This is a genomic window from Sphingobium ummariense RL-3, from assembly GCF_000447205.1.
In the GTDB taxonomy this organism is placed as follows: domain Bacteria; phylum Pseudomonadota; class Alphaproteobacteria; order Sphingomonadales; family Sphingomonadaceae; genus Sphingobium; species Sphingobium ummariense.
The window spans coordinates 1-111,772 of the sequence record NZ_AUWY01000019.1 but is presented as its reverse complement, the minus strand read 5'-3'; the positions used below and the strand labels follow the sequence as shown (position 1 = coordinate 111,772).

At 66.5% G+C, this 111,772-nt stretch carries 109 protein-coding genes, 3 tRNA genes and 1 pseudogene (1 of these 113 cut by a window edge); 75 read left to right on the top strand and 38 right to left on the bottom strand.

The window, feature by feature from the left end; genetic code table 11:
* A protein-coding gene (locus M529_RS26070) for an RsmB/NOP family class I SAM-dependent RNA methyltransferase (protein ID WP_021316217.1) crosses the window boundary here: on the top strand, window positions 1–781 show its 3' portion. It extends 395 nt beyond the left edge of the window; 781 of the gene's 1,176 nt are visible here — the last part of the coding sequence; its start codon lies off the left edge, out of view; it ends in the stop codon at window positions 779–781.
* Window positions 782–858: 77 nt separating this feature from the next.
* The gene (locus M529_RS26065) at window positions 859–1,383 is read left to right on the top strand and encodes a tetratricopeptide repeat protein (protein ID WP_021316216.1); all 525 of its coding nucleotides are present in this window, start codon (window positions 859–861) and stop codon (window positions 1,381–1,383) included.
* Between the two features lie 6 nt (window positions 1,384–1,389).
* On the opposite strand, the gene M529_RS26060 is transcribed toward M529_RS26065, so the two are convergent.
* Together M529_RS26060 and M529_RS26055 are read right to left on the bottom strand one after the other, a co-directional pair.
* Window positions 1,390–2,463 carry a LacI family DNA-binding transcriptional regulator gene (locus M529_RS26060; RefSeq protein WP_031294033.1) on the bottom strand — a complete coding sequence of 358 codons (1,074 nt, stop codon included), beginning with the start codon at window positions 2,461–2,463 and terminating at the stop codon, window positions 1,390–1,392.
* Between the two features lie 91 nt (window positions 2,464–2,554).
* Window positions 2,555–4,708: an alpha-glucuronidase family glycosyl hydrolase gene (locus M529_RS26055; protein ID WP_021316214.1), complete on the bottom strand. Its 2,154-nt coding sequence runs from the start codon at window positions 4,706–4,708 to the stop codon at window positions 2,555–2,557.
* A gap of 200 nt (window positions 4,709–4,908) precedes the next feature.
* Here M529_RS26055 and M529_RS26050 point away from each other — a divergent pair, with 200 nt between their 5' ends.
* The 7 genes from M529_RS26050 to M529_RS26020 all read left to right on the top strand — a co-directional run bounded on the left by M529_RS26050 (window position 4,909) and on the right by M529_RS26020 (window position 17,329).
* Entirely contained in the window at window positions 4,909–7,287 is a 2,379-nt protein-coding gene (locus M529_RS26050) for a glycoside hydrolase family 3 N-terminal domain-containing protein (RefSeq protein ID WP_021316213.1), read from the top strand.
* Between the two features lie 17 nt (window positions 7,288–7,304).
* Window positions 7,305–8,516: a D-mannonate dehydratase ManD gene (gene manD, locus M529_RS26045; protein WP_021316212.1), complete on the top strand. Its 1,212-nt coding sequence runs from the start codon at window positions 7,305–7,307 to the stop codon at window positions 8,514–8,516.
* Between the two features lie 151 nt (window positions 8,517–8,667).
* Window positions 8,668–9,945: an MFS transporter gene (locus M529_RS26040; RefSeq protein WP_021316211.1), complete on the top strand. Its 1,278-nt coding sequence runs from the start codon at window positions 8,668–8,670 to the stop codon at window positions 9,943–9,945.
* Window positions 9,942–11,354: a glucuronate isomerase gene (gene uxaC, locus M529_RS26035; protein WP_021316210.1), complete on the top strand. Its 1,413-nt coding sequence runs from the start codon at window positions 9,942–9,944 to the stop codon at window positions 11,352–11,354. Before M529_RS26040 ends, uxaC begins: the two co-directional genes overlap by 4 nt.
* On the top strand, window positions 11,351–12,823 hold the full coding sequence (locus M529_RS26030; protein WP_021316209.1) for a mannitol dehydrogenase family protein: 1,473 nt from the start codon (window positions 11,351–11,353) through the stop codon (window positions 12,821–12,823). The genes uxaC and M529_RS26030 overlap by 4 nt, the downstream gene beginning before the upstream one ends.
* A gap of 270 nt (window positions 12,824–13,093) precedes the next feature.
* Complete coding sequence (locus tag M529_RS26025) at window positions 13,094–16,021, top strand: TonB-dependent receptor (RefSeq protein ID WP_021316208.1); 2,928 nt, start codon at window positions 13,094–13,096, stop codon at window positions 16,019–16,021.
* 78 nt (window positions 16,022–16,099) lie between these two features.
* Entirely contained in the window at window positions 16,100–17,329 is a 1,230-nt protein-coding gene (locus tag M529_RS26020; protein ID WP_031294031.1) for an SGNH/GDSL hydrolase family protein, read from the top strand.
* A gap of 15 nt (window positions 17,330–17,344) precedes the next feature.
* On the opposite strand, the gene M529_RS26015 is transcribed toward M529_RS26020, so the two are convergent.
* Together M529_RS26015 and M529_RS26010 are read right to left on the bottom strand one after the other, a co-directional pair.
* Window positions 17,345–17,836 carry an Lrp/AsnC family transcriptional regulator gene (locus M529_RS26015; protein ID WP_021316206.1) on the bottom strand — a complete coding sequence of 164 codons (492 nt, stop codon included), beginning with the start codon at window positions 17,834–17,836 and terminating at the stop codon, window positions 17,345–17,347.
* 24 nt (window positions 17,837–17,860) lie between these two features.
* A tRNA-Pro gene (locus M529_RS26010) sits at window positions 17,861–17,937 on the bottom strand.
* Window positions 17,938–18,075: 138 nt separating this feature from the next.
* On the opposite strand from M529_RS26010, the gene thyA reads away from it, so the two are divergent.
* The 4 genes from thyA (at window position 18,076) to M529_RS25990 (ending at window position 22,910) form a co-directional block, all read left to right on the top strand.
* Window positions 18,076–19,005: a thymidylate synthase gene (gene thyA, locus M529_RS26005; RefSeq protein WP_021316205.1), complete on the top strand. Its 930-nt coding sequence runs from the start codon at window positions 18,076–18,078 to the stop codon at window positions 19,003–19,005.
* Window positions 19,006–19,109: 104 nt separating this feature from the next.
* Window positions 19,110–20,405, top strand: a complete 1,296-nt coding sequence (locus M529_RS26000; RefSeq protein WP_021316204.1) for a 3-methyl-2-oxobutanoate dehydrogenase (2-methylpropanoyl-transferring) subunit alpha — start codon at window positions 19,110–19,112, stop codon at window positions 20,403–20,405.
* A gap of 159 nt (window positions 20,406–20,564) precedes the next feature.
* Complete coding sequence (locus M529_RS25995; RefSeq protein ID WP_031294029.1) at window positions 20,565–21,569, top strand: alpha-ketoacid dehydrogenase subunit beta; 1,005 nt, start codon at window positions 20,565–20,567, stop codon at window positions 21,567–21,569.
* Window positions 21,570–21,575: 6 nt separating this feature from the next.
* A complete protein-coding gene (locus M529_RS25990) occupies window positions 21,576–22,910 on the top strand; it encodes a dihydrolipoamide acetyltransferase family protein (protein ID WP_021316202.1) in 1,335 nt (444 codons plus the stop codon).
* A 12-nt stretch (window positions 22,911–22,922) separates the two neighbouring features.
* Here M529_RS25990 and M529_RS25985 read toward each other — a convergent pair whose 3' ends face one another.
* Window positions 22,923–23,666, bottom strand: coding sequence for a class I SAM-dependent methyltransferase (locus M529_RS25985; protein ID WP_021316201.1), 744 nt, complete (start codon window positions 23,664–23,666; stop codon window positions 22,923–22,925).
* 79 nt (window positions 23,667–23,745) lie between these two features.
* Window positions 23,746–24,222, bottom strand: a complete 477-nt coding sequence (locus M529_RS25980; protein ID WP_021316200.1) for a hypothetical protein — start codon at window positions 24,220–24,222, stop codon at window positions 23,746–23,748.
* Between the two features lie 160 nt (window positions 24,223–24,382).
* Between M529_RS25980 and M529_RS25975 the strand changes: the two genes are divergently transcribed.
* Window positions 24,383–25,537 (top strand): AI-2E family transporter, encoded by a 1,155-nt coding sequence (locus M529_RS25975; RefSeq protein WP_021316199.1) that lies wholly within the window; start codon window positions 24,383–24,385, stop codon window positions 25,535–25,537.
* Between the two features lie 42 nt (window positions 25,538–25,579).
* A tRNA-Asp gene (locus M529_RS25970) sits at window positions 25,580–25,656 on the top strand.
* Window positions 25,657–25,733: 77 nt separating this feature from the next.
* Here the strand turns inward: M529_RS25970 and M529_RS25965 are convergent.
* From M529_RS25965 to M529_RS49885, 4 genes are all read right to left on the bottom strand, one after another.
* The gene (locus M529_RS25965; protein ID WP_021316198.1) at window positions 25,734–25,961 is read right to left on the bottom strand and encodes a DUF2842 domain-containing protein; all 228 of its coding nucleotides are present in this window, start codon (window positions 25,959–25,961) and stop codon (window positions 25,734–25,736) included.
* Window positions 25,948–26,550 carry a 5-formyltetrahydrofolate cyclo-ligase gene (locus M529_RS25960; protein ID WP_021316197.1) on the bottom strand — a complete coding sequence of 201 codons (603 nt, stop codon included), beginning with the start codon at window positions 26,548–26,550 and terminating at the stop codon, window positions 25,948–25,950. The genes M529_RS25965 and M529_RS25960 overlap by 14 nt, the downstream gene beginning before the upstream one ends.
* Before the next feature lie 431 nt (window positions 26,551–26,981).
* Window positions 26,982–27,317 carry a cell division protein ZapA gene (locus tag M529_RS25955; protein ID WP_021316196.1) on the bottom strand — a complete coding sequence of 112 codons (336 nt, stop codon included), beginning with the start codon at window positions 27,315–27,317 and terminating at the stop codon, window positions 26,982–26,984.
* On the bottom strand, window positions 27,310–27,501 hold the full coding sequence (locus tag M529_RS49885; protein ID WP_021316195.1) for a hypothetical protein: 192 nt from the start codon (window positions 27,499–27,501) through the stop codon (window positions 27,310–27,312). The genes M529_RS25955 and M529_RS49885 overlap by 8 nt, the downstream gene beginning before the upstream one ends.
* A gap of 175 nt (window positions 27,502–27,676) precedes the next feature.
* On the opposite strand from M529_RS49885, the gene tkt reads away from it, so the two are divergent.
* The 5 genes from tkt (at window position 27,677) to M529_RS25925 (ending at window position 33,906) form a co-directional block, all read left to right on the top strand.
* Complete coding sequence (gene tkt / locus M529_RS25945) at window positions 27,677–29,641, top strand: transketolase (RefSeq protein WP_021316194.1); 1,965 nt, start codon at window positions 27,677–27,679, stop codon at window positions 29,639–29,641.
* A gap of 25 nt (window positions 29,642–29,666) precedes the next feature.
* Complete coding sequence (gap, locus tag M529_RS25940) at window positions 29,667–30,677, top strand: type I glyceraldehyde-3-phosphate dehydrogenase (protein WP_021316193.1); 1,011 nt, start codon at window positions 29,667–29,669, stop codon at window positions 30,675–30,677.
* Window positions 30,678–30,829: 152 nt separating this feature from the next.
* Complete coding sequence (locus M529_RS25935; RefSeq protein ID WP_031294026.1) at window positions 30,830–32,032, top strand: phosphoglycerate kinase; 1,203 nt, start codon at window positions 30,830–30,832, stop codon at window positions 32,030–32,032.
* Window positions 32,033–32,214: 182 nt separating this feature from the next.
* A tRNA-Tyr gene (locus M529_RS25930) sits at window positions 32,215–32,286 on the top strand.
* 474 nt (window positions 32,287–32,760) lie between these two features.
* Window positions 32,761–33,906 carry a slipin family protein gene (locus tag M529_RS25925; protein ID WP_021316191.1) on the top strand — a complete coding sequence of 382 codons (1,146 nt, stop codon included), beginning with the start codon at window positions 32,761–32,763 and terminating at the stop codon, window positions 33,904–33,906.
* 36 nt (window positions 33,907–33,942) lie between these two features.
* Here the strand turns inward: M529_RS25925 and M529_RS25920 are convergent, their stop codons facing one another.
* Entirely contained in the window at window positions 33,943–34,446 is a 504-nt protein-coding gene (locus M529_RS25920) for a TlpA family protein disulfide reductase (protein ID WP_021316190.1), read from the bottom strand.
* Window positions 34,447–34,734: 288 nt separating this feature from the next.
* Here M529_RS25920 and M529_RS25915 point away from each other — a divergent pair, with 288 nt between their 5' ends.
* A complete protein-coding gene (locus M529_RS25915) occupies window positions 34,735–35,640 on the top strand; it encodes a fructose bisphosphate aldolase (RefSeq protein ID WP_031294023.1) in 906 nt (301 codons plus the stop codon).
* Between the two features lie 19 nt (window positions 35,641–35,659).
* Here the strand turns inward: M529_RS25915 and M529_RS25910 are convergent, their stop codons facing one another.
* Complete coding sequence (locus M529_RS25910; protein WP_021316188.1) at window positions 35,660–36,382, bottom strand: DUF72 domain-containing protein; 723 nt, start codon at window positions 36,380–36,382, stop codon at window positions 35,660–35,662.
* An 83-nt stretch (window positions 36,383–36,465) separates the two neighbouring features.
* On the opposite strand from M529_RS25910, the gene thiE reads away from it, so the two are divergent.
* Window positions 36,466–37,152: a thiamine phosphate synthase gene (gene thiE, locus M529_RS25905; protein WP_021316187.1), complete on the top strand. Its 687-nt coding sequence runs from the start codon at window positions 36,466–36,468 to the stop codon at window positions 37,150–37,152.
* Window positions 37,153–37,156: 4 nt separating this feature from the next.
* On the opposite strand, the gene M529_RS25900 is transcribed toward thiE, so the two are convergent.
* Window positions 37,157–38,143: a serine hydrolase domain-containing protein gene (locus tag M529_RS25900; protein WP_031294021.1), complete on the bottom strand. Its 987-nt coding sequence runs from the start codon at window positions 38,141–38,143 to the stop codon at window positions 37,157–37,159.
* A 152-nt stretch (window positions 38,144–38,295) separates the two neighbouring features.
* On the opposite strand from M529_RS25900, the gene M529_RS25895 reads away from it, so the two are divergent.
* The 28 genes from M529_RS25895 (at window position 38,296) to aac(6') (ending at window position 62,227) form a co-directional block, all read left to right on the top strand.
* Complete coding sequence (locus tag M529_RS25895) at window positions 38,296–39,387, top strand: L,D-transpeptidase family protein (protein WP_031294019.1); 1,092 nt, start codon at window positions 38,296–38,298, stop codon at window positions 39,385–39,387.
* 2 nt (window positions 39,388–39,389) lie between these two features.
* Window positions 39,390–39,962 carry a M23 family metallopeptidase gene (locus tag M529_RS25890; protein ID WP_031294017.1) on the top strand — a complete coding sequence of 191 codons (573 nt, stop codon included), beginning with the start codon at window positions 39,390–39,392 and terminating at the stop codon, window positions 39,960–39,962.
* 105 nt (window positions 39,963–40,067) lie between these two features.
* Window positions 40,068–40,631: an elongation factor P gene (gene efp / locus M529_RS25885; protein ID WP_021316183.1), complete on the top strand. Its 564-nt coding sequence runs from the start codon at window positions 40,068–40,070 to the stop codon at window positions 40,629–40,631.
* Window positions 40,631–40,999: a hypothetical protein gene (locus M529_RS25880; protein WP_021316182.1), complete on the top strand. Its 369-nt coding sequence runs from the start codon at window positions 40,631–40,633 to the stop codon at window positions 40,997–40,999. Before efp ends, M529_RS25880 begins: the two co-directional genes overlap by 1 nt.
* A gap of 37 nt (window positions 41,000–41,036) precedes the next feature.
* Window positions 41,037–41,852, top strand: a complete 816-nt coding sequence (locus M529_RS25875; RefSeq protein WP_021316181.1) for an inositol monophosphatase family protein — start codon at window positions 41,037–41,039, stop codon at window positions 41,850–41,852.
* A gap of 129 nt (window positions 41,853–41,981) precedes the next feature.
* Entirely contained in the window at window positions 41,982–42,356 is a 375-nt protein-coding gene (locus M529_RS25870) for an NADH-quinone oxidoreductase subunit A (RefSeq protein ID WP_021316180.1), read from the top strand.
* Entirely contained in the window at window positions 42,347–42,901 is a 555-nt protein-coding gene (locus M529_RS25865; protein ID WP_040599985.1) for a NuoB/complex I 20 kDa subunit family protein, read from the top strand. Before M529_RS25870 ends, M529_RS25865 begins: the two co-directional genes overlap by 10 nt.
* Window position 42,902: 1 nt before the next feature.
* Entirely contained in the window at window positions 42,903–43,739 is an 837-nt protein-coding gene (locus M529_RS25860) for an NADH-quinone oxidoreductase subunit C (RefSeq protein ID WP_021316178.1), read from the top strand.
* 126 nt (window positions 43,740–43,865) lie between these two features.
* Window positions 43,866–45,101 (top strand): NADH-quinone oxidoreductase subunit D, encoded by a 1,236-nt coding sequence (locus tag M529_RS25855; RefSeq protein ID WP_021316177.1) that lies wholly within the window; start codon window positions 43,866–43,868, stop codon window positions 45,099–45,101.
* The gene (locus tag M529_RS25850) at window positions 45,098–45,415 is read left to right on the top strand and encodes a hypothetical protein (RefSeq protein WP_021316176.1); all 318 of its coding nucleotides are present in this window, start codon (window positions 45,098–45,100) and stop codon (window positions 45,413–45,415) included. Before M529_RS25855 ends, M529_RS25850 begins: the two co-directional genes overlap by 4 nt.
* The gene (nuoE, locus tag M529_RS25845) at window positions 45,408–46,076 is read left to right on the top strand and encodes an NADH-quinone oxidoreductase subunit NuoE (RefSeq protein ID WP_021316175.1); all 669 of its coding nucleotides are present in this window, start codon (window positions 45,408–45,410) and stop codon (window positions 46,074–46,076) included. Before M529_RS25850 ends, nuoE begins: the two co-directional genes overlap by 8 nt.
* 115 nt (window positions 46,077–46,191) lie before the next feature.
* Window positions 46,192–46,341: a hypothetical protein gene (locus tag M529_RS49955; RefSeq protein WP_021316174.1), complete on the top strand. Its 150-nt coding sequence runs from the start codon at window positions 46,192–46,194 to the stop codon at window positions 46,339–46,341.
* A complete protein-coding gene (gene nuoF / locus M529_RS25840; RefSeq protein WP_021316173.1) occupies window positions 46,341–47,678 on the top strand; it encodes an NADH-quinone oxidoreductase subunit NuoF in 1,338 nt (445 codons plus the stop codon). The genes M529_RS49955 and nuoF overlap by 1 nt, the downstream gene beginning before the upstream one ends.
* Complete coding sequence (locus tag M529_RS48905) at window positions 47,678–48,418, top strand: hypothetical protein (RefSeq protein ID WP_152522498.1); 741 nt, start codon at window positions 47,678–47,680, stop codon at window positions 48,416–48,418. Before nuoF ends, M529_RS48905 begins: the two co-directional genes overlap by 1 nt.
* Window positions 48,418–50,424, top strand: coding sequence for an NADH-quinone oxidoreductase subunit NuoG (nuoG, locus tag M529_RS25835; RefSeq protein ID WP_031294014.1), 2,007 nt, complete (start codon window positions 48,418–48,420; stop codon window positions 50,422–50,424). The genes M529_RS48905 and nuoG overlap by 1 nt, the downstream gene beginning before the upstream one ends.
* On the top strand, window positions 50,421–50,555 hold the full coding sequence (locus tag M529_RS50500; RefSeq protein ID WP_021316171.1) for a hypothetical protein: 135 nt from the start codon (window positions 50,421–50,423) through the stop codon (window positions 50,553–50,555). The genes nuoG and M529_RS50500 overlap by 4 nt, the downstream gene beginning before the upstream one ends.
* A complete protein-coding gene (nuoH, locus tag M529_RS25830; RefSeq protein WP_021316170.1) occupies window positions 50,555–51,604 on the top strand; it encodes an NADH-quinone oxidoreductase subunit NuoH in 1,050 nt (349 codons plus the stop codon). The genes M529_RS50500 and nuoH overlap by 1 nt, the downstream gene beginning before the upstream one ends.
* On the top strand, window positions 51,601–52,086 hold the full coding sequence (nuoI, locus tag M529_RS25825) for an NADH-quinone oxidoreductase subunit NuoI (protein WP_021316169.1): 486 nt from the start codon (window positions 51,601–51,603) through the stop codon (window positions 52,084–52,086). Before nuoH ends, nuoI begins: the two co-directional genes overlap by 4 nt.
* A 157-nt stretch (window positions 52,087–52,243) precedes the next feature.
* On the top strand, window positions 52,244–52,855 hold the full coding sequence (locus M529_RS25820) for an NADH-quinone oxidoreductase subunit J (RefSeq protein ID WP_021316168.1): 612 nt from the start codon (window positions 52,244–52,246) through the stop codon (window positions 52,853–52,855).
* The gene (gene nuoK / locus M529_RS25815; protein ID WP_004211745.1) at window positions 52,852–53,157 is read left to right on the top strand and encodes an NADH-quinone oxidoreductase subunit NuoK; all 306 of its coding nucleotides are present in this window, start codon (window positions 52,852–52,854) and stop codon (window positions 53,155–53,157) included. Before M529_RS25820 ends, nuoK begins: the two co-directional genes overlap by 4 nt.
* 115 nt (window positions 53,158–53,272) lie before the next feature.
* Window positions 53,273–55,372 carry an NADH-quinone oxidoreductase subunit L gene (nuoL, locus tag M529_RS25810; protein WP_021316167.1) on the top strand — a complete coding sequence of 700 codons (2,100 nt, stop codon included), beginning with the start codon at window positions 53,273–53,275 and terminating at the stop codon, window positions 55,370–55,372.
* Window positions 55,372–56,925: an NADH-quinone oxidoreductase subunit M gene (locus tag M529_RS25805; protein ID WP_021316166.1), complete on the top strand. Its 1,554-nt coding sequence runs from the start codon at window positions 55,372–55,374 to the stop codon at window positions 56,923–56,925. The genes nuoL and M529_RS25805 overlap by 1 nt, the downstream gene beginning before the upstream one ends.
* Complete coding sequence (nuoN, locus tag M529_RS25800) at window positions 56,925–58,361, top strand: NADH-quinone oxidoreductase subunit NuoN (protein ID WP_021316165.1); 1,437 nt, start codon at window positions 56,925–56,927, stop codon at window positions 58,359–58,361. The genes M529_RS25805 and nuoN overlap by 1 nt, the downstream gene beginning before the upstream one ends.
* Window positions 58,358–59,059 carry a biotin--[acetyl-CoA-carboxylase] ligase gene (locus tag M529_RS25795; RefSeq protein ID WP_084490744.1) on the top strand — a complete coding sequence of 234 codons (702 nt, stop codon included), beginning with the start codon at window positions 58,358–58,360 and terminating at the stop codon, window positions 59,057–59,059. Before nuoN ends, M529_RS25795 begins: the two co-directional genes overlap by 4 nt.
* Window positions 59,060–59,075: 16 nt before the next feature.
* Entirely contained in the window at window positions 59,076–59,855 is a 780-nt protein-coding gene (locus tag M529_RS25790) for a type III pantothenate kinase (RefSeq protein WP_021316163.1), read from the top strand.
* Window positions 59,855–61,492: a ribonuclease J gene (locus M529_RS25785; RefSeq protein WP_021316162.1), complete on the top strand. Its 1,638-nt coding sequence runs from the start codon at window positions 59,855–59,857 to the stop codon at window positions 61,490–61,492. Before M529_RS25790 ends, M529_RS25785 begins: the two co-directional genes overlap by 1 nt.
* A gap of 9 nt (window positions 61,493–61,501) precedes the next feature.
* Window positions 61,502–61,771, top strand: coding sequence for a DUF1467 family protein (locus M529_RS25780; RefSeq protein WP_021316161.1), 270 nt, complete (start codon window positions 61,502–61,504; stop codon window positions 61,769–61,771).
* Window positions 61,772–61,780: 9 nt separating this feature from the next.
* Window positions 61,781–62,227: an aminoglycoside 6'-N-acetyltransferase gene (gene aac(6'), locus M529_RS25775; RefSeq protein WP_031294010.1), complete on the top strand. Its 447-nt coding sequence runs from the start codon at window positions 61,781–61,783 to the stop codon at window positions 62,225–62,227.
* A gap of 33 nt (window positions 62,228–62,260) precedes the next feature.
* Here the strand turns inward: aac(6') and M529_RS25770 are convergent, their stop codons facing one another.
* Complete coding sequence (locus M529_RS25770; protein ID WP_021316159.1) at window positions 62,261–64,927, bottom strand: coiled-coil domain-containing protein; 2,667 nt, start codon at window positions 64,925–64,927, stop codon at window positions 62,261–62,263.
* Between the two features lie 79 nt (window positions 64,928–65,006).
* Here M529_RS25770 and M529_RS25765 point away from each other — a divergent pair, with 79 nt between their 5' ends.
* The 4 genes from M529_RS25765 (at window position 65,007) to M529_RS25750 (ending at window position 69,070) form a co-directional block, all read left to right on the top strand.
* Complete coding sequence (locus M529_RS25765) at window positions 65,007–65,309, top strand: hypothetical protein (protein ID WP_021316158.1); 303 nt, start codon at window positions 65,007–65,009, stop codon at window positions 65,307–65,309.
* 83 nt (window positions 65,310–65,392) lie between these two features.
* On the top strand, window positions 65,393–66,559 hold the full coding sequence (locus tag M529_RS25760; RefSeq protein WP_021316157.1) for a hypothetical protein: 1,167 nt from the start codon (window positions 65,393–65,395) through the stop codon (window positions 66,557–66,559).
* Between the two features lie 43 nt (window positions 66,560–66,602).
* Window positions 66,603–67,697, top strand: a complete 1,095-nt coding sequence (locus M529_RS25755; protein ID WP_021316156.1) for a hypothetical protein — start codon at window positions 66,603–66,605, stop codon at window positions 67,695–67,697.
* A complete protein-coding gene (locus M529_RS25750; protein WP_031294008.1) occupies window positions 67,694–69,070 on the top strand; it encodes a sensor histidine kinase in 1,377 nt (458 codons plus the stop codon). The genes M529_RS25755 and M529_RS25750 overlap by 4 nt, the downstream gene beginning before the upstream one ends.
* A gap of 91 nt (window positions 69,071–69,161) precedes the next feature.
* On the opposite strand, the gene M529_RS25745 is transcribed toward M529_RS25750, so the two are convergent.
* Together M529_RS25745 and gltX are read right to left on the bottom strand one after the other, a co-directional pair.
* A complete protein-coding gene (locus M529_RS25745; protein ID WP_021316154.1) occupies window positions 69,162–70,448 on the bottom strand; it encodes a citrate synthase in 1,287 nt (428 codons plus the stop codon).
* Between the two features lie 10 nt (window positions 70,449–70,458).
* Window positions 70,459–71,919: a glutamate--tRNA ligase gene (gene gltX / locus M529_RS25740; protein ID WP_031294007.1), complete on the bottom strand. Its 1,461-nt coding sequence runs from the start codon at window positions 71,917–71,919 to the stop codon at window positions 70,459–70,461.
* Between the two features lie 36 nt (window positions 71,920–71,955).
* On the opposite strand from gltX, the gene M529_RS25735 reads away from it, so the two are divergent.
* Entirely contained in the window at window positions 71,956–74,106 is a 2,151-nt protein-coding gene (locus M529_RS25735; protein ID WP_084490743.1) for a ComEC/Rec2 family competence protein, read from the top strand.
* Here M529_RS25735 and lexA read toward each other — a convergent pair.
* The gene (gene lexA, locus M529_RS25730) at window positions 74,097–74,768 is read right to left on the bottom strand and encodes a transcriptional repressor LexA (protein ID WP_021316151.1); all 672 of its coding nucleotides are present in this window, start codon (window positions 74,766–74,768) and stop codon (window positions 74,097–74,099) included. The genes M529_RS25735 and lexA overlap by 10 nt on opposite strands.
* Window positions 74,769–74,919: 151 nt before the next feature.
* On the opposite strand from lexA, the gene M529_RS49950 reads away from it, so the two are divergent.
* Window positions 74,920–75,075: a hypothetical protein gene (locus M529_RS49950; RefSeq protein ID WP_021316150.1), complete on the top strand. Its 156-nt coding sequence runs from the start codon at window positions 74,920–74,922 to the stop codon at window positions 75,073–75,075.
* A 49-nt stretch (window positions 75,076–75,124) separates the two neighbouring features.
* Here the strand turns inward: M529_RS49950 and M529_RS25725 are convergent, their stop codons facing one another.
* The 6 genes from M529_RS25725 to M529_RS25700 form a co-directional block, all read right to left on the bottom strand.
* Complete coding sequence (locus M529_RS25725; RefSeq protein WP_021316149.1) at window positions 75,125–76,306, bottom strand: molybdopterin molybdotransferase MoeA; 1,182 nt, start codon at window positions 76,304–76,306, stop codon at window positions 75,125–75,127.
* Complete coding sequence (moaC, locus tag M529_RS25720; protein ID WP_021316148.1) at window positions 76,303–76,773, bottom strand: cyclic pyranopterin monophosphate synthase MoaC; 471 nt, start codon at window positions 76,771–76,773, stop codon at window positions 76,303–76,305. Before moaC ends, M529_RS25725 begins: the two co-directional genes overlap by 4 nt.
* Window positions 76,770–77,561, bottom strand: a complete 792-nt coding sequence (gene trpC, locus M529_RS25715) for an indole-3-glycerol phosphate synthase TrpC (protein WP_021316147.1) — start codon at window positions 77,559–77,561, stop codon at window positions 76,770–76,772. Before trpC ends, moaC begins: the two co-directional genes overlap by 4 nt.
* Entirely contained in the window at window positions 77,558–78,550 is a 993-nt protein-coding gene (trpD, locus tag M529_RS25710) for an anthranilate phosphoribosyltransferase (protein WP_021316146.1), read from the bottom strand. Before trpD ends, trpC begins: the two co-directional genes overlap by 4 nt.
* 81 nt (window positions 78,551–78,631) lie before the next feature.
* Complete coding sequence (locus M529_RS25705; RefSeq protein ID WP_021316145.1) at window positions 78,632–79,222, bottom strand: hypothetical protein; 591 nt, start codon at window positions 79,220–79,222, stop codon at window positions 78,632–78,634.
* A gap of 3 nt (window positions 79,223–79,225) precedes the next feature.
* Window positions 79,226–79,816, bottom strand: a complete 591-nt coding sequence (locus M529_RS25700; RefSeq protein WP_021316144.1) for an anthranilate synthase component II — start codon at window positions 79,814–79,816, stop codon at window positions 79,226–79,228.
* A gap of 227 nt (window positions 79,817–80,043) precedes the next feature.
* Between M529_RS25700 and M529_RS25695 the strand changes: the two genes are divergently transcribed.
* Window positions 80,044–82,536 carry a TonB-dependent receptor gene (locus M529_RS25695; RefSeq protein ID WP_021316143.1) on the top strand — a complete coding sequence of 831 codons (2,493 nt, stop codon included), beginning with the start codon at window positions 80,044–80,046 and terminating at the stop codon, window positions 82,534–82,536.
* Entirely contained in the window at window positions 82,536–83,984 is a 1,449-nt protein-coding gene (locus tag M529_RS25690; RefSeq protein ID WP_021316142.1) for a CehA/McbA family metallohydrolase, read from the top strand. The genes M529_RS25695 and M529_RS25690 overlap by 1 nt, the downstream gene beginning before the upstream one ends.
* 27 nt (window positions 83,985–84,011) lie before the next feature.
* On the opposite strand, the gene M529_RS25685 is transcribed toward M529_RS25690, so the two are convergent.
* Window positions 84,012–84,449, bottom strand: a complete 438-nt coding sequence (locus M529_RS25685; protein ID WP_021316141.1) for a DoxX family protein — start codon at window positions 84,447–84,449, stop codon at window positions 84,012–84,014.
* 74 nt (window positions 84,450–84,523) lie between these two features.
* Window positions 84,524–84,790, bottom strand: a complete 267-nt coding sequence (locus M529_RS25680) for a BufA1 family periplasmic bufferin-type metallophore (protein WP_021316140.1) — start codon at window positions 84,788–84,790, stop codon at window positions 84,524–84,526.
* Window positions 84,791–84,953: 163 nt separating this feature from the next.
* On the opposite strand from M529_RS25680, the gene M529_RS25675 reads away from it, so the two are divergent.
* The 7 genes from M529_RS25675 to M529_RS49600 all read left to right on the top strand — a co-directional run bounded on the left by M529_RS25675 (window position 84,954) and on the right by M529_RS49600 (window position 88,998).
* A complete protein-coding gene (locus M529_RS25675) occupies window positions 84,954–85,493 on the top strand; it encodes a sigma-70 family RNA polymerase sigma factor (RefSeq protein WP_021316139.1) in 540 nt (179 codons plus the stop codon).
* Window positions 85,490–86,131: a DUF1109 domain-containing protein gene (locus tag M529_RS25670; protein WP_021316138.1), complete on the top strand. Its 642-nt coding sequence runs from the start codon at window positions 85,490–85,492 to the stop codon at window positions 86,129–86,131. The genes M529_RS25675 and M529_RS25670 overlap by 4 nt, the downstream gene beginning before the upstream one ends.
* 79 nt (window positions 86,132–86,210) lie before the next feature.
* Window positions 86,211–86,480 carry a BufA2 family periplasmic bufferin-type metallophore gene (gene bufA2 / locus M529_RS25665; protein WP_021316137.1) on the top strand — a complete coding sequence of 90 codons (270 nt, stop codon included), beginning with the start codon at window positions 86,211–86,213 and terminating at the stop codon, window positions 86,478–86,480.
* Window positions 86,481–86,543: 63 nt separating this feature from the next.
* Window positions 86,544–87,371, top strand: coding sequence for an MNIO family bufferin maturase (gene bufB, locus M529_RS25660; RefSeq protein ID WP_021316136.1), 828 nt, complete (start codon window positions 86,544–86,546; stop codon window positions 87,369–87,371).
* On the top strand, window positions 87,368–88,114 hold the full coding sequence (locus M529_RS25655; RefSeq protein ID WP_021316135.1) for an HvfC/BufC N-terminal domain-containing protein: 747 nt from the start codon (window positions 87,368–87,370) through the stop codon (window positions 88,112–88,114). Before bufB ends, M529_RS25655 begins: the two co-directional genes overlap by 4 nt.
* Window positions 88,115–88,194: 80 nt before the next feature.
* Complete coding sequence (locus tag M529_RS25650; RefSeq protein WP_021316134.1) at window positions 88,195–88,629, top strand: ExbD/TolR family protein; 435 nt, start codon at window positions 88,195–88,197, stop codon at window positions 88,627–88,629.
* Between the two features lie 192 nt (window positions 88,630–88,821).
* Window positions 88,822–88,998 (top strand): hypothetical protein, encoded by a 177-nt coding sequence (locus tag M529_RS49600; RefSeq protein ID WP_021316133.1) that lies wholly within the window; start codon window positions 88,822–88,824, stop codon window positions 88,996–88,998.
* A 2-nt stretch (window positions 88,999–89,000) separates the two neighbouring features.
* On the opposite strand, the gene M529_RS25645 is transcribed toward M529_RS49600, so the two are convergent.
* The 5 genes from M529_RS25645 to coaBC are packed head-to-tail and all read right to left on the bottom strand — an operon-like array spanning window position 89,001 to window position 92,204.
* Window positions 89,001–89,366 carry a DsrE/DsrF/DrsH-like family protein gene (locus M529_RS25645; protein ID WP_021316132.1) on the bottom strand — a complete coding sequence of 122 codons (366 nt, stop codon included), beginning with the start codon at window positions 89,364–89,366 and terminating at the stop codon, window positions 89,001–89,003.
* Complete coding sequence (locus M529_RS25640) at window positions 89,354–90,157, bottom strand: HesA/MoeB/ThiF family protein (RefSeq protein WP_021316131.1); 804 nt, start codon at window positions 90,155–90,157, stop codon at window positions 89,354–89,356. Before M529_RS25640 ends, M529_RS25645 begins: the two co-directional genes overlap by 13 nt.
* Window positions 90,112–90,516 (bottom strand): hypothetical protein, encoded by a 405-nt coding sequence (locus tag M529_RS25635; protein ID WP_021316130.1) that lies wholly within the window; start codon window positions 90,514–90,516, stop codon window positions 90,112–90,114. The genes M529_RS25640 and M529_RS25635 overlap by 46 nt, the downstream gene beginning before the upstream one ends.
* Window positions 90,517–90,520: 4 nt before the next feature.
* Window positions 90,521–90,976: a dUTP diphosphatase gene (gene dut, locus M529_RS25630; RefSeq protein WP_021316129.1), complete on the bottom strand. Its 456-nt coding sequence runs from the start codon at window positions 90,974–90,976 to the stop codon at window positions 90,521–90,523.
* Window positions 90,951–92,204, bottom strand: coding sequence for a bifunctional phosphopantothenoylcysteine decarboxylase/phosphopantothenate--cysteine ligase CoaBC (coaBC, locus tag M529_RS25625; protein ID WP_021316128.1), 1,254 nt, complete (start codon window positions 92,202–92,204; stop codon window positions 90,951–90,953). The genes dut and coaBC overlap by 26 nt, the downstream gene beginning before the upstream one ends.
* A gap of 98 nt (window positions 92,205–92,302) precedes the next feature.
* Here coaBC and M529_RS50165 point away from each other — a divergent pair, with 98 nt between their 5' ends.
* Window positions 92,303–93,205 (top strand): hypothetical protein, encoded by a 903-nt coding sequence (locus M529_RS50165; RefSeq protein ID WP_236617626.1) that lies wholly within the window; start codon window positions 92,303–92,305, stop codon window positions 93,203–93,205.
* 8 nt (window positions 93,206–93,213) lie between these two features.
* Here the strand turns inward: M529_RS50165 and ubiB are convergent, their stop codons facing one another.
* Together ubiB and M529_RS25615 are read right to left on the bottom strand one after the other, a co-directional pair.
* The gene (gene ubiB / locus M529_RS25620) at window positions 93,214–94,746 is read right to left on the bottom strand and encodes a 2-polyprenylphenol 6-hydroxylase (protein ID WP_021316126.1); all 1,533 of its coding nucleotides are present in this window, start codon (window positions 94,744–94,746) and stop codon (window positions 93,214–93,216) included.
* 21 nt (window positions 94,747–94,767) lie between these two features.
* A complete protein-coding gene (locus tag M529_RS25615; RefSeq protein ID WP_021316125.1) occupies window positions 94,768–95,499 on the bottom strand; it encodes a class I SAM-dependent methyltransferase in 732 nt (243 codons plus the stop codon).
* Window positions 95,500–95,584: 85 nt separating this feature from the next.
* Here M529_RS25615 and treF point away from each other — a divergent pair, with 85 nt between their 5' ends.
* From treF to M529_RS25590, 5 genes are all read left to right on the top strand, one after another.
* Window positions 95,585–97,141 carry an alpha,alpha-trehalase TreF gene (gene treF / locus M529_RS25610; protein ID WP_031293997.1) on the top strand — a complete coding sequence of 519 codons (1,557 nt, stop codon included), beginning with the start codon at window positions 95,585–95,587 and terminating at the stop codon, window positions 97,139–97,141.
* Between the two features lie 16 nt (window positions 97,142–97,157).
* A complete protein-coding gene (mutM, locus tag M529_RS25605; RefSeq protein ID WP_031293994.1) occupies window positions 97,158–97,970 on the top strand; it encodes a bifunctional DNA-formamidopyrimidine glycosylase/DNA-(apurinic or apyrimidinic site) lyase in 813 nt (270 codons plus the stop codon).
* Between the two features lie 116 nt (window positions 97,971–98,086).
* A complete protein-coding gene (rpsT, locus tag M529_RS25600; protein WP_021316122.1) occupies window positions 98,087–98,350 on the top strand; it encodes a 30S ribosomal protein S20 in 264 nt (87 codons plus the stop codon).
* A gap of 415 nt (window positions 98,351–98,765) precedes the next feature.
* Window positions 98,766–100,154, top strand: coding sequence for a chromosomal replication initiator protein DnaA (dnaA, locus tag M529_RS25595; protein WP_021316121.1), 1,389 nt, complete (start codon window positions 98,766–98,768; stop codon window positions 100,152–100,154).
* A 51-nt stretch (window positions 100,155–100,205) separates the two neighbouring features.
* A complete protein-coding gene (locus M529_RS25590; RefSeq protein WP_021316120.1) occupies window positions 100,206–100,796 on the top strand; it encodes a peptidylprolyl isomerase in 591 nt (196 codons plus the stop codon).
* Here M529_RS25590 and M529_RS25585 read toward each other — a convergent pair.
* The 5 genes from M529_RS25585 to secB all read right to left on the bottom strand — a co-directional run bounded on the left by M529_RS25585 (window position 100,793) and on the right by secB (window position 106,530).
* Window positions 100,793–102,031, bottom strand: a complete 1,239-nt coding sequence (locus M529_RS25585) for a dicarboxylate/amino acid:cation symporter (RefSeq protein WP_021316119.1) — start codon at window positions 102,029–102,031, stop codon at window positions 100,793–100,795. The two genes, M529_RS25590 and M529_RS25585, sit on opposite strands and share 4 nt — an antisense overlap.
* A 329-nt stretch (window positions 102,032–102,360) precedes the next feature.
* A complete protein-coding gene (locus M529_RS25580; protein ID WP_021316118.1) occupies window positions 102,361–103,029 on the bottom strand; it encodes a DUF4136 domain-containing protein in 669 nt (222 codons plus the stop codon).
* Between the two features lie 174 nt (window positions 103,030–103,203).
* Window positions 103,204–104,208, bottom strand: a complete 1,005-nt coding sequence (gene trpS / locus M529_RS25575) for a tryptophan--tRNA ligase (protein WP_021316117.1) — start codon at window positions 104,206–104,208, stop codon at window positions 103,204–103,206.
* A 16-nt stretch (window positions 104,209–104,224) separates the two neighbouring features.
* Entirely contained in the window at window positions 104,225–105,805 is a 1,581-nt protein-coding gene (murJ, locus tag M529_RS25570; protein WP_021316116.1) for a murein biosynthesis integral membrane protein MurJ, read from the bottom strand.
* A 212-nt stretch (window positions 105,806–106,017) separates the two neighbouring features.
* Window positions 106,018–106,530 (bottom strand): protein-export chaperone SecB, encoded by a 513-nt coding sequence (gene secB, locus M529_RS25565; protein WP_021316115.1) that lies wholly within the window; start codon window positions 106,528–106,530, stop codon window positions 106,018–106,020.
* A gap of 229 nt (window positions 106,531–106,759) precedes the next feature.
* Here secB and M529_RS25560 point away from each other — a divergent pair, with 229 nt between their 5' ends.
* From M529_RS25560 to M529_RS25545, 4 genes are all read left to right on the top strand, one after another.
* Window positions 106,760–107,416: a Tim44/TimA family putative adaptor protein gene (locus M529_RS25560; RefSeq protein ID WP_021316114.1), complete on the top strand. Its 657-nt coding sequence runs from the start codon at window positions 106,760–106,762 to the stop codon at window positions 107,414–107,416.
* On the top strand, window positions 107,413–108,678 hold the full coding sequence (gene mltA / locus M529_RS25555; RefSeq protein ID WP_021316113.1) for a murein transglycosylase A: 1,266 nt from the start codon (window positions 107,413–107,415) through the stop codon (window positions 108,676–108,678). The genes M529_RS25560 and mltA overlap by 4 nt, the downstream gene beginning before the upstream one ends.
* Window positions 108,679–108,689: 11 nt before the next feature.
* On the top strand, window positions 108,690–109,214 hold the full coding sequence (locus tag M529_RS25550) for a Smr/MutS family protein (RefSeq protein ID WP_031293989.1): 525 nt from the start codon (window positions 108,690–108,692) through the stop codon (window positions 109,212–109,214).
* 124 nt (window positions 109,215–109,338) lie between these two features.
* Complete coding sequence (locus M529_RS25545) at window positions 109,339–111,021, top strand: putative bifunctional diguanylate cyclase/phosphodiesterase (RefSeq protein WP_021316111.1); 1,683 nt, start codon at window positions 109,339–109,341, stop codon at window positions 111,019–111,021.
* Window positions 111,022–111,237: 216 nt separating this feature from the next.
* Here the strand turns inward: M529_RS25545 and M529_RS49595 are convergent.
* A pseudogene (locus M529_RS49595) lies at window positions 111,238–111,772 on the bottom strand (hypothetical protein); the annotation flags it as partial.

The window sequence follows — 111,772 nt, the reverse complement described above, 5'->3', positions numbered from 1 at the left end:
CCTGCGCGTCAACCGCCTGCTGACGGACCGGGCGCAGGTCGCGCCGCTGCTGCCCGAGGCGGTGGCGCTGCCGGGCCTGCCCGATGCGCTGCGCCTGCCCGAGGGCGCCCCGGTCGAGCAGAGCGAGGCCTGGAAGGGCGGCCTGGTCGAGGTGCAGGATGCGGGCAGCCAGCTGATCGCGGCCGCCTGCGCAGCGGAGCCCGGGATGACGGTGATCGACCTTTGCGCCGGGGCGGGCGGCAAGACGCTGGCCCTTGCGGCGGCGATGGAAGGCAGGGGCAATCTGATCGCCGCCGACACCATCCGATCGCGGATTGCCCGCCTGTCGCCGCGGGCGGAGCGGGCGAGGGCCGGTTTCATCCAAACGCTGCTGCTCGACCAGGGGCATGAGGCGCGGGCGCTTGCGGACCTGGCCGGGCAGGCGGACGTGGTGCTGGTGGACGCGCCCTGTTCCGGCACGGGGACGTGGCGCCGGAACCCGGAAGCGCGCTGGCGGCTGACCCCCGCACGGCTCGACCGGCTGGTGGCGGAGCAGGCGCGCATCCTGGATTTCGCCGCACCCTTGCTCGCGGCGGGCGGCGCGCTAGTCTATGCCACCTGTGCGCTGACCGACAGGGAGGGACGGGATCAGGTGGACGCCTTTCTGACACGGCATGCGGGCTGGGAGGCGGAGCGGCTGACGCTGCCGCTGGGACGGCCGCATGGCGCCGGCATCCTGCTGACGCCCGGCCATGACGGCACCGACGGCTTCTTCTTTGCCCGGCTGCGCCGGACAGCGTGAAACAGGGCATGGACAAGCGGGTGCAAACAGGCGAGACTTGGCCGGAATCAGCGCCTGAAACATGGCTGGAGACCTTAATGCGTTTTACTCCCGCGTCGATTGCCCTTGCCGTCCTGCTGACGACGGTGTCCAGCGTCGGGCTGACGCAGCGTCCCGACAACCAGATCAATCCCCAGTCGGTCGAATGGCAGAAGGCCGGCGAGGCGGCGCGTCGCGCAGGCAATCTGACGGGCGCCACCGATGCGCTGGAAAGCGCGCTGGCGGCCGATCCGCGCAACCGGGCGGCCTATGTCGAACTGGCAGAAGTGGCGCGGGCGCAGGGACTGCAGGGCAAGGCGATCCGCCTCTATCGCGAGGCCCTGCTGCTCGATCCCGCCGATGTAAGCGCGCTGGTGGGCCAGGGCGAGGCGATGGTGGAAAAGGGCGCGATCGCCAAGGCCAAGGAAAATCTGGCCCAGGCGCAAAGCCTGTGCAAGGCCGACTGCGGCCAGATTGCCCAGCTGTCCGCCGCGATTCAGAAGGGACCGCCCGTTGCCGTGCTGAGCGCGAAGGACAAGGATCCCGCGACGCCGAACCAGGCCAAGACGACCGAAAATCCCTGATCGCCGCTACTTCTTGACCTTCTGCCGGGGACGAAGCCGGGGGGCGGCGTCCGACTGCCGCCGGATCAGCTCATAGTCCAGCATCAGATGACCGGGCGACACTTTGGTCTTGCCCTTGCGCGCCTTGATCTGCTCGATCAGAACGTCGACCGCCGCCCGTGACATGGCGCTGATCGGCTGGCGGATGGTCGTCAGCTCGGGCCATATCGTCGTAGCCAGGGACGTGTCGTCGAAGCCGCAGACGGTGAGGTCGCCGGGCACGTCGAGGCCGTTGCGGTGCGCGATCGCCACCGTCGCGGCCGCCATGTCGTCATTGCTGGCGAAGATCGCGGTCGGGGCGTTGGGCAATTCCAGGATCTGCTCGGCCGCGTCCAGGCCGGAGCGGTAGGTGAAATAGCCCTGCGCCACCAGCGCATCGTCCTGGGCGATGCCCGATTGCGCCAGCGCATCCAGATAGCCCCGGAATCGCTGGTCGCTGGCGGTCTGGTTGGGATTGCCCTTGATGAAGCCGATGCGGTGGTGGCCCAGCGCGATCAGGTGCCGGGTCATCGCATAGGCCGCCCCTCGGTCGTCGATGTTGACCACGGAGACGTCGTCGGGATCGCGACCGGTCGCGACTGCCACCGCCGCGATCCCGGCATCGTCGAGCGCGGCGATCATTTCCGTCATGTCGCAGAGGGGGGGCGGCAGGATCACCCCGTCCAGGCGTCCCCGCCGCAAATGATCGACGGCGGCGGCGACCGATGTCTTCTCGTCCCACTTCTCGACCACCAGATGCACCCCGAAGCGCGCCGCCTGGTCGAGGCTTCCGACCAGAAACTCGCTGAGGTAGGAAGCCGACGGGTTGCTGTAGAGCAGGCCTATGCGGGTTTCGTCGCCGCCCGCCAGGCTGCGCGCCGCCGCGCTGGGCGCATAGTTGAGGGCGGTGATCGCCGCCTCCACCTTTTCCCGCGTTTCCGGACGGACGACCTGTTCGCGGTTGATCACCCGCGAAACGGTCATCGGCGACACGCCAGCCCATCGGGCGACGTCGTTTATAGTAGGCGCATTACGTTGTCTGCGGGAACTTCTTGGTTCCATTGGCGACGCTCCTTCCCCCAAAAGTGACCGCTCAGATCATCGTGCACCAACCGTAGCGATATTGTCGGACAAAGCGAAAGCTAAATGTGAATCAAGGCTGACCGGGATTGTAGGGCCACTTAAGCGCCTTGTACCATTCCAGCGGATGTTCGGGCGCGGCGGCGCCGGCCGGAAGAGGACGCTTCGAAATCGACTGGAAATAGGCGATGCAGGCGTTGCGCCACAGCCGGGCATCCTGTTCCTGCATCATCAGGAAGGTTTCCGTCTGCTTGAAGCGGTCGGCATCGACATAGGGGCGGAGCGCGGCCCACTGCTGCCGCATGCCCTGCACATAGGCGACGCCCTGGTCATAATGATGTACCAGGCTGTCCCAGAGCGTTTCGCCCGACGAGAGCTTCTGATCCCAGCCGACGTGATGCCACCACAGCAGTTCGTTTTCCGGCGTGGTCGAGACCTTGGCGAGGCGGCGGGCGATTTCCGGCGCATATTGCGCGATGGCGTTGCTGCCGGTGGCCGTGCGATCGAAGCCGATGCCCTGCGCGTCCGCCCGGTGATAATAGACGGGGTTCCATTCGGGGCGGTCGAGCGTGTCCACCCAGGGGCCCGGGCCGTAATGGCCGTAGACGCTCATGATATGCGCAAGCCCCAGCGGCGTCATATAGTTCACCGCCGCCTCGCGCGATCCCATCATCATGCGGACGACCGGATCGACGATCCTGCGGTCGGGAGAGAAGGTGAGCGCGGCCCATTCGCGGGCAATGCCTTCGGCGCCAAGCTCGGGATCCCAGGCAAGCCGCCCGAAGGCGTACCAGTCGGCCTGGTTGAAGATCGAGCCGCTCCAGTCGCGGTCGACGCCGATGTTCGCGACGCCGGCGATGCCGGTCAGCTTGTGGCCGTCCAGGCTGCCGTCGATCACCTTGGCGACCGTCGAGCCCTTGCCCTTGGCATAGGTGTCGCTTTCCAGCGTCTCCTGGAACAAGGTGCCGAGATAGGTGAGGTTGGTCGACTGGCCCAGATATTCCTTGGTGATCTGGAATTCCATCATCAGCGGCGTCTTCGGCATCGCGCCGAACAGCGGGTGGAACGGCTCGCGCGGCTGGAAATCGATCGCGCCGTTCTTCACCTGCACCAGCACATTGTCGGCGAACTGGCCGTCCAGCGGCTTGAAGTCGGCATAGGCCTGCTTGGCGCGGTCGTCGGGATTGTCATGTGCATAGACGAAGGCGCGCCACATCACGATGCCGCCATGCGGCTTGAGTGCGGCGGCCAGCATGTTGGCCCCTTCGGCATGGTTGCGCTTATAGTCCTGGGGGCCGGGCTGGCCCTCGCTGTTCGCCTTGACCAGGAAGCCGCCGAAATCGGGGATCGCCTTGTAGATTTCGTCCGCCTTCGCCTTCCACCAGGCGGCGACCTGCGGGTCGAGGGGATCGGCGGTCTTGAGTTCGCCCAGTTCGACCGGCGTCGACCAGCGGGCGGAGAGATAGACCTTGATGCCATAGGGGCGGAACACGTCCGCCAGCGCGGCGGCCTTGGCGATATAGGGGGCGGTCAGGCTTTCGGGCTTCGCGTTGACATTGTTCAGAACCGTGCCGTTGATGCCGAGCGACGCGTTGGCGCGGGCATAGTCGGTATAGCGCGGTCCCTTCCATTCGGGCAGGCGCCACCAGTCCCAGATCGACTGGCCGGCATAGCCGCGTTCCACCGTGCGATCGAGATTGTCCCAATGGTTGAGCAGCCGCAGCTTGATCTTTGGCGTGGAGCGGATGTCGATCCGGTCGAGCGAGCCGCCGCCCTGCGCCAGCCGCAGATAGTGGAAAGCGCCGTAGAGCAGACCGATCTCCCGGTTGGCGGCGATAAGCGTCACCGGATTCCCGTTAACGGTAACGGTCCGGATCAGATAGCCTTCATCACCGAGTCCGTCGAGCTTCACCGGCTGCGAGGCGAGCGCCGGATCGGTGGCGGGCGTGGCGAGCCAGATGGAGCCGGCCTGCGGCGTTCCCGCGACCGTCGGGTTGACGCCGGTCATCTTGCCGAGGCCACGGATCAGCTCGTCCCGAGCTACCTTGGCGGTATCACCCTGGGCGGCGATCGCGATGCTGGTGGCGTGGCTGGAAAGGGTGGAAAGGGCGGTTCCTTCAGCCTTGGGATAGCGAAGCCACAGGTCGTAGCCGTCCTCCGCCATGACGGCCGGCGCGGCCGCAATGGATGCAAGCGCGATGGACCAGCTAAACAGGCGCGTGAGCATGAACGTCCCCTCTCCAATGTTCGGGCCAGATACGACCGGACGGGCATTGACAACGCCCTCTTGTCTGATCATTGGTAGCGTTATCAATCGTCCGGGGGCAAGCGGAAAGTTTGCCGCGCAAGGGGGAGAGGGGTGTTGATCCGGTCACGCAGCATGTTCCGCGTCATTGATGGCATCGGTTTCGGGCGGGTGGCACCGGCATGAGCGCGCCGCGTCTCGGCCGCCGGCAGGCCCTCGGCCTGCTCGCCTCCACGTCGATCGTGGCGGCCGCGCCTGCGGTCGCGAAGGGCAAGGGAGGCCCGATTTACAAGGACGCCTCCGCGCCCGTCGACTTGCGGGTCCGCGACCTGCTTTCCCGCATGACGCTGGAAGAGAAGGTCGCGCAGATCATCGCGCTGTGGGCGACCAAGGCCGATATCATGGATGGCCTGACATTCTCTTCCGCCAAGGCGAAGGCCGCCTATCCCAACGGTTTCGGCCAGATCACCCGTCCTTCCGACCGGCGCGGCGCCCCCAACGGATCGGTCCAGGCGGGCGGGACCGGCGCGCGCTGGCGCACCCCCGCCGAGACCGTGGCCTTCATCGAGTCGATCCAGAAATGGGCGATGGAGGAAACGCGGCTCGGCATCCCGGTGCTGTTCCACGAGGAATCGCTGCACGGCTATATGGCCAGCGAGGCGACCATGTTCCCGATGGCGATCGGCATGGCGGGCAGTTTCGACCGGGAGCTGATGCAGGACGTCCAGTCGGTCATCGCGCGCGAGGTGCGGGCGCGCGGCGTTCATCTGGCGCTGTCGCCGGTGGTGGACATCGCTCGCGATCCACGGTGGGGGCGGATCGAGGAGACCTTCGGCGAAGACCCCTATCTCTGCGGCGAGATGGGCGTGGCGGCCGTCCTCGGCCTGCAGGGCGAGGGGAAGGAGCTAGGCCCCGACAAGGTCATGGCGACGCTGAAGCACATGACCGGCCATGGCCAGCCGGAAAGCGGCGTCAATGTCGGCCCGGCACCCTTTTCGGAGCGCGAGCTGCGCGAGAATTTCTTCCCGCCCTTCCGCGAGGTGGTGAAGCGCACCGGGATCGGCGCGGTGATGCCGTCCTATAACGAAATCGACGGCGTGCCCTCCCACGCCAATCGCTGGCTGCTGACCGAGGTGCTGCGGGGCGAATGGCATTTCGACGGCGCCATCGTCAGCGATTATGGCGCGGTGCACGAGCTGAACAGCATCCACCATGTCCAGCCCGACCTGGAATCGGCGGGCCGGGCGGCGCTGCGGGCGGGGGTGGATTGCGAACTGCCCGACGGCACGGCCTATCGCACGCTGGTGGACCAGGTGCGCGCGGGCAAGGTGCCGGTCGAAGCGGTGGATACGGCCTGCCGCCATATGTTGACGCTGAAATTCCGCGCGGGCTTGTTCGAAAATCCCTGGCCGCGCAAGGATTATGCGACGCTGACCGGCAATGCGGAGGCGCGCGCGCTGGCGCTGAAGGCGGCGCACAAGTCGATCGCCCTGCTGAAGAATGACGGCACCCTGCCGCTGACGGCGGGCGCCCACAAACGGGTTGCTGTGATCGGTCCCAATGCCGCCGTCGCGCGGCTGGGCGGCTATTCCAGCGAGCCGCGCCAGACCGTGTCGTTGCTGGAAGGCGTGCGAGCGAAGCTGAAGGGCAAGGCGGAGGTGGTCCATGCGCAGGGCGTGTTCATCACCCAGAGCGAGGACCGCTCCGCCGACGAGGTGCTGCTGGCCGATCCCGAGAAGAACCGGCAGCTGATCGCCGAAGCGGTCGAGGTCGCGAAGGGAACCGACATCGTCCTGCTCGCGATCGGCGACACCGAGCAGACCAGCCGCGAAGCCTTTGCGAAGAACCATCTGGGGGACCGCACCGACATCGACCTGGTGGGCGAGCAGAACGAGCTTTTCGCCGCGCTCAAGGCCACCGGCAAGCCGGTCGTGGTCTGCGCAATCAATGGCCGGCCGCCCAGCTATCCGGCCGTTGCCGCGGATGCGAATGCGCTGCTGGAATGCTGGTATCCGGGGCAAGAGGGCGGCACCGCCATGGCGGACGTGCTGTTCGGCGACGTCAATCCCGGCGCGAAGCTGCCCGTCAGCGTCGCGCGCGAGGTCGGTCAGGTTCCGGTCTTCTACAATGCCAAGCCTTCGGCCCGGCGCGGCTATCTGTTCGGGGACGTGACCCCGCTTTTCCCCTTCGGTTTCGGCCTCAGCTATACCCGTTTCGACATCGGTGCCCCCAAGCTCTCGGCGCCGCGCATCGGTACCGGCGGAGAGGTCACGGTGGAGGTCGAGGTGCGCAATGTCGGCGACAGGGCAGGGGACGAGGTCGTCCAGCTCTACGTCCACGACCAGACCGCATCGGTGACCCGTCCGGTCAAGGAGCTGAAGGGCTTCGAGCGCGTGACGCTCAATCCCGGCGAAAGCCGCACGGTCCGCTTCACGCTCGGCCCCGATGCCTTCTCGCTCTGGAACATCGACATGAAGGAGGTCGTCGAACCCGGCCTCTTCGACATCATGGTCGGCTCCGACAGCCAGACCCTCAAGACCGCCACGCTAGAAATCGTCTGAAAGGACAGGAAACAGCAATGCCTATCATTACAGGTGCCAAGGTCATCGTCACCTGCCCCGGCCGCAACTTCGTCACGCTGAAGATCGAGACCGACGAAGGCGTCTACGGCCTGGGCGACGCCACGCTCAACGGCCGCGAGCTTTCGGTGGCCAGCTATCTGACCGACCATGTCATTCCCTGCCTGATCGGACGCGACGCGCACCGGATCGAGGACATCTGGCAATATCTCTACAAGGGCGCCTATTGGCGGCGCGGACCCGTCACCATGACCGCCATCGCCGCGGTCGACATGGCGCTGTGGGACATCAAGGGCAAGGTCGCGGGCCTGCCCGTCTATCAGCTGCTGGGCGGCGCGAGCCGCGAGGGCGTGATGGTCTATGGCCACGCCAACGGCACCACGGTCGAGGATACGGTCAAGGTCGCGCTGGAATATCAGGCGCAGGGCTACAAGGCGATCCGCCTGCAGTGCGGCGTGCCTGGCATGGCATCGACCTATGGCGTGTCGAAGGACAAATATTTCTACGAGCCCGCCGACGCGGACCTGCCGACCGAGAATGTCTGGAACACCAGCAAATACATGCGGGTCGTGCCGGAACTGTTCAAGGCGGCGCGCGAGGCGCTGGGCTGGGACGTGCACCTGCTGCACGACATCCACCACCGCCTGACCCCGATCGAGGCGGGCCGGCTGGGCAAGGACCTGGAGCCTTACCGCCCCTTCTGGCTGGAGGATGCAACGCCGGCCGAGAACCAGGAGGCATTCCGCCTGATCCGCCAGCACACCACCGCGCCGCTGGCGGTGGGCGAGATCTTCAATTCGATCTGGGACGCCAAGGACCTGATCCAGAACCAGCTGATCGACTATATCCGCGCGACCGTCGTCCATGCGGGCGGCATCACCCATTTGCGCCGCATCGCGGCGCTGGCGGACCTGTACCAGATCCGTACCGGCTGCCACGGCGCCACCGACCTTTCGCCGGTCTGCATGGCCGCGGCGCTGCATTTCGACCTGAGCGTGCCGAATTTCGGCATCCAGGAATATATGCGCCATACGGAGGAGACCGACGCGGTCTTCCCGCACGCCTACAGCTTCGCCGACGGCATGATGCATCCGGGCGACAAGCCGGGCCTGGGCGTCGATCTGGATGAGGAGCTGGCGGCCAAGTACGAATATAAGCGCGCCTTCCTGCCGGTGAACCGGCTGGAAGACGGCACGATGTACAATTGGTGATGACAGCCATGCGATCCCGCCTCTCCCTCTTCCCGTGGAAGGGGGACGGAGCCGCGCGGCGGCGGGGGCGTGGGGGCGATCTGCACGTCGCCTTCACTGCCCCCGCGACGCCGGGCGGAGCATGGCGGGCCTGCGCTGAAGGGGAACCGCGATGACCGATGCGGCCATGCCGAAGCCGTCGGGCAGGATCCGCTGGATCGTCTGCGCCCTGCTCTTCGCGGCGGTGGTGCTGAGCTATGTCGACCGGCTGGTCCTGCCCACGCTGAAGCCTGACCTTCAGGCGCGCTACGGCTGGAGCGAGAGCGGCTATGCTGACCTCGCGATCTGGTTCCAGGCGGGATACGGCATCGCCTATGTCCTCTTCGGCCGGGTGATCGACAGGATCGGGGCGCGGGCCGGCTATGCGCTGGCGGTGACGCTGTGGACCTTCGGCCATGTCGCGCACATCTTCTTTACCTCGACGGCCGGGATGCTGATCGCGCGTATCCCGCTCGCCATCGGTGAAGCGGGGACCTTCCCGGCCGCGATCGCGGCGACCAACGAATGGTTTCCCAAGCGCGAGCGCGCGCTCGCCATCGGCATCTTCAACGCGGGATCCAATGTCGGCGCGATCGTCACGCCGCTGATCGTGCCGATCATCGCCGTGTCGCTGGGCTGGCGCTGGGCCTTCATCCTGACCGGCCTGCTGACCGTGATCTGGCTCGCCGCCTGGCTCGGCTTCTACCGCAGCCCGCGCGAGAAGAAGGGGCTGAGCGCCGAGGAACTGGCCTGGATCGAGGCGGAGCCGGTGGAGCCGCAGCGCCCGGTCAAATGGGCGACGCTGTTCCGGCATCGCCAGACCTGGGCCTATATCAGCGGCCGTTTCCTGATCGATCCGGTGTGGTGGACCTTCCTCTTCTGGCTGCCCGACTTCTTCAACAAGCAATATGGCGTGAAGATGCTGGACTTCGGTCCGCCGCTGATCGCCGTGTACCTGCTCGCCGACGTCGGATCGGTGGCCGGCGGATGGCTGTCGTCGCGGCTGATCGGCCGGGGCGCCAGCGTCAACCGGGCGCGCAAGACCGCCATGTTCTGCTGTGCCCTGTGCGCGGTGCCGATCGCCTTCGCGGCGCAGGCGCCGTCCATGTGGATCGCGGTCGCGCTGATCGGCCTCGCCTGTGCCGGGCATCAGGGCTTTTCCGCCAATATCTATGCGCTGCCGGGCGACCTGTTCCCGCGCTGGATGGCGGGATCGGTCATCGGCCTGGGCGGCCTGTCCGGCGCGCTGGGCGGCATGCTGATGGCGAAATATGCCGGCATGATCCTGGAAACCGTCGGCAGCTTCCAGCCGATCTTCTTCGTCGCGGCCTGCGCCTATCTGGTCGCGCTGCTCGTCATTCACATCTTCGTCCCGCGCTATGCGCCGGTCAGACTTTCGGACAAGGCATGAAACCGCTGAAACTTCACCCCGACCGGCTTTTTCCGGCCGAAGGACGCACCCGCGACATCGCGCGCGCCCTCCATGCCAGCGTCCGCGACCTGCCGATCGTCAGCCCGCACGGTCACACCGATCCGGCGTGGTTCGCCTATGACGAACCCTTCGCCAACCCGTCAGACCTGCTGATCGTGCCGGACCATTATGTGTTCCGCATGCTGATGAGCCAAGGGGTGAAGCTGGAGCAACTGGGCATCCCGACCGTCGATGGCAGCCCGACAGAGACCGATCCGCGCGCGATCTGGCACCGGTTCGCCGCGCATTACCATCTGTTCCGCGGCACGCCTTCCCGCCTGTGGCTGGACTGGGTCTTCGCCGAGGCGTTCGGTATCGACGTGCAGCTGGAGACGGCGACCGCCGACCATTATTACGACCTGATCGACGCGGCGCTGAAGACCGATGCCTTCCGCCCGCGTGCGCTGTTCGAGCGCTACAATATCGAGGTGATCGCCACGACCGAGGGGCCGCTCGATCCGCTCGATCATCACCGTGCGATCCGGGAATCGGGCTGGAAGGGCAAAGTGGTCACCGCCTATCGCCCCGACCCGGTGATGGACCCGGACACAAGCGGCTTCATCGACAAGGTGCGCGCCTTCTGCGCCATGGCGGGCGAGGACAGCGGCAGCTTCGCCGGCTATCTGCGCGCGCATGAGAAGCGGCGGGCCGATTTCCGCGCGGCGGGCGCGACCTCCACCGACCATGGCCATCCGTCGGCCTTCACCGCCGACCTGCCGGCTGCCGAGATCGAGGCGCTCTACGCCAAGGTCATGGCCGGTCCGGTGGCGCCGCAGGAGGCGGAGCTGTTTCGCGGCCATATGCTCACCGAAATGGCGCGCATGTCGATCGAGGACGGCATGGTGATGCAGATCCATCCCGCGGTCTATCGCAGCCACAATGCCGCCGTGCTCCAGCGCTTCGGCCGCGACAAGGGCGGGGACATACCGCTTCCCGGAGAGTTCGTGCGGGCGCTGAAGCCCTTGCTCGACCGCTTCGGCAACGATCCGCGCCTGACGCTGGTGCTCTTCACCCTGGACGAGGATGTCTATTCGCGCGAGCTGGCGCCGCTGGCCGGCCATTATCCCGCACTGCGGCTGGGGCCGCCCTGGTGGTTCCACGACAGCCCGGAGGGCATGCGCCGCTTCCGCGAACGGGCGACCGAGACGGGCGGTTTCTACAATACCGTCGGATTCAATGACGACACCCGCGCTTTCCTGTCGATCCCGGCGCGGCACGATGTCGCCCGTCGTATGGATTGCGCCTTCCTCGCCCGCCTCGTCGCGGAGCACCGCATGGATGAGGACGAAGCCTTCGAGGTTGCCCGCGCCCTGTCCTATGATCTCGTCAAGCAGGCCTACAAGCTATGACCCGTCTGTCCGCGGCGACGCTTGCCGACCTCCCCGCCGATGTGCTCCGCCCCGGCTATGACCGCGTCGCGGTGAAGACGGGCGTCGTTCATCTCGGCATCGGCGCCTTTCATCGCGCGCACCAGGCGGTGGTGTTCGACGATGCGCTGGCCGCCGGCGACCGGCGCTGGGGCATCGTTGCCGCGTCGCTGCGGTCCCCTGCGGTGCGCGACCATATGGTGCCGCAGGACTGCCTTTATACCCTGCTGGTCCGCGATGGCGCGGGGGAGGCTGCGCGCGTCATCGGCGCGGTGCAGGACGTGATCGTGGCGCCGGAGGATCCCGAGGCGCTGCTCGCTGTCATGGCCGCGCCCGATACCCATATCGTGACACTGACGGTGACGGAGAAGGGCTACAAGCTCGACCCCGCCACCGGCGCACTGATCGAGGGGGATGCGCAACTCGCCGCCGACATCGTTTCGCTCGATCGGCCGCAGACGGCGCCCGGCTATATCGTCGCGGCGCTCGCCCGGCGGCGCTCGGCGGGCCTGCCGCCCTTCACCGCGATTTCCTGCGACAACCTGCCGCATAATGGCACGCGCCTGCGGGCGGCGGTGCTGGAGCTGGCCCGCCGCCACGATCCGGCGCTGGCGGAATGGATCGCGGCGAGGGGCGCGTTCCCCGAGACCATGGTCGATCGCATCGTCCCGGCCACCACGGCGGAGGACATCGCCGCGCTCGCCGCGCGCATGGGGATCGAGGACCAGGCGATGGTCAAAGCCGAACCCTTCGTCCAGTGGGTGATCGAGGATCGTTTCTGCGGCCCGCGCCCCGTGTTCGGCGCGGGCGTTCAGCTGACGGCGGCCGTCGCCCCCTGGGAGGAGGCGAAGCTGCGCCTGCTCAACGGGGCACACAGCGCCATCGCCTATCTGGGCGGGCTTGCCGGCATCGAGCATGTGCATGAGGTGCTGGCCCTGCCCGAGGCCCGCGTCCTGGTCGAAGCGCTGTGGGACGAATCGCAGACGACGCTGTCGCCGCCGGCCGAGCTGGATATCGCCACCTATCGGCGCGCGCTCATGGCGCGGTTCGACAATCCCACCCTGCGCCATCGCACGCGCCAGATCGCGATGGACGGATCGCAGAAGCTGCCCCAGCGACTGCTCGCCCCGATCGCTGCGCGGCTGGAGGCAGGGCAGAGCATCGAGGCGCTGGCGCTCGCCGTCGCGGCGTGGATGCGCTGGCAAGGCGGGTGGGATGACCAGGGGCAGGCCTTCACGGTCGACGATCCGCTGGCCGACACAACGGCGGCTTGCCTCGCGCAGGCGGGCGACACGGCTGCGCGAGTCGATTCGCTGCTGGGCATCGAGTCGATTTTCCCCCCCGCACTGGCAGGGAGCGGCGCCTTTCGCATGGCGTTGGTCCATTGGCTCGGCCGGATCGAGACGGACGGCGCGCGCGGCGCCCTGCGGGATTTCAAGCGGGCGGAATAGCCGCGCCGACTCGGCCAGTTCATGCCACTTGCCTGAGAACGGTATACGATATTCCGCATCTGTAACAGGTCGGAGGCAGGCCGGACATAAGTAGCGGGTTTCGGCTGCTTTTTGTCCATGATGGAAGCGACTGCTCCATCCACCGCAATCCCACGATCCGAGTGCTCGGTGGCTGCTTGACAAAAACTCGGACAAGACTATGCAGCCATCTGATAGCGCTACCAGCTGGTTTAACAGCTGTTGAGCTGTGTTTCAGGAGAGGGGTTACCCATGTCTGTTTCTCGTACCCACGCATTCCGTCTTGCCCTGCTCGCCTCCGCGATCGGGTCGATGGGCGCTGCCTCCGCCGCGCTGGCGCAGGATGCCGCCGCGACCGCTCCGCAGGCCGCCGATGCTGCCCCGCAGACCCCCGACGTCGCCCCGCCGCAGGATGAAGCCGCCGACATCGTCGTGACCGGTATCCGCGGCAGCCTCCAGAGCGCGACCAACGCCAAGAAGAATGCCGTGGCTTTTGGTGACTCGATCTTCGCCGAGGATATCGGCAAGCTGCCTGCCACCAACCTTGCCGAAACGCTGAACCGCATGCCGGGCGTTCGCCTGAACCGCGACATCACCGGCGAAGGCACGCAGGTCGCGATCCGCGGCCTTGGCCCCAGCTTCTCGAAGGTCCTGCTGAACGGCTCGCAGATTGCGGTCGCGTCGGACGGCGGCACCACCGGTGGTGGCGGCGACAACCGCCAGGTCGACCTCGACTTCTTCCCGTCGGAACTGTTCACACGGCTCGACCTCGCCAAATCGGCGACGGCATCGACCATCGAGGGTGGCATCGCCGGCACCGTCAACCTGCGCAATGCGCGCCCCTTCGACAAGCCGGGCACCCATGTCACCGTCGTCGCGCAGGGCCAATATACCGACAGCAATGATCGCCTGAGCCCGCGCGGCGCGATCGTCGCCAGCCACACCACCGATACGTTCGGCATCCTGCTGGGCGTTGCGGGGGTCAAGACCAAGACCCGCGTCGACGGTTTCGACACGGTGGGCTGGACCGACGGCAATCTGGGCGCCGGCGATCCGGGCGGCAACAACTTCAACTGGGCGTCGGTCGTGCCCCGCAACACCGGCCATGGCCTGGTGGCCGGCCAGCCGGTCGACGTGGTCGCGACCTCCGGCCTGACCCGCGACCAGCTGAGCACCGCGCTGATCCCGCGCCTCGCCCGCAACGCGCTGACCGAAGGCGACCGCTCGCGCATCTCGGCGCTGGCCTCGGTCGAATGGCGCCCCAGCGACGAACTGCATTTCGCGATCGACGGCATCTGGGCCAAGTCGACCCGCGACTTCACCCGCGTCAACATGAACTGGCAGGTCCGCAACTCCGGCCCCGGCACGAGCCCGCAGTCGACCGGCGGCATGATCCCGATCGACCTGACGGTCGACGAGAACAATGTCGTGACCAGCGGCACCTTCGCCAACTCGTCCTTCTTCCTGGAGGCGAGCCGGTTCAAGCAGACCACGCATTTCTGGAACATCAACCCCAGCGTGACGTGGGAGCCGACCGACAAGCTGAAGGTCGTCGCGAACTTCAACATGTCGAAGAGCCGCTTCTTCCGCGAGCAGCCGACCTGGGCGTTCCAGACGACGCCGCAGTCGGGCGTGGACGTCTATTATGACAATACCGACGGCTATTATCCGCAGATCACGACCAATATCGACCTGAACAGCCCGGACGCCGGCTGGCAGTGGTATCGCCAGAACGTCCAGAACGTCCGCCGTCGTACCGAGACGCAGGGCGCGCATCTGGACCTGACCTATGGCGACGAGTTCCTGAACTTCAAGGTCGGCGGTGCCTATGACCGCGCCAAGCGCATCGTGCGCGCCTATGACAACAGCAGCGCCTATCAGGCGACGGTGTGCGGAGCGACCTGCGACGGCCTGACGGGTTCGATCACCAACGCGCAGATCCCGCAATATCTGATGCCGTTCCCGGTCAACAATTTCGGCCATCTGGCGAACCGCAACGTCGGCTACACCGCCTATGTGGTGCCGAATTTCCAGCAGATCATCGACGCCACCAACTATGAGCAGTTCCGCGACAATGCGCCGGAATCGCGCGGCGCGGTGACGGGCACGCCGACCGGTGACGTGGACGAGAAGGTCTGGGGCGCCTATTTCGAGGTCAACGGGAAGACGACCTTCCTGGGTCGCGACCTGGATGTGAATGCCGGCATGCGTTATGCCCGCACGAAGCAGAATGTGCTCGGCCCGAGCCAGGTCGGCGACACGATCGTCGATATCGAGGCCAACTCGACTTATGAAAACTTCCTGCCGGCGCTGAACGTCACGTGGAGCGCCATGGACAATCTCAAGCTGCGCTTCTCCGCGTCGCGGACGATGACGCGGCCGGAAGCCAGCAACATCCTGCCCGGCGTTACCTTCTCCGATCCGTCGGCGCTGGTGGCCACGGCGGGCAACCCCGACCTTAAGCCGTTCACGTCCGACAATATCGACATCGGCGGCGAATATTATACCGGCGGCATCGGCTATATCGGCCTGACCGGCTTCCAGAAGAACATCCAAGGCTTCACGCTGACGCAGCAGAGCCAGGTGACCTTCGGTTCGCTCAACATCCCGTTCGCCAGCCTCCAGTCGACGCAGCAGAACGCGTTGAACGACCGTGCCCAGGCAACCGGCCTTGCCGTCAACGACCTGCCGGTCACGGTGAACCGGCCGATCAACCTCCAGTCTCTGAAGATCCAGGGGATCGAGGCGACCTGGGTGCAGCCGCTCGACTTCCTGGTGAAGGGCCTCGGCTTCTCGGCCAACGGCACCTACCTCAAGCAGTCGTCCTCTTCGGGCCTGGTCGCGACGGGCGTGCCGAAGTGGTCGTACAACCTGCAGGGCTTCTATGAGAATAACGGCCTGTCGGTCAGCCTGAACTATGTCTGGAACGACAAGTCGATCGGCGCGAACGGGCCGCAGAACGGCATTACCGAAGCCTTCCTGGGCAATGACTCGCGCGGCCAGCTCGACCTGTCGGCGGGTTACCAGCTGCCCTTCTTCAACAAGGCGCTGCGCCTGACGGTGGACGTGCTCAACATCACCAACGAGCCGATTCGCACCATCTTCGCCTACGACAACGCGCCTTATTCGATCTTCTACCCCGGCCGGCAGGTGCTGGCGGGCGTCCGGGCGAACTTCTGATCCTCCCCCGAGGAACTTGTGGGTCGGCCTTCGGGCCGGCCCTTTTTCTTTGAGGGAATGACGGCCATGATGACAGCCATGCGATCGCTTCTCTTCCTGCTTCCGATCGGCCTGCTGGGCGTGGCGCCCGCCTCGGCCGCCCCGTGCGTGCCGGTCTGGATCAACGGCTGGGCCTCATCCCAGATGCTGCCGACCGGCGATAATGTGCTGCCGCCCGGAACGCTGGGCGGCAACAGCTTGCGCCAGATCGTCCGTTCTTCGATCGACGGCCGACGGCTGCGCGTCCGGCTGTCCAACCTGGCGGGGACGCGGCCCCTTCGGATCAGCGGCGCCAGCATTGCGCGGGCGCTCGGCGCGAAAGGCGGGGCGATCGAGGGTGGCTCGCTTATGCGGCTGCGCTTCGACGGACGGGCCGACGTCATCCTGCCGGCGGGTGGCGACTATCTGTCCGACCCGGTCGACATGCCCGTCAAGGCATTCGGCAATCTCGCAGTCAGCATCCTTTATGCCGAGGAGCCGTCGGCCCAGACGTCTCATCCCGGATCACGCGCGACATCCTATGTGCTGCCGGGCGACCATCTGAACGACCCGGCGATGGAAGGGGCGAAGACCTTCGAACGCTGGCAGACGCTGGCCGCGGTGGAGGTGGAGCGCTGCGGCCCGGCGAAGCTGGTCGTCGCGCTGGGCGATTCCATCACCGACGGGCGGGGATCGACCACCGACGGCAACGACCGCTGGACCGACGTGCTGGCGGCACGGCTCCAGGCCGATCCGAAGCGCCGCCATATCGCCGTGGTCAACCAAGGGATCGGCGGCAACCGGCTGCTGAACGACGGCCTGGGCCCCAGTGCGCTGGCGCGCCTGGACCGGGACGTGCTCGCGCAGCCGGGCGTGACCAGCCTGATCGTGCTGGAAGGGGTCAACGACCTCGGCACCGCCACGCGCGAGGCGCCGATCAGCGAGGCCGAGCACGTCCGCCTGGTCGAGCGGGTCATCGGCGCCTATCGCCAGATCATCGCGCGCGCCCATGCGCACGGGATCAAGGTGATCGGCGCCACGATCCTGCCCTATGGCAGCAACGATTATTACCACCCCGATGCCAGGAACGAGGCGGACCGGCAGGCGGTGAACGCCTGGATCAGGGCGCCCGGCCATTTCGATGCGGTGGTCGATTTCGACAAGGTGACGCGCGATCCCGCGCAGCCCGATCGTCTGTTGCCCGCCTATGATATGGGTGATGGCTTGCACCCCTCGCCCGCGGGCTATCGGGCGATGGCGGAGGCGATACCGCTCGGCCTGTTCGACTAGGAGCCGATAGCGCTCTTATCCGGCCTTGCCGCCGCGCGGGCGGGTGCTGCCGGAGTCGAGCACCGTTTCCATCGCGACGAAGGTCGATGTGCTGGCGACATGGGGCAGGCTGGAGATCTTCTCCCCCAGCACCATGCGGTAGCGGCGGATGTCGGCGGTGCGCACCTTCAGCAGATAGTCGAAGCTGCTGGCGATCATGTGGCATTCCTCGACCTCGGGAATGCGCCGGACGGCCGCGTTGAATTCGGCGAGGGCCTTTTCCCGCGTGTCGCTGAGCTTTACTTCGGCGAAGGCGACATGGTCCATGCCGAGCTTCGCCTGGTCGACGATGGCGCGGAAGCCGCGGATGACGCCGCTATCGACAAGGCGCTTGAGCCGGACCTGGCAGGGAGTCTTGGACAGGCCGACCAGCTGGGCGAGGTCGGTGACGGTCATGCGCCCGTCCTCGGCCAAGGCGGCGATGATCTTCCTGTCGAAATCGTCGAGCTCGGCGGTCTGGCTGCGCATGCTCAAAGGCCGATCATAACATGTTGGTCGGGGAAAGAGGATTCGAACCTCCGGCCCCTGCCTCCCGAAGACAGTGCTCTACCAGGCTGAGCTATTCCCCGACCGATGCCGGAAGCGCGATGCCGCGCCCCCGTAAGGCAGGTCGCGGTCTATAGTGAGGGCTTTGGGGGCTGGCAAGCGCTTGGATGCGCTTTTTTTAGCCGCTACAGTCGGCGCGATCCACTGTCCTGAAAGAGACCATGACCAGCCCGCATTATGAGCAGCAATATCTGGACCTGATGCGCCGCGTCTGGACCGAAGGGGACGAGCGGATCGACCGCACCGGAGTCGGCACGCGGTCGATCCTGGGGGCGACGATGCGCTTTTCGCTGGCGGACGATGCCGTGCCGCTGCTGACCACCAAGCGGGTCTACTGGAAGGTCGCGGCGCGGGAGATGCTGTGGTTCCTGACCGGGGACACCAATATCCGCGAACTGGTGCGGCAGGGGGTGCATATCTGGACGGACTGGCCGCTCGACGCCTATCGCAAGGCGACGGGGGAGGCGATCGACCGCGACGCCTTCGAGGCGCGGATCGTGGCGGACGAGGCGTTCGCGCGGCAGTGGGGCGACCTGGGCCCGGTCTATGGCGCGCAGTGGGTGGACTGGCCGCGCTACGAACCGGTGGGGGACGGCCTCTACCGCAAGGCGGAAAAGGGGCACAACCAGATCGCGGCGCTGGTCGAGGCGATTCGGGCGACGCCGGGATCGCGCAGATTGCTATTTACCGGCTGGAATGTGGCGGAGATCGCGAACATGGCGCTGCCGCCCTGCCATATGACCTATCAGTTCCAGGTGGCGGAGGGGCGGCTGAACGGCCTGCTGTTCCAGCGCAGCTGCGACCTGGGGCTGGGCTTTGCCTTCAACATCTTCGGACTTTCCATGATCACCCGGATGCTGGCCCAGCAATGCGATCTGGAGCCGGGCGAGGTCGTCTGGCAGGGGGGCGACGTCCATCTGTACCTGAACCATGCGGCGCTGGTGGAGGAGCAGATGAACCGGGTTCCCGCTGGCGCGCCCAGGCTACGGATCAATCGGCGGCCTTCGAGCATTTTCGACTATCGGATCGAGGATTTCGAGGTGCTGGATTATGCGCCGCAGGCCCATATCGCGGCGCCGGTCGCGGTTTAAGGCGGTGAGCGAGGTGGCGAGTTAACGGAGCATCTTGCCTTCCAGTGCTTTGAAATATAATATCTGCGCCAAGCAATATTGTTGCAATGCACCATGGAGACAGGATGAGCGACCCGATCGGCACCGGGGCGGAGGAAGGACGGGCGGGACGCAACCTGCCGCCGCTGCGCCTGCATGTTCCCGAGCCGCCCGCACGGCCGGGGGACGAGGCGGATTTCAGCTATTTCGATATTCCGCCTGCGGGCGCTGCCCCCCGGCCGGATGAGGCGGCGCAGCCGGGCGAGATGCGCGACATGGCCTATGGCCTGATTCGGGTGCTGGACGATGAAGGCGCGGCGGTCGGCGCCTGGAACCCGGGCCTGCCGCCCGAGACGCTGCTGCGGATGCTGCGCGCCATGGCGCTGACCCGCGCGTTCGACGGACGCATGTTCCGGGCGCAGCGGCAGGGCAAGACCAGCTTCTACATGAAGTCGACCGGCGAGGAGGCGGTGTCGATCGGCGCGGCGCTGGCGCTGGCGCGGGACGATATGTGCTTTCCCAGCTATCGCCAGCAGGGGATATTGATCGCGCGCGACTGGCCCATCGTCGACATGATGAACCAGATCTATTCCAACAAGGGCGACCGGATGAAGGGCCGCCAGCTGCCGATCATGTATTCGGCGCGGGAGGCCGGGTTCTTCTCCATCTCCGGCAACCTCACCACCCAATATCCGCAGGCGGTGGGCTGGGCGATGGCGAGTGCGGCGAAGGGCGACACGCGGATTGCCGCGACATGGTGCGGCGAAGGATCGACGGCGGAGGGCGATTTCCATTCGGCCTGCACCTTCGCCAGCGTCTATCGCGCCCCGGTGATCCTGAACGTCGTCAACAACCAGTGGGCGATCAGCAGCTTTTCCGGCTTCGCCGGGGCGGAGGCGACGACCTTCGCGGCGCGAGCGATCGGCTATGGCATCGCCGGGCTGCGCGTCGACGGCAATGACGCGCTGGCGGTCTATGCGGCGACCCGCTGGGCGGCGGACCGGGCGCGGGCCAATGCCGGGCCGACGCTGATCGAGCATTTCACCTATCGCGTCGAAGGGCACAGCACCTCCGACGATCCCAGCGCCTATCGCTCCGCCGAGGAGAGCAGCAAATGGCCGCTGGGCGACCCGATCGCGCGACTGAAGCAGCATTGCATCGCGATCGGCATCTGGGACGAGGAGCGCCACGCGGCGATGGACAAGGAATTGGCCGAAATGGTCCGCGACGCCGCGCGCGAGGCGGAGAAGAACGGCATATTGGGCCATGGCCTGCACCATCCGATGGAGAGCATGTTCGAGGACGTGTTCGAGGAGATGCCCTGGCACCTCAAGGAACAGCAGCAGCAGATGCTGGACGAATGGAAGGCGGCGGGGCTGTGAGGAAAAACGTGATCTCCACATCCGCTCGGGCTGAGCCTGTCGAAGCCCTGCTTTTTTCTTTAAGAAAGGAAAGCCCTTCGACAGGCTCAGGGCGAACGGGAAAAATGGTGATGCGTCATGGCTGATGACGTGATCGAAACCCGCACCCAAACCACCCAGATGACCATGATCCAGGCGATCAACAGCGCGCTGGACGTGATGATGGAGCGCGACCCCGACGTGGTCGTGATGGGCGAGGATGTCGGCTTTTTCGGCGGCGTGTTCCGCGCCACGGCCGGCTTGCAGCAGAAATATGGCAAGAACCGGGTGTTCGATACGCCGATCACCGAATGCGGGATCATCGGCGTCGCGGTGGGCATGGGCGCCTATGGGCTGCGCCCCGTGCCGGAGATCCAGTTCGCCGACTATATCTATCCCGCACTCGACCAGCTGGTGAGCGAGGCGGCGCGGCTGCGTTACCGGTCGGCGGGCGAGTTCATCGCGCCGATGACGGTGCGATCGCCCTTCGGCGGCGGCATCTTCGGCGGGCAGACGCACAGCCAGTCGCCCGAAGGCATCTTTACCCACGTCTCCGGCGTCAAGACGGTGATCCCGTCGACGCCCTATGACGCCAAGGGGCTGCTGATCGCGGCGATCGAGGATAATGATCCGGTCATCTTCTTCGAGCCCAAGCGCATCTATAACGGCCCGTTCGACGGTCATTACGACACGCCTGCGAGGAGCTGGGCCGGGCATCCGGAGGCGCAGGTCCCCGCCGGCTATTATCGCATCGAACTGGGGAAGGCGCGGATCGTCCGGCCGGGCGAGGCGCTGACCATCCTGTGCTATGGCACGATGGTCCATGTGGTCGAGAATACCGTCGCGAAACTGGGCATCGATGCGGAGATCGTCGATCTGCGCACGTTGGTGCCGCTGGACATCAAGGCGATCGAGGGGTCGGTCAGGAAGACCGGCCGCTGCCTGATCGTGCACGAGGCGACGCGGACCAGCGGTTTCGGCGCGGAACTCTCCGCACTGGTGCAGGAGCGCTGCTTCTATCATCTGGAGGCGCCGGTGGAGCGCGTCACGGGGTTCGACACGCCCTATCCGCACAGCCTGGAATGGGCCTATTTTCCGGGGCCGGTGCGCATTCGCGAGGCCATCACCAAGATCATGAAGGACTAAGGCGTCATGACGCTGTTCACGTTCAAGCTGCCCGACATCGGCGAGGGCATTTCGGAAGCGGAGATCGTCGGCTGGCACGTCAAGGTCGGCGACCGGGTCGAGGAGGACCAGCCGATCGCCGACATGATGACCGACAAGGCGACGGTGGAGATGGAAAGCCCGGTGGCCGGCACCGTGGTGCGACTGGCGGGCGAGCCGGGCGATCAGGTGCCGATCGGGTCGATGCTGGTGGAGATCGAGGTGGAGGGCGAGGCGATCGCGGCCGCCGAGGCACCGCCGCTGTCCGAGGAGACGATCGCGGCGGAGACGCCGGGGGAGGCGGTGATCGAGGAAACAGCCGCCGGTCGCCCTGTCGAGCCGAGCCACTTGTCTCAGCCCGATGTCGGGGGGCCTTTCCCTTCTGCTGTCCCGGCTCGGGAAGAAGAAGAGGGCTTCGACAGGCTCAGCCCGAACGGAGCTGGGGTGGTCCCCTCCAAGGCGGAGCACGTTCTTGCCTCCCCGGCCGTGCGTGCGCGGGCGAAGGAACTGGGGATCGACCTGGCGCAGGTGAAGGCGGCGGGCGACCGCATCCGCCATGCCGATCTCGACGCCTATCTGCTCTATGGCGCGGGGCAGGGCTATCGGCCGGCGGGGCGAGCGGCGAAGCGCGCGGACGAGCAGGTGAAGGTGATCGGCATGCGCCGCCGGATCGCGGAGAACATGGCGGCGTCCAAGCGGCACATCCCGCATTTCTCCTATGTCGAGGAGATCGACGTCACCGCGCTGGAGGAACTGCGCGAACAGCTGAACGCGAACCGGGGCGAGCGGCCCAAGATCACCATGCTGCCGCTGCTGATCGTCGCGCTGTGCAAGGCGCTGCCCGACTATCCGATGCTGAACGCCCGCTATGACGACGAGGCGGGCGTGGTGACCCGCTTCGGCGCCGTGCATCTGGGCATCGCGACGCAAACCGACGCCGGGCTGATGGTCCCGGTGATCCGCGACGCGCAGGACCGCAATGTCTGGCAGCTGGCGGGCGAGATCCGGCGGCTGGCCGATGCGGCGCGGATGGGCAAGGCGAAGTCGGAGGAGCTGTCGGGTTCCACGCTGACGCTCACGTCTCTCGGGCCGCTGGGCGGCATCGCGACGACGCCGGTCATCAACCGGCCGGAGGTCGCCATCATCGGCCCCAACCGGGTGATCGAGCGGCCGGTGTTCCGCGGCCGGGAAGTGGTCGCGGCGAAGCTGATGAACCTGTCGATCAGCTGCGACCATCGCGTGGTCGACGGCTGGGACGCGGCGAGCTTCGTGCAGGCGGTGAAGAAGGTGCTGGAGGCGCCGGCGTTGTTGTTCGTGGACTGACGGCGGGACGCGCTACTTCGTCATGATGACGATGGCGCCTTCCCCCATGTTCGGCTTGAAGAGCATCTTGAGGACGCGCCGCACGATGCGGAACCGGCGCTTGCTGAGCCAGCGCCGGGGATAGTCGCGCGGCTCGTAGAATATGGCGTGGAGCACCAGCGGCATGGGAATAACGCGGTAGTCGCGAAAACCGACCTCCTGCCCGCGCTGGACGATCAGCCGCGGCGGCATGTCGCGTTCGGTGACGCCGAAGCGCTCCATCACATCGAGGGAATGGGGATTGGTCGAGTGGCCATCGCCGGGCTCATGGGTAATGAGGATGCCGCCGGGTTTCAGCGCCTTGTAGGCGGAGCGGATGGCCGAAAGCTCATCTTCCGCATGATGCAGCGCGTCGAAGAAGATGGCGGCGTCGAATTCCTCCTGGAACGTCAGCGATTCAAAGTCGCTGCAGATGAAGCGCGCGACATGATCGACGCCGTGGAGCCGGCTGTTTTCCTCCGCCAGATCGACCATGTCCGGTGCGATGTCCTGCCCGACGACCTCGTAGCCGGCGCGGGCATAGAAGACGCTGGTCCAGCCGCCGCCGCAGCCCAGGTCGAGGAGCCGTGCAGGCGGGCGGGGAAGCAGCGATATGATCGCGCCGATGGCCATCAGTTCGATGCCGCATTGCGGATCGGAATAGGGCTTTGCCAGGCTATGGCCGCGTCCGCCCTCTCCCATATTGGCGAGATACGCGCGCTCCGCTTCCTTCGACATTGATCATCTGCTCCAGCTACCAGGGCCGGCTCTATGGCGGGAGGGAGGCAGACTCAAGCGGGAAGGGCGACGGGAAAGGTCAGCGGATCGTGGCGCGGTAGCTGATCCGGCCGGTGGCCCCGGCCGGAATCTCGTCCGCCAGCGCCCAGCGAACATGGGTGACATCCTCCGGCAGGGCGCGCCGCACCCCGCCGAGCGGGGTGGGGAGCCAGAGCTGGTCCAGCCGTCCCCAGTGCGCGCCGCCGTCGACCGAAAGCAGCATGGCGGGATCGCGCAGGTCGGGCAGGCTGCCGCGCGGCACCGGCTGGGTGAGGGCGAAGCCGCGCACGGAACGGAGTCCTTCGTTGCGCCAGTGGAGCAGGACGACCACCCGGTCGCCGGGCGCGACCCGCGCGGCGCTCGCCAGGATGCGGCGGGGGCGGCCATTGGCGTCGGTGTGCAGCCGCTCCACGAACATCTGACGGTCGACGCGAATGTCCTGCGCCATGGCGGGCGTGCCCGCCGGCAGCAGGGCAAGGGCGCCCAGGCCAAGGATCGTCGTTCCGCGTCCGGTCATGCGCTTCCTCTTGCCGTCCTGTCCATGCGCGGACGTAGGGGAGCTGACCGAATATTTGGTTAATCGTCCCCTTTTCCATGCCTTGCATGGCTTCCCCAAATTGACGCGGGGGGACGGTCGGTGCACATCTGCAGCAGGGGACTTCAAGGATCGATCGGACGTGACACCCGCTGAGCAGCTGGAGATCAACAGGCGGCGCGACCGGCTGCTGGCGTCGATCGCGCTGACGAGCGGGATCGGCCTGCTGATCGCCATGCCCTTTGCCCTTCGGGCGGGCGCCGAGTTCTTCCTGCCGCTGACCGCCGCGCTGGTGGTCGCGATCGCGCTGGTGCCGTTCCTGGAATGGATGGAGCGGCGGCGGGTGCCGTCGGCGCTGGCGGCATTCCTGGCGGTGATCGCGTTCCTGCTGGTGGCCAATACCGCGCTGGTGCTGATCGTCGTGCCGGCGACCGACTGGTTCCGGGTGCTGCCGCAGCGGCTGCCCAAGATCCAGGCGAACCTGGCGCCGCTGATCGACTTCTATTCGCAGCTCCAGCGCTTCGTCGACGAGACGGTGCAGATGCTGGCGAGCGGGCCGGTGGCGGCGGCGCAGACCGCGGCGGTCGAAGCGCCGCGCTCGCTGCTCCAGTTCGCCGCCACATCAGCGCCCGCCGCGATCATCCAGATGGTGTTCGGGCTGCTGATCATCTATTTCTTCCTGGCCGGCTGGACCCGGCTGCGGCGGCGGACGATCAACAGCCGGGGCAGTTTCGACGGCGCCCTTGCAGTGGCGCGGGTGATCCAGAATGTCGTCGACGCGACGTCGGCCTATGTCATCACCATCGCCACCATCAACCTGTGCCTGGGCATGGCCGTCGCGGTCGCGCTGTGGGTGATCGGCATGCCGTCCCCGATGATGTGGGGCGGCATCGTCGCGCTGCTGAACTTCGTCCCCTATTTCGGGCCGATGCTGGCGGCGGTGCTGCTGGGGCTGGGCGGCCTGATGGTGTTCGACGACGTGTGGGTGGCGGTGCTGCCGGCGGTGCTGCAGATCGGCTTTCACCTGGTCGAGGCCAATGTCGTCACGCCGCTGGTCCTGGGGCGGCGGCTGACCATGAACCCGCTGCTGATTCTGGTGTCGCTGACCTTCTGGGGATGGGTGTGGGGGACGCCCGGCGCGCTGCTGGGCGTGCCGCTGCTGATCATCATCCAGACCGTCGTTGCGGCCGCGGGAACGCCGGATATCGCGGGCTTCCTGTTCGAGCAGGGGACGCTGACGGTGACCCCTCGCAAAGAAAATGACGAGAAAGAAGAAAGTCCCGACGCAGGCGGTTGACAGGGGGAGCGTGCCCGCATAGATGGCCGCTCCACACCGAACGCGGGTGTAGCTCAGTTGGTTAGAGCGCCGGCCTGTCACGCCGGAGGTCGCGGGTTCGAGCCCCGTCACTCGCGCCACTTTCGACAGGAAAGTGGCCCCCAGTCATCAAGACTGGACCCCCGCTAAACGAAACGGAACGATGCCTGGGCTGCGCTCAGGGAAAGCGCCAGCGGCCGGTTTCCATCCAGAGCAGCAGGCGCTTCAGGGGCAGGATCCAGATCCAGACGATTCCCAGCGCGACATAGACCGGCACCTGCAGCAGCATCGGCAGGCGGCCGATGAAGCCCGACAGGCTGCCCACCATCACCGCCCAGAGCGTGATGAGGAGCAGGATCGCGAACATGCCCGCGGGCTTGCGCCAGCTTGGCTCATGCGCCTTCATCGGTGGTGTCTCCTTCGATCAGCGCGATTTCGGTCATGACCATGTCGAGCGGCAGATCCCACGGGTCGGCGGGAACGGCGTCGATTTCCTGCACCGACCAGGCAAGGCCGATGCGCAGCGCGTCGGGCCAGCGGGCGAAGGCGCGGTCATAATAGCCGCCGCCCTGGCCCAGCCGGTTCATCGCCTTGTCGAAGCCCAGCAGCGGCGCCACGATCGCGTCCGGCACGACCGGCACGCCTGCGGGCGCGGGGTGGCTGGTGCCGAACAGGCCTGGGAAGAGCTGGTCCTCCGGCCGCCAGGGAAGGAAGTCCATGCTGCCCAGGCGATCGAGCACGCGGGGAAGCGCCACGGCCTTGCCCATGGCAACGAGCTGCGCCGCGAGCCGCTGGGCCGGCGCCTCGTCATCGAGGCCCATGTAGAGCGCCACCGTGCGCACGTCCTGCAGACGGCGGGCGAGAGGCGAGGGGATGACCTTGAACGCCAGCCGGTGGGCCAGCGGGTCGAGAGTCGCGACGAAGGCCCGCCGCCGTCGCCGGGCGATCATGCGCAGCCTGCCCTTGTCGGCCGGATCGGAAGTGTCGTCGGTCATGCGGGCGGCCTTACAGGAGGCACGGGGCGGAGGATAGGGGAGGGATTGCCGTTGCTCCATCCATCGTTCCTCCTGAGTAGCCGCTGAGCTTGTCGAAGCGGCGTATCGAAGGACTAAGTCGTGCGAGGCCTCTCGATACTTGAATAGGTTAACCATCCCCCGGATGGTTCAGGATTGTCCGGGGGACAATCCGGCCTATTCAACTTCGACAAGCTCAGCCCCTACTCGGGACGAACGGAGAAATGAAATGTGCAGCAAAGGGTGACGGGACCGCCTCGGTCGTTTGCTGGAAAATCCTCTGACGCCTCAACGTCAGGTGGGGACCATATAGATCGGGCCTGAACCCGCCCAGGGACAGCCCCCTTGGATGTGATTATCGCCTCAGGGATGTTCGCTAAAGCTCGTGCCAGGCAGTACCCGTCCCGCTCAATCTAGGCGCCTGGGGCATCCACGGCAAGGCGGTCGCGCAGTTTTTCTATACGGTCTGCCAGCGCCTCGACCGCGCGGGCGGCCGGCTCGTCCTCGGTCTCCAGCGCCAGGCTCTGCTGCCGCCCGATCGCCTCGCGCTTCATGTCGTTGAGCTCGTCAGCCAGGAACAGCGCGGCGAACAGCAGGGTGCGCACTTCGGTCAGGCCGGGCGTGCTTTGCTGCGCCTGCCTCGCCTTGCGCTCGATCAGGCTGGCGAGATGGGCGAGATGGGCCTCTTCCCCGTCGCGGCAGCGGATGGGATAGTGGCGGCCCGCGATGACCAGCGTGGTTTCAGCCATGTCTTTTCCCCTGAAGATCGCCGATCAGTTCGTCGAGCGAACGCAGTGCCGCGCGCGCGGCGGATTCGTCGATGGTGGAGGGGGCGGGTGGGGCGCTGTCCGACAGCGTCGCCACGGTCTGTTCCAGCCGGCTGATCGCGCGCTCCAGCGCGCCGATCGCCTGCATCATGCGGTCGCTTGCCATGGCACAGGCATAGCAAAGTTTTCAGCCTGTAAAAGACGCCATTGAACGGCGTGGGGCCGGACGAAGGTCTGCTGCGGTTGACGCATCGGGCTTGACGCGACAAAGGAGGCCCGATCTCGATTCGTCGGCCTACAGGGGGCCGCTCTATCACAGTGCAGGAAAGACGCCCGCCTCGATGACAGTTTCCGACATGTCGCTCGCCAACGCGATCCGCGCGCTCTCCATGGACGCCGTGCAGGCCGCCAACAGCGGGCATCCGGGAATGCCGATGGGCATGGCCGATGTCGCGACCGTCCTGTTCAAGGATTATCTGAAGTTCGATCCCGCCGCGCCGAAATGGGCCGACCGCGACCGCTTCGTGCTGTCGGCGGGGCATGGGTCGATGCTGATCTATTCGCTGCTGCACCTGACCGGCTATGCGCGGCCGACGATGGAGGACATCCGCAACTTCCGCCAGCTCGGCAGCCCGTGCGCGGGTCATCCCGAGAATTTCGAGCTGGCTGGGGTCGAGGCGACCACCGGGCCGCTGGGATCGGGCCTTGCCACCGCCGTCGGCATGGCGATCGCGGAGCGGCACCTGAATGCGCAGTTCGGCGACCTAGTCGACCACCGGACCTGGGTGATCGCGGGCGACGGCTGCCTGATGGAAGGCATCAACCATGAGGCGATCGGGCTCGCCGGCCACCTGAACCTGGGCCGGCTGATCGTGCTGTGGGACGACAACAAGATCACCATCGACGGCGCGGTAGACCTGTCGAGCAACGAGGATGTCCGCGCGCGCTATGCCGCGACCGGCTGGCACGTCGTGTCCTGCGACGGCCATGACGTCGCCGACGTGCGCCGCGCCATCGACGAGGCGCTGGCCGACCCGCGCCCGTCGCTGGTCGCCTGCGCCACCAAGATCGGCTACGGCGCGCCCAACAAGGCGGGCACCTCGGGCGTCCACGGCTCCGCGCTGGGCGAGGCCGAGGTTGCGGCCGCGCGCGAATTCCTGGGCTGGACCGCCGAGCCGTTCGTCATCCCCGAGGACATCGCCGCCGCGTGGAAGGCCATCGGCGCGAAGGGGGCGGACGTCCGTGCCGCGTGGGAAGGCCGGCTGGCAGGCCATGAGCAGGGCGGCGAGTTTTCGCGCCGCATGGCGGGCGAACTGCCCGAAGGCTTCTCGCTCGAGGCCTATATCGACAGCCTGATCGCCAACCCGCAGAAGGTCGCGACCCGCAAGGCGAGCGAGCTGGCGCTGGGCGCGATCAACGACCTGCTGCCCGAGACGGTGGGCGGATCGGCGGACCTGACCGGTTCCAACAACACCAAGACCAAGTCGACCGGGCCGCTGACCCGCGACGATTATGCCGGCCGCTATGTCTATTACGGCATCCGCGAATTCGGCATGGCCTGCGCGATGAACGGCATGGCGCTGCACGGTGGCGTCATTCCCTATGGCGGCACCTTCCTGGTCTTTTCCGACTATATGCGCGCGGGCATCCGGCTGGCGGCGCTGCAGCAGATCCGGTCGATCTTCGTGCTGACGCATGATTCCATCGGCCTGGGCGAGGACGGCCCGACCCACCAGCCGATCGAGCATGTCATGTCGATGCGCATGATCCCGAACCTGGACGTGTACCGCCCGGCCGACATCGTCGAGGCGGCGGAATGCTGGGAACTGGCGCTGAAGGATGCGGACGGCCCGTCGGTGCTGGCGCTGACCCGCCAGAACCTGCCGCAGCTGCGCACCGAAAAGAGCGAGAACCTGTCGGCCAAGGGCGCCTATCGCCTGGTCGCCGCGACCGCCGCGCGCAAGGTCGTGCTGATCGCCACGGGTTCGGAGGTCGAGATCGCCGTCGCCACCGCCAGGCTGCTGGAAGAGCAAGGCATCGGCGCGGATGTCGTCTCCATGCCGAGCTGGGCGCATTTCGAGGCGCAGCCCGACGCCTACAAGACCGACCTGCTGCCGCATCATGTGCTGCGCGTTTCGATCGAGGCGGGAACGACCTTCGGCTGGGAACGCTATACCGGCATCGCCGGCCTGCGCTTCGGCATCGACAGCTTCGGCGCGTCGGCCCCGGCGGAAGCGCTTTACGACCATTTCGGCCTGACCGCCGCCAAGATCGCGCCGCAGATCGCGGCTGCTCTCGACAACTGATCATCACCCTGAGGAGGCTAGTGCAGTGGCAACGAAGGTAGCAATCAACGGTTTCGGACGCATCGGCCGCCTCGTGGCGCGCGCCATCCTGTCGCGCACGGATCATGACCTGGAGCTGGTCAGCATCAACGACCTGGGCGACGCCAAGTCGAACGCCCTGCTGTTCAAGCGCGACAGCGTGCATGGCAACTGGGCCGGCACGGTCGAGGTCGACGGCGATTTCCTGGTGATCGACGGCAAGCGCATCGCCGTGACCGCCGAGCGTGACCCTGCCAAGCTGCCGCACGCGGCGCAGGGCGTCGAGATCGCGCTGGAGTGCACCGGCATCTTCGCCAGCAAGGAGAAGGCGAGCGCCCATCTGACCGCGGGCGCCAAGCGCGTCGTCATCTCCGCCCCGGCCACCGGGGTCGACAAGACCATCGTGTTCGGCGTCAACCATGGCGCGCTGACCGCCGACGACATCGTGATCTCCAACGCCAGCTGCACCACCAACTGCCTCGCCCCGCTCGCCAAGGTGCTGCACGACGCGATCGGCATCGAGCGCGGCTTCATGACCACGATCCACAGCTACACCAACGACCAGAACACGCTGGACCAGCTGCACAAGGACATGCGCCGCGCCCGTGCCGCCGCCCTGTCGCAGATCCCCACCACCACCGGCGCCGCCCGCGCGGTGGGCGAGGTGCTGCCCGAGCTGAAGGGCAAGCTGGACGGGTCTTCGGTGCGCGTGCCGACGCCGAACGTGTCGGTCGTCGACCTGAAGTTCATCCCCAGCCGCGACACGAGCGTCGAGGAAGTCAACGGCGCGCTGAAGGCGGCGTCGGAAGCCGGGCCGCTCAAGGGCATCCTAGGCTATTCGGACGAGCCGCTGGTGTCGATCGACTATAATGGCGATCCGCGCAGCTCCACCGTCGACAGCCTGGAGACCGCCGTCATCGAGGGCAAGCTGGTCCGCGTGCTGAGCTGGTACGACAATGAATGGGGCTTTTCCAACCGCATGATCGACACGACCGGGGTCGTGGCGGGGCTGCTGTAAGCGTACTTCCTCATCCGTTCGTGCTGAGTAGGGACTGAGCTTGTCGAAGTCCCGTATCGAAGCATCCGCCTCAACCCTTCGATACGCCGCTTCGACAGGCTCAGCGGCTACTCAGGGCGAACGGGTATTTGTCGGGGCTTGGGAGTATGACCATGGCTAGACCTTTCAAGACGCTTGACGACATGGGCGACATCAGCGGCAAGGCCGTGCTGGTGCGCGAAGATCTGAACGTGCCGATGCAGGATGGGAGCGTGTCCGACGACACGCGCCTGCGCGCGGCGATGCCGACGATCCTGGAACTGGCCGATCGCGGCGCCAAGGTGCTGATCCTCGCGCATTTCGGGCGTCCCAAGGGGCAGAAGAACCCGGAATATTCGCTGAGCAAGATCACCCGCCCGCTGACGCAGGTGCTGGGCCGCGACGTGCAGTTCATCCCCGATTGCTGCGGCGAGGCGGCGGTGGACGGCATCGCGGTGATGCGTCCGGGCGATATCGCGATCCTGGAGAACACCCGTTTCCACGCGGGCGAGGAGAAGAACGACCCGGCGCTGGTCGAGGCGATGGCGGCGATCGGCGACCTCTATGTCAACGACGCCTTTTCCGCCGCGCACCGCGCCCATGCCTCGACCGAGGGGCTGGCGCACAGGCTGCCCGCCTTTGCCGGGCGGTCGATGGAAAAGGAGCTGGACGCGCTGGAGGCGGCGCTGGGCCAGCCGGTGAAGCCGGTGGCGGCGGTGGTCGGCGGGGCGAAGGTGTCCACCAAGCTCGACGTGCTCAACAACCTGGTCGCCAAGGTCGATCACCTGATCATCGGCGGCGGCATGGCCAACACCTTCCTGCACGCGCGCGGCGTCGATGTCGGCAAGTCGCTGTGCGAGAAGGATCTGGCCGACACGGCCGAGGCGATCCTGGACAAGGCGGACGCGGCCGGCTGCACCATCCACCTGCCCTATGACGTGGTGGTGGCCAAGGAATTCGCGGCCAATCCGCCGTCGGTCCGCACCTGCAACGTGCACGAGGTCGCGGCGGACGAGATGATCCTGGACGTCGGCCCGGCCGCCGTCGAGGCGCTGGGCGACGCGCTCAAGACCTGCCGGACGCTGGTGTGGAACGGGCCGCTGGGCGCGTTCGAGATCGCGCCGTTCGACAAGGCGACGGTGGCGCTGGCCAAGACGGCGGCGGCGCTGACCAAGGAAGGGCAGCTGACCTCCGTCGCGGGCGGCGGCGACACGGTCGCGGCGCTCAACCATGCCGGCGTGGCGGGCGACTTCACCTTCGTCTCGACCGCGGGCGGCGCCTTCCTGGAATGGATGGAAGGCAAGGAGCTGCCGGGCGTCAAGGCGCTGATGGGGTGAACTGGACTTTCTGGCGCGGCACCTTTATAGGCCCGCGCCGGACAGATTCCATTTCCCAGGGGCTCGCCGACACCCCGGGGGCGCGGGCGGCACTGCCGATGCCGTGTTCCATGGAGGATGCCCACCACGCTCATGGGTGAGCACTGGTCTTGGGAACCAGACTGGTGGTTCGATTCCACCGCTTTCGGATAGCTCAGTGGGAGAGCAGTAGACCGTAAATCTACTTGGCGCGGGTTCGAATCCCGCTCCGACAAGCCCTGAACCGGCTTTGCAACCGATGGGAAGCTGGCGGGGCGTTCAGGCCAAGGTTGGATGAGGGGAAACCCGATTTCTTCCGCGGCACCCTTTGAGGGGCTCAGCGCCGGTGCGGATACCGGCGGTCATCAATGCGACACCGCGCCTGTCCCGCTCCGGCTGGACCGGCGGCCGATCGAGCAGATACCGCCTCAAGCACTGGCCCGCCATCCTTGAAGCGGGAACGCGCCGCCGGCCGACCTGACCCTCCTTCTCCTGTCTTGAAATCGCCACAATGCTCCTTTACCGGCGCATTTCCCCGCTTGGCATGGTGCCCTGCGGCAAACCGGGCTGGTGAGAATTTGGTGATTCCGAACCTACATCGGCGGAACGCAGGGTCAGGCGAGCGGTAACGCGCCCTGCCGGTGGTGCCGCCTTCATCTGGCGCGGCATGACCGGATTTGTCGTCAGCCCTCCAAAAGAGGAGGGCGACAATGTACAACAGCTTCATTGTTTCCGAAAAGCAGCGCGGCCTCCTCATCCGGGATGGCCGCTTCATCCGCATGCTCGAACCGGGCCGGCAGCGTATCTTCGATCCGCTCGGCCGGTACGAATTTGAGCTGTTCGACGCAACCGGCATGTTCGCTTCGCCTTGGGCGGAGCTGATCGCCAAGGGGCATCCGGAGATCGCTGCCGAATATTTCCAGACCGTCAAGGTCGAGGAAGGGCAGGTCGCGGTCGTCCGGCTCGACGGACGCGCGTCGTTCATCGTCCGGCCGGGCGAAACCGTCCATGTCTGGACGGTGCTCAAGACGGTCGAGGTCGAGACGTTCGATATCCTCGTGCAACCTCGCTTGACGCGCGAGCAGCTCGTGGCGTTCGAGAAGGCGACGACGGTTGTGGCTTCGCCCCTGTCGAACATCGCTGTCGTGAACGTCAGTGAGGCGGAGGAGGCGCTGGTCTTCTTCGACGGCGAACTGGTCGAGACGCTGGGGCCGGGCCGGTATGGATACTGGCAGATCGGGCGCAAGGTGACGGCGAAGGTCATCGACATGCGGCCGCTGCCCGTGGAAGTGACGGCGCAGGAGATATTGACGCGGGACAAGGTGTCGCTGCGCGTGACGCTGACCGCCTTCGTCAAGGTGGTCGATGCGCGCCAGGCGGCGCTGTCGACTCCCGATTTCCAGGCCCATGTCTACAAGCTGGTGCAGTTCGCCGTGCGTGAGGCGATCGGCGGGCGGACGCTGGACGAGGTGCTGAGCGATCGTGTTTCGGTCGACCGGCAGATCGTCGAGCATGTCCGCGCGGCGATCGGCGGCACGGGGGTGGCGGTGACGGAACTTGGTATCAAGGACGTCATCCTGCCCGGCGACATGCGCGAACTGATCAATAAGGTGGTCGAGGCGGAAAAGACCGCGCAGGCTAACCTGATCCGTCGGCGCGAGGAGACCGCCGCCACCCGCTCGCTGCTCAACACGGCGAAGCTGATGGAGGACAATCCGACGCTGCTGCGGCTCAAGGAGCTGGAATCGCTCGAGCGCGTGACCGAGAAGATCGGCCGCATCGACGTGCATGCTTCCTCGGGCGAGGGGTTGAACGCGGTGCTCGATCGCCTCGTCAGCCTCAGGGCCAGGGACTGAAAAGGGGAAAGGCGGCGCGAATGGCGCCGCCCTTTCTCATTCCGGCGCCTTTTCCCGCAGCAACGGCACGAGCAGGGCGTTGAGCGCGTCGAGGTCGAAGGCGCCGGACTTCGCGTAGCGGAGCACGCCGGCGCGATCGATGACGAAGTTGGTGGGGACGCCGGTCAGCGGGCCATAGGCACCCTTGATGCGCCGGGCGGAAGGCATCTTCATGACCGCGAACAGCTTCTTGAGGCGGCCGATCGGCACGGAGTCCTCCGTGGTGATGGCGAAGATCTTCAGCCCGTGCTTCTGCTGCGCCGCATAATAGGCGTCGAGCGTCGGCAGTTCCTTGCGGCAGGGGACGCACCAGGTCGCCCAGAAATTGAGCACCACGACCTGGCCCTTGAGGTCGGCGAGCGAAACCTTCGAGCCGTCGATCAGGGTCAGTTCGAAGGGTGGGGCAGGGGCGTCGATCACCGGCTCTTTCGCGGCCTGCGCCGGTGTTGCGACTGCGAACGCCAGTGCCGCCGCAACCGTCCATGCCCAACGACCCGCCATGCCTTCCCCCGGATGATGCCCCCGCAACAAATAGCAACGGGCGGCGCGTCCGCCAATGCCCCTTGGATCGCCGCTCTTGCAGAACGGCCGGTCGGCCCGGTCCCGCGATGTTTCTTGCGGTGCGTCATGGGACTGGCTAACAGCCGAAGGGTGTTGGAAACAGGGGATAGCGGCTTGCGGCCTCGCCCGTTCCTGCGCGCCATACGGGCAAGCGCGGCGACAAGGATCGCCCCTGCCGAAAATCACCGCTGCCGGAGGGGCGGCGCATAACAGAGAAGGTATGTGCAGATGCTGGATCAGGACATGACGAAGAAGATCGCGGAAGGCGACGGCTTTATCGCGGCGCTCGACCAGAGCGGCGGGTCGACGCCCAAGGCGCTGAAGGGATATGGCGTCGAGGAAGGCGCGTGGGGATCCGACGAGGAGATGTTCGGCCTGATCCACGACATGCGCGTGCGCATCATCACCTCGCCCGCCTTCACCGGTGACAAGGTGATCGGCGCGATCCTGTTCGAGCGCACCATGGACGGCGAGGCCGAGGGCAAGCCGGTGCCCCAGGCGCTGATCGAGCGGGGCGTGGTGCCCTTCATCAAGATCGACAAGGGGCTGGAGGACGAGGCGAACGGCGTGCAGCTGATGAAGCCGATGCCGGAGCTGGACGCCCTGCTGAAGCGCGCCAAGGGGCTGGGCGTGTTCGGCACCAAGGAGCGCTCGGTCGTCAACCTCGCCAATCGCGAGGGCATCGCCGCGATCGTGAAGCAGCAGTTCGAGGTGGGGCAGCAGGTGCTGGCCGCCGGGCTGGTCCCCATCATCGAGCCCGAGGTCAACATCAAGAGCCCCGAGCGCGCGGAGGCCGACGCCATCCTGCTCGACGAGCTGCTCAAGGCGCTCGATGCGATGCCGGGCGACGACAAGGTGATGCTGAAGCTGTCGCTGCCGGCCAATCCGGGCCTGTTCGACCCGCTGGTCGAGCATCCGCGCGTGCTGCGCGTCGTCGCGCTGTCGGGCGGCTTCAAGCGGCCCGAAGCCTGCGTCGAGCTGGCGAAGAACAAGGGCATCATCGCCAGCTTCAGCCGCGCGCTGCTGGAGGACCTGCGCCACCAGATGACCGACGAGGAATTCGACGCGTCGCTGGGCGACGCGATCGAGGAGATCTACCAGGCTTCGACCGCCAAGGCGCCGGTCGCCGCCTGATGACGGACGGCGGGGACGGCTATTCCGCCCCCGCCATGTCCCTCAGCCGCCGGGCATCTTCTATGGCCTGGGCGTCATAGTCGTTGTTGAAATAGCCCCAGACAGCGCGTCCTGCGCCGGCCTGCTCCTTCATCCAGTCCGCCCAGCCGCGTAGCGTGGCGTCGGGATAGCGGCCGCGATATTTGCTGGTGCTGCCATGAAAGCGGACATAGGCGGCCGGACCCAGTGCAAGGCGTGGGCTGGGCGATCCCGGCATGTCGTGGGTGCAGATGCCCGCCCCGTGCCGGTCGAGCAGGGCATAAACCGCATCGTCATACCAGCTGGGATGGCGGAATTCGAAGATAGGGACGGCGTCGTGCGGCAGGAGGGGCAGGAAATCCTCCAGCCCGGCGAGATCGCGATGGAGGTTGGGCGGAAGCTGGTAGAGGATCGGCCCCAGCGTCGGCGGGAAATGGCGGAAGCTCGCCATCATGCGCTCCATGGGTTCGGCGCAGTCCTTCAGCTTCTTGACGTGGGTGAGGAAGCGGTTGGCCTTCACGGCATAGCAGAAGCCGGGCGGCGCCTGATCCCGCCATTTTTCGACCGTTGCAGGCGGCGGCAGGCGGTAGAAGCTGTTGTTGATTTCCACCGTGTCGAAATGCCGGGCGTAGAAGGTGAACCAGTTTTTCGCCGCGAGATCCTGCGGGTAGAAGCGGCCGCGCCAGTCGCGGTAATTCCATCCCGAGCAGCCGATGCGGATCATGACGCGGGAACGCGCGTCGTGGCGGGAAGGTCCGGCGCTGCTTCCCCTTTTCCTCCCGGGGCAAAAGCGGGTAGAGCGCTGCCATGACCGATTTCACCGAAGAAGAGCTGGCGCTGGACCCGCATTTCGCCGACCAGTTCGACAGGGGCTTCCGCCCGGCCTGCCAGCTTTACCTGATATCTCCGCCCTCGATCGGCGAGGATTTCGTCGATCGGCTGGCGGAGGCGTTCGACGGCGGCAGGGTCGCCGCCTTCCAGCTCCGGCTCAAGGGGATCGACGACCACGCCATCGCTGCGCTCGCCGGGCCGATCCAGGCGCTGTGCGCGGAGCGGGAGGTCGCGTTCATCGTCAACGACAGCATCGGCCTTGCCAAGCGGCTGGGGGCGGACGGCGTGCACCTGGGGCAGGGCGACGGCGACCCGCGCGAGGCCCGGAAGGTGCTGGGGCCCAAGGTGCAGATCGGCGTCACCTGCCATGACAGCCGGCACCTGGCGATGGAGGCGGGGGAGGCCGGGGCCGACTATGTCGCCTTCGGCGCCTTCTACCCCACCGCCACCAAGGAAACGACGCATCGGCCCGACCCGTCGATCCTGAGCTGGTGGACGACGCTGTTCGAGCTGCCCTGTGTCGCGATCGGTGGCATCACGCCGCAGAATGCCGCGCCGCTGGTGGCGGCAGGCGCCGATTTCCTGGCGGTGAGCGGGGCGGTGTGGAACCATCCTGACGGCCCGAAGGCCGGGGTGGCGGCGTTCGGAGCGGTGCTGGGCTGAACGGTCAGAGGGGAGAGAGACGCTTGTCGATCTCCGCCTTCAATATCGCTTCCAATATGTCCTGCGAGCGCCGCTGGCCGTAGCCGTGGCCGTAGGCGCTTGAGGTGATGGCAACAACCAGTCCGAGGTCTGGGGCGATGTAAATCTTGTTGCCGCCATTGCCCGACGCGAAGGATATGCGAAGCGTGCGGCCGCCGATCTGCCAGTCCTTTACATACCAGAAATAGCCATAGCTATCGGCATAGGGATCGGCCTGGGCGATGGCGACCCGGGGCATCAGCATCTGCGCGATCCACTGGGCACTGACGATCTGCTTTCCCCGATGGCGGCCGCCGTTCCGCACCATCTCCCCGATCCGACCGAGGTCGCGCGCGGTCAGGTACAGGTTGCCCTGTCCCTTGGTATAGCCGGAGGCGTCCGCGTCCCATTTCCAGCGGTTGATGCCTAGCGGCCTGAACAGTGTCCGGCCGGCAAAGGTGGCCATCGGCTCGCCCGTGGCCTCCGCGATCATGATCCCTGCCGCATAGGCGGTCGCAGAATTGTAGCGATAGTCGAGTCCCGGTTTGCCCGATGCCGGGATGGCGCGCAGGAAGGCGGAGGGATCGGGCGCTTCGTCCATCCGATCCTCGTTGCCGGGCGACGCGGGATCCTCGTCGAACGCGTCGAGGCCGGAGCGCATCGTCAGAATGTCCTGCAGCGGCACGTCCCCTACCGGGCTTCCGCGCGATACTGGCCAGTAGGTCGCGAGCCTGTCTTCCACGCGGGAGATCGCCCCGCGATCGATGGCGATGCCGGCGAGCAACGCGGTCACGCTCTTGCCCGCGGAGCGAATGTCGTGAAGCGTGTCCGCGGTCTCGCTATTGAAATAGCGTTCCGCAACGATCCGGCCACCGCGAAGGACGATGACGGCGCGCAAATCCTTGTGCGGGTCATCATCCCATCGCGCGAGAAGGCCGGCATCCGGTTGATCCGGCCGGGCCGTCGCGGGCATGATGCAGAAAAGCGCCGCAAGGAGGATGAAAAGCCGTTTCCCCGAGACCATGATCGAGTCCTCCCTCATTGCGACCGTGCGATTAGGTGACGCGAGGCGGAAGAGCAACGTCGGCATGCGGCACATTTTCCGGGCATGTGCGTTCGAAAGGCATGAAAGCCATGCCTTCCATTCTTGCCGCCCTGCTGTGCACGGCGTGCAGCGTGAACGTCACCGATGCCAATGAGAGCGCGAATTCGGAGCAACCGTCGGCCAGGAATGAAGCTGCAGGCCCCGCATCGCCTGACCCCTACGCCTTCGCGGTGGTGGAGGAACTCGGCGGCAGGCCGTGGCAGCCCAATCGCATCCTCCAGGCGCAGGTGGCGCTCGACCGGGCGGGCTTTTCGCCCGGCGTGTTGGACGGGAAGGACGGCATGTCCTTCAAGGCGGCGCTGCGCGGCTTCCAAGAGGCGAACGGGCTGCCGGTGACGGGCGAATATGACCAGAAGACCGGCGTTGCGCTGCTGGAGGGGGAGGCACGGCCGACGACGTGGCTGGTACGCGTTCCCGAGGGCTTCGCTCGGGGGCCGTTCTACGACGTGCCCAAGGATCTGAACCAGCAGGCGGGGCTGCCGGCGCTGACCTATCGCAACCTGCTGGAGAAGCTGGCCGAGCGGTTTCATACCACGCCCGAGGCGCTGGTGGCGCTCAACCGCCCGGACACGAAGGTCGGGCCGGGCGCCGTGATCCGCGTGCCGGCGATCGACAACCAGCCGGTCGCGCGGATCGAGGGCGATGAGCGCGGCTGGGGCGAGACGCTGGCGAGCCTTGGCGTGGCGAAGGACCAGCTGCAGGCCGACCACATCGTCGTCGACAAGTCCGAGGGCGTGCTGAAGGTCTTCGACGCGGAAAACCGGCTGATCGCGCAGTTTTCCGCCACCATGGGGTCGGAGCATGATCCGCTGCCGCTGGGCGACTGGACGATCAAGGGCGTCAGCCGCAATCCGGATTTCCATTATAATCCCGATCTGTTCTGGGACGCGGACAAGGACGACAAGAAGGCGCTGCTGAAGCCGGGACCGAACGGGCCGGTGGGCGTGGTGTGGATCGACCTGTCGAAGCCGCATTACGGCATCCACGGCACGCCCGAGCCGCAGCTGATCGGCCGGACGGAAAGCCATGGCTGCATCCGGCTGACCAACTGGGATGCGGCACGGCTGGCGCAGATGGTGAAGACCGGCGTCAAGGCGCACTTCCAGGCGTGACGATGGGACGGCGCGGCTGGGCATGGCTGGCGCTCGCGGCGCTGCTGTGCATCGCCTTCCTGCGCTTCTGCGTGCGGTTCGTGCCGGCCGATGCGCCGGTCGCGACGGCACCGGCGCCGGGTAGCCGTGCCGTCGACAATGGCGAGCTGCTGATCCCCGTCGAGGGCGTGCCGGCGAGCGCGCTGGCCGACACCTTCACCCAGTCGCGCGCGGCCGGCGCGCGGGCGCATGACGCCATCGACATCATCGCGGCGCGGGGCAGGCCGGTGCTGGCGGCGGCGGACGGGCGGATCGAGAAGCTGTTCTGGAGCGAGGAGGGCGGGCGGACCATCTATCAGCGATCGGCCGACGGCCGGCGCGTCTATTATTACGCCCATCTGGACGGCTATGCCCCCGGCCTGCGCGAGGGGCAGGGGGTGCGGCGCGGCACCAGGATCGCGAGCGTGGGCAGCACCGGCAACGCCGATCCGGCCGCCCCGCACCTGCATTTCGCGGTTCATGCCATGCAGCCGGGCGAGCCCTGGTATCGGGGCTCGCCGGTCAATCCCTATCCGCTGCTGGCGCGGGCGCGCTGAGGCCCCCTCTTGCCCTTCCGGCCCGCAGGATGTAGAGGCGCGCGCAGCCCGGCCCTGGCCGGGACGGCTCTTTTCTATCCAGAGATATACAGGCAGGCGCTTCCCATGAAGATCAGCGGCGTGGACATTCGTCCCGGCAACAACATCGAATATGAAGGCAGCCTGTGGCGCGCCGTCAAGATCCAGCACACCCAGCCCGGCAAGGGCGGCGCCTATATGCAGGTGGAACTGAAGAACCTGATCGACGGCCGCAAGAACAACGTCCGTTTCCGGTCCGCCGAGACCGTCGAGCGCATCCGCCTGGACACCAAGGATTTCCAGTACCTCTATGCCGAAGGCGACATGCTCGTCTTCATGGACACCGAGACCTATGAGCAGATCAACCTGCCGCAGGACCTGGTCGGCGACGCCGCGGCCTTCCTGCAGGACGGCATGATGGTCATGCTGGAAATGTACGAGGAGCGCCCGATCAGCGTGCAGCTGCCCGAGACGGTCGAGGCGACCGTGGTCGAGGCCGACGCCGTGGTGAAGGGCCAGACCGCTTCGGCCAGCTACAAGCCCGCGATCCTGGACAATGGCGTGCGCGTCATGGTTCCCCCGCACATCGTCACCGGCACGCGCATCGTCGTCGACGTGTACGAGCGCGAATATGTGAAGCGGGCCGACTGATGCGGACCGGGCGCGGCAGGGCGGGGGCCGCGATCCTCGCGATCGCACTCCTTCCGGCTGCGCTGCACGCGCAGGCCGCGCCGCAGACCCGGCCGAGCAAGGCGCAGATCGACAATGCGGCGTTCGTGTTGCGGGTCATCACCAGCGCGCTCCAGTCGAACGAGGTCGAGCAGCCGGTGAAGAACGCGCTGTTCGAATGCCTGTACGCCAACCCGGTGTCGAAGGTGAGCGAGGCGACCGACAAGGTGATCGCCGCCAACCCGGGCAAGGTCGACCGCAAGGACGTATCGCAGATGCTGGCGGTGATTGCCGGCGTGTGCGGCTACCGGCCCGCCGCGCCCGCGGCCAAGCCGGCTCCCAAGAAATAACGAACGGGCCGTCCCCCGCGGACGGCGGAGATTAGCTATGGTATCCCATTCCGGCCTTCTGACCATCATGGAGCGCGCCGCGCGCAAGGCGGGCGCCAAGCTGCGCCGCGACTTCGGCGAGGTCGAGCATCTGCAGGTCAGCCGCAAGGGGCCGGCCGACTTCGTGTCCAAGGCCGACCAGCAGGCCGAGAAGACCCTGGTCGAGGAACTGCAGAAGGCGCGGCCCGACTGGGGATTCCTGCTGGAGGAAGGCGGCGTCATCGAGGGCGATCCGACCAAGCCGCGCTGGATCATCGATCCGCTCGACGGCACCAGCAACTTCCTGCACGGCATCCCGCATTTCGCCATCTCCATTGCGGTCGAGGAGCCGCTGCTGGGCGGGACGAAGCGCGAGGTGACGACGGGCCTGGTTTACCAGCCGGTCACGGACGAGAGCTATTGGGCGGAAAAGACCCGGGGCGCCTGGCGGCACGACCAGCGGCTGCGCGTGTCCGCGCGCCGTGACCTGGGCGATTGCCTGATCGCGACCGGGATTCCGTTCATGGGCCATGGCGACTTCGCCCAGTGGACCCGCATCTTCGGTGCCGTCGGCCCCTCGGTCGCGGGCATCCGCCGCTTCGGCGCGGCGGCGCTGGACCTCGCCCATGTCGCGTCGGGCCGATATGATGGCTATTGGGAAAGCGGCCTGCACCCGTGGGACGTCGCCGCAGGCATGCTGCTGGTGCGTGAAGCGGGCGGTTTCGTCACCGATTTCCGGGGTGGCGACCAGCCGATCGAGCGGCGCGAAGTGATCGCCGGCAACGACGCTATCCATTCCAAGCTGCACAAGCTGGTGGCCGGAGCGCTGCGCTGAGCGCGCGCTTCTGGTAGCGCGCACAAACCCATGTGATTGTTGCGAATCATTCTCACATCTCGGCCCCTTGCTTCGCATATGCAGCGGGCCTAAAGCGCCCCCGTACCTCTTTTCGCCCAGGGGATTCCGTTGGTCGATCTTGCCCAATATCTGCCGATCCTGATCTTTCTCGGGGTAGCGCTGCTGCTGTCGAGCGCCTTCGTGTTCCTGCCGATGCTGGTCGGCCGCCTGACGGGCGCTCACAAGCCCGACCCGGCCAAGCTCAGCGAATATGAATGCGGCTTCCCCGCCTTCGAGGAGCCGCGCAGCCAGTTCGACGTGCGCTTCTACCTCGTCGCGATCCTGTTCATCATCTTCGACCTGGAAGCGGCGTTCCTCTATCCCTGGGCGGTCAGCCTCGACCAGATCGGCTGGGCCGGCTGGGCGACGATGATGATCTTCATAGCGGAGCTGGTTCTCGGCCTCGTCTATGCCTGGAAGAAGGGAGCCCTCGATTGGGAGTAGAACTCGACCGTCCGATGCCCGGCACCTTGCCGCCCGCTGGGACGCAGCCCGACCAGGATTTCTTCAATGCGCTGAACAGCGAGGTCAGCGACAAGGGTTTCCTCGTCACCTCGACCGAGGAGCTGTTCCAGTGGGCGCGCACGGGTTCGCTGTGGTGGATGACCTTCGGCCTCGCCTGCTGCGCGGTGGAGATGATCCACGTCAACATGCCGCGTTACGACATGGAGCGCTTCGGTGCCGCGCCACGCGCATCGCCGCGCCAGAGCGACGTGATGATCGTCGCGGGCACGCTGTGCAACAAGATGGCCCCGGCGTTGCGCAAGGTTTACGACCAGATGTCGGAACCGAAATATGTGATTTCCATGGGCTCCTGCGCCAATGGCGGCGGCTATTATCACTACAGCTATTCGGTAGTGCGGGGCTGCGACCGGATCGTGCCGGTGGACATCTATGTGCCGGGTTGCCCGCCCACTGCCGAAGCGCTGCTGTACGGCGTGATGCAGTTGCAGCGGAAGATCCGCCGGATCGGGACGATTGAGCGCTGATATGGGTCATTCCGCACCGAAGATTGCGACCATTGACGGCATCGCCGAGGAAATCGGCGGCCTGCTGGGCGCCATGCTGGTCGAGACCGTCGACCATGCCGACGAGCTGAGCTTCACCGTCGTTCGCGAAAGCCTGGCCGACGCGATGCTGCTGCTGCGCGACCGGGCGCAGTACCAGCAGCTGATGGAGATCGCCGGCGTCGACTATCCCGACCGCCCCGAGCGGTTCGAGGTCTGCTATCACCTGCTGAGCGTCACGCGGAACCACCGCGTGCGCGTGAAGGTGCAGACCGACGAGGATAGGCCCGTCCCCACCGTGACGCACATCTGGCCGGTCGCCGGCTGGCTGGAGCGCGAGGTGTTCGACATGTACGGCGTGATCTTCGAAGGCAATGCCGACCTGCGCCGCATCCTGACCGACTATGGTTTCAAGGGGCATCCGCAGCGCAAGGACTTCCCGCTGACCGGCTATGTCGAGCTGCGCTATTCCGAGGAGGACAAGCGCGTCGTCTATGAGCCCGTGCGGCTCGCGCAGGATTTCCGCAGCTTCGACTTCATGAGCCCGTGGGAAGGCGCGCAATATGTGCTGCCGGGCGACGAGAAAGCACCGGCTGCGCCCGGCGCGCCCACGCCCGCCGCCGCACCGCCACCGCCGCCCGCCGCGCCCAAGGGCGAGGAGAAGGGGAGCACGCCCAAGGTCACCGAGAAGCCCGGCGTCAGCGGCGCGGGCGAGCCGACCGACAGCAAGGCGACGGAGAAGTCGGACAATGCCCCGGCCAAGCCCGAGGCGCATACCGACGAAGGCAAGGGCACGGCCAAGCCGGAGGACAAGGCATGAGCTGTTTCCTCTCTTCCGTCATGCCAGCGGAAGCTGGCATCTCTCTTTTCCTTCGCGCTGCCGTTGCAGGCAGTGAGATCCCAGCTTTCGCTGGGATGACGGCAGTATGTGCCCGGATGGTGAAGCATGTCTGACTATCTCGAAAAGCTGGATCATGAGATCAACGCCGACGATCCGACGTACGGCGATACGGAGATCCAGAACTACACGATCAACTTCGGTCCGCAGCATCCGGCGGCGCATGGCGTGCTGCGTCTCGTCATGGAGCTGGACGGCGAGATCGTCGAGCGCTGCGACCCGCATGTCGGGCTGCTGCATCGCGGCACCGAGAAGCTGATCGAGTACAAGACCTATTTGCAGGCTTTGCCCTATTTCGACCGGCTCGACTATTGTTCGCCGCTCGGCATGGAGCATAGCTACGTTCTGGCGGTCGAGAAGCTGCTGAACCTGGAAGTGCCGCTGCGCGCGCAATATCTGCGCGTGTTCTTCGCGGAGCTGACCCGCATCTGCAACCACATGCTGAACCTCGGGTCGCATGTGATGGACGTGGGCGCGATGACGCCGAACCTGTGGCTGTTCGAAATCCGCGAGGACTGCCTCAACTTCTTCGAGCGCGCGTCGGGCGCGCGGATGCACAGCGCCTATTTCCGGCCGGGCGGGGTGCATCAGGACGTGCCGCTGAAGCTGCTGACCGACATCGCCGACTGGCTCGACACGCGCCTGCCGCGCCTGTTCGAGGATGCGATTTCGCTGGTTGCGGACAACCGCATCTTCAAGCAGCGCAATGTCGACATCGCCGTGGTCTCCAAGGAAGACGCGCTGAAATGGGGCTTTTCCGGCCCGATGATCCGTGGGTCGGGTATTCCGTGGGATATCCGCAAGGCGCAGCCCTATGATGTCTATGACCGGATGGACTTCGACGTCCCGGTCGGCACCAATTTCGACTGCTACGACCGGTTCATGGTGCGTGTCGAGGAAGTCCGCCAGTCCGCGCGGATCATGAAGCAGTGCCTGAACGAAATGCCGGAAGGGCCGATCGCCAGCTTCGACCGCAAGGTGGTGCCGCCAAAACGCGGCGAGATGAAGCGATCGATGGAAGCGCTGATCCACCACTTCAAGCTCTACACCGAGGGCTTCCACGTGCCCGCCGGTGAGGTCTATGTGGCGACAGAAAGCCCCAAGGGCGAATTCGGCGTCTATCTGGTCGCTGACGGCAGCAACAAGCCCTATCGCTGCAAGATCCGGCCCACGGCCTTCTCGCATTTGCAGGCGATGGACTTCATGATGAAGGGTCACATGTTGGCCGACACAACCGCCGTGCTGGGCGCGATGGATATCGTGTTCGGGGAGTGTGACCGGTGAGTGCTTCGCGCTCGATTGTCAGAGAGTTTTCCGGCGCCACGTCTGACATGGCTCACCCTTATGCGTATTCCTTCTTCATGTCGTTGGCGATGTGCGTTTTCGTTGGGTTTGTGTTTTCGGTAATTGCTGGATCGCATTTCAACGAAAGAGAGACGGGCGTTGTCAGTCTCGGCTTTCTGATCGGCGGATTTGTCTTCGCGTGGCTCATGGGGACATTTAGCACCGAATATGGCACTGCATCCGCAGGTGGATTTGGATTGGGACTGTTAGGTATGGGTTTTCTCTTTCTTCGCGGCGAGGATAAGAATGGCTGACGCACCCCATATTCCCGACGAAGCCGAAACCCGCGCGCGCTGGGGCGCGTTTGCGTGGACGGAAGAGAATGCCGCGCAGGCCGAGAAGGTTATCGCCCGCTATCCCGCCGGTCGCCAGCAGTCCGCGGTGATGCCGCTGCTCGACCTTGCCCAGCGGCAGGTCGGCGCGGAGACGCAGACGCAGGGCTGGCTGCCCGTGCCGGTGATGGAATATATCGCCCGCCAGCTCGATATGCCGTACATGCGCGTCTATGAGGTCGCGACCTTCTACACCATGTACAACCTGGCGCCGGTCGGCCGCTATCATGTGCAGGTGTGCGGCACGACGCCCTGCATGTTGCGCGGCTCCGACGATGTGTTCGCGGCCTGCAAGAACAAGGGGCTGGTGAAGGGCGCGACCACGCCCGACGGCCTGTTCACCCTGACCGAGGTCGAATGCCTGGGCGCCTGCGCCAACGCACCGATGGTCCAGATCAACGACGACAATTTCGAAGACCTGACCTACGACAGCATGGGCGCGATCCTGGACGACCTGGCCGCCGGCAAGCAGCCGAAGATCGGCCCGCAGATCGACCGCCAGACCAGCTGCCCCGAGGGCGGTCCGACGACGCTGAAAGAGATGGTCACGGAAAACCACGACTATCGGGGGGAGTGGGCGTGATACGTACCAATCCCGTCATCCCAGCGAAGGCTGGGATCTCTCTTTTCTTCGGCGTTGCGAAAAGGGGCAGTGAGATGCCAGCCTTCGCTGGCATGACGGAAGGGGATGGGCAGGCATGAGCGCGCTCGTCTCCATCATCCTGGCGATCATCGTCTTCATCGTCGCGCTCAAGATCCTGGGCGCGGTGCTGGGGCTGGTCCTTGGGCTGGCGGTGGCCGTGCTCGCCTATTTCGTTGCTGAAAAACTGATCGGAAAGGGCCGATAATGGCCGAAGACACCGCGCCCGCCGCTCCGCCGCCGTTCGTCGGCCCGCTGGAGGACAAGGACCGTATCTTCACCAACGTCTACGGCTTCCAGGACTGGGGCATAGACGCGGCGATGAAGCGCGGCGACTGGGACAATACCAAGGCGCTGCTGGACATCGGCCAGGACACGATCATCGACCGCATCAAGGCGTCGGGCCTGCGCGGCCGCGGCGGCGCGGGCTTCCCGACCGGCATGAAGTGGAGCTTCATGCCCAAGGAAAGCAAGGACGGCCGCCCGAGCTTCCTGGTCATCAACGCCGACGAATCCGAGCCGGGTTCGTGCAAGGACCGCGAGATCATCCGCCATGATCCGCACAAGCTGATCGAGGGCGCGCTGGTCGCCGGCTTCGCGATGCGGGCGCGCGCGGCGTACATCTATATCCGCGGCGAGTTCATCTACGAAGCGAAGGTGCTCTTCGCCGCCGTCGAGCAGGCCTATGCCAAGGGTTTCCTGGGCAAGAATGCTTGCGGGTCGGGCTATGATTTCGACGTGTTCGTCCATCGCGGCGCTGGCGCCTATATCTGCGGCGAGGAAACCGCGCAGATCGAGAGCCTGGAAGGCAAGAAGGGCCAGCCGCGCTTGAAGCCGCCTTTCCCGGCGGGCGCGGGCCTCTATGGCTGCCCGACGACGGTGAACAATGTGGAGAGCATCGCGGTCGCGCCGACGATCCTGCGCCGATCGCCCGAATGGTTCGCCAGCTTCGGCCGGGACAACAACAAGGGCACCAAGCTGTTCCAGATCAGCGGGCATGTGAACAAGCCCTGCGTGGTCGAGGAATCGATGGGCATCCCGTTCAAGGAACTGATCGACCGGCATTGCGGCGGCATCCGTGGCGGCTGGGACAATCTGCTGGCGGTGATCCCGGGCGGCTCCTCGGTGCCGCTGGTGCCGGCCGCGCAGATCATGGACGCGCCGATGGACTTCGACGGGCTGCGCGCGCTGGGTTCGGGCCTGGGCACCGCCGCCGTGATCGTGATGGACAAGTCCACCGACATCGTCCGCGCCATTTCGCGGCTCTCCTATTTCTACAAGCATGAGAGCTGCGGTCAGTGCACGCCCTGCCGCGAAGGCACGGGCTGGATGTGGCGCGTGATGGAGCGGCTGCGCAGCGGCGAGGCGGACATTTCCGAGATCGACATGCTGCAGGAAGTCACCAAGCAGGTCGAAGGCCACACCATCTGTGCGCTGGGCGACGCGGCGGCCTGGCCGATCCAGGGCCTGATCCGCCATTTCCGCCCCGAGATCGAGCGGCGGATCATCGAGCGTGGCGCGCCGGTGATGGAGGCGGCGGAGTAATGTTGGACCGCGTCCGCAATACCGCTGTCGCCTGCGCTCTTTTGGTGATGGGTTCTATTCCTGCTTATGCACAGGAACAGAGCGCATTCAGCGCTTCCCGGACCCGGGAGACTGTTAAGAAGTACGGCGAATGCATTGTCGGACGCAATGCTGCATTATCACGCGGCGTAATATTGGCGGATATTCATCGCCAATCGTTATCGCAGCAAGCGCCCAAGCTGTTCGATCCGGATTGTCTCATCGGATTGTCGATGGGGCCGGAACGGTATGGTGTTGCATTTCCGGGAGACACCCCTCTCTACGCGATTGCCGAAGCATTGGTGCGCAGGGATTATGCTACGGTAGGAACATGGGATTTTGCTTCGCGTCCGCCGTTAGATCATCGTAAGCCAGAATTAGTGCTGGCTGCGGTGAACAAAAGAAGGGCCCCCGTACCCGAGAAACCGATCGATCCAGCTGAAATTCAGGCGAGTATCGATGCATTTCATATTTTGGCACAGTGGGGGGAATGTGTCGTGCGTCGCGATCCGACCGCTGTCCACACCCTGCTCCTTGCCGAGCCGTCTTCACAAGATGAGCAAAGGGCTTTCGAAGCGCTCAAGGAACCCTTCGGCCTTTGCCTGGGGGATGGCGAGGTCGCATTAAGTCGTCAGAACGCCCGCGGAACGCTGGCCGTGAATTTCTATCGCCTCGCCGGTGCGCCGACCGGGGCTAGTGTAAAAACGCCGAAGGTTAACTGATGCCGAAGGTCAAAGTAGACGGTCAAGAGATCGAAGTCCCGGCGGGCGCTACCGTCCTGCAGGCGTGCGAGATGGCGGGGAAGGAAATTCCGCGATTCTGCTATCATGAGCGCCTGAGCATCGCGGGCAATTGCCGCATGTGCCTGGTCGAGGTGAAGCCCGGACCGCCCAAGCCGCAGGCTTCGTGCGCGTTGCCGGCGGCCGAGGGGCAGGAGATCCGCACCGACAGCCTGATGGTGAAGAAGGCGCGCGAGGGGGTGATGGAGTTCCTGCTCATCAACCACCCGCTCGACTGCCCGATCTGCGACCAGGGCGGCGAGTGCGACCTGCAGGACCAGTCGGTCGCCTATGGCAAGGGCGCCAGCCGTTTCGACGAGAACAAGCGGGCGGTGACCGAGAAATATATGGGGCCGATCGTCAAGACGGTCATGACCCGCTGCATCCAGTGCACCCGCTGCGTGCGCTTTGCCGAGGAAGTCGCGGGCGTGCCGGAAATCGGCGCGATCTATCGCGGCGAGAACATGCAGATCACCACCTATCTGGAACATGCCGCCAAGAGCGAGCTGTCCGGAAACGTGGTCGACCTCTGCCCGGTCGGCGCGCTGACGTCGAAGCCCTATGCGTTCGAGGCGCGGCCCTGGGAGCTGAAGAAGACCCCGGCGATCGACGTCATGGACGCGCTGGGCACCAATATCCGCCTCGACAGCCGCGGCCGCCAGGTGCTGCGCGCGGTGCCGCGCATCAATGACGACGTGAACGAGGAGTGGGCGAGCGACAAGACCCGGCACAATGTCGACGGTCTGGTGCGCAAGCGGCTCGACAGGCCCTATGTCCGCAAGGACGGCAAGCTGGTCCCCGCGACCTGGGCCGAGGCGTTTGCGGCGATCGCGGCCGTGCAGCATGGCGGCAGCGTGGCGGCCATCGCGGGCGACCTGCTCGATTGCGAGACCATGTTCGCGGGCAAGGCGCTGGTCGAGAAGCTGGGCGGCACGATGCTGGAAGGCCGCCAGACCGGCATGGCCTATGACGTGTCGAGCCTGTCGGCGGTGGTGTTCAACACGCCGCTCGCCGAGCTGGAGACGGCGGACGCCATCCTGCTGGTCGGCACCAACCTGCGCTGGGAAGCGCCGCTGGTGAACACGCGCATCCGCAAGGCGATCAAGAAGGGCGCGAAGGTCTTTGCCGTCGGCCCCGAGGTCGACCTGACCTACAAGGTCGAATGGCTGGGCAATGACGCGAGCCTCCTCGGCAAGCTGCCGCAGGCGGTGGTCGAGGCGTTCGGCAAGGCCGCGCGTCCCGCGATGATCGTGGGCGGCGGGGTGCTGGCGGTCGACGGCGCGCATGGCGACACGCTGGCGCTGGTCGAGACGTTGGGCCTCGTGAAAGAGGGCTGGAACGGATATAATCTGCTGCACTTCGCGGCGGCGCGCATGGGCGCCCTGATGCTCGGCTTTGCGATGGACGGCGGCATCAAGGCGATGGCCGCGGCCAAGCCGAAGCTGCTGTTCTCTCTGGGCGCCGACGAGGTGGACTATGCGGCGTTCGAGGGCAGCTTCAAGGTCTATATCGGCCATCATGGCGACAAGGGCGCGCATGCGGCGGACGTGATCCTGCCGGGCGCGAGCTATGCCGAGAAGGCGGGCACTTACGTAAACCTGGAAGGCCGGGTGCAGCGCGGCGAGAAGGCCGTGTTCGCGCCGGGCGACGCCCGCGAGGACTGGTCGATCCTGCGTGCCCTGTCCGACGCCATGGGCGCGACCCTGCCGTTCGACAGCTTCGACGCGCTGCGGGCCGCCATGTTCGCGGCGGTCCCGGCGCTGGGCGTCGAGGGCCTGGTCGATTACGGCTGGTCCGTCCCGTCGCTTCCGACCGGCGCGAGCGGCGCATTCGGTTCGCCGATCAAGGATTTCTACCTTACCAACGCCATCTGCCGCGCCAGCCCGACGATGCAGCAATGCTCGGCCGAGCTGGTCCATGGCGAGACCTTCGCGGAGGCGGCGGAATGATGTCGAAAATCACCACTCCGTTCGCCCTGAGCCTGTCGAAGGGCTCCGCCGAGCGAAGCGAGGTGCCTTCACTTCGTTCAGGCGAGGGCTTCGACAAGCTCAGCCCGAACGGTTTCGAGGTTCAGGAATAATGACCGCCTTCTTCCAAAATCTCGGCGTTCCCTTCGAAGGCGCCTGGTTCCTGTCGACCATCATCGGCATCCTGCTGATCGCGCTGCCGGTCATGCTGGCGGTCGCGATGATCATCTATGCCGACCGCAAGATCTGGGCGGCGATGGCGCTGCGCCGCGGCCCCAATGTCGTCGGCCCCTTCGGTCTGCTCCAGTCCTTCGCGGACGGCCTGAAGGTCTTCCTGCAGGAAACCATCATCCCGTCGGCGGCGAACAAGACGCTGTTCATCATCGCGCCGATCATCACCTTCACGGTGGCGCTGATGGCCTGGGCGGTGGTGCCGTTCCAGGTCGGCGTGGTGCTGGCGAACATCAATGTCGGCCTGCTCTACATCCTCGCGATCAGCTCGCTGGGCGTGTACGGCATCGTGCTGGCAGGCTGGGCGTCCAACTCCAAATATCCCTTCTATTCCGCGATCCGCGCCAGCGCGCAGATGATCAGCTATGAAGTCTCGATCGGTTTCATCCTGATCTGCGTTGTGCTGTGGGCCGGCAGCTTTAACCTGACGACGATCGTGGAGAGCCAGAAGGGCTATTACGGCTTCCTCAACGGCAACGGCTTCAACCCGCTGCTCTTCCCGATGGCGATCATGTTCCTGATCAGTGCCATGGCGGAAACGGCGCGCGCACCCTTCGACCTGACCGAAGCGGAGAGCGAACTGGTCGCGGGTTACCAGACCGAATATTCGTCCATGGCCTTCGCGCTCTACTGGCTGGGCGAATATGCCAATGTCATCCTGATGTGTGCGCTCAACGCCATCCTGTTCTGGGGCGGTTACCTGCCGCCGGTGGACTGGGCGCCGCTCTATTGGGTGCCCGGCATCCTCTGGCTGTTCGCCAAGATCCTGTTCTTCTTCTTCGTCTTCTCCTGGGTGAAGGCGACGGTGCCCCGCTACCGCTACGACCAGCTGATGCGGCTGGGCTGGAAGATCTTCCTGCCGACCTCGCTGCTGTTCGTGTTCCTGGTGTCGGGCTTCCTCATGCTGACGCGCTATGGAGGCGCACAATGAGCCTCGGATATTACGTCAAGTCGTTCACCCTCTGGGAGTTCGTGAAGGCGCACTGGCTGACCTTGAAGTATTTCTTCAAGCCCAAGGCGACGATCAACTATCCCTATGAGAAGAACCCGATCTCGCCGCGTTTCCGGGGCGAGCATGCGCTGCGCCGCTATCCCAACGGGGAAGAGCGCTGCATCGCGTGCAAGCTGTGCGAGGCGGTGTGCCCGGCGCAGGCGATCACCATCGAGGCGCAGCCGCGCGACGATGGCAGCCGCCGCACCACGCGCTACGACATCGACATGACCAAGTGCATCTATTGCGGCTTCTGCCAGGAAGCCTGCCCGGTGGATGCCATCGTCGAGGGGCCGAATTTCGAGTTCGCAACCGAAACGCGCGAGGAGCTGATCTACGACAAGGCCAAGCTTCTCGAGAACGGGGACAAGTGGGAGCGCGCCATCGCTGCGAACCTTGCCGCCGATGCGCCTTATCGGTAATGGGCGTGCGAAATATCCCCCATCCGTTCGGCCTGAGCAAGGACCGAGCTTGTCGAGGGCTTGTGGCCCTGCGCGCGTCCTTCGATACGCCGCTTCGACAGGCTCAGCGGCTACTCAGGATGAACGGGGTAGAGGGTAAAGGGGCCGAGCAAATCCAATGATCCATGTAATCGCCTTTTACCTGTTCGCCGCGATCGTGGTGTGCAGCGGCGCGCTGACGATCCTGTCGCGTAACCCGGTCCATTCGGTGCTGTGGCTGATCCTGGCGTTCTTCAACGCGGCGGGCCTGATGGTGCTGCTGGGCGCCGAGTTCATCGCCATGCTGCTGGTCATCGTCTATGTCGGCGCGGTCGCGGTGCTGTTCCTGTTCGTGGTCATGATGCTGGACATCGATTTCGCCGAGCTGCGTGCCGGCTTCGTCGACTATCTGCCCTTCGGCCTGCTGATCGCGCTGGTGCTGCTGGCCGAGATCGTGCTGGGCATTGGCCTGTGGAGCGCCGGACCGATCGAGCTGGCGCAGCGCGCGGCGCCGGTCAATCCCGAGATGTCGAACATCCAGGCGATCGGCGCGTTGCTCTACACCCGCTACATCTTCCTGTTCGAAGCCGCGGGCATCGTGCTGCTGGTCGCCATGATCGGCGCCATCGTGCTGACCCACCGCGCCCGTGGCGGCGTGCGGCCGCAGAACATCGCGAAGCAGAACCGCCGTCGTCCCGAGGACGCAGTGCGCAACGTCAATCAGCCCGTGGGGCAGGGGGTGGAGCTGTGATCGGCCTTCAGCATTACATGGTCGTCAGCGCGATCCTGTTCGTGATGGGGGTGCTGGGCATCTTCATCAACCGCAAGAACGTCATCATCATCCTGATGGCGATCGAGCTGATCCTCCTGAGCGTGAACATCAACCTGGTCGCCTTCAGCGCCTTCCTGGGCGATCTGGTGGGGCAGGTGTTCAGCATGTTCGTGCTGACCGTCGCGGCGGGTGAGGCGGCCATCGGCCTTGCCATCCTCGTCATCTACTTCCGCGGTCGCGGCACCATCGCCGTCGACGACGTCAACCGGATGAAGGGCTGATGCGCGAGAATGATATCCGTCATGCCAGCGGAAGCTGGCATCTCTCTTCTTCTGTCTCGGCGGAAGAAAAGTGGGATCCCAGCTTTCGCTGGGATGACGAAGGGGGTGTAACTCTGTGATCCAGCTTATCGTCCTTCTTCCGCTGCTCGCCGCAGCCATCGCCGGCCTTGGCAACAAGGCGCTGGGCAAGCTGCCGGCGAAGATCGTCACCACCGGCGCGCTGTTCGCCAGCTGCGCCATGTCCTGGCCGATCTTCATCAGCTTCCTGACCGGTCACGCCGAAGCGACCGTCGCGCCGCTCTTCACCTGGATCGAAAGCGGCAGCTTCGACGCCCAGTGGGCGCTGCGCGTGGACACGATGACGGCGGTCATGCTGGTGGTGATCACCAGCGTGTCGAGCCTCGTCCACCTCTACAGCTGGGGCTATATGGAGGAGGAGCCGGACCAGCCGCGCTTCTTCGCCTATCTCTCGCTCTTCACCTTCGCGATGCTGATGCTCGTGACGGCGAACAACCTGCTGCAGATGTTCTTCGGCTGGGAAGGCGTCGGCCTCGCCTCCTACCTCCTCATCGGTTTCTGGTTCCGCAAGCCCTCGGCAAATGCCGCCGCGATCAAGGCGTTCGTGGTCAACCGCGTCGGCGACCTCGGCTTCATGATGGGGATTTTCGGCACCTATCTGGTGTTCAACACCATCTCCATCCCGGAGATACTGGAGGCCGCGCCGTCGATGGCGGGGTCGACCATCGGGTTCCTGGGCCATCGCTTCGACACGATGACGGTGCTCTGCCTGCTGCTGTTCGTCGGCGCCATGGGCAAGTCGGCGCAGCTGGGCCTCCACACCTGGCTGCCCGACGCGATGGAAGGCCCGACCCCCGTGTCGGCGCTGATCCATGCGGCGACGATGGTGACCGCCGGCGTGTTCATGGTGTGCCGCCTGTCGCCGATGTTCGAGACCAGCCCGACGGCGCTGGGCTTCGTCACCTTCATCGGCGCGGCGACCTGTCTGTTCGCGGCGACGGTCGGCACGGTGCAGAACGACATCAAGCGCGTCATCGCCTATTCGACCTGTTCGCAGCTGGGCTACATGTTCTTCGCGGCGGGCGTCGGCGCCTATGGCGCGGCGATGTTCCACCTCTTCACCCACGCCTTCTTCAAGGCGCTGCTGTTCCTGGGCGCAGGATCGGTCATCCACGCGATGCACCATGAGCAGGACATGCGCTATTATGGCGGCCTGCGGAAGGAGATCCCGATCACCTTCTGGACGATGACGCTCGGCACGCTCGCCATCACCGGCGTCGGCCTGCCGCTGATCGGCTATGGCTTTGCGGGCTTCTATTCCAAGGACGGCATTCTCGAAGCGGCCTTCGCCTCGGGCGGCTCGGGCGTCGGCGCCTATTATGTCGGCGTGTTCGCGGCGCTGCTGACCAGCTTCTACAGCTGGCGGCTGGTGTTCCTGACCTTCTTCGGCAAGCCGCGCTGGGCTGCGTCCGAGCATATCCAGCACGCGCTGCACGACGCGCACGGCCATGGGCATGACGATCATGCCACGCACGGCCATGGATCGGAGCACGACAATGCCCCGGCGCAGGAAGATGCCGGCCATGAGCCGCACGGGCATGAGGCGGACGCCCATGCGCTGCCCGCCGGCACCGGCGGCTATCATCCGCATGAAAGCCCCTGGGTCATGCTGGTCCCGCTGGTGGTGCTGAGCCTGGGCGCGGTGTTCGCCGGCTTCCTCTTCCACGACCAGTTCATCGGGCCCGAGGGCGGCATCGAGTTCTGGAAGGGGTCGCTGGCATTCGACAGCCACCTGATGCACGCCGCGCACGAAGTGCCGACCTGGGTCAAGTTCGGGCCGTTCACGGTGATGCTGACCGGCCTGCTGATCGCATGGCTGAGCTACATCAAGAATACCGACTGGCCGCGGCGCTTCGTCTCGCAGTTCGGCGCGCTGTATCAGTTCCTGCTGAACAAATGGTATTTCGACGAGCTCTACAATGTGCTCTTCGTAAAGCCCGCCTTTGCCATCGGCCGCTTCTTCTGGAAGTTCGGTGACATCGGCTTCATCGACCGCTTCGGTCCGAACGGGCTGGCCGCGCTGGTCGTGCAGGGCGGCAAGGTCACGCGCCGGCTGCAATCCGGCTATCTCTACACTTACGCGCTGGTGATGCTGATCGGCCTCGCCGCGGCTGCAACCTGGGCGATGACACGATAATGGACGGCTTCCCCATCCTTTCGCTGATGATGGCAGTGCCGATGGCGGGGGCCATCGCCTGTCTTTTTGCAGGCGCGAACGCCGCCCGCTGGATTGCGCTGGGCGCGACCCTGATCGACCTGGCCCTGGGCATCCTGCTGTGGGTCAGCTTCGACCAGTCGAGCGGCGGCGCACAGTGGCAGTTCCAGGAATATTATCCGATCTTCGGGCGCTTCGCCTGGGCGCTGGGCATCGACGGCATCGCGCTGATGCTGATCGCGCTCACCGTGTTCCTGATGCCGATCTGCATCGGTGCGAGCTGGCAGGCGATCGAGAAGCGGGTCGGCGAATATATGGCCGCCTTCCTGTTCATGGAGGTGCTGATGATCGGCGTCTTCGCGGCGCAGGATCTCTACCTCTTCTACGTGATGTTCGAAGCCGGCCTGATCCCGATGTACCTGATCATCGGCATCTGGGGCGGTGCGGACCGCATCTACGCCAGCTACAAATTCTTCCTCTACACGCTGCTCGGCTCCGTGCTGATGCTGATCGCGATGATGTGGATGGTGCATGAAGCCGGGACGACCGACATCCCGACGCTGATGGCCTACAACTTCGACCCGCATGTCCAGACCTGGCTGTTCCTGGCCTTCTTCGCCAGCTTCGCGGTGAAGATGCCGATGTGGCCGGTCCACACCTGGCTGCCCGACGCGCACGTGCAGGCGCCGACCGCCGGTTCGGTCATTCTGGCGGGCGTGCTGCTGAAGATGGGCGGATACGGCTTCATCCGCTTCTCGCTCCCGATGTTTCCGGAAGCGTCCTCGCAGCTTGCCTGGCTGATCTGGGGGCTGTCGATGGTCGCGGTGGTCTATACCAGCCTCGTCGCGCTGGTGCAGAGCGACATGAAGAAGCTGATCGCTTATTCCTCGGTCGCGCACATGGCGATCGTGACGGTCGGCCTGTTCGCGTTCAACCAGGCGGGCATCGAGGGCGCGATGATGGTGATGCTGGGCCACGGCCTGGTGTCGGGCGCGCTGTTCCTGTGCGTCGGCGTGATCTACGACCGGCTGCACACGCGCGAGATCAGCCGCTATGGCGGCCTGGCCATCAACATGCCGAAATATGCGGTGCTGTTCCTGCTGTTCACCATGGCGTCGGTCGGCCTGCCGGGCACCAGCAACTTCGTCGGCGAATTCCTGTCGCTGATGGGCATCTACCAGGCGTCGAGCTGGGTGGCGCTGGTCTGCACCACGGGCATCATCCTGGGCGCGGCATACATGCTCTACCTCTACCGTCGCATCGCCTATGGCGAGCAGAAGAACGCCGACGCGGCCGCCATGCCCGACCTGTCGATGCGGGAAGTCTGGCTGCTGGCACCGATCGCCGCCGCGGTGCTGTGGATGGGCGTCTATCCCGAAAGCTTCCTGGCGCCGATGCGACCGGACATCCGCGCGCTCGAAGCGCGCCTCGCCCCTGCCGCGCCGGCGGGTGACTCCAAGATCAAGATGGGTGCGCCTCGTCCTGCCGGGGATGCACATCATGAAGAAGTATCCGCGCACGGGGAGGCGCACTGATGATCGACCACGCTTCCCTTCTGGCCGTGCTGCCGGAACTGATTCTGACGGTCGGCGGGCTGGCGCTGATGCTGGTGGCTGCCTTTGGCGGCGACCGCATGACCCAGGTCGTCAACTGGCTGTCGGTGCTGACCCTCGCCATGGCGGGCGCGGCGCTAGCCTGCTCGCTGGCGCACGGGCCGGACGCCTTTGACGGGCTGGTGCGGGCCGATGCCTTCTCCGTCTATGCCAAGGCGCTGATCTATGCGGCCGCGGCGGCGGCGATCCTGCTCGCCCCCCGCTACTTCCTTGCCGGCGGCGCGCTGCGCGCCGAATATCCGGTGCTGATCCTGTTCAGCAGCATCGGCATGGGCATGATGGTTTCGGCCGGCGACCTTCTGACGCTCTATGTCGGGCTGGAGATGCAGAGCCTTGCCGCCTATGTCCTCGCCAGCTTCATGCGGCAGGACGAGCGTTCGTCCGAAGCCGGCCTCAAATATTTCGTGCTGGGATCGCTGGCGAGCGGCATCCTGCTCTACGGCACGGCGCTGCTCTACGGCTTTACCGGCACGACCTCGTTCGACGGCATCGCCGTGGCGATGAGCGACGGCGTGGGCAAGGGCGAACTGTTCGGCATGGTGTTCCTGCTGGCGGGCCTTGCCTTCAAGATGAGCGCGGTGCCGTTCCACATGTGGACGCCCGACGTGTACGAAGGCGCGCCGACCCCGGTTACCGCCTTCTTCGGCAGCGCGCCCAAGGTTGCGGCCATGGGCCTGACCGTCCGCGTCGCGATCGAGGCGCTCGGCCCCGCCGGGCTGGACTGGCAGCAGATCGTGATCTTCGTCGCGCTCGCCTCCATCGTCTTCGGCGCGGTCGCGGCGATCGGCCAGACCAACATCAAGCGCCTGATGGCCTATTCGTCGATCAACAATGTCGGCTTCGCGCTGATCGGCCTGGCCGCCGGCACGCCCGCCGGCGCGGCCGCGACGATGAGCTACATGGCGATCTACGTCGTGATGACGATCGGCGGCTTCGCCTGCATCCTGCAGATGCGCGACGCCGACGGCAATCCGGTGGAGAGCATCGCCAGCCTTGCCGGCCTGTCGCAGTCCCGCAAGGGCCTGGCGGCCGCCTTCGCCATCTTCATGTTCTCCATGGCCGGCATCCCGCCGCTCTTCGGCTTCTGGGCGAAGTTCCTGGTGTTCGATGCGGCGGTGGCGGCGAATCTGACGGCGCTCGCGGCGTTCGGCATCGCGGCTTCGGTGATCGGCGCCTATTATTATCTGAAGATCATCAAGACGATCTATTTCGACGAGCCGGCCGCCGCCTATGAGGCGAAGGGCGGCGCGGTCGAGAATGTCATCATGGCGGCCTGCGCTGCGGTGATCGTCTTCGGCTATCTGCTCAACCCCGTGCTGGACCGGGCGAGCGCGGCGGCGGCGGCGTCGCTGTTCTGATCCGCTTCGTCGAGGAAACCGGCTCCACCAACGCCGACATGCTGGCGCTGGCGGGGCAGGGGATAGCGGAAGGAAGCTGGTTGCGGGCCGGCCGGCAGACCGGCGGCCGCGGCCGGATGGGGCGGAACTGGGATAGCCCCGCCGGCAACCTCCATTGTTCGACGCTGGTGCGGGTGAGGACGGACGATCCGCCCGCCCACAGCCTGGCCCTGGTGGCCGCCAATGCCGTCCATGCGCTGGTCGCCCCGCTGTGCGCAGGACAGGCCCGCATCAAATGGCCCAACGACATATTGGTCGACGGGGCCAAGATCGCCGGCATCCTGCTGGAGCGTGCGGGGGATGCGGTGGTCGTGGGGATCGGCGCCAATGTCGCCGGTCATCCCGAGGGGCTGGACCGGCCGGTGACGAGCCTCGCCGCACAGGGCGCCGCCGAAGCGGACGCAGGTGCGTTGCTGGAGCGGCTGGCAGAGGTCTTCGCGCACTGGCTGGCGGTCTGGCGCGCGCAGGGGATCGATCCGGTGCGGACGCACTGGCTGCTCAACGCCCATCCGCCCGGCACGCCCATGCGGATCGCGCAGCCCGACGGTACGGTGATCGAGGGCCGCTTCGAGGCACTCGACCTGCAAGGCGCGCTCATCCTGCGCTTGGCGAATGGCGACGCGCGTGCCATTCATGCCGGCGATATCCATCTCATCTGACGACCGGGGACGGGCCATGCTTCTCGCTATCGACGCGGGCAATACCAATGTGGTTTTCGCGCTGCTGGATGGGCAGGAAATTCGCGCGCGCTGGCGGATCGCCACCGATCCGCGCCGCACCGCGGACGAATATGCTGTCTGGCTCAACCAGCTGCTGATGCTGGAAGGCTATGCCATTGGCGACGTGCATGCCGTCATCATCGCCACGGTGGTGCCGCGCGCGCTCCACAACCTGCAGGTGCTGGCCGACAAATATTTCAAGACCAAGGCGTTGGTGGCCGGGCAGGCGCCGGTGGAGTGGGGGATAGAGCTCGACGTGGCCGAGCCCGCCTCCGTGGGCGCGGATCGGGTTGTAAACACCATCGCCGCCCACCATCTGTACGAAGGCGACCTGATCGTCATCGACTTCGGCACTGCGACGACGTTCGACGTGGTCGATTATCGGGGCGCGTATAAGGGCGGGATCATCGCACCGGGCATCAACCTGTCGCTCGACGCGCTGGTCGCGGCGGCGGCGAAGCTGCCGAAGATCGCGATCGCCCCGCCGGAGAACCGGTCGGTTATCGGTCGCACTACGGAAGCGCAGATGCATATCGGCGTCTTCTGGGGCTATGTGGCGATGATGGAGGGGCTGGTGGCGCGGATGCGGGCCGAAATCGGCCGCCCGACCAAGGTAATTTCAACGGGGGGCCTTGCGGTCCTCTTCAACGACAACAGCGATATTTTCGATGCGATAGCGCCGGACCTGACGATCCAGGGCCTCGCGCTGCTGCACGAACGGAGTTTGAACGCATAATGACACCTGGAAACGAGCTGCTCTTCCTGGCCCTTGGCGGGTCGGGCGAGATCGGCATGAACGTCAATCTTTATGGATCCCAGGGCAAATGGGTGATGGTCGACCTCGGCCTGACCTTCGCCGATCCGGCCTATCCCGGCGTGGAGCTGGTGCTGCCCGACCTGTCCTTCATCGAGGAGCGGCGCGACGACCTGCTCGGCATCGTCCTCACCCATGGGCATGAGGACCATATCGGCGCCATCCCCTATCTGGCCGCCGACCTGGGCGTGCCGCTCTATGCGACGCCTTTCACGGCGGGCCTCATCCGCCAGAAGCTGGACGAGGAGGGGCTTTCGGAAGAGGTCGAGCTCAACGTCATCGACAATGAGGGCAGTTTCGCGCTGGGGCCTTTCGGCTTCCGCTACATGCCGCTCGCCCATTCGATTCCCGAAGGCAACGCCCTGCTGATCGAGACGCCCTATGGCCGCGTGTTCCACACCGGCGATTGGAAGCTGGACGAGCAGCCGCTGCTCGGGACGCCCTCCACGCCTGAAGAGCTCACCGCGATCGGCGATCAGGGCGTGCTGGCGCTGGTCTGCGACAGCACCAATGTCTTCAACCCCCAGGCGAGCGGGTCGGAAGGCGATGTCCGCGAGGGGCTGCTCCAGACGATCGCGGGCGCGAAGGGGCGCGTGCTGGTCACGACCTTTGCCTCCAATGCGGCGCGGCTCCAGACCCTGGGCGAGGTGGCGCACGCGACCGGCCGCAAGCTTTGCGTCGCGGGGCGTTCGCTCGACCGGATCATCTCGACCGCCAAGGCGGCCGGCTATCTCAAGGATTTCCCGCCGACCGTCGATTGGGACGATGTCATGGACCTGCCCAGGAGCGAGGTGATGATCATCGCGACCGGCGGGCAGGGCGAGGCGCGGGCGGCGCTGGCGCGCATTGCCTTCGGCATGCACCCGATCAAGCTGGACGAGGGCGATCTGGTCGTCTTCTCCTCCAAGCAGATCCCGGGCAATGAGATCGCCATCGGTCGCATCCAGAACGAGTTGGCGACGCGCGGCATCCTGATGGTGACCGACAAGCAGGCGGACGTCCATGTGTCGGGCCATCCCGGTCGCCCCGAACTGGAAGCCATGTACCGCTGGATCAGGCCGCAGATCCTGCTGCCCGTTCACGGCGAGCGGCGGCACATGGCGGAACAGGCGCGGCTGGGCCTGGCGACCGGCGTGCCCCATGCCGTCGTCCAGTCGAACGGCGACCTGCTGCGGCTGGCGCCGGGCGCACCGGCGATCATCGGCAAGGAAGGGGTCGGCCGGCTGGTGCTGGACGGGGACGTGATCCTGCCGGCTGACGGCGCGACGATGAACGAGCGGCGCAGGGTCGCCCTGCATGGCCAGATCAGCGTCGCGCTGGCGCTGGACGGCAAGGGACGACTGGTCGGTTGCCCCACGCTGCGCACGCAGGGCGTGCCGGTGGAGGAGGACAAGGCGGCCTTCCTGGAGGAGGCGGCTGGGGAAGCGGCCGAGGCGCTGAACAAGGGATCGAAGGATCAGGAGGCGCTACGCGAGCGCGTCCGCCTGGCCGTCCGCCGCACGGCGACGCGCTGGACCGGCAAAAAGCCGGTGGTGGATGTCCTGCTGATTCAGGCGTAAGCCGGGCCCATGAACTGGTACGCGATCCTTGCCATCTATTTCCTCTTCTGGGTGCTGAGCGGCTTCATCATGCTGCCCTTCGGCATCCGCACTCCAGACGAGACGGGCGAGGTGCTGCTGAAGGGGCAGGCCGACAGCGCGCCGAGCAACTTCCGGCCGTGGCGCGTGGTGGTGCGCACGACTATCCTGTCGGCGGTGCTGTTCGGCCTCTATTATGCCAATTATGTCGAGGGCTGGGTGACGATGGATCGGTTTTCCGCCCTCCACCGGGCGGGCTGAGCGGCGGCTGTGCGTGTCGTCCCTGCCGGGCATGCGCATCTCCACCATTGGGCGCGTATGCGCAACGCGCTGTGGCCGGAAGAGGGCGTTGCCGGGCACCGGGATGAGGCGCGGGCGATGCTGGAGGTCGGCGGGGGTCAGGTCGCCTTCGTGGCGCTCGACCTGGCGGATCGGCCCATAGGCTTTGTCGAGGCGGTGTTGCGGCATGACTATGTCAACGGATGCGACAGCAGCCCGGTAGCCTTCGTCGAAGGGCTCTATGTAGAGCCCGCACATCGCGGCGAGGCGGTCGCCCGTGCCCTGGTCGCCGCCGTCGAGCAATGGGGCGGCGGGCAGGGCTGCACCGAACTGGCGTCCGATGCGGACATCACGAACCTGGCCAGCCACGCTTTCTATCGCGCCATCGGCTTCGAGGAGACCGAGCGGGTCGTCTATTTCCGCAAACGGATCGGATAAGCCCTCGGGAGCGGGCTCCGAGGAAACATAGACCTACTGCCGAAGCCGCTCGATCGCCTGCGCCAGCGCAACATAGAGCTTGCCCATGTCGGACGACAGGATGGCGACGCCCAGCGCATTGCCGTCGCGGGCCGAAAGGATGACCCGCAGCATCGATTCGAAATCATGGATGTAGCGGTTCACATGCTCGCGGAACTCGGCGTCTTCGTCATAGTGCAGCGCGATCTCGCGCGATTCGCCGGCATCGAGAAGGCGGACAGCCCGCCGCGTGAAGACGCCCCGGTCGCCCTTCAGATAGGCCGCCCATTCCGCGTCGGTGACGTCGTTGGACAGGATCTTGGTGACGTCGATCGCGGTGCTGTTGAGCGATTCGATCAGCACCGCGGATCGGCGGGCGAAATGGTCAAGGTCGCGATCCTGCGCCTCCCGCTCCGCATCCTCGATGCGTTTTTCCACATTGGCGCTGGTGTCGGCGATGGTGAGGAGCTGGCGCATCAGCCGGTCCGACGCGTGGTGCGCGGCCTTGACGGCCTCCTCCGCGACCGCGGCGACCTGCTGGATCTGCGCCATGATGCGATCCTCCATGACGCTGCGCATCGCGATCTCGCTGGCGTCGGCCAGCGACTGCGCCGCATCGGGGATGGCCCGGCCCAGCGCCTGGCGCGCGCGCTCGGCGGCCTGTTCGGCCGTTTCCTTGACGCGCAGCAGCGCCGTCACCAGCAGGGGCGCGGCCCCTTCGGTGATGCGGTTCGCGTCCTTGTGCGCATCGTCCAGCGCACCGCGCAGGCGCTCGACCAGCTGGCGGTTGGCCTCCAGCCCGTTCTGGGTGCTTTCCAGCCATTCGGTCAGGCGTGCGCCCTGGCCGCGCAGCATCTCCTCGGCCTCCTGCGTGCGGCCGGCAAAGGCTTCGGAGATCGCCTCCAGCCGCTCCATCTCCGGCGCGGTGCTGGCGAGCAGGTTCTGGCTCCTTTCGAGCCGCGCCTCGAAGCGGGTCAGTGCCGCGGGGTAGGTCTCGTCCAGTTCACGGACGCTGGAATCCAGCGCGACGAGCAGCGTTTCGGCGCAGGCGATCAGCTTTTCGCCGGTCACGCCGCCGGCCGCCAGCGCGCCGTCGATCCGCTGGGTTTCCGCCGTCAGGTTCGCCAGCGCATCGGTCAGCCGCGCACTGCGCGCCAATGCCGTCTGCTCCAGCCGGGCGAAGCGCTCATCGGCGGTTTCGGCGGCGTCGGCAAGGGTGGAATGAAGCTCTGCCGTCAGCGCCTTCTGGCCCTGGAGCAGCGCGTCGATGCTGCGCAGGCGATCCTCAATGCCGGCAACGGCGTGGGCAAGACCCTCGATCGTATCCTGGCCGATGGCCTGCATCCGTCCACCGGCGTCGGCGACTAGCGCGTTGATCTCGGCGGTCTGGCGCGACAGGCCGGCGTCGGTGTCCGCCATTCCCGTCTTCACGGCGGCGAGCGTGGCGTCGAGACGGCGGCGCAGACCGGATTCGGCGGAGGCGAGATCCTGCTCCAGCGTCGCCGCGGCGGTCTGGCCGAGAGACGCCATATGGGCTTGCGTTCGATCGACCAGCGCATCGAGCGCTTCCCGCTGGCTCGCCAGATCCGCATCGACCGCGGCCATGGTCGCGCGCAGCCGGTCCGTCATGTCCTGAAGCCGCTGCTGCAGGCCTTCCTCGATCGTGGCGAGATCGCTCGACAGGCTGGCGATTGCCTGGCCGCTCGTCGCGCCGATGCCCTCCTGCGCGCGTTCGACCAGCGCGCCCAGAGCGGCACTGTGGTCTTCGATCGCGGCGCGGCTGGCATCCATTGCGGTGCGGGCGCCCTGCGCCGTCGCCTCGATCCGGCCGGAAGCGAGATCAGCGAGGCCGGACACTTCGTCGCTCGCGGAGCGGGTCGCCTCCTGAAGCTGGTGAAGCTGGTTCGACAAGCTCTTTGTCGCGGAAAGAGTGCGGGCACGGGCTTCGTCGGACAGTTCCGCCAGGGCGTGCAGGCGCGCCTCCAGCGTGTCGATCCGCTCCGACAGGGCATGGCCATTGTCCATGATCTGCGCGGCGATCCCGCTGGTGCGCTCCTCCAGCGCGGGAATGCGATCGAGCAGGGTGTTCATCTGCTCGACCAGTCCAAGGGCGGCGCGTTCCGCAGTTTCGGCGCGTTCGGCGGCGCTGTGCGAGCGGCCGGCGATCAGTTCGGCCGATGCCTCCATATTGCTGCTGGCGGCGGCGCCATAGCTGTCGAGCAGTTCCGCCTGCTCCTGCATGCTCCGCCGCGCGGTTTCAAGCTGGGTGGCGATACGGCCGAGGCGCAGTTCCAGCAGGTCCGCTTCCGTGCGCAGGGCGCGGGCGGTGTCCAGGAAACGGCGGGATTCGGCCCGGCTGTTGCGGGCGAGGAGCAGATAGGCGATGCCGAGCAGCAGCAGCGGGATAAGCAGCGTCGACAGGGTCGAAAGCCAGTCCTGCGCGGTCGCGGGCGGCGCGCGCCAGGTGGTCCAGGCAGCCAAGGCCAGCCAGACGATGCCTAGGCCGATCAGGATGAAGCGGGCAATCCGCGTGCCGTCGCGCCCCGCCTCTTCCTCCGCAGAGTCCTCTTCGATGTCCAGAACCGCCTGTTTTAACAGCAATACGTCTTCCGATGCCGGTGCCGGTTGGGCTGGCTGCTGATCGTCGCGCCAGAATTCGATGATGGTGCTACCCCCGCTCATGTCACCATCCTAGCATCTTTTCGTCACACGAAAATGCCTTGTTACCAAAACTTAACGTGAGCACGCTACCGTCCGACCCATGTCCTACGATCCAGGCGCTCTCCACGCGGCCCTAGCCGCTGCTGTCGGCGATGACAGCGGCCTGATCGCCGAACTTCGTTTCGCCTTCATGGAAAGCGCCGAAAGGCAGCTGGACCTGCTGGGACGGGCGCGGTGCGACGCCAACTGGTCTCTGGCGGCGTGGCGGCTCAAGGGGCTGGCGGCGAGCTTCGGCCTGACCGGCCTGATGGTGCTGGCCGACGAGGCGGCGGAAACCGCGCCCGGTGATCCGCGCGCACTGCGCCGGCTGCGCGACGCACTGGACATGCTGAAACAGAACTGACCATCGTTCCGATCCGATCGCTTGCGCGATCGCGGCGGCCTTGCGAAAAGATCGCCCATCAAAGAGACGGGTCGGTACTACAGATGACATTCGCAGCCATTCTCAGCGCCAGCCGCATGGCCGACGATTCGCCGGGCGTCCTGCGCGGCAGCCTGCATTTCGCCGGGCAGACGCTGATGGAATATCAGGCGCGCCAGGCTGCGCGCGCGGGCGCAGACCGCATCCTGATCCTGGTGAGCAGCATCACCCCCGCCATATCGCAGGCGATAGACCGGCTGAGCGCCGACGGCGTACGCGTGGCGCTGGTGCGCGACATGGTATCGGTGGTGCGCGATGCCCCGCGCGACATGGACACGCTGCTGGTGGCGGACGGAGCGGCGGTGTCGCAGACTTATTTCGACGCGCTGGCGCAGCAGGAGGGCAACGCCCTGCTGGTGACCGACGAGAGCCGCGCCAGTGGCCCGTTCGAACGGATCGACGCGGGGCAGCGCTGGGCCGGGCTGGCGCGGATCGCCCCCGATCTGCTGTTCGGCACGCTGGACATGATCGGCGACTGGGACCTGTCGCTGACCCTGGTGCGCGCCGCGACGCAGAAGGGAGCGCGGCGCCTGACGGTGCCGCAGGACGAATTGCTGGAAGGGCGGGTCGCGCTGGTCGAGACGCAGCAGCAGGCAGACCTGGCGGCACAGGCGATCCTGTCCGGCAGCAACCGACCCGCGCGCGGCGCCGGAGGGCTGGATCACCTGCTGCTCGGCCCGCTGGCCCGGCTCGCCAGCCCGGCGTTGATGCGCATGCAGGTGCCCGCGATGCAGGTGCGGATCGCCGCGATCGCCCTCGCCGCGATCGCACTGGTACCGATCGAGCTGCTCTGGCCGACCACCGGATTCTGCCTGCTGCTGCTCGCGCTGTGGCTGGCGGAAGTCGCCAACCGGCTGGACGAACTGGCGTTGCGTCCGGCGCCGGCTGGCAGGATCGCCTTCCTGGCGCCGGGGCTGGCGCTGATCGGGGTGGTGCTGGCGAGCGGGACGATGACCGCCATGCACCTGGCGCTGCTGACGGGCATCATCCTGGTTGCCGACCGGGAACGCCGGACAGGAGCTGTCGCGTCATGGATGGTGTTTACACCGTCCAGCCTGATCCTGCTGCTGATGCTGGCGGCGGTCTTCGATGGCCTGTCCTGGGGCTATGCGCTGGGCATGCTCTGCGCCATCGCGTCGATCGGGGCGATCCTGCTTCGCCGCCATGAATGAGGATTCCGGCATAAGGTTTAGGGCATGTTAAGGACGCGCCTTTATGGCCGGCAGGATGAACGCCCAATCGTCCCCGGCCGGAACCATGACGGCGGACAGTTGGCCAGCCGCGCGCGTGCTGGCTGGCCTGTCTGCGGTGCCCGTCGGGCATGCGATCGACCTGGCGTTCCTCTTTCCCGACGCAGCCCCGCCCCAGCATGATGCGCTGAATGCGGAAACGCGCCGCCACCTGGCCGGTTGCCTGACCGCCGTTGAGCTGGCCTTGAGACTGGGCGTGGAAAGGCTTTCCGATTCGGCGTCGTCGCTTTCGGACTGGCCCGATCCGCTGTGCTGGCCGATGCTGTGCGCGCAGCCGGGCCTGCTTGGCCCGGGGCTCCTATCCCATATGCGCCTGCGCGCGGGAATCAGTTTGATGCTGCGCCAGTACGGGCGCGCAGGCATGGACCCGGACAATGGCGAGGCGGAGGATATCTTCTCCGAGGATCCGGCGCTTTCCGAGGCTCTGTCGATGCTGGCGCTGGCCGAGGCGCGATGGCTCGCGACCGCGGGCGAGACCCAGCCGATGCGGCCGGACCTGCCGGCCGAACATTTTTCGGAACTGCTCTGGACGGCGGGAGCCTGCCTTGCCATGGCTGCGCATATGTCGACCGGGTTGAGCGAACAGGCTATCCTTCCGCTTATAGAAAGGGCGGCATGGGATGTCCTGGGACGGCATGACGAAGGCAGCGGCCCCATTGCCGTGGCCGACCGGCTGGTGCGGATGATGGGGGATCGGGCCGATGATCGCGCGCTGCCCGGCGCCGTGCTCGGCCAGCGCCGCTTTCTCCTGTTCGCGGCGCTTGCGGGACGGAGGCTTCGCATGCCGACGGCGCAGGTCGTCGACATCCTCATCATGGCGCCGCTGCCTCATGTCGCGGCGCTGGCGCGGGCGCTGGACTGTCCCGACGGCGACTATCGTCACCTGCTGATGACGCTAAGGCCTGTTCGCCCTGCGCTGACCGATATGCTATTGGTGACGGAAGCCGAGCGCTATCAGGCGCTCGATGGGAATCAGGCAGACGCGATCATGGACTTGCTGCGGACGCCCGCAGCCTTGCGGGCGAAGCTGGATCATTTGCACCAGGTGATGGCTGCGTGAACATGCCCGTTCATCCGGCCGTGATGCGGGCGACGATATCCGCGCAGGGCGTGCTGCTGGCGGCGGACCTGCCGCTGCTTGCGCTGCAGCGACAGGCGGGCGGAGACCTGGATGCGCCATTGGCCGTGCCTCAGCTGGCGGCGGTGGCGCGGCTGGCATCGCGGCTGGGGATCGCCATTTCGCGCCCGGTCGTGGCTGCTTCCGACCAGGGCGATATCGAGATGTGGGTGCGCGCCAAGCCGGAGGGTGAGGCGGTGCAGCTGTCGGTGATCGAATGGAACGAACGACCGCTGCCGGCACCTGCGATGGAGAATGGCAGCCGGGAATCGGACATTGCCGCGCTGGCGGGTGGATGGACCTGGCAGATCGATACGCTGTTGCGGTTCCAGATCGTGATGGCGGAAGAGGATGCGGGAGCGACCCTGCCTGAGTCCCCGCCTCCGCCCGGAAGCCGCTTTTCCGCCTATTTCCAGCTGCAGGGAGATGAGGAGGGTGACATGGCGATGCTGCGCGGTTTTGCGCAGCGGCGCGCCTTCCGCAACCAGCAGGCGGTGCTCGTCAGCGATCCGGAGCGGCGCTACAGCCTGGCGGGCTTTCCGCTGTTCGATCTTGCCGGACAGCTTCTCGGCTATCGGGGGAAGGCCACGCCGGTGGACGAGGCGGCGGCGCGGGCACCCGATCCGCAGTCGACCTTTGCCTATCCGGGTGAATTCGGGCGGCGGCTCGACCGATCGCTGCGCCAGCCGTTGGGCCGGATCATCGCCAATGCGGACACGATCAGCGCGCAGTTGAAGGGACCGCTGCGGGCGGACTATGCCGGTTATGCCAGCGACATCGCCGCGGCTGGACGGCATCTGATGGCGCTCGTCGACGACCTGGCCGACCTTCAGGCGATCGACCGGCCCGATTTTACGGTGACGGCGGAGGAGATCGACCTTGCGGACCTGGGCCGCCGGGCGGCCGGGCTGCTGAACGTCAAGGCGATCGACGGGCATATCAGCATTTTCCCCCCGGATATCTCCGAACGCGCCCCCGCGACCGGCGAATTCCGCCGCGTGCTCCAGATTCTGGTCAACCTGGTCGGCAATGCGGTGCGCTATTCCCCCGAAGGGGGCCAGGTGCGAATCGCGACGGAGATGCAGGGCAGGCTTGCCTCCGTCACTGTGGTCGACCAAGGCCCCGGAGTCGCCGATGGCGACCGCGAGCGCATCTTCGACAAGTTCGAGCGGCTGGGCCGCGACGATGCCGCCGGCAGCGGTCTCGGCCTCTATATATCCCGGCGGCTGGCGCGGGCGATGGGGGGCGACATCCGCGTCGGCGGAAACGCGGGGGAGGGCGCGCGCTTCGTCCTGACCCTGCCGGCGCGGGGATAGCGGCTCCAAAAGAGCTGTTCAGGACAGTTCATGGCGTAAAAGAAAACGGCGCCGGTGACGGCGCCGTTTCCTGTTTCCATTGTCGTGCCGATCAGCGATCGGCGACCGGGACGTAGTCGCGCTGCACGGGGCCAGTGTAGAGCTGGCGCGGGCGACCGATCTTCTGCGCGGGATCGGAAATCATCTCGTTCCACTGCGCGACCCAGCCCACGGTGCGGGCGAGGGCGAAGAGCACGGTGAACATCTCGGTCGGGAAGCCGATGGCCGAGAGGATCACGCCCGAATAGAAGTCGACGTTCGGGTAGAGCTTCTTTTCGATGAAATAGGGATCGTTGAGCGCGATCTGCTCCAGTTCCTTCGCCACGTCGAAGACCGGGTCGTTGACGCCCAGCTTTTCCAGCACGTCTTTCGCGGTCTTCTGCATCACGGTCGCGCGCGGATCGTAATTCTTGTAGACGCGGTGACCGAAGCCCATCAGGCGGAACGGATCGTCCTTGTTCTTCGCGCGGGCGATGTATTCCGGGATGCGGTCCACGGTACCGATCTCGCGGAGCATGTTGAGCGCGGCCTCGTTCGCGCCGCCATGCGCCGGACCCCAGAGACAGGCGATGCCCGCCGCGATGCAGGCGAAGGGGTTGGCGCCCGACGAACCGGCGAGGCGCACGGTCGAGGTCGAAGCGTTCTGTTCATGGTCGGCGTGGAGGATGAAGATCTTGTCCATCGCATCGACGATGACCGGATCGGGCTCATATTCCTCGGCCGGGACCGAGAAGGTCATGCGCAGGAAATTGGCGGTGTAGCTGAGATCGTTGCGCGGATAGACGAAGGGCTGACCCACCGAATATTTGTAGGCCATGGCTGCGATCGTCGGCATCTTGGCGATCAACCGGTGGCTGGCGATGGTGCGCTGGGCCGGATCGTTGATGTCGGTGGAGTCGTGGTAGAAGGCGGAAAGCGCGCCGACCACGCCGCACATGATCGCCATCGGGTGCGCGTCGCGGCGGAAGCCGCGGTAGAAGGTGGTCAGTTGCTCATGCACCATGGTGTGGCGCGTGATGGTGCGGGTGAAGTCGGCCAGTTCCTGTTTTGAGGGCAGTTCGCCGTTCAGCAGCAGGTAGCTGACCTCCATGAAGCTGGACTGTTCGGCGAGCTGGCCGATCGGATAGCCGCGATGGAGCAGGACGCCTTCGTCGCCGTCGATATAGGTCAGGCCGGATTCGCAGCTCGCCGTCGACGTGAAGCCGGGATCATAGGTGAACATGCCCGTATTGGCGTACAGCTTGCGGACGTCGATGACCTGCGGGCCCACGGAGCCATCCATGATGGCATATTCCCTGGCCTCTCCCCCGACGGTCAGAATGGCATTCTTATCCGACATGTTTTTCTCCTTAATGGCCGGCTGGCTGATGCGTCCCTACATCGGTCAGCCGTTCCAAGCTCTCCACCTTTCCCAGAAGGAAAAGGACATCGAAAATGCCCGGCGAAACCGTGCGACCGGTCAGCGCCGCGCGCAAGGGCTGGGCGACCTTGCCCAGTCCAAGCCTGGCATCCTCCGCCACGCGGCGTATCACGTCTTCGATCGCTTCGACCGTCCAGGATTGGACGGAAGAGAGAGCGTCGGCTGTCTTTACCAGCAGCTCGCGCGCGGAGTCGTCTAGCAGAGCCGAGGCCTTCTCGTCAAAATCGAGCGGACGGCTCTTGAACAGGAATTCGGCGCCCTCGGCGATCTCTCCCAGCGTCTTGGCACGCGGCTTGAGCGAGGGCATGGCCTGGGTCAGCAGCGCTTCGCCCCCTTCGGGGAGGGCGATCCCCAGTCGCTGGGCGACGCGGGGCGCCACCAGCGCGGCAAGCCGGGCATCGTCGGCCTCCCGCAGATAATGGCCGTTGAGATTTTCGAGCTTCTTGATGTCGAAGCGCGAGGGCGAGCGACCGACGCCGCCGATGTCGAACAGTTCGACCGCGCGGTCCCGGGAAATGATCTCCTCGTCGCCATGGCCCCAGCCCAGGCGGAGCAGATAGTTGATCACCGCCTCCGGCAGCATTCCCATCTCGTCGCGATAGGCGTCAACGCCCAGCGCCCCGTGCCGTTTTGACAGCTTCGCGCCGTCCGATCCGTGGATCAGCGGGATATGGGCGTAAACGGGCTCATCCCATCCCATGGCGCGGATGATGCCGAGCTGCCGGAAGGCGTTGTTGAGATGATCGTCGCCGCGGATGACGTGGGTGACGCCCATGTCGTTGTCATCCACGACCACGGCCAGCATGTATGTCGGCGTGCCGTCCGACCGAAGCAGGATCATGTCGTCCAGTTCCGCATTCTGGACGACGACGCGGCCCTGCACCGCGTCCTCGATAACGGTCTCGCCCTCACGCGGAGCCTTCAGGCGAATGACATAGGGCGCGCCTTCCGGCGCCTCTTCGGGGGAGCGATCGCGCCAGCGGCCGTCATAGCGCATCGGCAGCTTGGCCGCGCGCTGCTGCTCGCGCAGCTCCGCCAGCTCCTCGGGCGTGGCGAAGCATTTATAGGCATGGCCCTGGTCGAGCAGCTTGTGCGCCACTTCGGCGTGCCGGGGCGTGCGGGCGAACTGGAACACCGGCTCCTCGTCTCCGAGCAGTCCCAGCCATTCGAGGCCGTCGAAGATCGCCGCGACGGCTGCATCGGTCGATCGGGCGCGGTCGGTATCCTCGATGCGGAGCAGGAACTTGCCGCCATGATGGCGGGCGAACAGCCAGTTGAATAGCGCCGTGCGCGCACCACCGATATGAAGGAACCCGGTGGGCGACGGCGCGAATCGGGTCACGACCTGCTTCTTCAATCCCGTTGCACTCGCCGCAATATTCTCTGACATTCGCCCTGCCTAACCATGGATGCGACGCCCCCTAGCATGGCTTTGGAGCCACGACAAACCTCCCCATTGGGGCGGTTCCCGGCATGGGGCCGATCGATCCCGGTGGCCGTGGAGGCATGGTTGGAGGAGGAGCGGGAACAACTCGCCCTCTGGGCGCCCGTCGCGCTGGGCGCGGGCATCGCGGCGTGGTTCGCGCTGCCTGATCCGGCCGGATGGCTCAGCTTCTGCTGCGCGATGCTGGCGCTGGCCTGCGGCGCATGCCTGGTGCCGGAGGGCATGCGGCTGCGCAAGCTTCTGCTGGTCTGCGGCCTGCTGGCGACCGCGGGATGCCTGCTGGTGTGGGGCAAGGCTGCATGGTCGGGTACGCCGCCGCTGGCACGGCCGGTTTTCGCCGAGATGGCGGCGGAAGTGGAAGCGGTCCAGGCGGTGCCGGCGCAGAAGATGGTGCGCCTGCTGGTGCGGCCCGAAGGGCGGCCGGATCTGCCCAAGCGTGTCCGCGTGAATCTGGACGAGGGCCATGTGCCGGAGGGGCTGGGGCGTGGTGCGCTGGTGCAGTTTCGCGCGCGGTTGATGCCACCCGCGCCGCCGGCCGTGCCGGGAGGGTATGATTTCGCGCAGCGGGCCTATTTCCTGGGGATCGGGGCGACCGGGCGGGCGCTGGCGCCGGTGACGGTGCTGCGTGCGGCGAAATCGGGGCCGACGCTGCGCGCACGCCTGTTCGATCATATCCTGCACCGCGTCGATGGACATGGTGCAGGCATCGCCGCGGCCTTTGCCACCGGAGACCAGGGCGCGATCAGCGAGGCGGATGCAGAGGCGATGCGGCGCAGCGGGCTGGCGCACCTGCTGTCGATCAGCGGGCTCCATGTGACGGCGCTGATCGGCGCGGTAATCTTCCTGCTGCTGAAGCTGATGGCGCTCAACAGATGGGCGGCGCTGCATTGGCCGCTGATGCTGATCGCCGCGGCGGGTGGAGCGCTGGCGGGCATCGGCTACACCCTGCTGACAGGTGCGGAGGTGCCGACGGTGCGATCCTGCGTGGCGGCGCTGCTGGTGCTGGGCGGGCTTGCCATGGAGCGGGACGCGATCACGCTGCGGCTGGTGGCGGCAGGGGCGCTGGTGGTGCTGCTGGTCTGGCCCGAGGCGCTGGTGGGGCCGAGTTTCCAGATGAGCTTCGCCGCCGTGATCGCGATCGTGGCGCTGGCCGAGCATAGGCGTTTCCGGTCCTCGACGGCGGCGCGGGACGAGGCGGTGTGGCGCAAGGGGGTCCGTGCGGGCGTTGCCGCACTGGCGACCGGCGCTGCAGTCGAACTGGTGCTCGCGCCCATCGCCCTGTTCCACTTCCACCAGGCGGGGATGCTGGGCGCCTTCGCCAACCTGCTGGCCATTCCGCTGACGACCTTTGTCGTGATGCCGCTGGAGGCGGTCGCCCTGCTCCTCGACATCGTGGGGCTGGGCGCGCCCTTCTGGTGGCTGGTCGGCCATGCCCTAGACCTGCTGCTGATGATCGCGCATGGCGTGGCCGCCAGTCCCATGGCGGTGGTCATGGCGCCGGCCCATTCGGGTGGCGTCTTCACGCTGATAGTGCTGGGCGGCCTGTGGGGCCTGCTCTGGCGGACGCGCTGGCGCTGGCTGGGATTGTTGCCGGTAACGGTCGGAATGGGGCTGATCCTGACAGCATCGCCGCCCGAGATACTGGTGACGGGGGATGGGCGTCATGTGGCGGTGCGGACGCCGGGCGGCGGCATGGCGATCCTGCGCGACCGGGCGGGCGATTATGTCCGCGACACGCTATCGGAGAGCGCGGGCCATGACGGCGACCTTGCTGCGATCGCTACGCTGCCGGGTGCGCGATGTTCGACCGATCTGTGCGCTGTCCGGCTGCGATCAGGTCGGGGCGATTGGCAGTTGCTGGCGACCCGCAGCGCGATGCTGGTCGATCGGCCCGCGCTGGAGCCGGCCTGCGCCCAGGCCGATATCGTCGTAAGCGACCGGCGCCTGCCCTTCTGGTGCCGCCCGCGCTGGTTCAGGGCCGACGGCCGCCTGCTGGCGCGGACGGGCGGTTTGGCGATCGACCTGGAGAGCGGCACGGTTCGCACCGTGCTGCGCCCCGGCGATCGGCACCCCTGGATTCCTGCGCAGCGGTCACGGCGGGGCCGCTATCCCAGCCGCCCCCGTCAGTTGTAGCGGCGCAGCAGGCCAGCCAGCTTGCCCTGGATGCGGACCTGACGCGGATCATAGATCTGCGGTTCATAGGCGCTGTTGGCGGGATCGAGCCGGACCTTCGGTCCTTCGCGCCGGAAATATTTGAGCGTCGCTTCGGTATCGTCGATCAGCGCGACGACGATCTGGCCTTCGCGCGCGACCTCCGTGCGCTGGATCAGCGCGAAGTCGCCGTCGAGTATGCCTGCCTCCACCATGGAATCGCCGGCCACTTCCAGCGCATAATGGTCGCCCGATCCCAGCAGGGCGGCGGGGACGGACAGCATCGCCTGGCCTTCCAGAGCCTCGATCGGGACGCCGGCCGCGATCCGGCCGTGCAGCGGAATTTCGATCACGTCATTGGCGGCGATCGGGATCGGCGCGGCCGGCTTGGGGGCGGCGGGCGCCGCTGCCTTGAGGGGCTTGTGCATCGCCTCGGGCAGCTTCAGCACTTCGAGCGCGCGGGCGCGGTTGGGCAGGCGACGGATGAAGCCGCGTTCTTCCAGCGCGTTGATCAGGCGATGGATGCCGGATTTGGATCGCAGGTCGAGCGCGTCCTTCATCTCCTCGAAGGACGGCGAGACACCGTCGTCCTCAAGCCGGGTCTGGATGAAGCTGAGCAGCTCCTGCTGTTTGGGCGTCAACATGCCTGCGGTCCTCTCTGGAACGGAGAGAGAACGCATAGGAAACGGAGCAAGACAAGTCAAGCGATGGGTGCAGGTCCGTAACGGTGGGAACGCCGCCCGCTGCGGCTCGTTTCTATCCTGCCTTCCTCATGGAGGCGAATAGGAGAGTGATATGGCAAACCAGAACAATCAGGGCAACGACCAGCGCCGCGACCAGCAGGGCGACCGCAACCAGCAGGGCGATCGCCAGCAGCAGCAGGAGAACAAGCAGGGTCAGATGGGCGACGAGCGCCGTCAGGACCAGGCGCCGGGCAAGCAGCAGCGCTGATTTCCTGAAACTGGAAGCGAGAGAAGGGGCCGCGTCGCGGCCCCTTTTTTCATGGGATAGGAAGGATGGTCACAGGATCGCCAGCCACGGCGACAGGTGAGCCTGCGGGCCGCAGGATCAGGCAGTCGGCCATCGCCATCGCCGCTGTCGCAGCACTGTCCTGCGCGGTGACCGAGACCACGCCGGCGTCGCTGTGATAGGCGCGCAGATAATCGTCACGCTCGCCGGTGGCGGGAAGCGGCGATGCCAGCGTGGCTTGGCGGACGGCGGGCAGGGGCGAGGCCGATCCGGCCATGTGGCGGACCAGCGGCAGAAGGAAGAGGATGCCCGTCACGAAGGCCGAGACCGGATTGCCGGGCAGGCCGAGGAAGGTCGTGGAACCGAGCGTCCCCGCCATCAGCGGCTTGCCCGGGCGCATGCGGATCTTCCAGAAGTCGAGCGATCCGCCCGCGGCGGCGAAGGCCGGGCGAACGAGGTCGTGGTCGCCGACCGACGCGCCGCCGGTAGAGACGATGATGTCGGCCTCGCTTGCGCGCCGGAAGGCGTCGGTCATCGCACCAAGGTTATCCCGCACGATGCCCAGGTCTATTACTTCGCAAGGCAGCGCCGCCAGCAGGGCGGCGAGCATCGGCGCGTTGGAGGATGGAAGGCTGCCCGGCGGAACGGGCGCGCCGGGGGGGACGAGTTCGTCGCCGGTCGAGAGGACCGCCACTTTCGGGCGGCCGCCGACAGGCAGGGTGCCATGCCCGCCGAGGACCGCGAGCGAGAGCTGCGCCGCACCGAGACGGGTGCCAGCGGCCAGCAGGCGCTGGCCCTGACGAAAGTCCGACGCGGCCGGCCGGACATGGCGGCCAGGTTGGAGCGGATCGGCGCCGCTGCGAAGGGCGTCGTCTTCTACACCTGCATTTTCCTGGATCAGGATGGCGTCGGCGCCGGGCGGCAAGGGCGCGCCGGTGAAGATGCGGCAGGCCTCGCCGAGGGGAAGAGGCGGCGGCGGCGTTCCTCCGGCCGCGCTGGCGGCGGTCACGCGCCAGGGGCCGGGCCATTCGGCGGCGCGCACCGCATAACCGTCCATGGCGGAAAGGTCCGCCCAGGGCTGGTCGCGCAGCGCCACGACGTCACGCGCCAGCCAGCGGCCCGCCGCCTGCGCCACCGGGATGTCCTGGGCCGGCATGGGCGCTGCAATCGCGAGCAGCCGTGCCTGCGCCTCCGCGACGGGCAGCAAGTTCACGGGACGCGCCAGTCGCCGGACTTGCCGCCGGTCTTGGCGAGCAGGCGCACGCCGCCGATCACCATCGCCTTGTCCAGCGCCTTGGCCATGTCATAGACGGTCAGCAGCGCGACGGAGGCGGCGGTGAGCGCTTCCATCTCCACGCCGGTCTGTCCTGCGGTGCGGGCGGTGGCGGTGACGGTCACGCCGTCGTCGGCCAGATCGAAGTCGACCGTTACGGCGCTGAGCGCGATCGGGTGGCAGAGCGGGATGAGATCGGCGGTGCGCTTGGCCGCCATGATGCCGGCCACGCGCGCCACGGCCAGCACGTCGCCCTTCTTGACCAGACCCTGCGCGATTGCCTGTGCCGCCTGCCCGGACATGGTGATGTGACCGGTGGCGACCGCCTCTCGCGCCGTCACCGCCTTCGCCGAGACGTCGACCATCCGCGCGGCGCCATCCTCGTCCAGATGGGTGAGGCCGCTCATGCGCCGACCAGCAATGCCCGGGTGGCTGCCTCGACATCCGGCTGGCGCATCAGGGATTCGCCGACCAGGAAGCAGCGTACTCCATGGTCCGCCATGGCGAGAAGGTCCGCATGGCTGCCGAGGCCGCTTTCTGCGACGAAGGTGCAGCCCTCCGGCGCGCGGCCGACCAGTTCATAGGTCCGGGCGAAATCGACCGTGAAGTCGCGCAGGTCGCGGTTGTTGACGCCGATGAGACGCGACCGGAGCTTCAGGGCGCGCTCCAATTCGGCCTCGTCATGCACTTCGACCAGCGCATCCATGCCGAGGCCCAGGGCCGCGTCCTCGATTTCCGCCATCTGCCCGTCGTCCAGCGCGGCGACGATGATCAGGATCGCGTCGGCGCCGAGCGACCGGCTTTCCAGCACCTGCCAGGGATCGACCATGAAATCCTTGCGCAGCACCGGCAGCGTGCAGGCCGCTCTTGCCGCCACCAGATAATCGTCATGCCCCTGGAAATAGGGTTCGTCGGTCAGCACGGACAGGCAGGCGGCGCCGGCGGCGGCATAAGCGGCGGCATGGGCCGGCGGATCGAAGTCCGCGCGGATCAGGCCCTTGGATGGGCTCGCCTTCTTGACCTCCGCGATCAGGCCGAAGCCGGTGCGGGCGGCATTGTCCAGCGCCCGGCGGAACCCGCGCGGGGGCGTCCGCTCGGCGGCGCGGGCGTGCAGGGTGGCGACGGTCGTGGCGGCCCGGCGGCGGGCGACTTCCTCGCGTTTGGTGTCGCAGATCTCGATCAGCTTGTTGGTCATCTGTAGGCAATCCAGCAATTGAGCAGCGCGTTGGCAAGGCCGGCGTCGATGGTTTCCGCCGCCTGCTCGACGCCGTGGGGGAGATCGGGTGCGGCGTCAGCCACGACGAGCGCGGCGGCGGCGTTCAGCAACACGGCGTCGCGATAGGGTCCCGGCTCGCCCTGCAGCAGTGCGCGCAGGGCGGCGGCATTATGCGCGGGGTCACCGCCGCGGATCGCGTCGACCGGATGGGTGGCAAGGCCCAGTTCAGCGGCGGTCAGGCGGCGCATGGCGACCAGGCCGTGACCGTGCACCTCCGCCACGTCGTTGCCGCCCGCCAGGGACAGTTCGTCAAGTCCCTCGTCGCCCGAGACGATCATCGCCCGGTCCACGCCCAGGTCGGCGATCGCTTCCGCATAGATTGGGACATAGGCTGGCCGGGCAATGCCGACGAGCTGGTGACGGACATGGGCGGGATTGGCGAGCGGCCCCATCAGGTTGAAGATGGTCCGCTGGCCGATCGCTTTGCGGATCGGGCCGAGGCGCCTGAGCGCCGGATGATGCTTCTGCGCAAAGAGGAAGCAGATGCCGAGGTCCGCGAGCGTTTCCTCCGCTGTCTCCGCCGCGCGGTCGAGGTCGAGCCCCAGCGCTTCGAGCGTGTCGGCTGCGCCCGCCTTGGATGATGCGGCGCGGTTGCCGTGCTTGGCGACGGGGACGCCGGCCGCGGCGACCACCAGGCTGACGGCGGTCGAGACGTTGAGTGTATGGTGGCCGTCGCCGCCTGTGCCGCAGACGTCGATGGCGCCCTTCGGCGCAACGACGGGGATCATCCGCGCCCGCATGGCGCGGGCGGCGGCGGCGATCTCGATCGCGCTTTCCCCGCGCTGCGCCATCGCGACGAGGAAGGCGGCAATGTCGGCCTCGGCCAGGTCGGCGTCGAACAGCAGGTCGAAGGCGCGGGCGGCCTCGTCCGGGGACAGCGGCTGGGAAGGGTCTGGCAGGCGGGTCATCGGCGCTGCCTTAGTCCCGGGACGGGGCCTGAGTCGAGGGTTGGGAATGGAAAGCGCCGGCCGTTTCGACGGAGGCCGTTTCTATGGTACGCCTATGACGTCGTCCGATTGGAAGGGATATGCCCGGATTAGGGCGTTGCACAGATCCGCTGCCGTGCTGCCCTGCGTGTCGGCCGGGCGGACCGTCACGGCGGTCCCGCGCCAGATCACCTCTTCCTCGCCTCGTTTCCGCAACCTCATTTCCAGCTGCGTCTTCTCGAGTGCGACGGCATGGGTCTTGCGGGAGGGCAAGGGGACTTTGACCACTGACCCGACGGCGCCGGCGACCCCGCCGGACGTGGCGTTCGCACTGCCGGCCGTCGCGCGCGCGCTGCCGGTCCCGACCTCCGAGACGCTGAATAGGAGCTCCATCCGATAGGCTGCGTGATCTGCACCATCCAGAAGGGTGAACCCTTTTGCCGACAAGGCGCTGGCTGCGGCGTCGCGGAACTGGTCGGACGAGGCGTCCTGACCGCCGCCGGCACGGCTCGCTTCGACCGAGAGGGTGCCCTCCACGGGAGGAGGGGCAGCCAGGGACGCGGCCGGCATGAACAGTGTGCCGACCAGTATCAGCGATGCGATCAACGAACCGAACCCTTTGACGACCGAAGGGAGGATCGCATCATACCGCATCGATCACGCCGTCTCCCGTTCCCGCACCGGGAGGCCGGCGATGCGCAGGAAGTTCGCCAGCATGGCGTGACCATGTTCGGTGGCGATGCTTTCCGGGTGGAACTGGACCGAATGGATCGGCAGCCTGGCATGGCGGAAGGCCATCACCGACCCGTCCTCGCTGGTCGCGTTCACGATCAGGTCGGCCGGAATGTCCTCCACGATCAGCGAATGATAGCGGGTGGCGATGAAGGGCGAGGGCAGCCCCTTAAACAGCCCCGTGCCGTCATGCGCGACCGGCGATGTCTTGCCATGCATCAGGCCGCCACGGACAACCTTTCCACCGAAATGCTGGCCGATCGCCTGGTGGCCGAGGCATACGCCGAGCAGCGGTGCGCCGGCGTCCGCGCAGGCGGCGACCAGGTCCAGGCTGACGCCCGCCTCATTGGGGGTACACGGGCCGGGCGAGAGCAGGAAGGCCTTGGCCCCGGTCGACAGGGCCTGTCCCGCCGAGATGGCGTCGTTGCGCACCACTTCCACCTGTGCGCCCAGCTCCATGAGGTAATGGACCAGGTTCCAGGTGAAGCTGTCGTAATTGTCGATGACGAGGATCATGGACCGGCTTTAGCGCGGGATCGGGGCGGGGGAAAGGGCGGCCGGCCCCGCCATGAGCGGCAGGTGCTATCCGGTGGGCCAAGTTTCAATATTATCAGATATTTGGAACGGCCTAGCGATCCTTATTCGCTGGTCACGCGACTGTCATCGCTGCGCCACCATAATGCAATGCAGCCTCCCTAGAGCGCGCCGCAGCAAAATATGCTGCAACGCAAAGGGGATTTCTCATGACCATCCGCAAGGCGCTCGTCGGTGCCGGCGTCACCGCGCTTCTCGGTTCGACCAGCCTGCCTGCCATGGCGCAGGACATGGCCGCGCCTGCAGCAGAGCCGGAGGCCAGCGACATCATCGTCACCGGCCGCGCCGGCGCGGGCGATCGCAGGAAAGTGGACACCAGCTATGCGGTGACGACCCTGTCGAACGACGTCATCCGATCGCGCGCGCCATCCAGCGTCACCGAGACGCTGAAATCGGTGCCCGGCTTCTGGGTGGAGGCGTCAGGCGGCGAGGGCAGCGGCAACGTCCGCGCGCGCGGCATCCCGGTCGACGGCTTCGGATCGATCAACCTGCTGGAGGATGGCCTTCCGGTCCAGCATGACCCGGCGCTGGGCTATCTTAACGCGGACCAGGCCTTCCGCCTCGACGAGTCGATCGACCATATCGAAGTGGTGCGCGGCGGTCCGTCGTCGATCTTCTATTCCAACGCGCCGGGCGGCGTCGTCAACTATATCACCCGCAAGGCGGGCGACGCGCTGACCGGCAACGGCCGCATCCTCTATGGTCCGACCGCCGATCTCTACCGCTTCGACGGGTGGGTCGGCACGCCGATCGCCGACGGCTGGACGCTGGGCATCGGCGGCTTCTATCGCAACGAGCAGGGCGTGCGCGATCCGGGCTATACAGGCAACAAAGGCGGGCAAATCCGCGCCGACATCGCCAAGACCTTCGACAAGGGCAGCATCAGTTTCAGCTACAAGCGACTGGCCGACAATGCGATCTTCTACACCGGCATCCCGCTGACCAAGGACAGCGATGGCGACATCGTCGGCCTGCCGGGCTTCGACCCGCATTACGACACCACCGCCAGCCGCTCCACCGCCTTCATGACGCTGCGCAGCGCCAACGGCCCGCTGCGCTTCAACAATACGGACGGCACGCGCATCCGGCTCAACCAATATTCCGCCATGGCCGACTGGGAGTTCGCCGAGGGCTGGAAGCTGAGCAACAAGGCGCGCTACCGCGACTCGAACACGGTGCGCAACGGCGTCTATCCCTCGTCGGTCAGCACCGCGGCCTCGTTCCTGAGCAGCAACCGTGCGTCGCTGCTCGCCGCCTTCCCCGGCGCGACGGCGGTGCAGCTTCGCTACGTTGACACCGGCGAGGCCTTCGACGTCGCGAACCAGAACGGCAATGGCGACGTCTTCATCAACCAGGCGCGCCCGGTGACGGTCGACGAAAGCGAGTTCCTGGACGACCTGCGCCTCGCCCATCAGTTCGACCTGGCCGGACGCCACGACTTCGCGCTGGGCTTCTACTACGCCCATATCAAGGAAAGCTTCGGCCGCTATTCCGCCTCCACCCTGCAGGACGTGTCGGGCAATTCGCGCCTGCTGGACCTGTTCGCGGTGGATGCCAGCGGCAAGGTGGTCGGCGCCCTGACGCAGAACGGCGTGATCCGCTACGGCTCCGAATTCGCCAATGGGTCGGGCACGCAGGACACGTTCGCCCTCTATGCCTCCGACGAATGGCAGATCACCGACCAGTTCCGCATCGACGGCGGTGTCCGCTGGGAGAAGGTGAAGACCGAAGGATCGCAGGAGGGGTCCAGGACCGTCAATCTGGGTGATGCCACCACCCTGGCGGACGATCAGGTGCTGACCGGCAACGGCGTGTTCACGCCCTTCGACCGCAGCTTCGACAAGCTGGGCTGGACACTGGGCGCCGACTGGCAGTTCATGCCCAATGCGGGCGCCTTCGCCCGCTATACCTCCGCCTTCCGCCTGCCGAGCGTGGGCAGCTTCATCACCAGCGCCACGGCCGTGCCCCGCACCCAGGGCATCGAGATGTGGGAAGCAGGCCTGAAATATGCCTCGCCGGTGGTGACGCTCTATGCGACTGCCTTCCTCACCGACTTCGATGCCTATTCGATCGGCAATTTCGTGTTCGCGCCGCCGCCCGCGACTGGCGTGATCCAGCAGACGGTCTATACCGACACGCGGGCCTATGGCGTCGAGTTTGAAGGCACGGTGCGGCCGGCCCCCTGGTTCGACTTCACCCTGCAGGCGACGGTCCAGGATCCGACCTTCCGCAACCTGCGCTATAACGAGAATAGCGGCGGCACGCTGGTGCCGCGTGACTATTCGGGCAACCAGTTGCTGCGCGTGCCCAAGCTCGCCTTGCGCGCCACCCCGGCGGTGACCCTGCTGGACGGCCGCTTCCGGGCGCAGATGGACGTCGAATATTACAGCAAGCGCTATGCCGACGCGGCTAACACGCAGAAGCTGCCGTCCTACACGGTGCTGAACGCCAGCGCGCGCTTCAACCTGACGGACCGAATCACGCTCTGGGCCTATGGCGACAACCTCACCAACGCGATTGGCCTGACCGAAGGCAATCCGCGCGCGGGCGAGCTGACCAGCGGGCAGGCGAACGATCAGCTGTTCATCGGCCGGCCGATCCTGGGTCGCAACCTCCGCTTCGCCGTGGACTTCGCCTTCTGATGCGCCGGATCGGGCTCCTAGCCGCGGTGGTCGCGGCCTGTCTTTCCGTTCCCGCCCTTGCGGAGGAGCCCGACCGGACCGTCAGCGGCGAAATCGTCGGGGCGGATAACCAGAGCTACAAGGCGATCCCGTTCGACGTCCCCGAGGGCGTCGAACGGATCACCGTGCGGCTGACCTATGACAGGCAGAACAAGACGGTCATCGACCTGGGCGTGTTCGACCCGCAGCGCTTCCGCGGCTGGAGCGGCGGGACACGCGACCGCTTCACGCTGAGCGAAAGCGACGCCTCGCCCGGCTATCTGCCCGGTGCGCTGCCAGCGGGTCGATGGCATGTGCAGTTCGGCGTACCCAATGCCCGGCCGGACAGCCGCAGTGCGTACCGGCTCGACATCTTCTTCGACAGGGGCGAGGCGCGGAACGCCACCGCCGCGATCGCCGATCCGCCGGTCAAGGCCGCACCGGGATGGTATCGCGGCGACCTGCACATGCACGACGCGCATTCGGACGGCGGCTGCGCCAGCCAGAGCGGCAAGCGCGTGCCTTGCCCGCTCTACCGCACGGTGGAGGCGGCGGCCGGGCGCGGGCTCGACTTCATCGCGGTGACCGACCACAACACGGTGTCCCATTTCGGGGGACTGCGCGAACTGCAGCCCGCCTTCGATCGGATGCTGCTGATCCCGGGGACGGAGATCACGACCTTCCACGGCCATGCCAATATCTTCGGGCCGGCGCGCTGGGTCGATTTCCGCGTCGGCACGCCAGGCGTCCCGACCATCGGCGCGGTGGAGGCTGCGGTCCAGAAGGCGGGCGCGATCCTGTCGATCAACCATCCGTCTCACCCTTCGGGCGAGATATGCATGGGGTGCGGCTGGACCTGGCCCGACACCGACTGGAGCAAGGTGAGCGCGATCGAGGTGGTGAACGGTTTCAATGCCGAAGGGCCGCTGTCGGGCCTGGGCTACTGGTATGCGCGGCTCAATGAGGGCAAGCGGCTCGCCGGGATCGGCGGCAGCGACAATCACGACGCGACGGCTGGCCCCGACAAGGCGCCGATCGGGCGCCCTACGACCGTGGTCCATGCCCGCGAGCTGTCGCAGGCGGGGATCGTGGACGGCATCCGCGCCGGAAATGTCTTCATTGACGTGGAAGGGACGCGTGACCGGCTGTTGGAGGTGACCGCTTCCTCGGACAAGGCGACCGCCGCCATGGGCGAGAGCCTGCGCGCGGCCGGCGTGGTGCGCGTGCAGGCGAGGGTTCAGGGTGTGACCGCCGGCACGCTGCGCCTGATCGTGCGGGGCGAAGAGCGCGAGCGCCGCGAGCTGGGCAGCGGGGAGGCGGAGTTCGCTCTGCCGCGCGGCACTGCCTGCGGCTGGATCAGTGTCAATGTGGGCTCGTCCGAGGGCCGGCTGCTGCTGATCGGCAATCCGGTCTATGTGACATGCAAATAGGGGCGGTCCGGTCACGCTGCCTTGGGCTCACGGACGCAGGAGCCGGTCGAGCGACCATTTTCCGCCGCCTAAGGCGATGAGGGGCAGGAGCAGTCCTGCCCAGGAGAGGTGGGTGGGCCATGCATCGGGGTAGACGAAAATCTCTATGACCGTAGTCATGCCGAGCAGCGCCAGCGCCGAGAAGCGGGTGGCGAGGCCCAGCACCAGCAGGATGGGGAAGAGATGTTCCGAAATGGTCGCGGCATAGGCGGCGGGTACCGGGGGAATCAAGGGGAGCGCATATTCGCTGCCGAACAGCTCGAACGTACTGGGCGTGAGGGTGAACCAGCCTTCCACCTTCGTCCTTCCCGACAGGAAGAAGACGGATGCGATGCCGAGGCGCTGGACGAACAGCAGGAGATCGCAGGGCAGCAGGCGCGCGGCGATGCCGCAGGTTCGATCGTAAAGGGCCGGAAGGGAGGGCATGGTCGGCTCCTCTAGGGTGGGAATGAGATGGAACGACCCGGGCGGCGGGGGCGGCCGCCCGGGTCGGCAGGGCATCAGCTCTTCTCGGTCAGCGAGCCGTTGCCCTTGGGGGTCTTGATGCTGGTGCAGGTGCCGGCCTTGACCAGCTTCCAGGCGTTGCCCTGATAGTCGACCTTGGACGTGCCCGCGCAGCTGGTCCCGGCGCCGGCCTTGCAGTCGTTCTGCCCGGCGCGCGCAACGCCGTAGCATTTCTCCATCTTGGGCTTTTCCTGTGCCTGGGCGGCGCCGGCGGCCAGGCCGAGCGCGACGGTGGCGGCAAAGGCCGCGTGGGAAAGCTTCATGTCTCTTCTCCGTGATACAGGGATTGCATCGCCAGCGGCATGAACCGCGGCTGCCGACCATTTCGGAAAAACTCCGTCAGCGGTTACGAAACAGCGCAGGATTTTTTTCGGCCGGTGCGTGTAACCTTTCGCCCCGAGCAGCGAATGGCATGCAGGAGTACGCATGCGGGCAAGCGAAGACCAGTTGAGATCATGGATGATCGGCGGGCTGGGCGGTCATGCCGCCGACCACGCCGCGCTGCTGCGCGCGCTCGTGCCGTTGCTGCGCGCCTTCTATCGCCGACGCATGCGCGCCCAGGACGATGCGATCGAGGATCTGGTGCAGGAGACGCTGATTGCCGTGCATGAACGCCGGGCCACCTATGACCGGGAGCGTCCCTTCACGGGCTGGCTCTACGCCATCGCCCGATACAAGATGATCGACCAGTTCCGCCGCAGTGGCCGGCTGTGCCCGATCGAGGGGCTGGACGAGATTCTGGTTGCCGAAGGGTTCGAGGATGCGACCGGCGCGTTTCTGGACGTCGAACGGCTGCTCGACACGCTGCCGGCCAAGCAGGCGCGCGCCATTCGCGCCACCCGCATCGAGGGCCTGAGCGTCGCGGAAGCGGCGGTGCGGGACAATATCGGCGAGTCCGACGTCAAGGTGTCGGTGCACCGTGGCCTCAAGGCGCTCGCCCAACGGATCAGAAACGACTTCAGATGAATACAGACCAGCTCATCGACAGGCTCAGCCAGTCCGTTCCGCCCGTCCCGCGCCATGCCGTGCGTTGGCGCCTTCTGATAGGTTTGCTGTTCGGCAGCATCGTCACCGTCGCAATGATCGCATCGGGCCTGGGTTTCCGCCCCGATCTGTCACTCGCCATGCACGGCTTCTCCTTCTGGATGAAATGGGCCTATACGGGCTCGCTTTCGCTTTGCGCGATCGCTGCCACGGTGCAGCTCTCGCGTCCCGATGCGCGGCCGATGCACTGGCTGTGGGTCATGGCAGTCCCGGTGATCGGACTGGCGGCGATCTGCGGCGTCGAACTGGCGCGTGCGCCAGTGGCGCAGTGGCTGCCGATGTGGCTCGGGCATAGCTGGGATGTGTGCTCGTCGATCGTGTTCCTCCTGTCGCTGCCGATCTTCGGCGGGCTGCTCTGGTCGTTCCGCAGGCTCGCCCCGACCCGATTGCGGGCGGCAGGAGCAACGGCAGGCCTCACCGCCGGGGCATGGTCTGCGACGCTCTATTGCCTGCACTGCCCGGAAGTCACCGCGATCTTCGTGCTGACCTGGTACACGCTGGGCATCGCGCTCGCGGCGCTGCTGGGCGCGCTGATCGGTCCTCGGCTGCTGCGCTGGTAAGGGGCGTGTAACCATCGTCTGTCGTGGACCGAAGAAGCGATGTCCCATCCGGGGCATCATCCCTTCAAGGAGGCTTTCCATGATCAAGTCCACCGTCGGCGCCAGCTTCGCCGCCACCGCCGCGCTCATCGCCGCCGGGCTCGCCGTTTCGTCCGCACCGGCCTATGCCAAGAAGGCCGAGGCCAAGACCGTCCACTGCTATGGCGTCAACAGCTGCAAGGGTGAGTCCGACTGCAAGACCGCGCATAACGAGTGCAAAGGCCAGAACAGCTGCAAGGGCGAAGGCTTCAAGGCTCTGACACAGGCCCAGTGCAGCGCTGCCGGCGGCAGCCTGACCGAACCGAAATAAGGCAGAACAGGAGCCGCCTCCCCAAGGGGGCGGCTTTGTTTTTCGTGCATTTCGGAGTTCGCCATGATCGACCCACGCTTTTCCGGCTTTGGCCTCGGCCTTCGCAAGCCGCATTATGCCGCTTTCCTGGACGGATCGGCCGATGTGGACTTCGTCGAGGTCATATCCGAGAACTTCATGGTGCCGGGCGGGCGGCCGCGCGACATCCTGCGCCGCGTGCTCGCGAACTATCCGGTGGCGCTCCATGGTGTGTCGCTGTCGATCGGTTCCGCCGAAGGGCTGGACCGCGGCTATCTGGCACGACTGAGGGCGCTGGCCGACGAGGTCGATCCGCTGTTCGTATCGGATCACCTTTGCTGGACCAGGACCGGCGGTTTCAATGCGCATGACTTGCTTCCGCTGCCGCTGACGGAAGAAGCGTTGGCGGTGGTGTGCGCCAATATCGACCAGGCACAGGACGCGCTCGGCCGCACGATGCTGTTCGAAAATCCTTCAAGCTATCTGAGCTTCGTCGGTTCAGAAATGAGCGAGTGGGCCTTTCTCGCCGAAATGACGCGCCGCACCGGCTGCGACCTGCTGCTCGACATCAACAATATCCATGTGAGCGGGCACAATCACGGCTTCGATCCGCGCGCCTATCTGGCCGGTCTGCCGCTCGACCGCGTGCGCCAGATTCATCTCGCCGGTCATAGCCAGGGCGCCCACCTGCTGATCGACACGCACGACCAGCCCGTGCCGGATCCGGTCTGGCGCCTCTATGGCGAAGCGATGGCGCGGCTGGGGCCCGTTGCCGTCATGATCGAGCGCGACGACAATATCCCGCCGCTGGAAGAGCTGATCGCCGAACTCGATATCGCCCGCGCTCATGGCCGGCAGGTGGTCGCAGCATGAGCCTCGCGGCGCTGCAGGCGGATTTCCGCCATTGGCTCGAACAGAGCGACGAGGCGGCCGCCGCGCGGCTGGGGTCGGACAGGTCCGCAGGGCTTGCAGTCTATCAGAACAATTACCGCGCGCAGCTGATGGCCTGCCTGGTCGATGCCTTCCCGCAGACGCTCGCCTGGCTGGGAGAGGCGGCATTCGAGAGTGCCGCCGCCCACCATATCGACGCGGTGCCCCCGTCGAGCTGGTCGCTCGACCATTATCCGGGCGGTTTTCCGGCGACTTTGGCGGCCCTTTATCCGCGCGACCCGGAAATTGCCGAACTCGCTCAGCTCGAGTGGCTGCTGTCCGAGATATTCGTGGCTACGGATGCCTGGCCGTTGACCCTGGACATGCTGTCCGAGGTCGATTGGGAGCGAGCCACGCTGCGCCTCGTCCCTGGTGCGTTAACGATCGCTCTATCGACCAATGCAGCCGCCATCTGGACCGCCCTCAACGCGGGGGAGGAACCGCCCGCAGCGGCGCTTCTGCCCGAGGAGGAGGCTCTGCTCCTGTGGCGGCAGGGGTTCACATCCTGTTTTCGCCGGCTGGACGCGGACGAGGCCACGCTCCTGTCATCGCTGGCCGATGGGCGGGCCTTTGCCGATCTCTGTGCCGCCCTGGCGGCCGACCGGGGAGAGGAAGCGGGGCTGCAGCGTGCCGGCGAGCTGCTGGCGCGCTGGGCGGGGGAGGAATGTCTCGCCTCGTCGGTTTAGCATGCCGCTGTGCTCAGCCGGGCTTGCCTTCGGTCAGGGAATGTGTACTGTTATATCATAAAACAGGAGAGGAAGTGCATATGGCCATAACCCTCGCATCCCCGTCCGCCGCCGGCGAAGAGCCCATGGCGGCAATGAACACGACGCCGCTGATCGACGTCATGCTCGTCCTCCTCATCATGTTCATCATCACCATCCCGATCCAGACCCACAAGGTGGGCATCGACTTGCCGGGGCAGGCGCGGAAACTGCCCATGAACGCGCCGGACCCGATCAAGAACAAGCTGACCATCGATTCCGCAGACACCATCCGCTGGAACGGTACGGCTGTCGACCGGCTGACCTTGCGCCGCATCCTCAACCAGACCCAGGCCATGGCCGTCGAACCGGAACTCCAGTTCGAGCCCGCCGCCGACGCCCGCTACCTGATGGTGGACGAGGTGCTGGCCGACATCCGTCGTTCGGGCGTCACTAATATGGGCTTCGTGGGGAATGAGCGCTATCGCGATTTCTGACAATCATGTCGCCCGGCATTCGCCAAGGCGAAGAGGGAGTTGAGCATCTCCGCTGTTGCTGGCCTCTCCCGACTGTCCCGTCACGCGATCGAGGCGGGCGGATAGCATTTGTCGCTCCCGCCCCCTCTCCGTATCGCCGACTTGCCCGGATTGCGTATCGAGGATATTTCCCGGCCAGGAAGGAAGCGACGCATGAAATCCTGGCGCATCGCGCTGATCGGTCTGACGGTGGCTGGCTCCGGATGGGGTGCGGCCCAGATCGGCATGCTGCCATCGGCGTGGCCCGCTCTGAAGCCGGCGGCAGACGTGAGGGTAGCACCGGCCGAGGCGTCGCGCCCGCTGCTTCACTATCTGCCCGTTATCAAATAGGATCAGACGAAGACCAGCCGGGCCATATCGTTCGTTTCTGCGAGGAAACCCACCGGCCCGCCCGTAACGATGCCATCCGGGAGGTCATCTGCCTGCAATCCGCTGAGCGCCAGCCCGGTCTGGCAGGCGGTGACCGCCACGCCCTGCGCGAGCGCTTCGGCGAGCAGCTCGGCAAGGGGCGGCAATCCTGCGGCGCGATGGGCGACATCGCCCGGGACAGATCGTCCCGGCGCGAGCAGCGCCACCGCGTCGGTCTGCAGGAACAGGCTGGCCCGACCTCCAAGCGCGGCCTGGGCCGCCGCCAGCATCAGCGCGCCCCGGAACCGCTCCGCATCCGCCGCCAGCAGGACGATCCTCAGGTCGCGCATAGCGCCTTTGCGCAGGCGGGGCAGGCGGGATCCTTCGGCACGGACAGCGTGCGAAACCGCATCGAGAGGAGGTCGGCAATCAGCAGCCTGCCCGCCATGTCCTCGCCAAAGGGCACCAGCGCGCGGATCACTTCCAGCGCTGCGAGGCTGCCCATCACTCCGGTCAGGGCGCCGATCACGCCGGTTTCTGCGCAGTTGCGCTCGGGCGCATCCTCCGCAGCGCCGACAAGGCAGCGATAGCAGGGCTTGTCTGCCTCCCAGCCGCGATAGGTGGCGATCTGCCCCTCGAACGCGCCGACCGCCGCCGATACCAGCGGGATACGCAGCGCGTGCGCCGTGTCCGCGACGGAGAGGCGCGTGGCGAAGCTGTCGCTGCCGTCCAGCACCACGTCCGCCTCGCGCAGCATCAGCGGGGCGTTATCCGCGTCGATACGGGTGTTGATCGGGATCAGCTTCACATCCGGGTTGAGCCGGGCTACGGCCCGCACGACGGTTTCCGCCTTGGAGGAACCGATATCGCCAGTGCCGAACGCGACCTGCCGCTGCAGGTTGGACAGCGCGACCGTGTCATCGTCGATGACGCGGATCGTTCCCACGCCCGCCGCCGCGAGGTAGAGAATGGCGGGGCTGCCGATCCCGCCTGCGCCGATCACCGCAACATCGGCGGACAGCAGCCGTGCCTGGCCGGCCCCGCCGATTTCCCTGAGGACGATGTGGCGGGCGTAGCGTTCGAGCTGCTCGTCCGTCACGGCGCGTCCGACCAGAGGAAGCGCACCTGCGAGCGCATCCATGTGGGATCGGCCGCGCCGGTCTTCGGGAAGGAGTTGCGCAACGTGCCGAGGATGCGGTTGCTGACGAACTGCTCCACTTCGGGACAGCGGGCGTTGACCGGCGCGATCTTCAGCACCTTTCCGTCGCCCGACAGCAGGAACAGCATGTCGATTTCCAGCAGGCGGGATCCTTCATGGTCGACCGCGCCGCCGCATTCCCCGCGCCGGTAGAAGCGGGCGACGTCTTCCGACCAGCGCGGCGAGATCTTCCGGCCCAGCCAGCCGTCGATCACCGGCACCTGGCTCAAGTCCTGCGGTATCGGGGGCGTGGGGCCGGCCGCCGCGGCGGCAGCCAGCATCAGGGACAGCATCAGGCTCATGGCATCACACTCCCGTCGAACCGAACCCGCCCGCGCCGCGAACGGTGTCGTCGAGCATATCGACTTCCGCGAAACTGGCAATCTGCACCGGTGCGACGACCAGTTGCGCGATCCGGTCGCCCCGGCTGATCGCGAAGGGTTCGGAGCCGAGGTTGATCAGGATGATCTTCAGTTCCCCCCGATAGTCGGCATCGATGGTACCCGGCGTGTTGGGCAGGCTGATGCCGTGCTTGAGCGCGAGGCCCGAGCGGGGCCGCACCTGCACCTCATAGCCTTCGGGGATTGCCATGGCGAAGCCGGTGGCCACCGCATGGCGCCCGCCCGGCGTCAGCACCAGCTCCTCGGCCGACACCACGTCCATCCCGGCGGCATGGGCGGTGGCGTAGGCGGGCACGGGAAGCCCCTCACCATGGGGCAGGCGCTTCAGCTGGATTTCAATGGAGGGGAGGGGAGAGGGCATCGGCGACCTTTTCGATGAGCTTTGCGGCAACGGCGTCCTTGGACATTGATTCCCAGCCTTCGATGCCGTCCGCCGTCACGATCCGCACCGCGTTGGCATCGCCGCCCATGACATCGCCCGACACGTCATTGGCGACGATCCAGTCCGCACCCTTGCGCGTCAGCTTGGCCTGGGCATGTTCCGCAATCTTCTCTGTCTCGGCGGCGAAGCCGATCACCAAGGCTGGGCGCTGCGCGTGACGGCCCAGAATGGCGAGGATATCCGGATTCTCCACCAGCGCGAGCGGTGCGGGCTCGCCCGATCCGTCCTTCTTGAGCTTCTGCCCGGCCGCGTCCGCCGTGCGCCAGTCCGCGACGGCCGCGACCATGACGGCTACGTCGGCGGGCAGCGCCGCTTCGACCGCCGCGAGCATCTCGCGCGCGGTCTCCACGTCGATCCGATCCACCCCCGGCGGCGTGGGCAGGTGCACCGGACCCGCGACCAGCGTCACGCGCGCACCGGCGTTGGCGGCGGCGGCGGCAATGGCGAAGCCCTGTTTGCCTGAGGAGCGGTTGGCGATGTAGCGTACGGGGTCGATCGGTTCGTGCGTCGGCCCAGCGGTGACGAGGACATGTCTCTCGGCAAGCGCTCTCCCTCCATTCGGAGCGGGGGCAAAATCCGGTTGTCCCGCCAGAAGGTCCGGCCGCTTCGGAAGGGCGAGCAACCGCTGTATCTCGGCCGCGATCGCCTCGGGCTCGGGCAGGCGACCCTTGCCATATTCGCCGCAGGCCATCGGGCCGTCATCCGGCTCCAGCAGGTGGATGCCGTCGGCGCGCAACTGCTCCAGGTTTCGCTGCGTCGCCCGGTGGTGCCACATGCGTATGTTCATCGCGGGCACCGCCAGCACCGGCTTGTCCGTGGCGAGCAGAATGGTGGTGGCGAGGTCGTCGGCGATCCCCGCCGCCATCCTGGCGAGGATATTGGCGGTCGCTGGTGCGACGACGATCAGGTCGGCCTGACGGCTCAATTGGATGTGGCCGATCTCGCGCTCTTCCTTGAGGTCGAACATGTCGCCATAGACATGATCTTCCGTCAGCACGCCCAAGCTGAGCGGGGTAACGAATTGCTGCGCGCTTTCGGTCAGCACGGCGCGCACCGCGATGCCGCGCTTCCTAAGCAGCCGCACCAGTTCCAGCGCCTTGTAGGCAGCGATGCCGCCGGACACGATGAGGAGGACGCGCTGGGTCATGGCCTCTCCTTGCCCGCGGATGCCGGATGAATCAATCGTCGCGCGGCGCCGCGACTATGATAGGGTGGCCGCACCCGTTTCGTTTTCCGGGGGACGGAATGATGGTCAGACGGATTCTGATGGCGGCGATGCTGGTTGCCTTATGCGGGTGCCAGGCGGCCGAACGACCTGTCGGCGAGACGCAGAACACGTCGGAGGCTTCGGTCGAAGATGTGGCTGAAAACGCTACCGATGTCGTGGATGCTTCCCAGAATGCCGCCGGGTCGGCTGACAATGCCGCCAATGCGGCGAGCAATGCCAGCGATGCGGAGATCTGGTGCGGCGCGGCCCGGGCTTATCTCAGCGCGACCGACTGCCGCGCGCTGGAGATCCAGCGCGACTCGCTGGAGCAGGGGGTCGCCGCCTTTAATCCGCCGCGCTCCATGATGCGGGGCGAAGCCACCAGGGTCGTCCTCGCCATCGGCCCCAAGGCCGAGGAATCGGAAGTCGCCGCGGCGGCGGGCGGAGATGCTTCCGCCGTGCGCGTGGCGCCCGTGCGGATCGGCCGCTACATGACCGCCTCGCTGAGCGGCAGCGCCTTCACCATCGCGCCGGTCGGCAACCCGCAGCGCGACCTGGGGCTGAGCGCCAGCGAGCAATGGGAATGGGACGTCACGCCGACGCGGGAGGGGGCGCAGACCCTGCAGGTGCGGATCGAGACCTTCGCGCAGGACGGGCGCGGCAACCGTACCCGCATCCGGCTCGATCAGAGCCCGCCCGTGTCGGTCGATGTCCAGGTGACCGATCGGGAACGGCGGAGCCAGACGATCGGCACCATCAAGGGCGATGTCGAGGACACGACAGGCCTGCTCAAGAGCCTGGGCGCCTGGCTGCTGGCGCTGGCTGGCGTGATCGGGGCGCTGGCGCTGGTGATCTGGCGCATCAAGGGGCTGGGCAAGAAGCCGGAGGAGGGGGACGGGGGAAGCGAGGACGATAAGCCTGTGCCGCCCGCCGGAGGGTAAGTCACGCGCTAGCGCAGCAGCCACATGGCCGCCGCCCCGGCGACCGCGGCCAGTACCGCGACCAGCGCGTAGCGCCACCCTCCGCCGACCCGGATCAGCCTTACCTCGGTGAGTGGAGGCGGGGGCGGGGCGCCGCCCTTTTCGGGGAAGGCATCCTCGATCCGGCGGATGAGGCCGGGCAGGCGCTGGAGCGTGCGCCAGTTCTCGATCAGCGTATCGGCGGCCTTCGCCTCCGGCCCCAGCTCGGTGCGCAGCCATTCCTTCACATAGGGGCCGCTCGTTTCCCACAGGTTGATGTCGGGATCGAGCGCGGTGGCCACGCCCTCCACCATCACCATCGTCTTCTGGAGCAGCAGCAAATGCGGCTGGGTCTGCATGTCGAAGTCGCGGGTGATCGCGAACAGCCCGTCGAGCATCCCGCCCACCGACAGCTCGCGCACCGGCTTGCCGCGCATCGGCTCGCCCACCGCGCGCAGCGCGGTCGCGAATTCGGCGACATTGTGATGGGCGGGCACATATTGGGCTTCGAAATGAATCTCCGCCACCCGGCGGTAGTTGCCGGTGATGAGGCCATAGAGGATTTCCGCCAGCCACATGCGCGCGCGGCGGTCGATGCGCCCCATGATACCGAAGTCGATCGCGACGATGTCGCCATTCGCTGTCACGAACAGATTGCCCTGGTGCATGTCGGCGTGGAAGAATCCCTCGGCGATGGCCTGCCGCAGGAAGGCGTTCACCAGCCGTGCGGCGATGTCCTTCACGTCGTGCCCGGCGGCGACCAGCGCGGCGCGATCGGCGATCTTGATGCCGTCGATCCACTCCATCGTCATGACCTTGCCGGTCGTGCGGTCCCAGTCGATCGCGGGGATGCGATAGCCGGGCATGGCCTGCATCGCCTCCGCCAGTTCGGAGGCGGAGGCCGCCTCGCGCCGCAGGTCCAGCTCGCGCGCGGTCCAGCGCTTCATATTGGCGATGACGAGGCGCGGGCGCAGGCGTGCGACCTCGCCACCCAGCTGCTCGATATGGGCCGCCGCCCATTCATAGGTCTGGATATCGCGGTTGAACTGGTCGATGACGCCGGGCCGGATCACCTTGACCGCCACGTCGCGGCCGTCGGTTGTGACGGCGCGATGGACCTGCGCGATCGAGGCGGCGCCCACGGGCTCCTCATCGAAGCGGCTGTAGAGTGCCTCGATCGGCCGGCCGAAACTCGACTCGATCTGGGCGCGGATGACGGGAAACGGCACGGGGGGCAGGGCGTCCTGCAGCCGCAGCAGGTCGGCGGCCGCTTCCTCTCCCACCAGATCTGGGCGCGTCGCCAGCGTCTGGCCCAGCTTGATCGCCGCAGGGCCGATCGCCTGGAATGCGTCAGCATAGCGCGGTTGCGCCGGAACGCGGGCGCCGAAGCGGGCGACCCGCACCAGCCGCCGCACCGGCGCCGGCGTCAGCGGGTCACGCTCGATCCCGCGCAGGGCGCCATGGCGCGCCAGTGTCCGGCCCCATTTCAGCAACCGGAAGATGTGGGTGACGTGGGAGGGCATCCTACTCCAGCCCCTTACCCATCAGACCTTCCACCCGCTATGGATCGCCACCAGTCCGCCCAGGATCGGCTCGACCTTCGTCTGCACGAATCCGGCTTCGCGGATCATGCCTTCGAACTTCGGCATCGGCGGGAAGCGGCGGATCGATTCGATCAGATAGCGATAGCTGTCCTCGTCATGGGCGAAGAGCTTGCCGAGTTTGGGCACCAGCCGGTGCGAATAGGCGTCGTAGACGTCCGAGAAGCCGGGCCAGGTGGTCGTCGAGAATTCCAGGCAGAAGAAGCGCCCGCCGAACCGCAGCACGCGATGCGCCTCGCGCAGCGCCCGGTCGATATGGGTGACGTTGCGGATGCCGAAGGCGATCGTATAGGCGTCGAAGCTGCGGTCGGCGAAAGTGAGCTCCTCAGCATTCTGTTCCGACCAGATCAGGCCGTCGAGGCCCTTTTTCTTCGCGCGCTCGATGCCCACCGCAAGCATTTCCGGATTGATATCGGACACGGTGACCGCCGCGCCATGCCGGTGCATCCGAAAGGCGATGTCCCCGGTGCCGCCGGCCATGTCGAGAATATCCTCGCCCTTGCGCGGCTTCACCCGCGCGACGAACTGGTCCTTCCACAGGCGGTGCGCGCCGCCCGACATGGCGTCGTTCATCAGGTCATATTTCGCCGCCACGTTGGAGAAGACGGCGCGGACCATCCCCTGCTTTTCCGAAGCATCGACGTCGCGATATCCGAAGGAGACTGTATCGTTCATGCTGCCCGCTCTAGCCAGACTCGTACCGGCGCGCCAGCGCGAAGCACGATGGGAACGTTTCGGTGCCGTCATGCATTGCCCGGCCATGCGCTGGCCTGCTCGTCCCTTCCTGCTCCCGCTGCTCGCCCTGTTCTGCTCGGCCCAGGCCGCGCCGCAAAGCCCGCAGCATATGTACGGCCCGCTGTTCGAAGCGGTGCAGGGAGAACGCGTCTTTCCCGATGGCAAGACCTTCGTCGACGCCGTGGCCAAGGCGCCGCCCGCCGACATCCTGCGCGCCTATGCGGTGGAACGGCCGAGCGGCAGGGAGGCGCTGCGCGCATTCGTGGCGCGCTGGTTCACCCTGCCGGACGCTGCGCCTGCCCTGCCGCTCAGGGCGCATATCGCGGCGCTGTGGCCTCAGCTGACCCGCCCCGCGCTGGAGGCGGAGCCTGGCTCATCCGCGCTGCCGCTCCCCGCGCCCTATGTGGTGCCGGGCGGTCGCTTCCGCGAGATTTACTATTGGGATAGCTATTTCACGATGCTGGGCCTGAAGGCCGACGGTCGGCAGGATCTGATCGATTCGATGCTGGCCGATTTCGAGAGCCTCGTCGCGCGCTACGGCTTCGTCCCCAATGGCACGCGCAGCTATTATCTCGGGCGGTCGCAGCCACCCTTCCTCGCCCTGATGGTCGATCTCGGCACGCCGGCGGCGGGGCACCTGGCCGCGCTTCGCGCCGAGCATGATTTCTGGATGCGCGGGGCGGACGGAGTCCTGCGTAACGGCGCAGCTGCGCGTGTGGTGCGCATGCCCGACGGCGCGTTGCTGAACCGCTATTGGGACGACCGGGAAGGGCCGCGCGACGAAAGCTGGGCGGAGGATGTGGCAACCGCCCGGGAGAGCAACCGTCCCGCCTCCGATATCTACCGCCACCTGCGGGCGGGCGCGGAGAGCGGATGGGACTTCTCCTCGCGCTGGCTCGCCGATCCGCAGCGTCTCGCCACGATCCGTACCACCGACATCGTGCCGGTAGACCTCAACAGCCTGCTCTGGGCGTTGGAACGCCGCATTGCCGACGGTTGCGCCGCAGTTGGCGACGCGGCCTGCGCGACTCGCTTCGAGGGATTGGCGAAGGCGCGGGCCCGGGCCATCGACCGCTGGCTGTGGCTGCCGAAGGAGCGCCGCTACGCCGACTGGGATCGGCAGACGCGTGAGCCTACGACCGTCCTGTCCGCCGCTACGCTCTATCCGCTGTTCGTCGGCCTGGCCGGCAAGGCGCAGGCCGATGCCGTCGCGGGGCTGACGCGGGTGAGGCTGCTTGCGGCTGGCGGCCTGCGCACCACGCTGCTCGCGACCGGCCAGCAGTGGGACCAGCCCAACGGCTGGGCGCCGCTGCAATGGATCGCGGTAGAGGGGCTCGCCCGTACCGGCCATGACGCCCTGGCGAAGGAGGTCGCCCGGCGCTGGATCGCGACGGTCGATGCCGCCTATCGCGAGACGGGGAAGATGCTGGAAAAATATGATGTGGAGGAACGCCGACCGGGCGGCGGCGGCGAATATCCGCTGCAGGACGGTTTCGGCTGGACCAATGGCGTCACGCGCGCGCTCATCGCCCGCTATCCTGACCTCGATCCCGATGGTGCCCCTGTCGCGGACCGGCAATAGCGCCTACATGGGCGCCATGCCCGAGCTTCCCGAAGTCGAAACCACCGTCGCCGGCCTGCGCTCCGTGCTCCACGACACTCTCCTGACGCGGGTCGAGCCGCGCCGTGCGGACTTGCGCTTCCCGATTCCGCCGGACCTGCGCCAGCGGCTGACCGGAGCCACGGTCACCTCGCTGTCCCGCCGCGCCAAATATGGCCTGATCGGGACCGATCGCGGCGATACGCTGATCTTCCATCTTGGCATGTCGGGACGCTGGCGCATCGACCCGGCGGAGATAGGCACCCACGACCATCTGCTGATCGAGACCGGATCGGGGCGGCTGCTCGCGCTCAACGACCCGCGCCGATTCGGTTCGCTCGACCTTGTCCGCAGCGAAGGCTGGGAAGAGTACGCCCCCTTCACCCGCATGGGGCCCGAGCCGCTCGGTCCGGATTTCACCGCCGCCTATCTGGCCGATGCGCTCCAAGGCAAGGCGACGTCGATCAAGGCCGCGCTGCTCGACCAGCGGATCGTCGCCGGCCTGGGCAATATCTATGTCTGCGAGGCGCTCAACATGGCGGGGATCGCGCCGACGCGCGAGGCGGGGCGGATCGGCCGTGCGCGCCTGGCGCTGCTGGTCGAATCGATTCGCACCGTGCTTGCCGCCGCGATCACCGCAGGCGGTTCCACCCTGCGCGACTATGCCCGTCCCAATGGAGAACTGGGCTATTTTTCGAAGCAGTGGCGGGTCTATGGCCGGGAAGGGGAGGCATGCCCCTGCGGCGGCACCGTCCGGCGCCGGGTCGACGGCGGCCGATCGACCTTTTACTGCCCCAGATGCCAGAAATAGGCGGGGCCGCGCGGTTGACGATCGGCCAGATCCCCTGTAAGGGGCGCACCTTCATGAGGCGGGCCGGCGATTCCGGCAGGCCTCTTCCCGCGATTTGACGAGACCGAGGACTGTAAATGGCCAATACGCCGCAAGCCAAGAAGCGCATCCGCCGCAACGCGCGCCGCGCCGAGATCAACGGCGCCCGCATCAGCCGGATCCGCACCCTGGTGAAGAAGGTGGAAGCCGCCCTCGCCGCCGGTGACAAGGATGCGGCCAGCGCCGCGCTCCAGACCGTGCAGCCCGAACTCGCCCGGGGCGTCGCCCGCGGCGTGCTGCACAAGAACACTGCGGCCCGCAAGTTCGGCCGCCTGACCAAGCGCGTCAGCGCGCTCGGCTGACACGCTTTCCATTAACATGGGTTTAGGCCCGCTCCGGATGTCCGGGGCGGGCTTTTTTCATCGTTCCTTCACGGATGAGTCATTTTACGCGAACCGCGGATTTCCTCCGATTCGACGCACTGCGGCAAAAACAATTCTCTGCAAATTATTGAAAAATAACAGATAAATTCATTATCGCGGCTTTTCCGCAGCTTTGCTGAGTCAACGGCTTTATTTCACTTTTTTGACCCGGACTGCCCTTGATCCGGCGAAGCAGCCCTGTCTATTTTGACCCTCCGGCCGCTGATCGAATCACAATCCTGGCGGCCATTACAAGTTCAGTCGATGCCGAGAAACCGGAAAGCATATGCTTTCCGCGTGGGGTTCTTGTTCGGTTTTTTTGGGGGGTCGGCAGTTGATGAAGGACAGGGTGGCGATGGTTGACGGCAGGGGTGGAGAGGATGCGCAGGACACGGCGCGCCTGGAGTTCGCCTGGACCGCCATTCGCGCCGGTCTGCGCCGCGACATCGGTGCGCGTATGTTCGACCAGTGGTTGAAGCCCGCGCGGCTGGGTGCCTATTGCGCTGATTCGCAGACGCTCGACCTGCTCTTCACCTCAGATTTCACGGCCAATTTCGTTACCGGACAGTTCGGCGATCGCCTGCGGCTTGCCTGGCGCGCTTCGGGCGCTGGGGTGCGCGAGGTGCGGCTATTGCGCGCGCCCGATGCCACCGGCCCGCGGCTGCTGCGCGTCGTCGAGGAAGCTCCCGCCCAGGCCGATGCGCTGGTCGAAGTCCAGGTCGCCTGCAATTTCCAGCCGCGCTACCGCTTCGAGGATTTCATTACGGGCGAATCGAACCAATTCGCCTTCTCCGCCGCGCAGACCATGGGGGCCGCCGAGGAGCCGCGCTTCAGTCCGCTCTTCCTCCACGGTGGCACCGGCCAGGGCAAGACGCATCTGCTCCACGCCATCGCCCGCGCCTTCTCCTCCCACTCGCCGTCGGAACCCGTACTCTACATGTCGGCCGAGCGCTTCATGATGGAATTCGTGAACGCGATGCGCGCGCATGAAACCATGGCGTTCAAGGCGCGCCTGCGCGCCGCTCGGCTGCTGCTGATCGACGACATCCAGTTCATCGCGGGCAAGGGATCGACGCAGGAGGAATTCCTTCACACGATCAACGACCTGATCGACAGCGGCGCGCGCATCGTCGTCACGGCCGACCGGGCGCCGCAGCTGCTCGACGGGATCGACGCGCGGATCCTCTCGCGTCTGGCGGGCGGTCTGGTGGCCGATATCCGTCCGGCGGACCTCGATCTTCGCCTCGCCATCCTGGAGGCGAAGCGGGCGACGGCGGGCGATCCGCCGGTGCCCGACGCGGTGATCGACTTCCTCGCCCGCTCGATCCGTTCCAACGTCCGCGAGCTGGAGGGCGCTTTCAACAAGCTAATCGCCTATGGCCAGCTGACCGGCCGCTCGATCGACCTCGATTTCGCGCAGGGCATGTTGGCCGATGCGGTGCGGGCGAGTGCCCGCCGCATCACCGTGGACGAGATCCAGAAGGCCTGTGCCGCGCATTACCGGATAGACCCGGCGGAGATGCGCTCCAAGCGCCGCGCCCGCGCCATTGCCCGGCCACGGCAGGTGGCCATGTACCTTGCGAAGAAGATGACGCCCCGCTCGCTGCCGGAGATCGGCCGCATATTCGGCGGACGCGACCACAGCACGGTGATCCATGCGGTCCGCACCATCGAGCAGCTGCGCGAGACCAACCCGGACATCGACGCGGACATCCGCGCGCTTCAGCGCCAGCTGGAGGGATAAAGCGAACACGGCCCCTCTGGCATCCTGCTTCCGCCCGGCTAGGCTGGTGTCATGATTCGCCGACTCGCTCTCCTGCTCCTCGCCCTGTTCGCTACCGTGCCCGCCGCCACCCAGTCGACGAGCGATGTCCGCGTCGCGCTGGAAACGACGCAGGGCCGCATCCTCCTTGCGGTGCATGCCGGCAAGGCGCCGATCACCGCAGCCAACTTCCTGCGCTATGTCGATGAAAGGCGGCTGGACGGTACTGTCTTCTACCGTGGCGTCGGCAATGCGGACTATGGCTTCCTGCAGGGCGGGGTGCAGAACGAGCCGAAGCGTACGCTGAAACCTATCGCCCATGAGCCGACGACCCAGACGGGCCTGACCCATGACGATGGCGCGCTGTCGATGGCACGGCTGGAGCCGGGCAGCGCGATGGGCGACTTCTTCATCGTGCTGGGCAAGATGCCGGCGATGGACGCCCATCCGGAGGCGGCGGGTGACAATCAGGGCTTTGCCGTCTTCGCCCATGTGGTCGAAGGGATGGACGTGGTGAAGGCGATCCTCGCCGCGCCCAAGTCGGCCACGGCGGGCGAGGGGGTGATGAAGGGCCAGATGCTGGAGGCGCCGGTCAAGATTCTGACGGCTCGGCGCGTTCCCTAAGACTGCGCTTCCGGCGTGCCGGCCTGATCCACGATCCGTGCCACGCCCATATCCGCAGTCACATTGCCCACGGTGCGGAAGATGTCGGGAACGGTCTCCACCGCAAGCAGCAGCGGTAGCGCCTCGACCGGAACGCCCATGGCGAGGCAGATGGGCCCGGTGGTGGTGAAGAAGGTGATCTGGCTGGGCAGGCCGACAGCGGCGAGGCTGACAATAGCCGCCACCGCCACCCCCGCGATGATCTGCGCCGGGCCCAGCGCCACTCCGTTCATCGCCGCCACATAGAGCGCGACGCCGAGATTTGCCGGTGGGCTGGTGATACGGAAGAGCGAGACGGCGAGGGGCAGGACGATGCTGCGCGTTGCCTGTCCTACGGCAAGCGGGCCATCGCAGGCCTGGATCATCGCAGGCAGCGAGGCGATCGAGGACTGGGTCGAGAAGGCAATGGCCTGGGCGGGCAGGGCGGCGCGCGCGAATCGCCCCGGCGCGATTCGTCCGGCGATGACGACCAACGGATAGACAAGGAGCGTCACGGTGACGCAGATCAGCACGATGAAGCCGATATAGTGCATCAGCGCACCCGCCGTCGCGAGGCCTGAGCGGCTTCCCGCCACCAGCGCCAGCGCGAAGACGCCGACCGGAGCCAGCCACAGCACCCAGCCGACCACCACCAGCAGCGCATCCACCAACGCTGCGAACAGGCCGGTGAGATGGGCGCGCCGCTCCCCGCCGATGCGGGTCACGGCGAAGCCGAAGACCAGCGCGAAGAGGACAACGGCGACGACCTGCCCCTCGGCCGCGGACTTGATCGGATTGGCGGGGATGAAGCCCAGCAGCCATTCGGCAGAGGGCCGCACCCCCTCTACGTCGCTGGCTGGGTCCGCGCCCGCCAGCATGCCGATGGCGCCCTGCGGCACCGGCCAGAGGTGGAGGATCAGCGGCCCCACCAGCGCGGCGACGCCTGCGGAGGCCGTCAGCAGAAGGGCAAAGAGAAGCAGCGAGCGCCCCGCCATGCCGCTTGATCGGGCAGCGGTGGCAGCCTGGGTCACGCCGGTGACCAGCAGCGCGAAGATCAACGGGATGAGCGGCATTTGCAGGCCGTTCAGCCACGCCTTGCCGACCGGCTGCGCCACGGCGACGACCTCGCTGTCCCATCTTCCGCCCCATTCCGTTAGCGCGATGCCACAGGCCAGGCCGAGCACGAGCGCGATCAGGATGCGGACGGTCAACGACATGAACGGCTTTCCCCTTTGGCCTGCATAACGTTCCAAAGCAGGCTAGCCGCAGCAGCGGGATGCGGCACAGGGGAAAGGTGGCTCTGGAGCGAGGGGCGTCGTCGATGTCGCATTTCGATCACCTTCCGTCATCCCAGCGAAAGCTGGGATCCCACCTCATTCTGGCGCGATGTGAAGAAAATGAAAGGGAGATCCCAGCTTCTCGCTGGGATGACGGTGGTGGAGCGATGTCGGCTCCGCACCCAAACTCGCAAAGATAAGCCCGGCGATCCGTGCAGGATCGCCGGGCTTATCGGATCAGGCCGGGAGCCGTCAGTATCGGCTCGTACTCAGCCTTTCTTTTCGGGCGGCAGCGTGATCTTCACGCTCTCGCCATTCTGGCCGGGGAAGTTGGTGAACATCGCGTCGATCAGGTTCGGTACCAGATAGGTGAGCTTGTTCGACAGCGACTGGGCGCTCGCCTTGCCCTCGAACAGGCGACGGTTGTCCGCCGCGCGGTCGATCTTCAGGCTGAGGTCGCTGGTATAGACGGTGTAGCTTGTGACGTCGTTATAGCCGCCGCCCGGGCCGAACAGGAACGGATCGTAGAAGCCATAGCCCCAGGGACGACCCCAGCGGCCGCGCCACCCCCAGCCGGGATAGCCCGCATAGCCGCCATAGAAGAAGGGATCCGGACCCCAGTTGGTCGAGCGTACCTTCTCCCGCCCATTGTCGACATCATAGGCGACACGGACGATCAGGTCGGCGCGCGCCGGGTCGCTGGCGGCGACATAGCCGGTCTGCGCCAGCCGCTGGCCGACAAGGTCGGCATAATGCTGGAATTCGAGGCCGCCAGCGAGGCGCGGGTCGTCGGCGACGACAGCGAAGCTCTGCCCTGCCGGGGCGGGAAGCTGCTGGAAACGGGCGACATCCGCCTTGAAGGGGGTCGCACAGCCCGAAAGTGCCGCCAGCGCCAGAGCGGGCGCAGCGAGAAGGCCGAACGTCTTGAAACGAGTCATTTTACGCGTCCTGTATCAGGCCTTACGCCTGTTGCTTTCTTTGCGCTTTGCCATAGCAAAACGCAACTGAACATCGTTTGAACGCTCGAGCGGGGCGAACGGGCGCAAACCATGTCCTGCCACTCTAACGACGTCGCGGATAGCTTCGATCCGTAGATTACGGATAGTTCATTTCTACCGCATCAGTCCCATCGCATCATAGGCCGCACGCAGGGTCGGTTCCGCCGCTGCCGCCGCGCGGGCGGCCCCCTTGTCGAGAATCGCGTCGAGCGCAGCGTCGTCGGTGCGCAGCTCCATGAAACGGGCGCGGATCGGCCGCAGGGTTTCGACCAGCAACTCACCCAGCGCCGGCTTGAACGCGCCGAAGCCCTTGCCCGCAAATTCGGCACACACCCCGTCGAGCGAGATGCCCGACAGCGTGGCGTAGATGCCGATCAGGTTCATCGCCTCTGGTCGCCCTGCCAGCTCCTCTGCTGTTTCGGGAAGGGGCTCGGGATCGGTCTTGGCCTTGCGCACCTTCTGCATGATCGCGTCGTCGTCGTCCGTCAGGTTGACGCGGCTCATGTCCGACGGGTCGGACTTGGACATCTTCGCCGTACCGTCCCGCAGCGACATGATGCGCGCCGATTCCCGAGGGATGATGGGGTCAGGCAGGGTGAACAGATCCACGCCGAAATCGGTGTTGAACTTGGTCGCGACGTCGCGCGCCAGCTCCAGATGCTGTTTCTGGTCCTCGCCCACCGGGACATGGGTTGCCTGATAGAGCAGGATGTCGGCCGCCTGCAGGACCGGATAGACGAACAGGCCGACGGAAGCGCCCTCGCGATCCTTGCCGGCCTTGTCCTTGAACTGGGTCATGCGGTTCAGCCAGCCGATCCGTGCGGTACCGTTCAGCAGCCAGCACAGTTCCGCATGGGCGGGGACCCGGGCCTGGTTGAACAGGACCGAGCGGTCGGGGTCGATCCCGGCGGCGACCAGCGCGGCGGCCATGTCGCGCACATTGCGGATGCGCTGCTCGCGTCCCTCATGCACGGTGACCGAGTGCATGTCGGCCAGGAAGAAGAAGCACTGGCTTTCGCTGTCCATCTCGTCCTGCATCCGCACCCAGTTGCGGATCGCGCCGAGGTAGTTGCCCAGGTGCAGATTGCCGGTCGGCTGGATGCCGGAAAGGACGCGCATTCTTTGATCCATTCGCTCAGGTTGCGGTTGCGCCCCGCCGGTGCATCAGCGCCCGGAGATCCGACAGGCGGTAGGCGCCCGTGACGAAGCAGGCCAGCCCGTACAGCGCCACGCCCGCGCCGACAAGCGCCGCGAGCGCGCCATAGCGCTGCACCATCGTTCCGCCGAGCCAGGGCTCCAGCACATCTTCGCCAGCCCAGAGCGCGCCTCCCATCAGAACCGCCGCCAGCGCCAGTCGGGGAAGGCGACGGCGGAGTTGCGCGTCGGCGGCGAAATGGCTGCGTCTGACCAGCGTGGCATAGAGCATCGCGACATTGACGGTGGATGAAAGCGCGGTCGCGAGCGGCGGGCCGACATGGCCCACCGCCGGGATCAGCGCGACGTTGCCTGCGATGTTGATGAGGATCGAAAGCATCGCGTAGCGCACCGGCGTCTTCGTATCACCGCGGGCATAATAGCCGGGCGTCAGAACCTTCACGAGCACATAGCTCGGCAGGCCGATCGAGAAGGCGGACAGCGCCCAACCGCAGCGCATCGCGTCGTCGGCCGTAAAGCGGCCATATTGGAATAGCCCACGCACGATCGGTTCGGCCACGGTGATGAAGGCGACGGTGGCGGGCAGCGTCAGGAACAGCGCCAGCTCGATCCCGCGGTTCTGCGTTTCCATCGCCGCCTGTTCCTCTCCGCGGGAAAGCATCCGCGAGATTGTGGGGAGCAGGATGGTGCCGAGGCCGATGCCGATCAGGCCCAGGGGAAGCTGGTTCAGCCGGTCGGCATAATAGATATAGGTGATCGAGCCTGAGGCGAGCAGCCAACCCGACAGCGCGGTCGAGATGAGGAGGTTGATCTGTGCGGCACCCGCGCCCGCCGCCGCCGGCACGATCAGCCGCAGCAATTCGCGCACGTCGGCGTCGAAGCGCGGGCGTTTCAGCCGCATCGACACGCCCGCGCGGCGACAGGCCCAGACCAGCCACAGCAGCTGCAGCGCCCCGCCCACGGTGACGGAGATCGCCTGCACCCGGGCGGTCGCATATTCGTCCGGCCCGTGGAACAGCCACAGCCCCGCGATCATCGCGACGTTGAGCAGGATCGGCGCGGCAGCATTCACCCAGAATCTGTCGAGGGAATTGAGGATCCCGCCCAGCAGCGAAGCGAGGCTGATCAGCGCCAGATAGGGGATGGTGATGCGCGAGAGGGTGACGGCGAAGGCGAACTGTTCCGGCGTAGGATTCTGCCGGGCAAAGCCGCCCGAGAGCGCCCAGGTGACCGGCCAGGCGGCGGCGATCAGCGCGAGGGTAAAGAGGATGAGGACCGGCAGCAGCACGGCCAGCGCCCGCTCCGCGAAGTCGTAGGCGGCGGGCAGCCCTTCCCCGCCGGCCGCCTTGCGGTTGAACATCGGCACGAAGGCGGCGGAAAAGGCGCCCTCGGCGAAAAGGGCGCGGAACATGTTGGGCAGGCGGAAGGCGACGCCGTTGAACGCGTCTGACGCAAAGCCCGCGCCGACATAGCGCGCGGCCAGCGAATCGCGCACCAGCGCCAGCACCCGGCTGGCTAGGGTCAACCCGCCGACGGAGCCGAGGGCGCGAACGAGCTTCATGCGCCGTCCACCCAAATCACCGTCCGTTCGTCCTGAGTAGCCATTGAGCCTTTCGAAATGGCGTATCGAAGGACCGAGCCTTGCGCAAATGCTTCGATACGTTGGACAGGTCGGATCGTCCCCCGGACGATCCTAAAACATCCGGGGGATGTCTTACCTGTCCAATTCGGCAAGCTCAGTCCCTACTCAGCACGAACGGTTGTGGGGATAAATCAGGCGTTGCCGGCCGGCTCGCCCGCAGTCGCCTGGATCTGCTGCGCCTGCTGCATGTAGAGGCCGCCGAAGTCGATGGGGTCGAGCAGCAGCGGCGGGAAGCCGCCGTCGCGGATAGCATCCGCCAGCACGCGGCGGGCGAAGGGGAAAATGAGGCGCGGTGCTTCGGCCAGCATGAACGGCTGGACCTGATCTTCCGGCACATTGCGCATGCCGAAGAGCGCGGCGTAGAGCAGTTCGACGGCAAAGGCGGTGCCCTGCGGCGCGACAGCCTTGACCTCGATCTTCAACGACACCTCGATCACGTCGTCGCCCACCTTGTCGGCGCCGATATTGAACTGCACGTCGATATTGGGCTGGTCCTGCCACTGATAGACGGCGGGCGCGTTCGGGTTCTCGAAGGACAGATCCTTCACATACTGGCTGATGAGCGCGATCTGCGGCGCGGTGTCGGCGCCATTGCCGCTGTTGCCCATGTTGATCGTCGGGATGCTGTCGGCTTCGTCGGCCATGATCTGTCCTTGGCTTTCTCTTGGTTTCCCGGCGGGCGGCATGCCCCCCTGCATGATGACCCGCGCGCTTAGCAGGGGGCGCGGGGCAGGGCAATGGCGGGTCTGGACGCGCTGGTCCGTCCTTTCTACTATTCGCTTTGTCCGCGCCGGCCCAGCGTTCATTTGAAGTTAGGGGCAAACATGCCTATGTTGGCGGGAACCTGAGAACCGGGAAAGGGTATTTGACCCCGTGTATGTGATCGTCATCCTCGCCATGATCGCCGGATTTCTGGCGCTGCGGCTCTATTCCGTGCTGGGCAAGCGTACCGGGCACGAGCAGGAGCCCGCTCTGCGTCCGGCTGAGGAGCGCGCCAAGGTGACGATCCTGGCACCGCGTCCGATGCCCGAGGCGGGCGGCGATTCGGTGCGCCTGTCCGAAGGGCTGGTTTCCCCCAATGCCGAGAACGGCGTGCGCGCGCTGATCGCCGCTGACCGCAGCTTCGACGTGCCGCAGTTCGTCGAGGGCGCCAAGAGCGCCTATCGCATGGTGCTGGAGGCGTTCTGGCGCGGCGACCGCGAGGAACTGGCATGGTTGTGCGACGCCGACGTGCTTGCGTCCTTCGAGGAAGCGATCGCCGCGCGTGAGACAGACGGCCATGTCCTCGACAACCGACTGGTCCGCATCGAGAAGGCGCAGATCGTGGAGGCCAGCGTCAACGGCCGTATCGCCGAGGTTACGCTCCGCTTCGAAGCCGACATCGCCGCGATCACCCGCGACAAGGACGGCAATGTCATCGCCGGATCGCTGACCGACGCGATCGGCACGAACGATATCTGGACCTTCACCCGCGACATCCGCAGCGCGGACCCCAACTGGAAGCTCAGCGAAACCGACGAGGCGGCGTGAGCCTGCGTCATTCGGGGGGCGCGCTGCTTGCGGCGCTGCTGCTGTCGGCGTGCGCGGGCGGTGTGATCCCGCCATCGGCATCCGGTCCGACGCCCTCTCGCCCCGCGCCGCCCCCGGCGAGCGCGGGTGGCCAAACGGCGACCCGCCCGGTTCCCGCGACCCCCCGCCCGACGCTGCCGGTCGTCGCGCCTGATCTGGTCCCCGACAAGACGACTGCCGCCGGGCTGGGCGTCGTCAGGGGGCCGGACATCGCATCGCTCATGCCATCGGGCGAGCGGTCGCGGCTCGCGCTGCAGGCGTTTCGCATTTCCTGTCCCACGCTCATGCGTCGTACCGACCAGAGCGGTCTGACGCGCGGTGCCGACTGGAACAATGCCTGCGCCGCCGCGTCGAGCTGGCCCGAAGCGAGCGCGAGCGAGTTTTTCGCCCGTTACTTCGAAGCGGTGCAGGTGGGCGACGGCGCGGCCTTCGTCACCGGCTATTATGAGCCCGAGATCGCCGGTTCGCGCACTCGCCAGCCGGGATATGAGGTGCCGATCTATCGCCGGCCGACCGACCTGATCGACGTGGATCTTGGCCTGTTCAGCGACACGCTGAAAGGACGGAGCATCCGCGGCAAGGTGCAGGGGACGAAGTTCGTGCCCTATGACGAGCGGGCGCAGATCGTCGCTGGATCGCTTTCCGGACGAGGGCTGGAGCTGGCCTGGGCGGCCGATCCGGTGGAATTCTTCTTCCTGCAGGTGCAGGGCAGCGGCCGGCTGCTGCTGCCGGACGGCGGGATCATGCGCATCGGCTATGATGGCCAGAATGGACGCGACTATACAGGCATCGGCAAGCTGATGAAGGATCGCGGACTGATTCAGAACGGGTCGATGCAGGACATCATGCAATATCTGCGCGCCAACCCCGCCGAAGGCGCGGCGATCATGAACGAGAACAAGAGCTTCGTTTTCTTCCGGGAATTGACCGGCGCGGGCCCCATAGGGGCGCTGGGCGTGCCGGTGACGGCAGAGGCGACTGTGGCGGCCGACCCGAAGTTCATCCCGCTCGGCGCACCGGTCCTGCTTTCGTTGGACCGGGCCGAGCCGAACGGCATCTGGATCGCGCAGGATACCGGGGGGGCGATCAAGGGCGCGAACCGGTTCGACAGCTTTTGGGGCGCGGGCGCCCGGGCGCGCGGCATTGCAGGCGGCATGTCGGCGCGGGGAAGCGCGCTCATCCTGCTGCCGGTCGGGTCGGCGGCACGTCTCACCCAGCCCTGAGGATGCGGGCCGTGGCGCGGCGGCGTCTCTCCCCCGACGAACACCAGCTATGGAGCGCCGTTGCCCGGACGGTGAAGCCGTTGCGACCGCAGGCGAAAGCCGCCCCGCCGGAGCCCGCCTCCGAACCGCAGCCGGTGCCGACGCGGCCGGTCAAGGCCTCCGGGCCGCCGGTCCCCATTCCGCCGACGCCCGCCCGCGTTCCGGCATCCGTGCTGGACAACGGATGGGAGAAGCGCATCCGTGGCGGTGCAATCCAGCCCGACATGAGCATCGACCTGCACGGGCACAGCCTGGCGGCCGCCCATGCCCAGCTCGGCCGGGCGCTTGGTAGCGCGCTGGCGAGGGGTGTTCGCGTGCTGCTGGTCGTCACGGGCAAGCCGCGCGAGGACAACTCGCGCCGCGGCGCCATCCGCGCGGAGATCGGCCATTGGCTCGAAACCAGCGCCTATGCCGACCGTATCGCCAGCGTCCGCGTCGCCCATCCGCGCCACGGTGGGGATGGGGCGCTCTATGTCATCCTGCGGCGGCGGAAATAGCCGTTCCGCTACCCCCTTCTGTGGTCGCCCGATCCCCTCACTGACGCTTTCTTAACCAGTTCAGGCCATAGCCTGCCCTTTCAAGGGGCCCTTTCCGGGCGCAGTAGCGGGTTGAGGGAGGCACATGCAGGGCGTGACGTTGAAAAGCCGCGCCGCTGCCTTTGCCTGCGCCGCGGGGGCGCTGGTGTTCATCCTCGCGCTGGTGCTCGGCTATGCGCAGGGCGAGGAGGACGACATCGTCCAGATCGGCCGCGCGCTGATCATCGCCATCCTCTGCGGCACCATGAGCTGGGCGTCCGCCCGGCGGACCATATCCACCACCGCCGGCGCGATAGACACCGCCACCGAACGGCTGCTCGCCGCCGCCCATGGCGACCTTCACTCACGAGTTCCGGTCGAGATCGGTCTGGAGCTGCCCGACCTGGCCGTGGCGATGGAAAGCCTGTTCAGCCAGGTTCGCACCAATCTCGACCATGTCCAGGCGCTCGCGCTGTTCGACCAGGTGACGGGCCTTGCCAACCGCACCAGCTTCTGCCGACAGGTGGAAACGCTGCTGGCCGAGCGGCCGGAGCAGGGCATCGCCGCGCTCTTCTTCATCGACCTCGACGGCTTCAAGAGCGTCAACGACACGCTGGGCCATGCGGCGGGCGACCAGTTGCTCGCTCGCGTTGCCGGCCGCCTGCGCGAGGTGGTGATGGCGCAGATCCATACGGGCGCGGGGGACGCCGTAATCGGCCGCCTTGCCGGTGACGAATTCACCATGTTCTTTCCCAATCTGGCGAACGCGGACGTGCCGCGCCGTATCGCCCGCGCGATCCAGTTCGCGCTCGGCGAGCGCTTCGATCTGGGCAGCCAGCATGTGGAACTGGGCGCCTCGATCGGCATCGCCTGCTATCCCGACCATGGCGATACGCTTTCCGCCCTGCTGCGTGCCGCCGACCTTGCCATGTACCATGCCAAGCATGAGGGACGCGGACGGGCGGAGATGTATACGACAGAGTTGGCCCTGGAGATGGCGGACCGCGCCGCGCTGGAGCATGAGATCGCCCGTGCCATCGAGCGGGACGAATTCCTGCTGGAGTTCCAGCCGCAGATCGAGGTGACGAGCGGACGGGCGGTCGCCGCCGAGGCGCTGGTGCGTTGGGCGCATCCCGACCGCGACATCGTGATGCCGGGCCTGTTCGTGCCCGTGGCGGAAGAAAGCGGCGCCATCGTCGCGCTGGGCGACTGGGTGATGGGTCATGTCTGCGAGACCGCTGCGCGCTGGGCGAAGGCGGGGATCACGCAGCGGATCGCGGTCAACATCTCGACTCGCGAACTGGCGCAGGCGGACTTCTTCGTCCGCCTGGCTCACGCGATGGAAATCCATGGCACCCCGCCGGCGATGCTGGAGCTGGAGATCACCGAATCGCTCGCCATGGAGATGGATGCTCGCGTGCTGGACCAGCTCGCCGCGCTGCGCCGGCAGGGCGTTCAGGTGGCCATCGACGATTTCGGCACGGGCTATTCCAACCTGTCGCGGCTCAAGGAACTGCCGGTCGATAGGGTGAAGATCGACCGCAGCCTGGTGCGCGACATTGCGACATCGGCGGAGGCGCGAACGATCTGCAGCGCCGTGGTTGGCCTGATTCAGGGACTGGGTCTGGAGGTGGTGATCGAGGGGATCGAGAGCCAGGCACAGATGGAGATACTGCGCGTGATCGGTTGTACCCTGTTCCAGGGCTATCACCTTGCCCGGCCGACACCGGAGGACGATTATCTCGGCCGTTACGCGGCTCCGGTGACGGTGGAACGCCGACTGGTCTAGGGATTTTGATGGCAGCGCTAAAAATCGTGATGCTGCAGCGGAGGTGAACGGGCATTTCACGATCCGTTCATCGAAGCACCCCTATAAGAGCTTTCGTTGCTTCTTTCCCCTTGGAAGCAACACCTCCCTGAACCTCGGCCCCGTCGGCTTTCACCGGCGGGGCTTCTTTTTTGGCCGTCGCATCGAGATTTCGACAAAGGGGCGCACGACTTCGGCTCAAGCCGGGGCGAGGGTGCCGGTCGCGCGCGCGGCGGGGCGGCGATACTGGCGCGGGCCTTGGTCGAGGCGGAAGGGCGCGAGCCGCTCGGTAGGCGGTTCCTGCTCCTGTCCGACGATGAAGGTGCCGCCGCTGCGGCCGGCATTCAGCGATTCACCTTCGCCCCAGCGGAAATGCGCGTCGAACGCGGCAATGGGGATCAGCAGCGCACGGCCGCTTATCTGCACCGGCGCGATCTCCTGCGTGGCGAGCCGCAGCTCGTTCGTCAGGCGATGGCTCTCGCCAGGGGCGAGCTTCACGACCGAATGGACCGGCATCCCGGATTCCCCGGCGAAGAATTGCCGGAGCGCGGCCTGCTGTCTTTCGCCCGCATTGGCGAGCAGCGCCCGCACGACGAGGTCGTGCATCGGCTGTGTGCCGCAATTGTGGAGGGTGAGTGCATAAGCGATCGTGACGCCCATGAGCGAATAGCGGGCGCTGCTGACTTCGAGGAAGAGTTCGAGCTGCGGCTTGTCGCTGGTCGCCGGGGGCGGG

Bases quoted from the DNA above. Each gene is read 5' to 3' on its own strand.
- M529_RS26065 (WP_021316216.1), top strand. From the start codon at position 859: ATGCGTTTTACTCCCGCGTCGATTGCCCTTGCCGTCCTGCTGACGACG.
- M529_RS26060 (WP_031294033.1), bottom strand. From the start codon at position 2,463: ATGGAACCAAGAAGTTCCCGCAGACAACGTAATGCGCCTACTATAAAC.
- M529_RS26055 (WP_021316214.1), bottom strand. From the start codon at position 4,708: ATGCTCACGCGCCTGTTTAGCTGGTCCATCGCGCTTGCATCCATTGCG.
- M529_RS26050 (WP_021316213.1), top strand. From the start codon at position 4,909: ATGAGCGCGCCGCGTCTCGGCCGCCGGCAGGCCCTCGGCCTGCTCGCC.
- manD (WP_021316212.1), top strand. From the start codon at position 7,305: ATGCCTATCATTACAGGTGCCAAGGTCATCGTCACCTGCCCCGGCCGC.
- M529_RS26040 (WP_021316211.1), top strand. From the start codon at position 8,668: ATGACCGATGCGGCCATGCCGAAGCCGTCGGGCAGGATCCGCTGGATC.
- uxaC (WP_021316210.1), top strand. From the start codon at position 9,942: ATGAAACCGCTGAAACTTCACCCCGACCGGCTTTTTCCGGCCGAAGGA.
- M529_RS26030 (WP_021316209.1), top strand. From the start codon at position 11,351: ATGACCCGTCTGTCCGCGGCGACGCTTGCCGACCTCCCCGCCGATGTG.
- M529_RS26025 (WP_021316208.1), top strand. From the start codon at position 13,094: ATGTCTGTTTCTCGTACCCACGCATTCCGTCTTGCCCTGCTCGCCTCC.
- M529_RS26020 (WP_031294031.1), top strand. From the start codon at position 16,100: ATGCGATCGCTTCTCTTCCTGCTTCCGATCGGCCTGCTGGGCGTGGCG.
- M529_RS26015 (WP_021316206.1), bottom strand. From the start codon at position 17,836: ATGCGCAGCCAGACCGCCGAGCTCGACGATTTCGACAGGAAGATCATC.
- thyA (WP_021316205.1), top strand. From the start codon at position 18,076: ATGACCAGCCCGCATTATGAGCAGCAATATCTGGACCTGATGCGCCGC.
- M529_RS26000 (WP_021316204.1), top strand. From the start codon at position 19,110: ATGAGCGACCCGATCGGCACCGGGGCGGAGGAAGGACGGGCGGGACGC.
- M529_RS25995 (WP_031294029.1), top strand. From the start codon at position 20,565: ATGACCATGATCCAGGCGATCAACAGCGCGCTGGACGTGATGATGGAG.
- M529_RS25990 (WP_021316202.1), top strand. From the start codon at position 21,576: ATGACGCTGTTCACGTTCAAGCTGCCCGACATCGGCGAGGGCATTTCG.
- M529_RS25985 (WP_021316201.1), bottom strand. From the start codon at position 23,666: ATGTCGAAGGAAGCGGAGCGCGCGTATCTCGCCAATATGGGAGAGGGC.
- M529_RS25980 (WP_021316200.1), bottom strand. From the start codon at position 24,222: ATGACCGGACGCGGAACGACGATCCTTGGCCTGGGCGCCCTTGCCCTG.
- M529_RS25965 (WP_021316198.1), bottom strand. From the start codon at position 25,961: ATGAAGGCGCATGAGCCAAGCTGGCGCAAGCCCGCGGGCATGTTCGCG.
- M529_RS25960 (WP_021316197.1), bottom strand. From the start codon at position 26,550: ATGACCGACGACACTTCCGATCCGGCCGACAAGGGCAGGCTGCGCATG.
- M529_RS25955 (WP_021316196.1), bottom strand. From the start codon at position 27,317: ATGGCTGAAACCACGCTGGTCATCGCGGGCCGCCACTATCCCATCCGC.
- M529_RS49885 (WP_021316195.1), bottom strand. From the start codon at position 27,501: ATGGCAAGCGACCGCATGATGCAGGCGATCGGCGCGCTGGAGCGCGCG.
- tkt (WP_021316194.1), top strand. From the start codon at position 27,677: ATGACAGTTTCCGACATGTCGCTCGCCAACGCGATCCGCGCGCTCTCC.
- M529_RS25935 (WP_031294026.1), top strand. From the start codon at position 30,830: ATGGCTAGACCTTTCAAGACGCTTGACGACATGGGCGACATCAGCGGC.
- M529_RS25925 (WP_021316191.1), top strand. From the start codon at position 32,761: ATGTACAACAGCTTCATTGTTTCCGAAAAGCAGCGCGGCCTCCTCATC.
- M529_RS25920 (WP_021316190.1), bottom strand. From the start codon at position 34,446: ATGGCGGGTCGTTGGGCATGGACGGTTGCGGCGGCACTGGCGTTCGCA.
- M529_RS25915 (WP_031294023.1), top strand. From the start codon at position 34,735: ATGCTGGATCAGGACATGACGAAGAAGATCGCGGAAGGCGACGGCTTT.
- M529_RS25910 (WP_021316188.1), bottom strand. From the start codon at position 36,382: ATGATCCGCATCGGCTGCTCGGGATGGAATTACCGCGACTGGCGCGGC.
- thiE (WP_021316187.1), top strand. From the start codon at position 36,466: ATGACCGATTTCACCGAAGAAGAGCTGGCGCTGGACCCGCATTTCGCC.
- M529_RS25900 (WP_031294021.1), bottom strand. From the start codon at position 38,143: ATGCCCGCGACGGCCCGGCCGGATCAACCGGATGCCGGCCTTCTCGCG.
- M529_RS25895 (WP_031294019.1), top strand. From the start codon at position 38,296: ATGAAAGCCATGCCTTCCATTCTTGCCGCCCTGCTGTGCACGGCGTGC.
- M529_RS25890 (WP_031294017.1), top strand. From the start codon at position 39,390: ATGGGACGGCGCGGCTGGGCATGGCTGGCGCTCGCGGCGCTGCTGTGC.
- efp (WP_021316183.1), top strand. From the start codon at position 40,068: ATGAAGATCAGCGGCGTGGACATTCGTCCCGGCAACAACATCGAATAT.
- M529_RS25880 (WP_021316182.1), top strand. From the start codon at position 40,631: ATGCGGACCGGGCGCGGCAGGGCGGGGGCCGCGATCCTCGCGATCGCA.
- M529_RS25875 (WP_021316181.1), top strand. From the start codon at position 41,037: ATGGTATCCCATTCCGGCCTTCTGACCATCATGGAGCGCGCCGCGCGC.
- M529_RS25860 (WP_021316178.1), top strand. From the start codon at position 42,903: ATGGGTCATTCCGCACCGAAGATTGCGACCATTGACGGCATCGCCGAG.
- M529_RS25855 (WP_021316177.1), top strand. From the start codon at position 43,866: ATGTCTGACTATCTCGAAAAGCTGGATCATGAGATCAACGCCGACGAT.
- nuoE (WP_021316175.1), top strand. From the start codon at position 45,408: ATGGCTGACGCACCCCATATTCCCGACGAAGCCGAAACCCGCGCGCGC.
- M529_RS49955 (WP_021316174.1), top strand. From the start codon at position 46,192: ATGAGCGCGCTCGTCTCCATCATCCTGGCGATCATCGTCTTCATCGTC.
- nuoF (WP_021316173.1), top strand. From the start codon at position 46,341: ATGGCCGAAGACACCGCGCCCGCCGCTCCGCCGCCGTTCGTCGGCCCG.
- M529_RS48905 (WP_152522498.1), top strand. From the start codon at position 47,678: ATGTTGGACCGCGTCCGCAATACCGCTGTCGCCTGCGCTCTTTTGGTG.
- nuoG (WP_031294014.1), top strand. From the start codon at position 48,418: ATGCCGAAGGTCAAAGTAGACGGTCAAGAGATCGAAGTCCCGGCGGGC.
- M529_RS50500 (WP_021316171.1), top strand. From the start codon at position 50,421: ATGATGTCGAAAATCACCACTCCGTTCGCCCTGAGCCTGTCGAAGGGC.
- nuoH (WP_021316170.1), top strand. From the start codon at position 50,555: ATGACCGCCTTCTTCCAAAATCTCGGCGTTCCCTTCGAAGGCGCCTGG.
- nuoI (WP_021316169.1), top strand. From the start codon at position 51,601: ATGAGCCTCGGATATTACGTCAAGTCGTTCACCCTCTGGGAGTTCGTG.
- M529_RS25820 (WP_021316168.1), top strand. From the start codon at position 52,244: ATGATCCATGTAATCGCCTTTTACCTGTTCGCCGCGATCGTGGTGTGC.
- M529_RS25805 (WP_021316166.1), top strand. From the start codon at position 55,372: ATGGACGGCTTCCCCATCCTTTCGCTGATGATGGCAGTGCCGATGGCG.
- nuoN (WP_021316165.1), top strand. From the start codon at position 56,925: ATGATCGACCACGCTTCCCTTCTGGCCGTGCTGCCGGAACTGATTCTG.
- M529_RS25790 (WP_021316163.1), top strand. From the start codon at position 59,076: ATGCTTCTCGCTATCGACGCGGGCAATACCAATGTGGTTTTCGCGCTG.
- M529_RS25785 (WP_021316162.1), top strand. From the start codon at position 59,855: ATGACACCTGGAAACGAGCTGCTCTTCCTGGCCCTTGGCGGGTCGGGC.
- M529_RS25780 (WP_021316161.1), top strand. From the start codon at position 61,502: ATGAACTGGTACGCGATCCTTGCCATCTATTTCCTCTTCTGGGTGCTG.
- M529_RS25770 (WP_021316159.1), bottom strand. From the start codon at position 64,927: ATGAGCGGGGGTAGCACCATCATCGAATTCTGGCGCGACGATCAGCAG.
- M529_RS25765 (WP_021316158.1), top strand. From the start codon at position 65,007: ATGTCCTACGATCCAGGCGCTCTCCACGCGGCCCTAGCCGCTGCTGTC.
- M529_RS25760 (WP_021316157.1), top strand. From the start codon at position 65,393: ATGACATTCGCAGCCATTCTCAGCGCCAGCCGCATGGCCGACGATTCG.
- M529_RS25755 (WP_021316156.1), top strand. From the start codon at position 66,603: ATGGCCGGCAGGATGAACGCCCAATCGTCCCCGGCCGGAACCATGACG.
- M529_RS25745 (WP_021316154.1), bottom strand. From the start codon at position 70,448: ATGTCGGATAAGAATGCCATTCTGACCGTCGGGGGAGAGGCCAGGGAA.
- gltX (WP_031294007.1), bottom strand. From the start codon at position 71,919: ATGTCAGAGAATATTGCGGCGAGTGCAACGGGATTGAAGAAGCAGGTC.
- M529_RS25735 (WP_084490743.1), top strand. From the start codon at position 71,956: ATGGCTTTGGAGCCACGACAAACCTCCCCATTGGGGCGGTTCCCGGCA.
- lexA (WP_021316151.1), bottom strand. From the start codon at position 74,768: ATGTTGACGCCCAAACAGCAGGAGCTGCTCAGCTTCATCCAGACCCGG.
- M529_RS49950 (WP_021316150.1), top strand. From the start codon at position 74,920: ATGGCAAACCAGAACAATCAGGGCAACGACCAGCGCCGCGACCAGCAG.
- moaC (WP_021316148.1), bottom strand. From the start codon at position 76,773: ATGAGCGGCCTCACCCATCTGGACGAGGATGGCGCCGCGCGGATGGTC.
- trpC (WP_021316147.1), bottom strand. From the start codon at position 77,561: ATGACCAACAAGCTGATCGAGATCTGCGACACCAAACGCGAGGAAGTC.
- trpD (WP_021316146.1), bottom strand. From the start codon at position 78,550: ATGACCCGCCTGCCAGACCCTTCCCAGCCGCTGTCCCCGGACGAGGCC.
- M529_RS25705 (WP_021316145.1), bottom strand. From the start codon at position 79,222: ATGCGGTATGATGCGATCCTCCCTTCGGTCGTCAAAGGGTTCGGTTCG.
- M529_RS25700 (WP_021316144.1), bottom strand. From the start codon at position 79,816: ATGATCCTCGTCATCGACAATTACGACAGCTTCACCTGGAACCTGGTC.
- M529_RS25695 (WP_021316143.1), top strand. From the start codon at position 80,044: ATGACCATCCGCAAGGCGCTCGTCGGTGCCGGCGTCACCGCGCTTCTC.
- M529_RS25690 (WP_021316142.1), top strand. From the start codon at position 82,536: ATGCGCCGGATCGGGCTCCTAGCCGCGGTGGTCGCGGCCTGTCTTTCC.
- M529_RS25685 (WP_021316141.1), bottom strand. From the start codon at position 84,449: ATGCCCTCCCTTCCGGCCCTTTACGATCGAACCTGCGGCATCGCCGCG.
- M529_RS25680 (WP_021316140.1), bottom strand. From the start codon at position 84,790: ATGAAGCTTTCCCACGCGGCCTTTGCCGCCACCGTCGCGCTCGGCCTG.
- M529_RS25675 (WP_021316139.1), top strand. From the start codon at position 84,954: ATGCGGGCAAGCGAAGACCAGTTGAGATCATGGATGATCGGCGGGCTG.
- M529_RS25670 (WP_021316138.1), top strand. From the start codon at position 85,490: ATGAATACAGACCAGCTCATCGACAGGCTCAGCCAGTCCGTTCCGCCC.
- bufA2 (WP_021316137.1), top strand. From the start codon at position 86,211: ATGATCAAGTCCACCGTCGGCGCCAGCTTCGCCGCCACCGCCGCGCTC.
- bufB (WP_021316136.1), top strand. From the start codon at position 86,544: ATGATCGACCCACGCTTTTCCGGCTTTGGCCTCGGCCTTCGCAAGCCG.
- M529_RS25655 (WP_021316135.1), top strand. From the start codon at position 87,368: ATGAGCCTCGCGGCGCTGCAGGCGGATTTCCGCCATTGGCTCGAACAG.
- M529_RS25650 (WP_021316134.1), top strand. From the start codon at position 88,195: ATGGCCATAACCCTCGCATCCCCGTCCGCCGCCGGCGAAGAGCCCATG.
- M529_RS49600 (WP_021316133.1), top strand. From the start codon at position 88,822: ATGAAATCCTGGCGCATCGCGCTGATCGGTCTGACGGTGGCTGGCTCC.
- M529_RS25645 (WP_021316132.1), bottom strand. From the start codon at position 89,366: ATGCGCGACCTGAGGATCGTCCTGCTGGCGGCGGATGCGGAGCGGTTC.
- M529_RS25640 (WP_021316131.1), bottom strand. From the start codon at position 90,157: ATGGATGCGCTCGCAGGTGCGCTTCCTCTGGTCGGACGCGCCGTGACG.
- M529_RS25635 (WP_021316130.1), bottom strand. From the start codon at position 90,516: ATGAGCCTGATGCTGTCCCTGATGCTGGCTGCCGCCGCGGCGGCCGGC.
- dut (WP_021316129.1), bottom strand. From the start codon at position 90,976: ATGCCCTCTCCCCTCCCCTCCATTGAAATCCAGCTGAAGCGCCTGCCC.
- coaBC (WP_021316128.1), bottom strand. From the start codon at position 92,204: ATGACCCAGCGCGTCCTCCTCATCGTGTCCGGCGGCATCGCTGCCTAC.
- M529_RS50165 (WP_236617626.1), top strand. From the start codon at position 92,303: ATGATGGTCAGACGGATTCTGATGGCGGCGATGCTGGTTGCCTTATGC.
- ubiB (WP_021316126.1), bottom strand. From the start codon at position 94,746: ATGCCCTCCCACGTCACCCACATCTTCCGGTTGCTGAAATGGGGCCGG.
- M529_RS25615 (WP_021316125.1), bottom strand. From the start codon at position 95,499: ATGAACGATACAGTCTCCTTCGGATATCGCGACGTCGATGCTTCGGAA.
- treF (WP_031293997.1), top strand. From the start codon at position 95,585: ATGCGCTGGCCTGCTCGTCCCTTCCTGCTCCCGCTGCTCGCCCTGTTC.
- mutM (WP_031293994.1), top strand. From the start codon at position 97,158: ATGCCCGAGCTTCCCGAAGTCGAAACCACCGTCGCCGGCCTGCGCTCC.
- rpsT (WP_021316122.1), top strand. From the start codon at position 98,087: ATGGCCAATACGCCGCAAGCCAAGAAGCGCATCCGCCGCAACGCGCGC.
- dnaA (WP_021316121.1), top strand. From the start codon at position 98,766: ATGGTTGACGGCAGGGGTGGAGAGGATGCGCAGGACACGGCGCGCCTG.
- M529_RS25590 (WP_021316120.1), top strand. From the start codon at position 100,206: ATGATTCGCCGACTCGCTCTCCTGCTCCTCGCCCTGTTCGCTACCGTG.
- M529_RS25585 (WP_021316119.1), bottom strand. From the start codon at position 102,031: ATGTCGTTGACCGTCCGCATCCTGATCGCGCTCGTGCTCGGCCTGGCC.
- M529_RS25580 (WP_021316118.1), bottom strand. From the start codon at position 103,029: ATGACTCGTTTCAAGACGTTCGGCCTTCTCGCTGCGCCCGCTCTGGCG.
- trpS (WP_021316117.1), bottom strand. From the start codon at position 104,208: ATGCGCGTCCTTTCCGGCATCCAGCCGACCGGCAATCTGCACCTGGGC.
- murJ (WP_021316116.1), bottom strand. From the start codon at position 105,805: ATGAAGCTCGTTCGCGCCCTCGGCTCCGTCGGCGGGTTGACCCTAGCC.
- secB (WP_021316115.1), bottom strand. From the start codon at position 106,530: ATGGCCGACGAAGCCGACAGCATCCCGACGATCAACATGGGCAACAGC.
- M529_RS25545 (WP_021316111.1), top strand. From the start codon at position 109,339: ATGCAGGGCGTGACGTTGAAAAGCCGCGCCGCTGCCTTTGCCTGCGCC.